The sequence below is a fragment of the Chryseobacterium kimseyorum genome, assembly GCF_025971945.1.
In the GTDB taxonomy this organism is placed as follows: Bacteria; Bacteroidota; Bacteroidia; order Flavobacteriales; family Weeksellaceae; genus Chryseobacterium; species Chryseobacterium kimseyorum.
Map to the genome: position 1 here is coordinate 1 of NZ_JAPDHW010000007.1, position 115,343 is coordinate 115,343.

103 protein-coding genes, 8 tRNA genes and 1 pseudogene (1 of these 112 running past the window's edge) are annotated in these 115,343 nt (G+C 36.0%); 72 read left to right on the forward strand and 40 right to left on the reverse strand.

Features of this window, described 5'->3' with window-relative positions; translation table 11 throughout:
• The 7 genes from OMO38_RS10960 to OMO38_RS10990 form a co-directional block, all read right to left on the reverse strand.
• On the reverse strand, positions 1 to 498 hold a 498-nt coding region (locus OMO38_RS10960), incomplete at its 3' end, for a hypothetical protein (RefSeq protein WP_264750224.1).
• Positions 499 to 642: 144 nt separating this feature from the next.
• Entirely contained in the window at positions 643 to 837 is a 195-nt protein-coding gene (locus tag OMO38_RS10965) for a hypothetical protein (RefSeq protein ID WP_264750225.1), read from the reverse strand.
• Positions 837 to 1,145 (reverse strand): hypothetical protein, encoded by a 309-nt coding sequence (locus OMO38_RS10970; protein ID WP_264750226.1) that lies wholly within the window; start codon positions 1,143 to 1,145, stop codon positions 837 to 839. Before OMO38_RS10970 ends, OMO38_RS10965 begins: the two co-directional genes overlap by 1 nt.
• Positions 1,146 to 1,428: 283 nt before the next feature.
• On the reverse strand, positions 1,429 to 1,683 hold the full coding sequence (locus OMO38_RS10975) for a hypothetical protein (protein WP_406567313.1): 255 nt from the start codon (positions 1,681 to 1,683) through the stop codon (positions 1,429 to 1,431).
• Positions 1,658 to 2,212, reverse strand: a complete 555-nt coding sequence (locus OMO38_RS10980; RefSeq protein ID WP_264750227.1) for an REP-associated tyrosine transposase — start codon at positions 2,210 to 2,212, stop codon at positions 1,658 to 1,660. The genes OMO38_RS10975 and OMO38_RS10980 overlap by 26 nt, the downstream gene beginning before the upstream one ends.
• 268 nt (positions 2,213 to 2,480) lie before the next feature.
• The gene (locus OMO38_RS10985) at positions 2,481 to 2,798 is read right to left on the reverse strand and encodes a nuclear transport factor 2 family protein (protein WP_264750228.1); all 318 of its coding nucleotides are present in this window, start codon (positions 2,796 to 2,798) and stop codon (positions 2,481 to 2,483) included.
• Between the two features lie 20 nt (positions 2,799 to 2,818).
• Positions 2,819 to 3,610 (reverse strand): SDR family oxidoreductase, encoded by a 792-nt coding sequence (locus tag OMO38_RS10990; RefSeq protein ID WP_264750229.1) that lies wholly within the window; start codon positions 3,608 to 3,610, stop codon positions 2,819 to 2,821.
• Between the two features lie 127 nt (positions 3,611 to 3,737).
• On the opposite strand from OMO38_RS10990, the gene OMO38_RS10995 reads away from it, so the two are divergent.
• Positions 3,738 to 4,124, forward strand: a complete 387-nt coding sequence (locus tag OMO38_RS10995) for a winged helix-turn-helix transcriptional regulator (RefSeq protein ID WP_264750230.1) — start codon at positions 3,738 to 3,740, stop codon at positions 4,122 to 4,124.
• Between the two features lie 345 nt (positions 4,125 to 4,469).
• Here the strand turns inward: OMO38_RS10995 and OMO38_RS11000 are convergent, their stop codons facing one another.
• On the reverse strand, positions 4,470 to 5,498 hold the full coding sequence (locus tag OMO38_RS11000; RefSeq protein ID WP_264750231.1) for a LacI family DNA-binding transcriptional regulator: 1,029 nt from the start codon (positions 5,496 to 5,498) through the stop codon (positions 4,470 to 4,472).
• Between the two features lie 313 nt (positions 5,499 to 5,811).
• Between OMO38_RS11000 and OMO38_RS11005 the strand changes: the two genes are divergently transcribed.
• The 16 genes and pseudogenes from OMO38_RS11005 (at position 5,812) to OMO38_RS11080 (ending at position 21,572) form a co-directional block, all read left to right on the forward strand.
• Positions 5,812 to 7,395, forward strand: a complete 1,584-nt coding sequence (locus OMO38_RS11005) for a Na+/H+ antiporter (RefSeq protein ID WP_264750232.1) — start codon at positions 5,812 to 5,814, stop codon at positions 7,393 to 7,395.
• A 222-nt stretch (positions 7,396 to 7,617) separates the two neighbouring features.
• On the forward strand, positions 7,618 to 8,022 hold the full coding sequence (gene tssD / locus OMO38_RS11010) for a type VI secretion system tube protein TssD (protein ID WP_074232213.1): 405 nt from the start codon (positions 7,618 to 7,620) through the stop codon (positions 8,020 to 8,022).
• Between the two features lie 246 nt (positions 8,023 to 8,268).
• Positions 8,269 to 10,197 (forward strand): type VI secretion system Vgr family protein, encoded by a 1,929-nt coding sequence (locus OMO38_RS11015; protein ID WP_264750233.1) that lies wholly within the window; start codon positions 8,269 to 8,271, stop codon positions 10,195 to 10,197.
• A gap of 2 nt (positions 10,198 to 10,199) precedes the next feature.
• The gene (locus OMO38_RS11020) at positions 10,200 to 10,373 is read left to right on the forward strand and encodes a hypothetical protein (RefSeq protein WP_264750234.1); all 174 of its coding nucleotides are present in this window, start codon (positions 10,200 to 10,202) and stop codon (positions 10,371 to 10,373) included.
• A complete protein-coding gene (locus OMO38_RS11025; protein WP_264750235.1) occupies positions 10,357 to 12,861 on the forward strand; it encodes a hypothetical protein in 2,505 nt (834 codons plus the stop codon). Before OMO38_RS11020 ends, OMO38_RS11025 begins: the two co-directional genes overlap by 17 nt.
• 12 nt (positions 12,862 to 12,873) lie before the next feature.
• Positions 12,874 to 13,464 carry a hypothetical protein gene (locus tag OMO38_RS11030; RefSeq protein WP_264750236.1) on the forward strand — a complete coding sequence of 197 codons (591 nt, stop codon included), beginning with the start codon at positions 12,874 to 12,876 and terminating at the stop codon, positions 13,462 to 13,464.
• A gap of 1 nt (position 13,465) precedes the next feature.
• Complete coding sequence (locus tag OMO38_RS11035; RefSeq protein WP_264750237.1) at positions 13,466 to 13,666, forward strand: DUF2931 family protein; 201 nt, start codon at positions 13,466 to 13,468, stop codon at positions 13,664 to 13,666.
• 48 nt (positions 13,667 to 13,714) lie between these two features.
• Positions 13,715 to 14,404: pseudogene (locus OMO38_RS11040) on the forward strand (DUF2931 family protein); the annotation flags it as partial.
• 146 nt (positions 14,405 to 14,550) lie between these two features.
• Positions 14,551 to 15,591, forward strand: coding sequence for a hypothetical protein (locus OMO38_RS11045; protein WP_264750238.1), 1,041 nt, complete (start codon positions 14,551 to 14,553; stop codon positions 15,589 to 15,591).
• A 16-nt stretch (positions 15,592 to 15,607) separates the two neighbouring features.
• Positions 15,608 to 16,666: a hypothetical protein gene (locus OMO38_RS11050; RefSeq protein ID WP_264750239.1), complete on the forward strand. Its 1,059-nt coding sequence runs from the start codon at positions 15,608 to 15,610 to the stop codon at positions 16,664 to 16,666.
• Between the two features lie 2 nt (positions 16,667 to 16,668).
• Positions 16,669 to 17,160 (forward strand): DUF4280 domain-containing protein, encoded by a 492-nt coding sequence (locus tag OMO38_RS11055; protein ID WP_264750240.1) that lies wholly within the window; start codon positions 16,669 to 16,671, stop codon positions 17,158 to 17,160.
• Positions 17,161 to 17,170: 10 nt separating this feature from the next.
• A complete protein-coding gene (locus tag OMO38_RS11060) occupies positions 17,171 to 19,279 on the forward strand; it encodes a hypothetical protein (protein ID WP_264750241.1) in 2,109 nt (702 codons plus the stop codon).
• Positions 19,276 to 19,947, forward strand: a complete 672-nt coding sequence (locus tag OMO38_RS11065) for a hypothetical protein (RefSeq protein ID WP_264750242.1) — start codon at positions 19,276 to 19,278, stop codon at positions 19,945 to 19,947. Before OMO38_RS11060 ends, OMO38_RS11065 begins: the two co-directional genes overlap by 4 nt.
• Positions 19,948 to 20,241: 294 nt before the next feature.
• Positions 20,242 to 20,898, forward strand: coding sequence for a hypothetical protein (locus OMO38_RS11070; RefSeq protein WP_264750243.1), 657 nt, complete (start codon positions 20,242 to 20,244; stop codon positions 20,896 to 20,898).
• Positions 20,899 to 20,954: 56 nt separating this feature from the next.
• Entirely contained in the window at positions 20,955 to 21,227 is a 273-nt protein-coding gene (locus OMO38_RS11075) for a hypothetical protein (protein ID WP_264750244.1), read from the forward strand.
• Between the two features lie 3 nt (positions 21,228 to 21,230).
• Positions 21,231 to 21,572: a hypothetical protein gene (locus OMO38_RS11080; protein ID WP_264750245.1), complete on the forward strand. Its 342-nt coding sequence runs from the start codon at positions 21,231 to 21,233 to the stop codon at positions 21,570 to 21,572.
• Positions 21,573 to 22,007: 435 nt separating this feature from the next.
• Here OMO38_RS11080 and xylE read toward each other — a convergent pair whose 3' ends face one another.
• The 3 genes from xylE to OMO38_RS11095 all read right to left on the reverse strand — a co-directional run bounded on the left by xylE (position 22,008) and on the right by OMO38_RS11095 (position 26,677).
• Positions 22,008 to 23,429, reverse strand: coding sequence for a D-xylose transporter XylE (gene xylE, locus OMO38_RS11085; protein WP_082002151.1), 1,422 nt, complete (start codon positions 23,427 to 23,429; stop codon positions 22,008 to 22,010).
• A 229-nt stretch (positions 23,430 to 23,658) separates the two neighbouring features.
• A complete protein-coding gene (gene xylA / locus OMO38_RS11090) occupies positions 23,659 to 24,987 on the reverse strand; it encodes a xylose isomerase (RefSeq protein ID WP_264750246.1) in 1,329 nt (442 codons plus the stop codon).
• Positions 24,988 to 25,186: 199 nt separating this feature from the next.
• Positions 25,187 to 26,677, reverse strand: a complete 1,491-nt coding sequence (locus OMO38_RS11095; RefSeq protein ID WP_264750247.1) for a xylulokinase — start codon at positions 26,675 to 26,677, stop codon at positions 25,187 to 25,189.
• 329 nt (positions 26,678 to 27,006) lie between these two features.
• Between OMO38_RS11095 and OMO38_RS11100 the strand changes: the two genes are divergently transcribed.
• The gene (locus OMO38_RS11100; RefSeq protein ID WP_264750248.1) at positions 27,007 to 28,053 is read left to right on the forward strand and encodes a hypothetical protein; all 1,047 of its coding nucleotides are present in this window, start codon (positions 27,007 to 27,009) and stop codon (positions 28,051 to 28,053) included.
• A 56-nt stretch (positions 28,054 to 28,109) separates the two neighbouring features.
• On the opposite strand, the gene deoD is transcribed toward OMO38_RS11100, so the two are convergent.
• Positions 28,110 to 28,820 (reverse strand): purine-nucleoside phosphorylase, encoded by a 711-nt coding sequence (gene deoD / locus OMO38_RS11105; protein WP_264750249.1) that lies wholly within the window; start codon positions 28,818 to 28,820, stop codon positions 28,110 to 28,112.
• A gap of 278 nt (positions 28,821 to 29,098) precedes the next feature.
• On the opposite strand from deoD, the gene OMO38_RS11110 reads away from it, so the two are divergent.
• The 6 genes from OMO38_RS11110 to OMO38_RS11135 all read left to right on the forward strand — a co-directional run bounded on the left by OMO38_RS11110 (position 29,099) and on the right by OMO38_RS11135 (position 36,888).
• Positions 29,099 to 29,746, forward strand: a complete 648-nt coding sequence (locus OMO38_RS11110; protein ID WP_264750438.1) for a hypothetical protein — start codon at positions 29,099 to 29,101, stop codon at positions 29,744 to 29,746.
• Between the two features lie 203 nt (positions 29,747 to 29,949).
• Positions 29,950 to 31,083, forward strand: coding sequence for an AAA family ATPase (locus OMO38_RS11115; protein WP_264750250.1), 1,134 nt, complete (start codon positions 29,950 to 29,952; stop codon positions 31,081 to 31,083).
• Complete coding sequence (locus OMO38_RS11120; RefSeq protein ID WP_264750251.1) at positions 31,056 to 31,799, forward strand: hypothetical protein; 744 nt, start codon at positions 31,056 to 31,058, stop codon at positions 31,797 to 31,799. Before OMO38_RS11115 ends, OMO38_RS11120 begins: the two co-directional genes overlap by 28 nt.
• Positions 31,790 to 34,174: a hypothetical protein gene (locus OMO38_RS11125; RefSeq protein WP_264750252.1), complete on the forward strand. Its 2,385-nt coding sequence runs from the start codon at positions 31,790 to 31,792 to the stop codon at positions 34,172 to 34,174. Before OMO38_RS11120 ends, OMO38_RS11125 begins: the two co-directional genes overlap by 10 nt.
• On the forward strand, positions 34,164 to 35,876 hold the full coding sequence (locus tag OMO38_RS11130; RefSeq protein WP_264750253.1) for an APC family permease: 1,713 nt from the start codon (positions 34,164 to 34,166) through the stop codon (positions 35,874 to 35,876). The genes OMO38_RS11125 and OMO38_RS11130 overlap by 11 nt, the downstream gene beginning before the upstream one ends.
• Positions 35,869 to 36,888 carry a tetratricopeptide repeat protein gene (locus tag OMO38_RS11135; protein ID WP_264750254.1) on the forward strand — a complete coding sequence of 340 codons (1,020 nt, stop codon included), beginning with the start codon at positions 35,869 to 35,871 and terminating at the stop codon, positions 36,886 to 36,888. The genes OMO38_RS11130 and OMO38_RS11135 overlap by 8 nt, the downstream gene beginning before the upstream one ends.
• A gap of 54 nt (positions 36,889 to 36,942) precedes the next feature.
• Here OMO38_RS11135 and OMO38_RS11140 read toward each other — a convergent pair whose 3' ends face one another.
• The 5 genes from OMO38_RS11140 to OMO38_RS11160 form a co-directional block, all read right to left on the reverse strand.
• Entirely contained in the window at positions 36,943 to 38,304 is a 1,362-nt protein-coding gene (locus tag OMO38_RS11140) for a DUF3526 domain-containing protein (protein WP_264750255.1), read from the reverse strand.
• Positions 38,305 to 38,306: 2 nt separating this feature from the next.
• Positions 38,307 to 39,752 carry an ABC transporter permease gene (locus tag OMO38_RS11145; RefSeq protein WP_264750256.1) on the reverse strand — a complete coding sequence of 482 codons (1,446 nt, stop codon included), beginning with the start codon at positions 39,750 to 39,752 and terminating at the stop codon, positions 38,307 to 38,309.
• A 33-nt stretch (positions 39,753 to 39,785) separates the two neighbouring features.
• The gene (locus OMO38_RS11150) at positions 39,786 to 40,481 is read right to left on the reverse strand and encodes an ABC transporter ATP-binding protein (protein WP_264750257.1); all 696 of its coding nucleotides are present in this window, start codon (positions 40,479 to 40,481) and stop codon (positions 39,786 to 39,788) included.
• A gap of 79 nt (positions 40,482 to 40,560) precedes the next feature.
• Positions 40,561 to 40,773, reverse strand: coding sequence for a hypothetical protein (locus OMO38_RS11155; RefSeq protein WP_264750258.1), 213 nt, complete (start codon positions 40,771 to 40,773; stop codon positions 40,561 to 40,563).
• Between the two features lie 271 nt (positions 40,774 to 41,044).
• Positions 41,045 to 41,629, reverse strand: coding sequence for a 2'-5' RNA ligase family protein (locus tag OMO38_RS11160; RefSeq protein WP_264750259.1), 585 nt, complete (start codon positions 41,627 to 41,629; stop codon positions 41,045 to 41,047).
• 811 nt (positions 41,630 to 42,440) lie between these two features.
• Here OMO38_RS11160 and OMO38_RS11165 point away from each other — a divergent pair.
• The 9 genes from OMO38_RS11165 to OMO38_RS11205 all read left to right on the forward strand — a co-directional run bounded on the left by OMO38_RS11165 (position 42,441) and on the right by OMO38_RS11205 (position 47,300).
• A tRNA-His gene (locus OMO38_RS11165) sits at positions 42,441 to 42,513 on the forward strand.
• Positions 42,514 to 42,644: 131 nt separating this feature from the next.
• Positions 42,645 to 42,718 (forward strand) — tRNA-Lys (locus OMO38_RS11170).
• Positions 42,719 to 43,167: 449 nt separating this feature from the next.
• Positions 43,168 to 43,249: transfer RNA gene (locus OMO38_RS11175), tRNA-Cys, on the forward strand.
• 187 nt (positions 43,250 to 43,436) lie between these two features.
• Positions 43,437 to 43,508, forward strand: a tRNA-Gln gene (locus OMO38_RS11180).
• Between the two features lie 217 nt (positions 43,509 to 43,725).
• On the forward strand, positions 43,726 to 44,211 hold the full coding sequence (locus OMO38_RS11185) for a ribonuclease H-like YkuK family protein (RefSeq protein WP_264750260.1): 486 nt from the start codon (positions 43,726 to 43,728) through the stop codon (positions 44,209 to 44,211).
• Positions 44,212 to 44,320: 109 nt separating this feature from the next.
• Positions 44,321 to 44,692, forward strand: a complete 372-nt coding sequence (locus OMO38_RS11190) for a cyclic-phosphate processing receiver domain-containing protein (protein ID WP_319804248.1) — start codon at positions 44,321 to 44,323, stop codon at positions 44,690 to 44,692.
• 78 nt (positions 44,693 to 44,770) lie between these two features.
• Positions 44,771 to 45,334 carry a metallophosphoesterase family protein gene (locus OMO38_RS11195; RefSeq protein WP_264750261.1) on the forward strand — a complete coding sequence of 188 codons (564 nt, stop codon included), beginning with the start codon at positions 44,771 to 44,773 and terminating at the stop codon, positions 45,332 to 45,334.
• Positions 45,335 to 45,610: 276 nt separating this feature from the next.
• Positions 45,611 to 45,677 (forward strand) — tRNA-OTHER (locus OMO38_RS11200).
• 525 nt (positions 45,678 to 46,202) lie between these two features.
• Complete coding sequence (locus OMO38_RS11205) at positions 46,203 to 47,300, forward strand: slipin family protein (RefSeq protein ID WP_264750262.1); 1,098 nt, start codon at positions 46,203 to 46,205, stop codon at positions 47,298 to 47,300.
• A gap of 51 nt (positions 47,301 to 47,351) precedes the next feature.
• On the opposite strand, the gene OMO38_RS11210 is transcribed toward OMO38_RS11205, so the two are convergent.
• Positions 47,352 to 47,636 (reverse strand): DUF3817 domain-containing protein, encoded by a 285-nt coding sequence (locus OMO38_RS11210; RefSeq protein ID WP_264750263.1) that lies wholly within the window; start codon positions 47,634 to 47,636, stop codon positions 47,352 to 47,354.
• Between the two features lie 238 nt (positions 47,637 to 47,874).
• On the reverse strand, positions 47,875 to 48,333 hold the full coding sequence (locus tag OMO38_RS11215; protein ID WP_264750264.1) for a VOC family protein: 459 nt from the start codon (positions 48,331 to 48,333) through the stop codon (positions 47,875 to 47,877).
• A gap of 273 nt (positions 48,334 to 48,606) precedes the next feature.
• Here OMO38_RS11215 and OMO38_RS11220 point away from each other — a divergent pair, with 273 nt between their 5' ends.
• Entirely contained in the window at positions 48,607 to 49,830 is a 1,224-nt protein-coding gene (locus OMO38_RS11220; RefSeq protein ID WP_264750265.1) for an alpha/beta fold hydrolase, read from the forward strand.
• Positions 49,831 to 49,842: 12 nt separating this feature from the next.
• Here OMO38_RS11220 and OMO38_RS11225 read toward each other — a convergent pair whose 3' ends face one another.
• Complete coding sequence (locus tag OMO38_RS11225) at positions 49,843 to 50,457, reverse strand: helix-turn-helix domain-containing protein (RefSeq protein WP_264750266.1); 615 nt, start codon at positions 50,455 to 50,457, stop codon at positions 49,843 to 49,845.
• 201 nt (positions 50,458 to 50,658) lie between these two features.
• Here OMO38_RS11225 and OMO38_RS11230 point away from each other — a divergent pair, with 201 nt between their 5' ends.
• The 3 genes from OMO38_RS11230 to OMO38_RS11240 all read left to right on the forward strand — a co-directional run bounded on the left by OMO38_RS11230 (position 50,659) and on the right by OMO38_RS11240 (position 58,807).
• A complete protein-coding gene (locus OMO38_RS11230) occupies positions 50,659 to 51,306 on the forward strand; it encodes a hypothetical protein (protein ID WP_264750267.1) in 648 nt (215 codons plus the stop codon).
• A gap of 235 nt (positions 51,307 to 51,541) precedes the next feature.
• Positions 51,542 to 53,551, forward strand: coding sequence for a flotillin family protein (locus OMO38_RS11235; RefSeq protein ID WP_264750268.1), 2,010 nt, complete (start codon positions 51,542 to 51,544; stop codon positions 53,549 to 53,551).
• Between the two features lie 444 nt (positions 53,552 to 53,995).
• Positions 53,996 to 58,807 (forward strand): DNA repair ATPase, encoded by a 4,812-nt coding sequence (locus OMO38_RS11240; RefSeq protein WP_264750269.1) that lies wholly within the window; start codon positions 53,996 to 53,998, stop codon positions 58,805 to 58,807.
• Positions 58,808 to 58,860: 53 nt separating this feature from the next.
• Here OMO38_RS11240 and OMO38_RS11245 read toward each other — a convergent pair whose 3' ends face one another.
• Together OMO38_RS11245 and OMO38_RS11250 are read right to left on the reverse strand one after the other, a co-directional pair.
• Positions 58,861 to 59,235: a helix-turn-helix domain-containing protein gene (locus OMO38_RS11245; protein WP_264750270.1), complete on the reverse strand. Its 375-nt coding sequence runs from the start codon at positions 59,233 to 59,235 to the stop codon at positions 58,861 to 58,863.
• Entirely contained in the window at positions 59,211 to 59,630 is a 420-nt protein-coding gene (locus tag OMO38_RS11250) for a transposase (RefSeq protein ID WP_264750271.1), read from the reverse strand. Before OMO38_RS11250 ends, OMO38_RS11245 begins: the two co-directional genes overlap by 25 nt.
• A gap of 749 nt (positions 59,631 to 60,379) precedes the next feature.
• Between OMO38_RS11250 and OMO38_RS11255 the strand changes: the two genes are divergently transcribed.
• From OMO38_RS11255 to OMO38_RS11290, 8 genes are all read left to right on the forward strand, one after another.
• A complete protein-coding gene (locus tag OMO38_RS11255) occupies positions 60,380 to 61,918 on the forward strand; it encodes a SulP family inorganic anion transporter (protein WP_264750272.1) in 1,539 nt (512 codons plus the stop codon).
• 261 nt (positions 61,919 to 62,179) lie between these two features.
• Positions 62,180 to 62,854 carry an HAD family hydrolase gene (locus OMO38_RS11260; protein ID WP_264750273.1) on the forward strand — a complete coding sequence of 225 codons (675 nt, stop codon included), beginning with the start codon at positions 62,180 to 62,182 and terminating at the stop codon, positions 62,852 to 62,854.
• Position 62,855: 1 nt separating this feature from the next.
• A complete protein-coding gene (locus tag OMO38_RS11265) occupies positions 62,856 to 63,680 on the forward strand; it encodes a phosphoribosyltransferase family protein (protein WP_264750274.1) in 825 nt (274 codons plus the stop codon).
• Positions 63,670 to 64,224: a TerD family protein gene (locus OMO38_RS11270; RefSeq protein WP_264750275.1), complete on the forward strand. Its 555-nt coding sequence runs from the start codon at positions 63,670 to 63,672 to the stop codon at positions 64,222 to 64,224. Before OMO38_RS11265 ends, OMO38_RS11270 begins: the two co-directional genes overlap by 11 nt.
• Before the next feature lie 6 nt (positions 64,225 to 64,230).
• Positions 64,231 to 65,406, forward strand: coding sequence for a toxic anion resistance protein (locus tag OMO38_RS11275; RefSeq protein ID WP_264750276.1), 1,176 nt, complete (start codon positions 64,231 to 64,233; stop codon positions 65,404 to 65,406).
• 38 nt (positions 65,407 to 65,444) lie between these two features.
• Entirely contained in the window at positions 65,445 to 66,365 is a 921-nt protein-coding gene (locus OMO38_RS11280; protein WP_264750277.1) for a hypothetical protein, read from the forward strand.
• A gap of 154 nt (positions 66,366 to 66,519) precedes the next feature.
• Positions 66,520 to 67,131, forward strand: a complete 612-nt coding sequence (locus OMO38_RS11285) for a TerD family protein (protein ID WP_264750278.1) — start codon at positions 66,520 to 66,522, stop codon at positions 67,129 to 67,131.
• A 105-nt stretch (positions 67,132 to 67,236) separates the two neighbouring features.
• Complete coding sequence (locus OMO38_RS11290; protein WP_264750279.1) at positions 67,237 to 68,274, forward strand: TerC/Alx family metal homeostasis membrane protein; 1,038 nt, start codon at positions 67,237 to 67,239, stop codon at positions 68,272 to 68,274.
• 113 nt (positions 68,275 to 68,387) lie between these two features.
• Here the strand turns inward: OMO38_RS11290 and OMO38_RS11295 are convergent, their stop codons facing one another.
• Entirely contained in the window at positions 68,388 to 69,389 is a 1,002-nt protein-coding gene (locus tag OMO38_RS11295; RefSeq protein WP_264750280.1) for a catalase family protein, read from the reverse strand.
• A gap of 174 nt (positions 69,390 to 69,563) precedes the next feature.
• On the opposite strand from OMO38_RS11295, the gene OMO38_RS11300 reads away from it, so the two are divergent.
• The 6 genes from OMO38_RS11300 (at position 69,564) to OMO38_RS11325 (ending at position 74,439) form a co-directional block, all read left to right on the forward strand.
• Positions 69,564 to 69,998 carry an FKBP-type peptidyl-prolyl cis-trans isomerase gene (locus OMO38_RS11300; protein ID WP_264750281.1) on the forward strand — a complete coding sequence of 145 codons (435 nt, stop codon included), beginning with the start codon at positions 69,564 to 69,566 and terminating at the stop codon, positions 69,996 to 69,998.
• Between the two features lie 153 nt (positions 69,999 to 70,151).
• Positions 70,152 to 71,033, forward strand: coding sequence for a hypothetical protein (locus tag OMO38_RS11305; RefSeq protein WP_264750282.1), 882 nt, complete (start codon positions 70,152 to 70,154; stop codon positions 71,031 to 71,033).
• 27 nt (positions 71,034 to 71,060) lie between these two features.
• Entirely contained in the window at positions 71,061 to 71,633 is a 573-nt protein-coding gene (locus tag OMO38_RS11310) for a helix-turn-helix domain-containing protein (RefSeq protein WP_264750283.1), read from the forward strand.
• Positions 71,634 to 71,719: 86 nt separating this feature from the next.
• On the forward strand, positions 71,720 to 73,186 hold the full coding sequence (locus OMO38_RS11315; protein ID WP_264750284.1) for a class A beta-lactamase-related serine hydrolase: 1,467 nt from the start codon (positions 71,720 to 71,722) through the stop codon (positions 73,184 to 73,186).
• A gap of 86 nt (positions 73,187 to 73,272) precedes the next feature.
• Complete coding sequence (locus tag OMO38_RS11320; protein ID WP_264750285.1) at positions 73,273 to 73,683, forward strand: Rrf2 family transcriptional regulator; 411 nt, start codon at positions 73,273 to 73,275, stop codon at positions 73,681 to 73,683.
• A gap of 102 nt (positions 73,684 to 73,785) precedes the next feature.
• On the forward strand, positions 73,786 to 74,439 hold the full coding sequence (locus OMO38_RS11325; RefSeq protein WP_264750286.1) for an NAD(P)-dependent oxidoreductase: 654 nt from the start codon (positions 73,786 to 73,788) through the stop codon (positions 74,437 to 74,439).
• Between the two features lie 133 nt (positions 74,440 to 74,572).
• On the opposite strand, the gene OMO38_RS11330 is transcribed toward OMO38_RS11325, so the two are convergent.
• Positions 74,573 to 75,601, reverse strand: coding sequence for a M23 family metallopeptidase (locus OMO38_RS11330; RefSeq protein ID WP_264750287.1), 1,029 nt, complete (start codon positions 75,599 to 75,601; stop codon positions 74,573 to 74,575).
• 223 nt (positions 75,602 to 75,824) lie between these two features.
• On the opposite strand from OMO38_RS11330, the gene OMO38_RS11335 reads away from it, so the two are divergent.
• From OMO38_RS11335 to OMO38_RS11365, 7 genes are all read left to right on the forward strand, one after another.
• On the forward strand, positions 75,825 to 76,865 hold the full coding sequence (locus OMO38_RS11335) for an NAD(P)H-dependent glycerol-3-phosphate dehydrogenase (RefSeq protein ID WP_264750288.1): 1,041 nt from the start codon (positions 75,825 to 75,827) through the stop codon (positions 76,863 to 76,865).
• Between the two features lie 799 nt (positions 76,866 to 77,664).
• Positions 77,665 to 79,170 (forward strand): malate dehydrogenase (quinone), encoded by a 1,506-nt coding sequence (gene mqo, locus OMO38_RS11340; protein ID WP_264750289.1) that lies wholly within the window; start codon positions 77,665 to 77,667, stop codon positions 79,168 to 79,170.
• Between the two features lie 82 nt (positions 79,171 to 79,252).
• The gene (locus OMO38_RS11345) at positions 79,253 to 79,651 is read left to right on the forward strand and encodes a hypothetical protein (protein WP_264750290.1); all 399 of its coding nucleotides are present in this window, start codon (positions 79,253 to 79,255) and stop codon (positions 79,649 to 79,651) included.
• A complete protein-coding gene (locus OMO38_RS11350; protein ID WP_264750291.1) occupies positions 79,651 to 80,277 on the forward strand; it encodes a DUF1684 domain-containing protein in 627 nt (208 codons plus the stop codon). The genes OMO38_RS11345 and OMO38_RS11350 overlap by 1 nt, the downstream gene beginning before the upstream one ends.
• 1 nt (position 80,278) lies before the next feature.
• Positions 80,279 to 80,755: a GNAT family N-acetyltransferase gene (locus tag OMO38_RS11355; protein WP_264750292.1), complete on the forward strand. Its 477-nt coding sequence runs from the start codon at positions 80,279 to 80,281 to the stop codon at positions 80,753 to 80,755.
• A 68-nt stretch (positions 80,756 to 80,823) separates the two neighbouring features.
• A complete protein-coding gene (locus tag OMO38_RS11360) occupies positions 80,824 to 81,633 on the forward strand; it encodes a glucose 1-dehydrogenase (RefSeq protein WP_264750293.1) in 810 nt (269 codons plus the stop codon).
• Positions 81,634 to 81,783: 150 nt separating this feature from the next.
• On the forward strand, positions 81,784 to 84,444 hold the full coding sequence (locus tag OMO38_RS11365) for an MGH1-like glycoside hydrolase domain-containing protein (RefSeq protein ID WP_264750294.1): 2,661 nt from the start codon (positions 81,784 to 81,786) through the stop codon (positions 84,442 to 84,444).
• 3 nt (positions 84,445 to 84,447) lie between these two features.
• Here the strand turns inward: OMO38_RS11365 and recO are convergent, their stop codons facing one another.
• Genes recO through OMO38_RS11385 form a run of 4 tightly spaced genes read right to left on the reverse strand, consistent with a single transcriptional unit; the run spans position 84,448 to position 89,099 of the window.
• On the reverse strand, positions 84,448 to 85,134 hold the full coding sequence (recO, locus tag OMO38_RS11370) for a DNA repair protein RecO (protein ID WP_264750295.1): 687 nt from the start codon (positions 85,132 to 85,134) through the stop codon (positions 84,448 to 84,450).
• On the reverse strand, positions 85,134 to 87,392 hold the full coding sequence (gene porZ, locus OMO38_RS11375; protein WP_264750296.1) for a type IX secretion system anionic LPS delivery protein PorZ: 2,259 nt from the start codon (positions 87,390 to 87,392) through the stop codon (positions 85,134 to 85,136). Before porZ ends, recO begins: the two co-directional genes overlap by 1 nt.
• Before the next feature lies 1 nt (position 87,393).
• The gene (locus tag OMO38_RS11380; protein WP_264750297.1) at positions 87,394 to 88,344 is read right to left on the reverse strand and encodes a bifunctional metallophosphatase/5'-nucleotidase; all 951 of its coding nucleotides are present in this window, start codon (positions 88,342 to 88,344) and stop codon (positions 87,394 to 87,396) included.
• Positions 88,344 to 89,099 (reverse strand): 5'-nucleotidase C-terminal domain-containing protein, encoded by a 756-nt coding sequence (locus OMO38_RS11385; protein ID WP_264750298.1) that lies wholly within the window; start codon positions 89,097 to 89,099, stop codon positions 88,344 to 88,346. The genes OMO38_RS11380 and OMO38_RS11385 overlap by 1 nt, the downstream gene beginning before the upstream one ends.
• Positions 89,100 to 89,206: 107 nt before the next feature.
• Here OMO38_RS11385 and dapA point away from each other — a divergent pair, with 107 nt between their 5' ends.
• The gene (dapA, locus tag OMO38_RS11390; protein WP_264750299.1) at positions 89,207 to 90,079 is read left to right on the forward strand and encodes a 4-hydroxy-tetrahydrodipicolinate synthase; all 873 of its coding nucleotides are present in this window, start codon (positions 89,207 to 89,209) and stop codon (positions 90,077 to 90,079) included.
• Between the two features lie 418 nt (positions 90,080 to 90,497).
• The gene (locus tag OMO38_RS11395; RefSeq protein WP_264750300.1) at positions 90,498 to 90,995 is read left to right on the forward strand and encodes a GNAT family N-acetyltransferase; all 498 of its coding nucleotides are present in this window, start codon (positions 90,498 to 90,500) and stop codon (positions 90,993 to 90,995) included.
• Between the two features lie 71 nt (positions 90,996 to 91,066).
• Here OMO38_RS11395 and recG read toward each other — a convergent pair whose 3' ends face one another.
• From recG to OMO38_RS11420, 5 genes are all read right to left on the reverse strand, one after another.
• Complete coding sequence (gene recG, locus OMO38_RS11400) at positions 91,067 to 93,151, reverse strand: ATP-dependent DNA helicase RecG (RefSeq protein ID WP_264750301.1); 2,085 nt, start codon at positions 93,149 to 93,151, stop codon at positions 91,067 to 91,069.
• A gap of 111 nt (positions 93,152 to 93,262) precedes the next feature.
• A complete protein-coding gene (locus OMO38_RS11405) occupies positions 93,263 to 93,796 on the reverse strand; it encodes a thioredoxin family protein (RefSeq protein WP_264750302.1) in 534 nt (177 codons plus the stop codon).
• A gap of 30 nt (positions 93,797 to 93,826) precedes the next feature.
• On the reverse strand, positions 93,827 to 95,338 hold the full coding sequence (locus OMO38_RS11410) for a peptide MFS transporter (RefSeq protein ID WP_264750303.1): 1,512 nt from the start codon (positions 95,336 to 95,338) through the stop codon (positions 93,827 to 93,829).
• A 131-nt stretch (positions 95,339 to 95,469) separates the two neighbouring features.
• A complete protein-coding gene (locus OMO38_RS11415; RefSeq protein ID WP_264750304.1) occupies positions 95,470 to 97,188 on the reverse strand; it encodes a peptide MFS transporter in 1,719 nt (572 codons plus the stop codon).
• A gap of 137 nt (positions 97,189 to 97,325) precedes the next feature.
• On the reverse strand, positions 97,326 to 98,978 hold the full coding sequence (locus OMO38_RS11420; protein ID WP_264750305.1) for a peptide MFS transporter: 1,653 nt from the start codon (positions 98,976 to 98,978) through the stop codon (positions 97,326 to 97,328).
• Positions 98,979 to 99,064: 86 nt separating this feature from the next.
• Between OMO38_RS11420 and OMO38_RS11425 the strand changes: the two genes are divergently transcribed.
• Together OMO38_RS11425 and OMO38_RS11430 are read left to right on the forward strand one after the other, a co-directional pair.
• A complete protein-coding gene (locus tag OMO38_RS11425; RefSeq protein WP_264750306.1) occupies positions 99,065 to 99,310 on the forward strand; it encodes a hypothetical protein in 246 nt (81 codons plus the stop codon).
• A complete protein-coding gene (locus OMO38_RS11430; RefSeq protein WP_264750307.1) occupies positions 99,300 to 99,602 on the forward strand; it encodes a type II toxin-antitoxin system RelE/ParE family toxin in 303 nt (100 codons plus the stop codon). The genes OMO38_RS11425 and OMO38_RS11430 overlap by 11 nt, the downstream gene beginning before the upstream one ends.
• A gap of 59 nt (positions 99,603 to 99,661) precedes the next feature.
• Here OMO38_RS11430 and OMO38_RS11435 read toward each other — a convergent pair whose 3' ends face one another.
• Positions 99,662 to 101,791: a S9 family peptidase gene (locus OMO38_RS11435; protein WP_264750308.1), complete on the reverse strand. Its 2,130-nt coding sequence runs from the start codon at positions 101,789 to 101,791 to the stop codon at positions 99,662 to 99,664.
• 117 nt (positions 101,792 to 101,908) lie between these two features.
• Between OMO38_RS11435 and OMO38_RS11440 the strand changes: the two genes are divergently transcribed.
• Positions 101,909 to 102,382 (forward strand): hypothetical protein, encoded by a 474-nt coding sequence (locus tag OMO38_RS11440; RefSeq protein ID WP_264750309.1) that lies wholly within the window; start codon positions 101,909 to 101,911, stop codon positions 102,380 to 102,382.
• 63 nt (positions 102,383 to 102,445) lie between these two features.
• Here the strand turns inward: OMO38_RS11440 and glgP are convergent, their stop codons facing one another.
• Positions 102,446 to 104,110 (reverse strand): alpha-glucan family phosphorylase, encoded by a 1,665-nt coding sequence (gene glgP, locus OMO38_RS11445; RefSeq protein ID WP_264750310.1) that lies wholly within the window; start codon positions 104,108 to 104,110, stop codon positions 102,446 to 102,448.
• A 154-nt stretch (positions 104,111 to 104,264) separates the two neighbouring features.
• Here glgP and OMO38_RS11450 point away from each other — a divergent pair, with 154 nt between their 5' ends.
• Together OMO38_RS11450 and OMO38_RS11455 are read left to right on the forward strand one after the other, a co-directional pair.
• The gene (locus OMO38_RS11450) at positions 104,265 to 105,062 is read left to right on the forward strand and encodes a hypothetical protein (RefSeq protein ID WP_264750311.1); all 798 of its coding nucleotides are present in this window, start codon (positions 104,265 to 104,267) and stop codon (positions 105,060 to 105,062) included.
• A gap of 135 nt (positions 105,063 to 105,197) precedes the next feature.
• Positions 105,198 to 107,300 (forward strand): T9SS type B sorting domain-containing protein, encoded by a 2,103-nt coding sequence (locus OMO38_RS11455; RefSeq protein ID WP_264750312.1) that lies wholly within the window; start codon positions 105,198 to 105,200, stop codon positions 107,298 to 107,300.
• 44 nt (positions 107,301 to 107,344) lie between these two features.
• Here the strand turns inward: OMO38_RS11455 and OMO38_RS11460 are convergent, their stop codons facing one another.
• A complete protein-coding gene (locus OMO38_RS11460) occupies positions 107,345 to 107,704 on the reverse strand; it encodes a nuclear transport factor 2 family protein (RefSeq protein WP_264750313.1) in 360 nt (119 codons plus the stop codon).
• Between the two features lie 108 nt (positions 107,705 to 107,812).
• On the opposite strand from OMO38_RS11460, the gene OMO38_RS11465 reads away from it, so the two are divergent.
• On the forward strand, positions 107,813 to 108,451 hold the full coding sequence (locus OMO38_RS11465; protein WP_264750314.1) for a hypothetical protein: 639 nt from the start codon (positions 107,813 to 107,815) through the stop codon (positions 108,449 to 108,451).
• A gap of 68 nt (positions 108,452 to 108,519) precedes the next feature.
• Complete coding sequence (gene mtaB / locus OMO38_RS11470) at positions 108,520 to 109,866, forward strand: tRNA (N(6)-L-threonylcarbamoyladenosine(37)-C(2))-methylthiotransferase MtaB (RefSeq protein WP_264750315.1); 1,347 nt, start codon at positions 108,520 to 108,522, stop codon at positions 109,864 to 109,866.
• On the opposite strand, the gene OMO38_RS11475 is transcribed toward mtaB, so the two are convergent.
• Positions 109,863 to 110,522, reverse strand: a complete 660-nt coding sequence (locus OMO38_RS11475) for a hypothetical protein (protein WP_264750316.1) — start codon at positions 110,520 to 110,522, stop codon at positions 109,863 to 109,865. The two genes, mtaB and OMO38_RS11475, sit on opposite strands and share 4 nt — an antisense overlap.
• Before the next feature lie 190 nt (positions 110,523 to 110,712).
• Between OMO38_RS11475 and OMO38_RS11480 the strand changes: the two genes are divergently transcribed.
• Complete coding sequence (locus OMO38_RS11480; protein ID WP_264750317.1) at positions 110,713 to 112,215, forward strand: FMN-binding glutamate synthase family protein; 1,503 nt, start codon at positions 110,713 to 110,715, stop codon at positions 112,213 to 112,215.
• Between the two features lie 62 nt (positions 112,216 to 112,277).
• Here the strand turns inward: OMO38_RS11480 and OMO38_RS11485 are convergent, their stop codons facing one another.
• A complete protein-coding gene (locus OMO38_RS11485; RefSeq protein WP_264750318.1) occupies positions 112,278 to 113,009 on the reverse strand; it encodes a hypothetical protein in 732 nt (243 codons plus the stop codon).
• A 54-nt stretch (positions 113,010 to 113,063) separates the two neighbouring features.
• Between OMO38_RS11485 and OMO38_RS11490 the strand changes: the two genes are divergently transcribed.
• The gene (locus OMO38_RS11490) at positions 113,064 to 113,507 is read left to right on the forward strand and encodes an RNA-binding S4 domain-containing protein (protein ID WP_264750319.1); all 444 of its coding nucleotides are present in this window, start codon (positions 113,064 to 113,066) and stop codon (positions 113,505 to 113,507) included.
• Here OMO38_RS11490 and OMO38_RS11495 read toward each other — a convergent pair.
• On the reverse strand, positions 113,502 to 114,017 hold the full coding sequence (locus OMO38_RS11495) for a shikimate kinase (RefSeq protein ID WP_264750320.1): 516 nt from the start codon (positions 114,015 to 114,017) through the stop codon (positions 113,502 to 113,504). The two genes, OMO38_RS11490 and OMO38_RS11495, sit on opposite strands and share 6 nt — an antisense overlap.
• Before the next feature lie 116 nt (positions 114,018 to 114,133).
• Here OMO38_RS11495 and OMO38_RS11500 point away from each other — a divergent pair.
• The 3 genes from OMO38_RS11500 (at position 114,134) to OMO38_RS11510 (ending at position 114,462) form a co-directional block, all read left to right on the forward strand.
• Positions 114,134 to 114,206 (forward strand) — tRNA-Lys (locus OMO38_RS11500).
• A 35-nt stretch (positions 114,207 to 114,241) separates the two neighbouring features.
• Positions 114,242 to 114,324, forward strand: a tRNA-Leu gene (locus OMO38_RS11505).
• Between the two features lie 65 nt (positions 114,325 to 114,389).
• A tRNA-Lys gene (locus OMO38_RS11510) sits at positions 114,390 to 114,462 on the forward strand.
• Between the two features lie 97 nt (positions 114,463 to 114,559).
• Here OMO38_RS11510 and panC read toward each other — a convergent pair.
• Positions 114,560 to 115,343, reverse strand: partial view of a pantoate--beta-alanine ligase gene (gene panC, locus OMO38_RS11515; RefSeq protein ID WP_264750321.1) — the 3' portion only. 65 nt of this gene lie beyond the right edge of the window; only the last 784 of its 849 coding nucleotides appear in the window; the start codon falls outside the window, past its right edge — the gene reads right to left on this strand; its stop codon occupies positions 114,560 to 114,562.

The following is a 115,343-nucleotide window of genomic DNA, read 5'->3' on the forward strand; positions in this document are numbered from 1 at the left end:
AGGTATAGAAATGCCATTTTCAATTAACCAATCTATCATAGGGAACTTAAGTTTTAAAAATAAAATCTCAACCTTTTCTAATTCTTTGTTTATTCCATAATGCTCCAAACTATTTCTTATAGATTGTAATTGTTCTAATAATATCTTCAGGTTATTATCTAATTTAAGTTGATTACTAATTTTTTGTAAAGCAGTAGTGAAAGATATTGTTTTAACAGGCCTATCTAAATCAAACACACTTATACATTTTTCTTTTGCGATTCTATATTTCTCATTTAATTTCGAATCTTTTTTATCGATTATCTCTTCATCGCCAAATTTATTCGATAGAATTTCTTTAAATAGTAATTCAATACCATTGTGAAAAAAAGTAATTCCGTGTTTCAAATCAAATAAATCTTTTGAATTACTCTCATAATTATTTAGGTACTCAATTCCTTTAATAACTGAATTTAATCCATTTTCTAATAATGTTATTTTAAAAATTTGTTTGGTCATAGAATTTCGTATAAGTTTTCGATAGCGTGGATTTGTAATCCGTGCCTAGAACATCAATAGTGTTGGTCACGGATTGCAAATCCGCAACATTGGTATTATAATATTTTGAAGCATATGGTCAATGATTAGAAATTCACGACATTGTTAGAATTCTTTTTTTGCGTTTTCTTTTTCTTCTTGAATACGTCTTTTAATGTATAAATCATATAAAGAGACATCCTCATATTCAATAGTAAAATAATTATTTGACCAGTTATTGATTCTGCATCTGATTTTATCATTATACCAACCCTTCAATGAAGGAGAATTTACAGAAGGTGCACCGTAAGCATCATTCATTATATTCCAAACATTGTAGTTTTATCTGTTATTATTTCAATTTCATAAATCAAATCATCAATTGTACTGACTGATATTTTTAAGACATCGGTTTGATCTATCTTTTTATATTTATTTCCAATGTAGAGATACTCATTAAAGTTCCCTACAGTGTTTTTTTCTTTTTCTATGAAATCAGAATAATTATTAATATTTGAACCTAATTTAATATCTCTGAAACCATTTTGTTCAGTAAGAAAATTCATATTTTGGGTAAATACAAATTGAAATTGTAAAACGAAGAAAAAGAATATAATATTTTTCATCATTAAATAAAATTTTTAAAGAATATGTGAATGTATGATAAAGATTTATTTAGCGCGCTAAGTGCTAATGTAAATTATAATTTCTTAAAAATAATCAAATATACAGTTATAGCAAATTTAAATTTAAAAAAACAAAACTAAAGCCCGATGTTATGCCCACACTGGCGCGAGCGTCCCGCTCGTGCCCATTCATGCTCGCATCAGCAAAAGACAAAACTCATCCTTCCACGTCCCCACCACGCACGATGTCGCGGATTTGCAATCCGTGACGACAACACACAACAAATCACCCCATAAAAACCACAAAAACATCTAAAGCATTATCTAATTCTGCATAATTTCTGGCACTGCTGAAATAGTAATGTTCAGGTTCTGCCACTATTTTCTGTTTTACGGGATTTTGATGAATATAATTGATCTTCTCTTTAATCCATTTATTTGAAAAAACTTCTTCAGCGTGGTAACCATCTCTCGATGTCGCGGATTTGCAATCCGTGACGACAACACACAACAAATCACCCCATAAAAACCACAAAAACATCTAAAGCATTATCTAATTCTGCATAATTTCTGGCACTGATGAAATAGTAATGCTCCGCTTCTGCCACTATTTTCTGTTTTACGGGATTTTGATGAATATAATTGATCTTCTCTTTAATCCATTTATTAGAAAAAACTTCTTCAGCATGGTAACCATCTTGCCAAACTTTAAACTTTTGCTCACTGGTTAAATGCTCGCAAGATTTTTGAAAATATTGCAGCATCCATTCTCTTCTGCTTTCAGGTTCAGACTGTATAGTTTCAATTATTTTTTTTGAAGTAAATTTTTTAAAATCTCTCATAATTTCAGAAACAGTGTATCTACCGTCTGCCCGACAAAATAAATGAAGATGATTTGACATTAAGCAGTATGCAAAAATGGAAAGGCCTTTTTGATTTTGACAGTATTTTAAAGAATCTATAATGACCATTTTTTGCGATAACCTTGTAAATACATTAACCCAGCCTACCGTTGTAATTGTAATAAAGTACGCTTGATCGATATCTAAAGCTTTGTATTTTGTAGACATCTGTGTTTTATTTAAAAGTACAAAATTTTATAATTGAAAAAGTCACGGATTGCAAATCCGCGACATCGGTTTGCAAATCCGCAACATCGGTAATAGATTTATCTTCAAAACTACAAACTTCTCGATACAATTTTTTTCAAAAACCTACTCGAAGTGACGGGAGTATGTTAAAATGTAAAACGGCATTATTATAATTTATAGAAAATACATAAGGCTGAAATTTTCACTTCAGCCCTACATGGTAAAACATTGGAATTCCAGACAGATTTTATCCTGTTACTTTTAAAGCCTGAATTTTTCCGTCAGCAATTTTAAAATGAAATTTCAAAATCAGAGGACTTCCCGGAAATGATCCTGCAATTTTTGCCGACAGTATATCTTCTTTTTCATCATAATCTACCGGCTCCATTGTGGCCTTGTTTTCTTTGTTGGATTTGTCGATCCACTTTTCAATTTCTGCCTTGCCGTTGTGCGTTTTGCCTTCATCAGATACCTGGGCATCTTCGGCGAAACAGTCTGCATAGGCAGCGCTGTTAAATTCGTTCTGAGTCTTTACTAAATCTGAGATGATGTTTGGTAATTGCATTGTATTGTATTTTAAATTAATTAAATAGTGGGTACGGTACCGCCGTCGATGACATATTCGGTTCCTGTTAAATAGCCGGCTCTCGGAGATACAAGAAAACCTACAAATTCGGCAACCTCTCTCGGTTCGGAAGGTCTGCCAAAAGGAATTCCGCCCAGCGCATCCATCACGCCCTGTTGCGCTTGTTCTACAGTGCTGTTTGCGTTTCTTGCAATTTCGCCCAGCCAGTCTTTCGATGCTGTCGTATTAATCCACCCAGGTGAAACAGCTAAAACACGGACACCCTTTGGAGTTACTTCATTCGACAGACTTTTACTGTAATTTCTCAATGCTGCTTTTGAAGCGGCGTAAGGCAAAGTAGAATCATATAAAGGAAGCTTACCCTGAATGGATGCAATGTGAATGATAACGCCACTTTTCCGCTCAATCATTTGGGGCAAAAACCCACGGTCTAATCGCACGGGAGCAAGTAAATTTGCCTTTAATGTGGATTCCCAGTCCTCATCCGATAATGCATTAAAGCCACCGGCAGGTGTTGTTGATGAGCCGAGGTTGTTGATCAGAATATCCAGCCGGCCATACGCAGACATGATTTCACTGATTACCTTCTGTGTTCCTTCCACAGTACTCAGATCAGCAGCAATGAAATGCATATTGCTGTTTTCTTCTTCTGGTGCATTTCTTGCCGAAATGATTACTGTCGCGCCGGCCTGCAATAGTCTTTCTGCAATCGCTTTTCCGGTTCCTTTTGTACCTCCAGTTACCAGAGCAATTTGGCCTGACAACTCATTGTTGAAATTAAACTGTTCCATTTTTATAATTATTTATAGGACAAAATTGGGCTATAAAAACAGTTTGTACAAGTACGGAATTACGATTCAGATAGGGATAAATTATTCCCCTATTGTGCAAATCGGAACATACGTTTAAATTTGCTTTATGTATGAAAGAAAAATAATCCCGAACTTAAATTGCGGTCTTGACCTGATCGGTGAGGTACTTTACGGCAAATGGAAAATACGTCTGCTCTGGTTTATAGATCAGGGACATCAAAGGCCGAGTGAATTACAGCGCAAAATCCCTGACGCCACGCGTAGAGTATTAAATATACAGTTGAAAGAGCTGGAAGATCACGAATTGATTACCAAGAAAATTTATCCTGTTGTGCCGCCCAAAGTAGAGTACAGTCTTACTGAACTGGGTAAAAGCGTTATACCTATAATTTTGCAGTTGGGAATTTGGGGAGATCAGAACGAAACGCACTTACGTACTGTTATTCTAAAGCGTCTGAACGCAGAAAGCGAATCGCTTCGTCTGGAAGAGTAGGGAATGGAAGTTGAGTTGCTATCATTAAAAATCACGGATCGCAAATCCGCAAAATCGGTAAATTGCGAAAAGTCGAGATTTTTTCTTCTTCAAAATGGCAAAAGTTCTGTATAGCAAATTTTAGAAAATGACATAGGAAATGAAAGCGTTAAGAAAATTAAAAATTAATTCGTTGAAAAATTCCTACATTCTGAAGCGCGACAGAAATTTTAAAATAAATCGTTAATCACGAACTTGCGCAAGGTTGGGAATTTTAGAATTAAATTTTAATTTTTAGCCATTATGCTCTAAGTCTTGTCCCAAAATTTCGGGATTGTTTCTTTTGTTTTAAGATAAAAGAAAAAATCACTTCCTTTTCGAAGACTTCCTCACACAAATCTGCGGTGCCAGCACCACCTTTTTTTCAATAGAAACTCCTGAAGAATTATCTTTCACATGATCGATGAAAACCTGTCCGGCCATATTTCCCATAATTAGAGGAGTCTGATCCATAGAGCTCATCGGTAGCTCCATAAATTGGGTGAAAGGCTCATTGGAGAAACCAATTACGGCTACTTCCTGAGGGATTTTAATCTTCCGTTTTTTTAATTCCTGACAGGCGCCTAAAGCAGCAAAATCGCTGGCAGAAAATATCGCATCGGGAATTGATTTGCTTTCCCACAAGGTTTTAATGGCTTCAATTCCGGCATCAATTGAACTTCCGGTAGAGATAATATTTTCTTCCTTCACCTGGAAGTTGTGATCGATTAAGGCTTGTTTGTAGCCATTCAGACGGTTTTGGTAGATCTCAAGATTCAGATCTCCGGCGAAGTGGCAGATGTTTTTGTAGCCTTCATCAATCAGATGTTCTGTAGCCATGTAGCCACCACGGTAGTCATCAATGGTAACGGTACTGATTCCAGGTATATCTTTCTTTCTGTCGAAAAATATAATGGGCGTATTGGTTGTATTTAAAATATGCTGAATATGTTCCGTGTCCACCGTTGTTCGGGAAACCGACATGAAAATTCCGTCTACCTGCGCATTCAGCAAAGTATTCAAATGCTTTTTCTCGGTTAAAACGTCTTCATGACTCTGGCAGATAATTACGTGATAGCCATGAAGAGAAAGTTCTTCTTCAATTCCACGGATCACAGATGAGAAAAAGTTGGTATTGATGTAAGGAACAATGATTCCAACGTTTTTGGTTTCCCCGCTTTTGAGGGCTTTGGCTAGATTATTCTGCTTATAATTCATTTCTTTAGCAGTTTTAATCACAAGATCTTTCGTTGCCTGACTGATTCTCGGGTTGTCATTCAATGCTCTGGAAACCGTTGCCACACTTACGTTTAGCTTCTTCGATATATCATAAATGGTGGCATTCTTCTTTGTCATAGGTATTCTGGACTAACGTTAAATTTCCTTCATATTCCGTTATGGAATGGTCGTAAATTTAATCAAATTATGTATATCACTGGTGAAAAACCACATTTTTATATGGATTTAAATATAAACGACTTTGCAGAGATGAATTTTTGATTTAAATGAAGATTCTGTATTAAAATAAGCGACCGTCATTTTATTTAAATTTAGGTAAAATCATATTGAAAAAAATATTCATTAAATTATCTTGAAGCTTTCTGTGAGAAATATTGTTTATAAATCATTCTAATCTTTATTTTTGCATTTTAAAACACAAATAATACAAATGCACAGTATTTTACCCTTTCTGTTGGCAATGGTAGCGGTCATCGTTCTGCTGAATATGTTTGCTGCAAAACTCAAAATTGCCTATCCTATTTTATTGGTTGTCGGTGGCTTAGCGATCAGCTTTATTCCCGGATTGCCAGTGATTAAAATCGATCCTGATCTGATCTTTTTTATATTCCTTCCTCCATTGTTATGGGATGCGGCATGGAATATTTCTTTTAAAGAAATGAAAAAATGGTGGCGGATTATCGGCAGTTTTGCTTTCCTGGTCGTATTTTTCACCGCTTTATCTGTGGCGTTAATTACCAATTATTACATTCCTGGATTTACCATCGCCTTAGGATTTTTGCTCGGTGGAATTGTTTCTCCGCCTGATGCCGTGAGTACAGGTGCGATCACTAAGTTTGTGAATATTCCGAGATCAACTTCTACAATTTTGGAAGGCGAAAGTCTTCTGAATGACGCATCATCACTGATTATTTTCCGTTTTGCTCTGGTTGCTGTAGGAACAGGGCAGTTTATTTGGCAGGATGCTACGATGAGTTTCTTTTGGATGGTTATCGGTGGGGTCGGAATCGGTTTACTTTTGGGATGGTTATTCGTACAGGCACACAAAATTTTGCCGACAGATGCACCTTCCGATATTGCACTGACGATAATTGAACCTTATTTACTGTATTGGGTGGCAGAACAGGTTCACAGTTCGGGTGTCTTGGCAGTTGTTGCAGGTGGACTTTTTATGTCGGTCAGAAGATTGAAATTTCTAAATAGTACCAGTCGTATTCACGCCTACAGCGTTTGGGAAAGTTTGATATTTATCTTAAATGGTGTGGTTTTTCTCATTATTGGTTTGGAACTGCCGGAGATTGTAGATGGACTTCGTGCAGATCAAATTCCACTGGAAAAAGCGATTGGTTATGGTATTTTAGTTACGGGAATCTTGATTGCTGCAAGAATGATCAGCTCATACGCTGCACTAATTTCTACCATGATTTTCAGACCTAGTGTACAGCCTCATGCTTCATCCCGAAAACGCCGATGGATGATGCCACTTTTACTGGGCTGGACCGGAATGCGGGGTGTAGTTTCACTGGCCGCGGCTCTGGCAATTCCTGTGACTCTAGATAACGGTGAAGCTTTTCCGCACAGAAATTTGATTTTGTTTATCACATTTGTGGTGATCTTGCTTACTCTCGTTGTGCAGGGGCTTACTCTGCCCTACATCATTAGAAAAACAGGATTTTTTGATGATATTTTTGCGGAAGAAGATGAAGTTTTAACCAAACAGAAAATTAAAAAAGAACTGAAGCAGTACATTTACCAATTTCTGAAATCGAAATATGAAAACGAATTGAAAGATCACGCAGGATTGGAAGTGTTTTTAAGACATTGGGAAGAGCGCGCCAAAGCCACCGACGACAGCTGGATGAATGAGAAAACGAAAGTGATTTTTGTAGAAATGCTTGAGGTGCAACGTGAATATCTTACAGAACTCAATAAAGATTCTAAAATAAACGAAGAAATCATCCGTCAGCAATTATATCAGATTGATTTGGAGGAGGAACGTTTAAGAATGATTTAATGGGAGATTGGTCTGTCACATGCATCGTTATTAAAAGTATTTTTCATTTTACGAGATACAGGTCAGCTATTTTACAACAGTCGTAGTTTTACTACACAAAATCGTAGAACTACTACAAATTTTCAAAAAGTTGGTAAAAAGTTTTAAAAATATTTTGGGTGTATTTATCTTTGAATTAAGAAAATTGAATCACAAAATATTAACAATTAAAATTTACAAATCATGGCAGCAAATTCAAGAGGAATCTTAAAATTCAACGGAAGCGAAGGTCAGAAATTATTAAAACTGAACTATAGCGTATCAAGATCAACAGACGTATCAGGTAGAGTAGCATCAGACCCATCCAACGCATTGATTAAATTAACCATTGAGGCAACAGAAAAATCTGACATCCTTGAGTCATTGTTAAACGGAAAATACAAGCCGACTTCAGGTGAAATTACCTTCAACAAATCTCACGAGGAAGGAACTTTGATTACTTTAAACTGGGAGAATGGGTACGTTATTCAGCACGAAGTGGATTTCGACGCAGTTGACGAAAACTCAATGTTGATTAGCTTTGTTGTAAGTGCTGAGAAAATCAACTACGGTAATTCGGCATACGAAGGAATCTGGCCGACAAGCTAACATTAAAATTTACCTTTTAAGTATTATTGTATACAAAGTAAAGACTGTCGAAAGACAGTCTTTTTTGCCCTATTTCTACTTTTCCTGTCGATCATTTCTTTCGAATTATTATTAAACGGATAATGTAGATTGGATCAGATACGCTGGCTGAAATCATCACATTATTTAAAATAAAATAAGATTTATCATACAAGAATGAATAATATTTTATAAATTTATAATTCAAAACACAAAAAACACACAAATATGAAAAATTTCGATTCATCGGGAAATTCATCCTTCCGTCCTACGCAGAATGCGGCAGGAATCTCAGAAAATCATCATACCGGTATCAACCGATTAGTCAAGTTATCTTTGGTAATTGAAGGTAAAGTGATTAAATATTACAAACATTTCAAACTTACCCAAAGCGCACAGAAACATCATGAGTTTACACTGACTTTGGCTCACGATACTTTAGGCGACCGCCAAACCCATACTTTAGAAGAAGCCAATAAATTTTTAGGGAAGAGGTTAACAGCGGTTATTTCCTATAAAGACATCGACAAAAGTCCGGAACGAACTTTCGTCGGTGTGATTACGGGAGTTGGTTTCAGCCAGGAGAGAATGAGTTTGGGAAATATCGTCCTGTCAGGTTACAGTCCGACTATTTTATTGGATGGTGCTCCTCATATTCAAAGCTTTGGAGGAACCCAGCCTGTGAATATGGGAATTATTGCTGAAGAAGTCATTAAGCAAGGTTTGGATAAAAGCCGGTTCGATATCAGAATTGACACGAATGATTATTCGCAAATTATATACAGCAGTCAGTACGACGAAACGCATTACAACTATCTGGCGAGAATGGCAGAAGCATATGGCGAACAGTTCTACTACGACGGTGAAGTTTTGCACTTCGGAAAACTTCCGCCACAGAATCAACCGATCAAACTGACGTATGGAAGCAGTGCCAATGATATCAAAGTTGAACTGAAAGCAGTTCATACAAAGCCTCAGTTCTATGGTTACAACAGTAACAAAAATGAAATTCTGAAATCTGGCGCAACACCGATTCAGCATGTTGGAGATTTGGCGAAAATAGCTTATCAGCATAACGACAATATTTATAAAACGCCTTCACTAAGAGTTGCTCCGATAAAAGCAACCACACATTTAGATGTAGAATATTCTCAGAAAAGCACAGCGGGAAGTGAAGCGGTGAATGTATTTACAATTTCAGGTTCTACGACGGTTCCTTTTCTACATCCGGGTTGCGCTGTTGATATCGAAATGCGAAAACCTGATACGAATGAAACTTCGTATTTCACAAGGATAATGGTTACAGAAACGACGCATGAAATTGATACGATTGGTCATTACACCGGAAGCTTTTACGGTATCGCATCAGACACAGGATTTATGCCAAAACCTGAGTTTACCATACCCATCGCACAGCCACAAACTGCGACCGTAATTTCCAACACCGATCCTGAAGGACAGGGCAGAGTTCAGGTGAGGTTTGACTGGCAGACGAATGACACGACGCATTTTATCAGAATGATGAGTCCCGATGCGGGAGGAACCGATCAGATTACTCAGAACCGAGGGTATGTTGCAATTCCTGAAGTAGGTGATCAGGTGATGGTGAATTTTGTACACAATCATCCCGACCGACCATTTGTGATGGGGGGAATGTTTCATGGTGGCGTTGGTTTGGGTGGTGGAATCAACAATCATATGCGGTCCATCCAAACCAAAAGTGGAATTAAAGTTCTTATGAATGATGATGAAGGAAGCGTGAATATCATCGATCCGAGTGGAAATACGTATTTTATGGATGGAAAGGGAAATATTTCGATGAATGCACCAAAAAATTTCACTTTGAATGCAGGAGAAAATATCAATATTACCGCAGGGAAAGAAATATCAATGGGAGCGGGAGCAAGTATTACGAGCTCGGCAAACGATAATATTATTTCTACTGCAGGAACTGATATAGTACAAACTGCGGCGGGCGATATTCGTGAATCTTCCGATACAAGAACTGAAATGGTAGAAAAGGAATTTTTCCGTCAGTCTGAAACTTCCAACGAAATTGCAGGGGAAATATCAATGTTCAGTGAGTTGGAAAACATGACAATGCAAAGCGGAAAGACTGTAGAATTCAACAGTGCAGAAAAATCAAAATTATTTTAATCATGGCCATTCGGAAAACAGCAAAAAATATTTGTTTAAAAGTACAAAAGGAATATAATCTTTTAGCAGGAGGAAGATTAGAAAAGTTTTCAGGTGAAATATTTATTTATGCCAATAAAAAAAATCTAACTCTTGTCAGTAACAAAAAAATTGTATCGAATGGGAACAAACATTAAGTTCGGAGAAATTAAGGAACGAAAAATAGACTTCCCTCCATTAGATGTTGGAATTAACGGGCATGTGATTTTTTGTAATGGTTATTTAAGCAGTCCGGCAAAAAATTCATTATCATATCTAAATGTCATTATGGATAAAGTTCCAGACGATCCTTTACAAGATCCTTTTAGAGGAGCTAACATGAGTGAATCGATGCTTACAAAAGGAGATGATATTATTACAAATAAAGAATTAAACTTGATAAATAGGAAAGGTGGTGAGTGGCTTTTTAGTGATGAAATGTATAATAGGTCAGAATATGCAAGATGGTTTTTTGCGGTTAAAGATCAATTTGAGGGATATTGGGATGGATATGATAACATTAGTAAAAAAAGATTTTCTAAAGTTTTTGAAGAATATTTTAATGCCAGAAATAATTCGCATTTTATTAATGGATCTCATGGATTGCAATCCTCAGGTGCTCATAGAGTAGAACACGGTATTACACAAGGATATGCTTGGGCAAAAAGTAATTGGAAAATTAAAAAAAAATCTGAAGTAGAACAAAAAAAGAAAAAAGACGATAGTGTCTTATCGTATTCACCCGCATATCAGCCGATTACAATAGTTGGTCATAGTCAAGGTGCAGCCGTTGCAGGAGGTGTTACTATTGGAATCCTATACTTTGCTTATGAAATGGGCTGGCAAGAGATTCCGGTCAATATTGTTTTTTTAGGTACTCACCAGCCTCAAGGATTGTATGAGGAGGACTACGAAGCTTTCGAAAAATATTATTTCGAAGATTTTATTAATGAATGGCTATTAGAATGGATATCTGACATTTTCAGTAAAGAAAAGCTAAAGCAAAAGGAAGGAATTTATGAGCGTATGAATGATTTTTTAGGATATAAATGGGGAGGACTTATAAACAGAGCTGTACAATTTACATTTCCAAACGATAGAGCACTTTTTGTAACACGAATGGGTGATATACCACTTGTAAAAAATGCGTGCAATGAGACTGATGCTTTGCAAATTGCAAGTTGGTATTTTGCTGCCGAAAACGGTCTGCCAAATTTTGTAAAAGAAAGTGATGGTTATATTTTTCCTAAAAGACTTTTAGATAAGCATTTCAATGAAGATGGAAGTGTTAATTCCAAAGCATTAACTTTTAAAGAAACAGTCAAAAAATATTGGGAAACATATCACAGTTATATAAATTATAGGGATTTAGTAAAAAATAATCCGCAACTAAAATATGAAAAAGCAAAATATAAAATTCCAGACATTAAATTGCTGCCAGTATGGTTTGAGATAATGATTAATAAAGCGATAAGAAGGGCTGAAGGAGAAAAAGCAAATCTTTATCTGCAAAGTGAATTGTACAGAAAAAAACTTGATGCTTTAATGGCTTTTGCTGCTGTGCACGATATGGAATTGCAGGCACATTTTGCTCCGGTTGGATTAATGTTCAACCAAGGAACACTTTCGGATTGGGAAATGTATCAAGATCAAACTATTTGGGATAGAGTGAAAGAGGCAGGAAAAGATATTTTTTACAGAGTAGAGTATTCAGCTTCTGCAATAGGAATTTCACAAAGAAAAAAAGAAGATAAATTATATGTTGAAGGTCAGGGTAAAGAAAGAATGATTAATACTTCTATTGTAAATACTTCTAAGATAAGGGAGTGGATTAGTAAAGCTTCAGACGAATTGACAGAAGAAAAAGGGTGGTTGGCAGATTTAAATTCTTGGTGGAATGGTAATAAGGAGTATGATGGCTCAGGTTGGGCGCATGGAGCTCGCACAGAAGTATACAAATTACTGGGTTTCAAAGATGATAATATAAATAATCTGTTTGAAGTTGGCGTATCTTCAATGTTGCAGAGAGGAAAAATAATTATTAATGATCAAAGTGATTTGAAAAAAAACTTAAATAAGGATTTTAAATTAAAGAATCGGGAAGAAGAACTTGCAAAACTAATAATAAAAGATCCCCGATATTTGAAACAAGATTTTAACGATATAAAAATTAGAGATGTAATAGAATTTGGTGGGGTAAGAGGATCTTGGGGTTCTTTTGTAAATCCTTTTGGGGAAAAATTTTCCCAATCTTGGAAAGTGGTGGTCAATCAATTAACATGGTTGATTAGACATGTAAATGTTGAATCTACAGCCTATGTAAAAAAAGATGGAAGTGTAAGAATGAGACATCAATTCGAAGACACATTTGATTTAAGACCAAATGTCGGCAGAACTGTCGCATATAATGCCTCTACTATGATTTTAGGATTTTTATATCACGATGCCGCTGGAGGTAACGATTTGATGAAAATAAAGGGCGATTGGAATAATAACTATAATCGTAATAATATTGACTTGATGGCGATGAAAGATGACTATATAAAACAAATGAAAGAAAATAAGAAAAATCGAATAGATTCTTTAATGAGAGAATGGAATCAAGCCGATGAGTGGAATCAAAATGTACCTCTATTTGGAAATTAAAATATTTACAGAATGAAATTTTTTAAAATATTTGTCGTCATTAGCATTTTTACAATTTTGTTTAATTGTGATAAGATAAAAAATGCTAAGAACAAATTAAACCCTGCTGGACCATACAAAGAAGCTGGGATTGATCCTTTTTATTGGGAAGCAATAGATAATGATAAATATTACATTCCATTAGTAAAACCGTTACGACTGATAAAGTGGAAAGGAACTGACCAATGGATTTTGGATACGTCGATAATTGGATGGAAGTATGGTGACATGGGACCGATAGCAGTTATAAATGCGAAAGATGTATATGTGTATGGACTTCAAGATGTCACCTATGACGAAGAAAACAATAAAACATCTTCTTCTTTCTTTTTTATAATCAATGTTATAAGCAAAGAAATAAACACATATGATTATGATAATCAACGAAAAGTGTTCGAAGAAGATATCAGAAAGCTTGGATTGCCTGAAACATATTTTGAACCTCATAATGTCTATGTTGAATATGAACGCTATCCAGACTTAGAATGGTTTCCTGATAATGTTAAAAATCAATTGAATAAGGTCAAAGTATTGTATCAGCGGGAAATTTTTAACAACCGTTAGAATGAAAAAAATATTTTATATAGCGACGACTATCATACTTTTGCTGGTAAGTTGCCAATCGGAAGAAAAATTTGAATGGCTACCAACCGAAAGCGCACCATTACTTTATCCAATGAATATTTATAAAGGATATTTATATTTTGAAGACGGTGGTAGTGTATATATTCCATGTTCAGGTTCTGCACGTAATGGATGGGGGTGATGATGGCTCAACACACACGCAGGGGGAAGATTTTAACCAGTACCGGTAAAATTAGAAGTTACCTGGGCATCATTCACAGAAAATAAGTTCTATACAGGTAGTTGGACTTTACCCAAGGAAAAAATGCTTAAGCTCTTTAAAGAAGGAGTAGTTTGGTATCGTACCCGAAAAAAGGAATCTTACAAACAAATTTTAGTGGGATGTGCGCCAGGAGGAGTGGTTGTTGTGTGGATGAGAGGCGCTGGACAGCGAGTGGAGATTGGACGATTTCAGGCTCGTGAAACCAAGATAGCGATGAGTGATTATGTCACAGGTAATCCTACTGCAATCCAAAAAGATTTTTTTGAAGCTCTGGCTGAGTTAGACCCAGAGTTAGAAGAGATAAGAAAGAAAAAAGGAGGTATTGAATATGGTCTTTGGGATAGTTATCGTAAAAAATATTCATGGCGGACACGTATAGAAATACCTAAGCATTCTTTTGATAACACCAGTTTTCAAATGTTCAATGGAGAGATGGAGGAACTATTCGACGAATCTCTTAAAAAGAATGAATTTAAAGAAAGAGCTGTACCACAATTATTAGATTTTATAGTTGCTGATTCTAAAGGAAAAAGAACTGTTTGGGAATTCAAATATTTAGACGAAGAAGAAATCATGGGTTTATACAAACAGGCAGATCCTAAACAGCCGATAGAAATAATTTTACGGATGAATGAAGATTTAGCAACCGCAGTTTAATTTTTAAACAAGGTGATAAAGAAATCCCAATCACAAAAGTAGATTTAGACAACATGTGGGAGTATGAATAATATAAGCAATAAAATAAATCTGCAGCTAACCATGGTTATGCTTTTGATTTTTATGTAAATCGGAGGAATGTAATTATGCAGAAATACAATAAACATATCACAGAAGCAGGTGAAACTTTAAAAAGCATTGCAAAACTTTATGATTTATCCGATGAATCTTTGAAGTTTTTTCACAACAATCATTGCAGAGCAGAAGACCATATTTTGATCAGTATTACGAAACAAAAAGAGCTTTTTCTTCCAAGAACTGCAGTGGTTGACAAAAACAGACTTGTGAAATTTGGACATGGAAACAGTTTGGTTTTTCAACCTGAAAATTCGTTTCTGAAATGCAGTACAGTGATTACGATTGAAAATGATACCAGAAAAAATGAACTGAAATATGATGTTTCCGTCACATGGATTAAACAGGAAAATGGTTTGCATATTTTTGAAGTTGACAGAATCTCCAACCTTTTTTTGAATGAAGAAGAAGTCAATGAAATTGCAGATTTATTGGCGTATAAAACTTCAAAGGTTTTATATCCGATGACGGTAAGTGTAGATCAGCAGGGGAAATTTTACAATGTAGAAAATGCAGACATTTTTAAAGAAAGATGGAATAACGTTAAAGAAGAAGTTTATAAAGAATTTGAAGGTGAAATTGTTGATGAATATTGCCTGAAGATTGAAAGGATTTTAGATGAACCCAATGCTCTTTTGATCTACATAAAAAATGATTATTTCATCCGGACATTGTTTTTGGGGATCTATCAGAAATTTAATCAGAATTATCAGACTGAAATTGTTGAAACCTTTCCAATAATTAGTAATGCAGTTGAACCCAGTTATAAAATTGAAGTGGAAGTTGATCCTTTAAAAGATGAGTATAATTTAATAAATATTTCAGGAAACGGAACATTGCATGACGAGAGAAGCCGATATGATTTTATCACCGGATCACCATTCTCAATAATTACAGAAGACAATCCTCAAATGAATAATGACGGAAATTTCAGACTGCAATATTTTCTCAATGGTGAAACCCCACTGCCGGAAGTTCTTTATTTGGAATGCGATATCAATCTTGAAAAAAAGAAAAAAATATCAGTGGTTATTACTGCTTTGTATGACTAACTTAAAAAACACAACTATGAAAAAAAATACAGTGACTAGACTTTTAATAGTACTGCCAATCCTGATTTTCACCTTCAATTTTGGACAGAAAACGGAATTTAACGTTCCAAAAAATATTGCCGAATTGCGGAATACCATTTTTGATTTTAAAAATGATTTTACAAGATGTGATGTGGCAGCCGACGCTGCTGCTGGTGATACTGAATTTACTACGAATGTTGATTTGTATGATTTGACATTTGATTCAAATAAGAAAAATCCTTACTTAAATTTAGCTTTAAAAAAAGGTGCAAAACCAAAACAGTTTATCCAGAAAGCCATCTGGAATATTTCCATGAAAAAAGTTTCGGCAAAAAGTACAAAAGTTTCTGTCGTTTTGGAGGAAATTATTCCGGATAGCTGGTCAGAAAAAGAAATCGATGTAAATCTGACAAAATCCACTGGCGAATTAGAAAAAGAACTTAAAGAATTTCTTCTAAATGCGAAAAGCAAAGAATTGTCTGAGGGATTAATAGCTGTCGACGATTCTTCAATTGATGCCGAGACAGTCGCAATGATGAATACTCAGGCCGATGCACAGATTGCAGCCGTAGAAGCAAAACAATCACAAAAAAAGATGACTTCAAAATATCTGCAGAATCTTTTTGCTAAAAAGCAATTCATAAATTTTCCTACAAGTGCGGATCAGTTTACAAAACTTTTAAAAACAGATCCAACCGAACTGGATTGCGAAACCTGCAAAAACGGAAAATATTCTAATTGGGATTTTGAAAATTTCAATATGATTTATGCAGAAATGACCAGTGGTGAAGAGTATTATGCCATTCAGTATTACGGTCAGGACTCGGTTTCCGGTTTGCCTTATGGTTTGGTTTTTAATGACAGTTCACCTTCAGAATGTAAAGATAAATTTGCGAGATACAACGCACAGCTCTATCAGACAAGCATCAATGTGACCGAAAGCTCTGCAGATGCTCTTACTGTTGTTACTTTTAAAATGAATACTTCCTTCGTCCGTTTAGAGTTTGGAAATCAATATTTAACACGGATTGTAATTTCAAATAAAGAATTGTAATCATGGCAGAAAAACACATCGTAGTACAGGGAGCTGTGTGCAAATGTCAATTCGGACAGACTCCGGACAATCTTAAAGTGCTCACGCATCAAAAAGAGTATGCAAATGATAAAAGTGCATCAAAAAAACTGATTGCCACAACGAAAGAAATCGGCGTTGCAACATTTGAAAAAAACACATTCGGAAGCTGTAGCAAAATGGGAAGTCCGCCACCGCCATGCAAAGTTATGGTAACCGAATGGCAGAACTTTTACGATAAGGTACAGCTCAGCAACGGCGGATATATTATTCTGGAGGACAGCAAGGCAGTTTGCGCAGTTGCCGGAACTCCCTGTATAGAAATTATAGATCACGGTCAGCGGGCAGAAGCGAGTCAGCAGAATTTTAAAAATGCAGATCAGGATGTGCAGCAGCAGATAAATCCGCTGGTGGATTCTAATAAAATGTGTAAAAAACAGCCTACGCATGAAGGAATTGAACATGGTGTTATTTAAATTTTAAAGGATGGCAAAAGGGATAGACAAGATAAAATATGTAAGTGGTGATATCTTTATAAAGATGTCGGTTGCTGATACAAGACTTACCGTCCAACCAGATAAGATTATTCGGTTTCAGGCAGAATGGGAACGCGGTGCAACTCCTGCAGAGATGTTGCAGCCAGTTACTTGGTTTGTTCGAAGCTCGGATAAAATGGATCACGTAAGCAGTGATACATTGCCTTCAAATCAGGCATTCGGATTTAAAATTCCTAAAATACTTTGTGGAAGTTGTCATTACTTTATTGATGCAAGTACTTCGGGAATTCCAGATGCGAATTCAAAAGGATTATTTGTGAAAGGATATTGTCCGCCACGCATCAGGAAAAGCAAATGGTCATCTACAAGCGATGGCGAAGATGTACGAAAAACCCATCAGTTTTGTTATGGAGATGAGATTCATTTAAGTCTTGAAACTGAAGGAATAAATGGTGATAAAGTTTATGTAACAGTTTACAGACGGGTACGGAAAGGAGGCGGTCTTTCTGATGATCATCCTATCATGAGATATACCAATGGATTGGTAATTGACGGAGAAATTAATATTTCGTTTGGGAATACTTATGAATGGTTGAATATAATAGGAAAAGCAAATGATGTAGAAGAATTTTATGTGCAAGTAAAATCCTTAGATGGAAAATTAATCACCGATGGAAAAGATATTGTTCACGCACGATATCTGAGAATTAAAAATAAAATATCTAATACCCGTGAAAAACCGTCTCTGAACAACTCACCGGTAAAAGTAGGTGATACCGATAAAAGCAGCGAAAGGATGTCGTTGGCTGCCGTATATTTCAGACCGTTGGATACATGGAACGGTGAATTTGGTTTTGATTGGCTTCGGGAAAAAGACAATGGTTTAGCACCCGCAAACGATCCTGCTTATGCCGATATTATTGAAGGAGGTTATTTGGATGGGATTACAGATTTAACAGGTGGAGCTACCGGAACTGCCTATGCAAAATTGAAAAACCAATATGAGAGATTGCCTGTTGCCAATACCGGTTATGCAGTTACAGAATATTTCGTGCCGTCTCTTACCCTGTTTTCCGAAGCCTTTGTTGCCACTTTACCCTCTACACTTTCAGTAAAACCAAGAACTTATGCAGATTTAAAAGTATACGTTGCCATAAAAGACGATATAGACAGATTGGAGTTCGAATATGATAAAAATCTGTTGACGGTAAACCCAGAAATATTGTCTGACAAAGCCAAAACCAATAGTTTAGTACCTTCAGCAGATACTTCTATAAAAATAACCTGCAAAAACGATTTACCTTCAGACAAAGAAATTAAAATCTATTGCTATCCCAAAAATGGAATGCCAAGGATATTGGCAGGGAAAATTGTGGTAGTTAAAAATAATATTTCTGTCAGAAAAAAAATGGATTTTGTTTTGGTTGATATTACAACCAATGTTACGAATATACCTATCAGAGGAAGTGTAACGGGTACTTTCGGAAGTGTAGAAGTAGATAATTTATACCATTCATTACACCAAGCTCTTGTTATTCCAAATATTGTAAAAACAACTTTAGATCTATCTTCCAATGCAGATTTTCAAGTAGGAGGAATATATATAGAAAGCGATTCTTCCCGGCGAAATTATATTGCATATTTAAATAAAACCAATCATAATTTCAGGAATAATCTTCATAGGGATACAAGAATTTTGTTTTTTGATGTTCGAAGTGGGAATAATTATATAAATAGGGTATATAGTAATTATTTCACATTATTTAAATTCGGTTTAGAATCTAATAATCGCAGCTCACAAGGTTCATTGGGTGGTGCTGTTGAGCATATCAATATACACAACGCCTTAATTTTCACCTTACCTTGGGCGGGTGGTGATGATACAACAAAACATGAAGCCCTACACGGATTGGGACTTAATCACACGCATCGTGACAGTACCCCCATAGACGACGCTGGATATAAATTTGTATTTCCCAATGGAAATAATTTTCCCGCAAAATCTACAGAAAATATTATGAGCTATGGGGACAAGGTGAAAAAATCTACCTGGCGATGGCAATGGCATATTATTAACTCTAATATATCAGAAAAATGAAGCATCTAATTTTAATAGCATTTCTGCTGAGTTTGAGTAGTTGTGATGGACAGAATAAAAAAAAACCAGTACAGAAAACTACAACAGTTAAAAATAAAACAACTCATTTAATAAAAAAAGAGAATATGGAATATTATAATGAAAACGAATATAAAGACTGGAAGATAGATCCAGAGCATTGTAGCCTTTTCCCATGTGCAGACAATGACAAATTTATAATGAAAGGAGACGAGCGAATAAATATATTTACCGATGAAAAAAGATTTATACAAGTGGAAAGGAGTAGTATAATCAATCCATATAAAATTGTTAAAGTTTACTCTTTTAAGAATAAACAACTTTTGAATCTATCACAAGATTTTTACTCTTCTCCTGTATCATATGAAAAGTATGATGAAAAGGGAAAAATAGTTGAAGTAAAAAATTATAATGAACCTTACAAGTTTACTATAGAAGATTTAATAGAAAAAATAAAAAAAGAATATAATGTTGATTTAGTAGATAAAAGTGAAGGTTCCGCAGCAGGCAGAACTTCAAAAGATGATGTTTTTTATTATGAAGTATTTTTAAAATCTAAAAAAGATGGATATGCAAAAATGGAATACTTGCTAATCGATGGAACTACAGGTAAAACGGATCTTAAATCTGATTTCCATGTAACTCCGTAGAGCATTGTTGGAATTCAAAATGTAATAAAGTTTACCCCCATCAAATGGAGATGACTGTACATTAAACCACGAAACGCTCCATGGCTAGGATTATGTCATACTCACCGGAATGATAAACCAATCCCAACAGCAGGGAAATATTACAAATATATCTTTCCTTGTGCGATTATCAATAAACCTTATTAACTCTCACCAAACACTAGCAATTCGACAGACAATGTAATGTCTTATCATACTGTTAAAAAATACTTGGCGATGGCAATGGCATTTTATTAACTCTAATATATCTGAAAAATGAAGCATCTAATTTTAATAGCATTTCTGCTGAGTTTGAGTAGTTGTGATGGACAGAATAAAAAAAAACCAATACAGAAAACTACAGCAGTTAAAAATAAAACACCTCATATAATAAAAGAAGATACTATGGAATATTTTAATATTGATCAATACAAAGATTGGGAGATCGATTCGGATTTTTCATCATCAGATAATCATAAGTTTCTAAAAAAGAGAAATGAGCGAGTGGAGATTAATTTTTTATCAGACGGAGTTCAGGTTCGCTTACGAAATTTTAATAGTCCTTATGAAAAAATAAAAGGTTATTCTAATTCTACTAAATTTTTAGTTGCAGAAGGCTTAGATTTTTACGGATCACCCATTGACAAAACTATACAGTATAACGAAAAACATCAAATAGTTAAAGAAATAGACTATGAAACACCTTATAAGTTTACAATAGAAGATTTAATAGAAAAAATAAAAAAAGAATATAAAGTTGATTTAGGAGATAAAAGTGAAGGTTCCGCAGCAGGCAGAACTTCAAAAGATGGTGTTTTTTATTATGAAGTTTTTTTAAGACATAAAACGGGAGAGCAAAAAATGGAGTATTTATTAGTTGATGGAACTACAGGTAAAACGGTTCTTAAATCTGATTTCCATGTAACTCCGTAGAGCATACAGGAATTCATAAAATTGAATTTTATATAAAAGAAAATGAATCTAAAAAGATGATAAAATGGTGGGAAGAAAGATATAAACATCTTAAAGTTTACCGTGTTTATCCCTGGACAGGAGAACAATGTACAACTGCTGTAAAATCTGCAATAAAAGAAGTATTTACATCTTTAAGTGAAAAGAATTGGATTCCGGACACTGCACAAACACCAAAAGGATTATTAAAAGATTTGAAATCTTTTATAAGCTCCAGCAAACAACATAATGGTGAAATTGCTACAATTACTATCATTAAACAAGAAGATTCTGATTGGCCAAAACCTTAAAAAATGAAAAAAATAATTTTTACTATGGGACTACTATCTGTTTTACAATGTGATAAACACAGAAAAATATATTTAGATGATGAAAAGTTTAATGTTGTTGAAAAGCAAATGAAAATTTCGAGTGAACAAGCTTCTGAGATCTATAAAAAATCTTTTGATAAAAATTTTGATGTTAAAGAATCTCCATATCAAAAAGAATTGTTTTATGAAATTATATATATCGAAAATGGTTTTTACTACATTGGATTTGCAAGTAAAAATGATAAAAGAGATATGAAGACAGATCCTATTTATTTTTTAGCACAAATAAATCCGGAAACGGGAGAGATTTCAGTTGTAAAATAGAATCTAGCGTTATCGAAAGTGAAGCAAAAAAGATATTTAATGGTGGGAGGAACGTTATCAAGTACAAATTTTCTTGTAAATTGACTAATTCAACTGATTTTGTTTTGATAATTTCATCCATCATTCTTACTGCGTAAATTCGTTGGACTGCAAAATCGTAAGAACTTTTTTTTGAAAGCGAAAAAAATATATTGCAAATATTAGGGTTGTAAATATTAACATTGCAAAAACTAAATATCATAGGTTTATATTTTCATATTGCTATCCTATATTTAAAAAAAGACGCACATATTACTAACTTTGAGAAATATGACGAAATAAAATCATATATGGTTGAGTGGTTTCAAAAATATTTCCTGGCTTTAGTTTATTAGAAAAAAGAGCACCGAAAAATCTCGGTGCCCTCAACAAACTAATTATAAAACTAAAGTATATTTATTTTTCCCAAACCTTTTCAATCTCCTCTAAAGATTTTCCTTTGGTTTCAGGAACCCATTTCCAAACGAAGAACAGCGATAAAACACTCATCACCCCATAAAATCCGTATGTGAAAGCGCCACTGAATTCCATCATAAAAGGATAAGTGGATGAAATTAAATAATTTGCTGCCCATTGAGCGGCAACCGCAATCGCAATCGCACTTCCTCGTATTTTATTCGGGAATATTTCTGAGATCAAAACCCAACAGATTGGTCCCCAGGACATCATAAATGACGCGGTGTAAACAATGATAAAGACCAAAGTGGCAATTCCGATGATTTGATAATAAGATAGAATTGCAATAGCAAACATTCCAATTGCCATCCCAACAGAACCAACAATCAATAATGGTTTTCTTCCCCATTTATCCACCGTGAAAATGGCGATAACGGTAAATACAACGTTCACCAATCCCATCACAACGGTTTGCAGCATCGATGAATCTTTGTGAACACCCATACTTTCAAAAATCCTTGGAGCGTAGTATAAAGCCACGTTAATTCCTACAAACTGTTGGAAAACTGAAAGCAAAATTCCAATCACTATCACAGTTTTCCCGAATGCAAAAATTTCACTCTTATGTTCAACGACAGTGCTTTTAATTTCGGAGAAAATTTCTTTTCCACGGGCTTCACCATTGATTTTAGTTAAAATTTTCAGTGCTTCTGCATCTTTATTAACGAACGTCAGATAACGCGGCGTTTCAGGAACGAAAAATAATAGGATACCGAATAGGGCAGAAGGAATCGTCAGTGACAAAAACATATATCGCCATCCGATTTCGTTGATCCATTCAACGGTTTGTCCGCTTGCGATGCCCCAGTTCACGAAGTAAACCACAAGCATCCCGAAAATAATGGCAAACTGATTCAGTGATACCAGTTTACCACGTATTTCGGCAGGTGCAATCTCACCAATGTACATCGGGCAGACCGCCGAAGCCAATCCCACACCGATTCCACCAATGATCCTATAAAAATTAAATGCCAGCAAAACACCCATGGAATGTTCGCCGTGTTTGAAGAATAAAAATTCAGGATACGCCGCTCCCAAAGCACTGATGAAGAACAGAAACGCCGAAAGCATCAATGATTTTTTTCTTCCCAGCTTCGTGGAAATCATTCCGGAAATAGCGCCACCGATGATACATCCGATCAATGCGCTCGAAATGGTCGCTCCGTGTGCCAATGAGCTCAATCCTAATGGAATGATCAGGTATTCCTGAATGGATTTTTCGGCTCCGGAAATCACGGCCGTGTCGTATCCAAACAAAAGTCCTCCCAAAGTGGCGACCAACGTAAGTACAGTAACGTACAGCATGTTGATCTGCGCCTTTGTTCCTGAAGAATATTTAGGACCAGAATCTATTATTTGCATAGTTTGATTTAGTTTTAAATGTTAAAAGTTTTTGAAACATGATTTTTTTTAACCGCAAAAGAATCAAAAGAATTTGCAGCATTTTAGTCATTCAAAAGATGGCAAAACGAATATTTTAACAAATATTTTTACATTTTGCAAACTTTTGAAGATCTGTTTTTTCAATAAGTTCTTTTGGACCTTTTGCGGTAGAAGAAAATACTCAAAAGTTGCCAATTTATGTATTAAATTATAAATACTGATTAATAATACTTTCAAGATATTCCTGCTTTCCGCTCTCTCTTCCAACTTCACCCAATCCTTGAGCGTAAGCCGCAAGATCTGTTAAAGATAAGCTTCCGTTTTCGAAATCTTTACCTTTTCCGCTGTCGAATGAAGAATATCTGTTGGTTCTGATCTCAGAATATTTTGATTTTTCTAAAATTTTATCTGCAGCCAGGAACGATCTTGCAAAATTGTCCATTCCGCTGATGTGAGCGATGAAAATATCTTCTAAATCTGTTGAATTCCTTCTGATTTTAGCATCGAAATTAACGCCTCCGCCTTGGAAACCTCCAGCCTGGATAATTACCAACATCGCCTGAGTCATTTCATATAAATCAACCGGGAACTGGTCTGTATCCCAGCCATTCTGGTAATCTCCTCTGTTCGCATCGATGCTTCCCAAAACATTGTTGTCAGCCGCTACCTGAAGTTCGTGCTCGAAAGTATGTTGAGCCAAAGTAGCGTGGTTGACTTCAAGATTTAATTTAAAATCATTCAATAGATCATACTGACGAAGGAAATTCAAACAAGTTGCCGCATCGAAATCATATTGGTGTTTTGTAGGCTCCATCGGTTTTGGCTCGATGAAGAAAGTCCCTTTGAAACCTTGAGCTCTAGCATAATCTTTAGCCAAATGTAAAAACTTCGCCATGTGCTCCTGCTCACGCTTCATATTCGTGTTAAGAAGTGACATATAACCTTCACGGCCGCCCCAGAATACGTAATTTTCTCCACCTAATTTAATGGTTGCATCCAAAGCATTTTTTACCTGTCCACCTGCGTACGCCAAAACATCAAAGGAAGGATTGGTTGCCGCACCGTTCATAAATCTTGGGTTTGAGAAACAGTTGGATGTTCCCCAAAGTAATTTCACGCCTGAAGCTGCTTGTTTCTCTTTAGCGTAATCAGTAATGAATTCCAGTCTTTTTGTAGATTCTGTGAAATTATCTGCCTCGTCAATCAAATCGTAATCGTGGAAACAGTAGTAAGGAACGCCTAATTTTGTGAAAAATTCGAAAGCTGCATCCATTTTTTCTGTTGCTCTTTGTTTGGCGTCAGAAGCGGTTAACCAGTCAAATTGCTGAGTTCCTGCACCGAACGGATCTCCACCGGTTGCACAGAATGTATGCCAGTAAGCGGACGCAAACTTGAAATATTCTTTCATCGTTTTTCCACGAACGACCAAATTCTCATCGTAAAATTTGAATGCCAACGGATTATCTGATTCTCTTCCCTCAAACTTGATTTTTTCTATTCCTTTAAAGTACTCTTTGTTTCCTGTCGTAATTGCCATTATTTTGATTTTATATTTTTATTGATTCTTATAATTTGTCTAATAGATTTCTTTGGGCAGCTTAATCCGCCTTCCACTCCCGCTTTTTTCTGAAAAAACCAGCGCATTTCCCATCCATTTTTTCACAAAAAGAGCTCCGTTCAAGTCGGGCTGCGATTCTGTCATTATATTAAATGAACGTTGTTCATTATAGTCGAGACTATGAACCACTTATCACCTGCTCCAATTTGTTTTTCCACTTCCCATAACTTTCCCTGTACTGATCCATATTTTTAAAATCAGGGATGTACGTTGTGGTAATATCTTTTTCGGTTAAAATATCCGTTAAGGTTTCAAATGCTCCTGCTCCGATTGCCGCTGCTCTCGCTGCTCCTGTAGAACCTGTCGTGTCAAATATTCTGATTTCAGTGTCCAATAAAGTTGCAATCGATTGCGCGAATAGAGAAGAACGAAATAAATTATCTCCACCGGCTTTAATAATTCCTTTCTGTAAACCGTCATTCATCAGAATTTCAGTTCCATAAACGAAAGAGTAGGCGATACCCTCCAGTCCGGCTCTGAATAAATGAACACTTTTGTGACGGTTAAAATTCACATTATAAGTAGACGAACCGATGTCTTTGTTCTTTAAAACTCTCTCAGCGCCATTTCCGAATGGTAAAACAATGATTCCGTCTGATCCGATTGGGATTTGTGAAGCCAGATCATTCAGTTCCTGATAAGAATGTCTTTTTTGATCCACCTGGTGACGTAACCAACTGTACTGAATTCCTGCACCATTTAAACAAAGCATTTTCCCGATTCTAGGCTGCTCTTTCGTATGATTGATGTGTGCAAAATTATTTACCCGCACAGATTCTTTAGAATGAATATTGTCTGTCACACCATAAACAACGCCTGAAGTTCCGCCTGTTGCAGCGATCTCTCCGGGATTCATAACGTTTAATGATAATGCATTATTCGGCTGATCTCCGGCTCTGTACAAAACAGGAATTCCTTCCGGCAAACCGCTTTCTTCAGCGCCCTGTTTTGAAACCACACATTGCTCCGTAAAATTGTCTACCACTGTTGAAACCAATGATTCATCAATTCCCCAGTGATTCAATAAGGTTTTCGAAGCCTGATGTTTCTGGAAATCCCAAAGTACGCCTTCCGAAAGTCCCGTAACCGTCGTTGTGGCTTCTCCGCTTAATTTTAAAGCAATAAAATCTCCAGGAAGCATAAACTTCCAGATTTTTTCATACACTTCTGGCTCATTTTCTTTAACCCATTTTAATTTTGAAGCGGTGAAATTTCCCGGTGAGTTCAAAAGTTTATTCATGCAAACTTCTTCACCCAAGTCGTCAAAAGCTTTGTCACCTGTTTCTACTGCACGGCTATCGCACCAGATGATTGACGGACGCAAAACTTGTTTATCCTTGCCTACCAAAACCAAACCGTGCATCTGATAAGAGATTCCGATTCCCTTGATTTCGTTTTTATCGATGTGGCTTTCTGCAATTATTTTTTGAGTCAGAATTCTAAGATTTTGCCACCATTGCTCCGGATCCTGTTCTGCCCATCCGATCTTTGGAGAATCGATAGGCATTTCTGTTTCCGGATATTTCGCGTGGGCGATCACTTTTCCGTTTTCATCTACAATGGATGCTTTTACCGATGAGCTTCCGACATCATATCCTATAAACTTCATTATTAATTAATAATTGTTAGGCTCTAAATGTAATAATTTTACACTAAAATCAATATTTTTTTATTTAAACTGTATTTTTATATGATATAAAAGCCTCATAAAGGTTTGTTATCATGACATTTGTATATTTTATCTTATCTTATTTTTTATGATAAGGTCGTTTTGTTTACAGCTTTTTTACAACGGAATTTTTTACTAAAAGCATGACTTGTAGAGTAGAATTTTGAATTTTAACCATTCAGGATTAAATTTCGTTCATCTTACGCGAAGGTATTTTTGGAATGTCTTTTTAAATATTTTCTTTACTTTTAATAATCAAATCACACATTATGAAAATACTATTAGTTTTAGCACTGTTCTCTGTTGTAAGTTGCTCAGGAAAAGAAAAGGCTGAAAGTTTTAAGCAACCCGATTTGACTCCGAAAGATACTGTGGCCGTTAAAAATAGGGATCATAATTTTGACATTCTTAAATTTTTACTGGATAAAGAAATAGGCAGTGAAAAGCCCGAAAAGGTAGATTACAAAAACTATTCGGTTTCGTTTGATAATGACGGTGATTCTTACAGTGTTTATTTTAGCAAGATCGCTACAGAAGATTTTAATAAAGATGGAATTCAGGATTACATTATCGAACGGAATTCTGAAGGAATGCTCGGCGGAAGTGCAAATACCGAATCTGAAATTATTTACGCCATCATGGGAAAAGATAACAAAGTTCAGAGGAAACATACTATTCTTACTTACGCTCCTTTCTCGTACAATACTTTAGATGACATTGTTTATAAAGATGGTATTCTAAAGGCGGACGCAACACAGAATTCCCGCACCTATTATAAACCTCCTCAGGAACTCGAATCGACTGAGCTGTCTTTTGTATATAAAAATGAAAATGTATACGAAGAATCTTATTTGTCCAACTGCGAACTTGCAAAATGGAAAGATAAAAAAGTTTTGAATAATGTTTCAGCGTCATTCAGAACCATCGAGATGCATAATTATACAGAAGTTTTAAATGAAAAACTCACAACCGAGGATTTCGAATGTACAGTAGAAGTTTCCGGTTGTGATAATTTAAATCTAGTCGCAGAAGGAACTTACAAAACGTCAGATTTAAGTGAGAAAAATATCGACAGCAAAAGGAAGCAGTTTCTGGATTTTCTGGTTAAAAACACAAGTCTGAGTGAGGATTTTAAAATGGTCCAAAATCATTATCTCACCGATGATCTGTCTGAAGAATACATCAAAAAAGGTTTTCTTTCATTTAAACTTTTTACAGATAAGGGTAAAGGCAAAGTACATTTTCGCTTGGTTTTAGATAAAAATACAAACTCAAATCAGACCGAAAACTGGGAGATTACGACACGTAAAAAGTAAACAAAAAGAGCTCTACCAATCAGTAAAGCTCTTTTAAATTATATCTTCGATTTTTATTAAATCACTTTCAAAGCGGCTTCCAAAGCCAATTCAATCATTGGTTTTAACGCTTTTTCTCTTTCGTCTGCCGAAATAAATTCTTTTGTAGGGATAATATCAGAAACCGTAAGAATTGTTGCCGCATTTTTACCCAAATGTTTAGCGTTGGCAAACAGGCCGAAAGCTTCCATTTCCACTGCCGGACAGTTGTATTTCGTCGCGATTGCAGGAGTTTCAGGATCTTTTCTGTAAAAAATATCACTGCTGTGAATGTTCGTCGCTTTAGATTTTAAAGATAATTCTTCAGCTGTTTCATTGATGATGTCAAAAATATTTCCCTGGTGAGAAAAAACTTCCTCTTCAAATCCCCATGCATATTTCGCGTAGGTACTTTCACTGGCTGCATTTTCTACATTAAGGATATCGAATAATTTTACATCACTCGAATATCCTCCGCAGGTTCCGATTCTGATAATCGTGTCAACTTCATATTCCGTGTACAGCTCAAAAGAATAAATTCCAATACTTGGAAACCCCATTCCGCTCGCGCCCACAGAGATTTCTTTGCCTTTGTAAGTTCCCGTGTAATAAAAAATACCTCTTGTTTGGCTGACTAATTTTGCATTTTCAAGAAAATTTTCAGCAATATATTTTGCACGAAGCGGATCGCCAGGTTGCAGTACCACTTTTGCTATTTCTCCTTTTTTTGCACTGATGTGTACACTCATAATATTTTTTTGAATGGTACAAAGATAGCAAATATGTGAAAAATGACCGTTCAAATCATAACGTCTGTGATTTTTTTAGGGAGCTATTTCCCGCTTTCCGTTTCAATCTTTTTTTTCAAAAAAGGATTTCCACTGCAATCGGGGCTAGGATTTTGGGATACAATCAGATAATGAGGTAACCTGAATCAAATCGTAGATTTTTACCAATTTTAATTAACCGTTAACTTACATCGTAAAATTGACTTTTCAAAAATAATATTTTCTATTTTTGTTAGATGATGGAAACCAGATCCCCATTTTTAGATACCTTATTCCTCCTCAGAAAAGAAGGCATAATGACCATTTTTTCTGATATTAAATCGATATCTCAGAAGGAAGAACAGGATGCTGCATACTACTTTGAATCTGAATTTGAAAAAGAGCGGCTGGAATTTTTATCTGATAAAATAAACTGTGACCGTGAAACTGCGGTTTGGGCAGCAAAAGTTTTGTATCACAGTGCACAGTTGCATTTGATACGGGAAAATACAGCGAAAGATTTAAGCCAGTTAATTCCATTATTCAAAGGTAAGAGAGAGATCAACTCAATCTTATCGGCAGATTTATCGCTGAGGTTTTTGCCACAGATAATTTCTGTTCTGCAAGATGTTGATCCTGAAGATCCGTTAATAAAAATACTCGAAAACATCTTACAGCAGTTTCATTATTCAGGAATTGGATTTGACTTGGATTTGGAAAAAATCGATTGGGAAGAAGAGCTAAAAGACAAAACCTACCGAAAATTATATCTTGAAAGGGTAGTGGAAAACAAGGCATACAGACTTGCAGAAATGCCCTACATCAATCAACAGTTGATGGCAGAATTTGGAATGTATAAAGATGTTTTTTGGAAAGATTTGCAAATCATTAATACAGAAAAGCCATAAAGTGGCGACGTCAACAGAATTAGGATAAAGTCCTGTGATATTGAATATAGACATTGTAAAGCCCTGAAAGGACGTTGTCAAAACTTTGTATTCTTAGCTGAGTGTAAAACCTTTGCGAAAGGAAAAATATGCAGAAAATTATATAAAAAAACCGTTGCGCTCTTTGCGTAAATAAGATAGCAGCAAATTATAACACAAAATCAATGATTCAAAATATAGAAAAACTAAACACCGTCCTCAATTACGTAAAAGACACTTTCGTTGGTAAAAATGATGTCGTAGACCTCCTCGGAATCTGCCTGCTGGCAAGAGAAAATGCATTTCTCTACGGCCCTCCCGGAACAGCAAAATCTGCCATCGTAAGAACCTTAGCCAAAACCGTAACCGACGGCAAGAACTTCGAATATCTTTTAACCCGCTTCACCGAACCGAACGAAATTTTCGGTCCTTTCGACATCAGAAAACTGAAAGAAGGTGAGCTGTTTACCAATACTGACGGAATGATGCCCGAAGCGTCGATGGTTTTTCTGGATGAAATTTTTAATGCAAATTCTGCGATTCTGAATTCACTTTTGATGGCCTTAAACGAAAAGATTTTCAAAAGAGGAAAAGAAACCAGAAATCTTCCTGCACTGATGTTTGTGGGAGCGAGCAACGTTCTCCCCGAAGATGAAGCTTTGAACGCACTGTTCGACCGTTTTTTAATAAGAATCAACGTTGATTACGTACATCCGGATCTCCTGCAGCAAGTTCTTTTAGCAGGAAGAAAGCTTGAAAATAATATCGAAACTGAAATTCCTGAAATTCTGGCGCACGAAGTTAAAGGTCTTCAGAATCTGTGTAAAACAGTTGATCTAAGACCCATTTATGAAGTTTATCTGAATACGGTTATCAATCTTAGAAATTCAGGAATTGCAATTTCTGACCGTCGTGCAGTTAAGCTTCAGAATCTGATTGCAGCCAGTGCTTTGATTTGTGGAAGAAACGAAGCAATTCTCTCGGATTTATGGGTGCTAAAACATATTTGGGATACCGAAGAACAGATCGAAATTCTGGAAGGGATTATCAACAGAACCATTGAAAAAGATGACCATCCAAAATCGCATCCCCAGGCTTTACACAACAAAACTCCGAATCCTGAAGAAGTGATGAAAGACGTAAAAATTCTTGTCGACAAATGGAATTTGGGAAGTTTGAGTTTTGAAGAGCAAAACGTGATTAAAGATAAGTTGAGATATCTTCAAACCCGTTGCGACTGGATCAGAAATTCTGAACAGAAACAGTATATTCAACATGAAATTGAAAGCTTATGGCAGAAGATTCTTCAGACCGTGTAACAGAATTTTGGGCAGAACTTCCCAAAGCTGACACAGATTTTCTTGGTGCAATTCGTGACTGGAGTAATGTTCAGATCGCTTCGGATGATGAAGTGATCTGGCTCAAAGGTTTTACCGATGAACAGGCTCTTTCAGCGGAAATTCAGCAGTTGCCTAATTTCATCTTATATGAATTACGTGACGGACTTCTATTTAAAAAAAATGCACTTGTTCCCAGAAAAAAAGTGAGAACGGCCTTGCTGTGGGCTCCTATCGATAAAGCGTTGCGGTTAACTTTTCCTTTATCAAACAATAATTTTTTTGGAATTGAGGAAAAGGTTGAAGTTCGTTTAAAGCCCAGCGAAGAAGAACAGACGGCAGTTGCTTTATTGTGTTCCATTGCTGATATTAAAGATTTCATTACTGCTCTGCCAAAATTTAAACTCGAAAAAATAGATTGGATTGTTATTAATGATCGGGCACTTTTTATGGGAAATCCGCTACTGAGTTTTCCCGGAAAAACTTTTTGGACGAAAGACGGACATCTTTTGCCAACCGGCTTTGATTTTGAATTTAAAAATATGAGTTCTTTACTCCAGAGAAAATATAATGCAACTCACGAACAGTGGCTTTTATGGAATGAAGATGGAAGTGTTCTGTATATCAATAAGGAGGATTTCAGAAAACTGTCTGTAAGCTCGTTCCGTCTCACCGAAAAATCAAAAGAATGGATGTAAGAGAATATTTTCAGTCATATGAAGATTATTTGTGGGAGTGGACTACTGATCAGGATGTTCCCGATGAGACTGGATATCATGAAAATAATCTTATTTCGATTCCAAATGTAGGAGCAGTTGTTTATAGACCTTTTTTGATTGAAGTATTAAAAGAATTTCAATTGATCGGATTGCCTCCGCTGACTCCTTTTTTACTGGTATTGTACGCAACTAATGAAGGATATTTACACTTAAAAAGTATTAAAACCGAATTGCGGAAGAATCCTCTGGTGATCCACGAACATATTAAACATTCGATTAGTCCCGCATTTCAATTTTTAGAAACAGTAAAATCATTACCCAATACTTATAAAAAAGGAAGAAATAGAATTCTTCTTCTTCAGACGATATTCACCAGCGATTTCGATACGGTTTCGGTAAAACACTCTGAATATATTATAAATGGATATTTAAGAAGCCCTCAGAAAATTAGTGATTCTGCGCAGAAAGCTGACCTCACTGTTTCAAAATTTTCAAAAGATTTAAGAGTTTTATCTACATTAAATAATAAATTTCCAACAACGGATTCTATCATCAAAGCCATGAAAGATGAGGTTGAAATTTCGAATTTGCAGGAAGATGTTGTACAAGAGGAAACTACCGTAGAAACCGACAAAGATTTTATTCAGGAACTCATTGAAGAATCCAAAACCTTTCAGATCGGAAGTTTGATTAAAAGAATATGGAGCGGTCTTAAAATCCCGATGAGACATCTTTCTCCAGGCGAACAGCCGATTGGTGGCGTTTCGGATATGACCAACAAAGGCGATTTCAGCAGAATGCTTTTGTCTGAATTTGCTAATGAAGATGAGGTTTTCATGAACCGCGTGGCGAATAACGAAGCTTTGTACATCCAGAGAGAAATTCCGCCTGAGGAAAATATTTTTGAAAGAATAATTCTAATAGATACGTCGCTGAAAAACTGGGGAACGCCAAAAGTTTTGGCATTTGCTTCGGCGATCGCAGTAATTAAACATCCAAAGGCGAATTCTGAATGTAAAGTTTATGCTTTGGGACAAACCAATATCCCAATTTCTCTGGATAAAGTAGATGAAGTGGTAGAAACACTGAACAATGTAAGTCCGGTTTTAGATGTTTCTCAGGCTCTTGAAAAGTTTTTCAAAGAAGAGCGAACGGAAAAGGATTTAGAAGTTTTTTTCATTACTCATCAGGAAAATTTAGACAATCCAAATCTTCAGAAAGTCATTCACGAAAACAGAGACCGACTGAAATTTTTAGTAACGACTTCATCAATAGGCGAACTGAATTTTTATAAACACCATAATGGTACAAGGAAGCACATTCAGAAAATTCAGCTTCCCTTAAAAGAATTATGGGCAAATCCACCAAAGCATAAAGCGAAAATTGTACAGGGTAATCGAATTAAAACTGCTGTTCCAAAAAACTATCCGCTGTTGTTTCCAACGCCTAAAGAGAGAATTAAGACATTTCTGTACGAAGGGGATTTTTATATTTTAAGTAACAAAAAACAGCTTCTGAAAACATATCTGTCAGACAATTACTATAATAAAAATATCTATCAGAATATCAGTACCCAAAAAGGATGTGAGGTCATTGTTGAAAATATTTCAGTAAAGCCGAAAGGTCAGTTTGCCCTGGCAAAAAATAAGGCTGGAAATTATATTTTGGCTCAGTTTCAGCCGGACAAAAAAATACTTTCGAAGCTGAATTTAAACACAAAAGAGTATTCTGAAATGAATCTTACCGGTCAGAATATTCCTTTACATTTTGGTTTAATTTATTTTAATAAAAACTTTTACCTGTATAATGCTGCGGCTCCGAAGATTTTCATAATCAGTGTAGAAGGTCATCTTTCTATGGAAGAGGTTCAAAATGATAAAGAAATTTTAAAAAATGGAATTAAAAGCGAAAGTGAACTTAATAAATTACAGAACAGAGGAGCGAAAATTTTGAATAATTTTACTAAAATAGGAATCAATGATGTTGATGAGTTGATTATTTCAAATTTCACTTTAGAAATGCGAAGTGAGAACGTTTACAGTTTGGTAAAAAGTCCGCAGCATATTCAGATGTTGGCAATTCAGGACAAAAATAAATTCACTTTTAGTGACGGAAGTGAAATTATCTCAGACAATCGCGGAATGCTTACTTTCATCAGCAGCAACAAAAATATTCCGAAATTCTACATTCCGTCTACTCATTTCGGATATCTGGCGATTGCTACTGAAAAAGAATTCGGTGGATCTGAATATTATCTCCCGAAAGAATCTAAGTTGAAAATCAGAGAAATGGACGAAATGTACAACGAGTGTATGGACTTCTTTATTAAACATGTTGTGGAATATGGAGCTTAGAATAAAACCATTTTCGAAAAATAATTATCCTAAAAAAGGACTTTTAATAAAAAGTTCCTCACCATTGGTATGGCTTCATGAAATGGAAATTTTAGGAATTGATTTAAACCAGATTCAGTCTTTTCCTGTTCCTTCGAATGAAGCGAATGTTTTGTTTGGTTGCTTCCTGGTTTTTCAAGATTATGCCCCCGGTGAAATCGGCAGAAACTCCTATTTTCAGTGTATTGACAGTAAATTTTTTATTCCTGAAAACACTACATTTTATCCTAAAATTTCTCCTGAAGAATGGCCAAATGCTGATGCCGAATATTTAATCATGCATCCGGATTTCGGATTTGTAAAACTGAACGAAGAAATCGACTGGATGGCAGTGATTCAAAATCCAAAACCATCGGAAGATCAAATAAGAAAACCATCTAAAGGTGTGAAAATTCCTCAGAAAATTGAGAGTTATTCCGTTGAAATGGATGACGAAAAAATTCTGGAAGCACTGGAAAAGCCACAAACCGAAGAAGAATGGATGAAAAACCTGCCCTTCGATCTGAAAAAAGTGATGGCAGGGAATAAAAAAGAAATTGAAAAATATTTAAAATATATTGAAAAATATCCTGATCGGGCTGTTGATCTTGGAATTCCGCTGGATGTAACAGGAACTTCCAGAGGTGATGGCTTTGCTACATTTATGTTTGGAAACAGTTGGTTAGGAAAATTGTTTGGTGGGAATTCTTCAAACGGAGAAAAATCCGAGTATTCTGAAAAGTATCGTTGGGTATTTTGGCTGTTTCTGATCATTATTGGTCTCAGCAGACTTTTCCTGTATCTGAATAGGGACCAAGCCTCTGAAAGTATTCCCAGGGCTTCATCAGGAAATATTTCTGAAGTGGATAAGAACATGATAAATCCTGTAGTTGCATACAAATCAGGCGTTACGGATATTGATTTAAAAATCGATTCAATGTATGGAAGAAAACGGAGAGATCTGATGAGGGAAGAAATGATAGCATCATTAGAACTCAGCAAACCCAACGAAAAAAGCTATAAAGATTATTTGAAAGACGGTGGGAAACCAATCGAAAAAATTCAGGATGATATTTCAAAGCTTAATACTCAGATGGATGTTGCGACCGATTCTCTAAAAAAAGTGTACCGTAAAAAGATCACGAAATATTTAGCTCAAAACGAAGAAAAAGTCAGAAAAAAAATCACTGATTCTCTGAATAAAATAAGTTCAGGAAAACCTGCTGATCAGGGAATTGTTAAAAATGTTTTAAAAAAGAAACAGGTGCTGATAGAAGATTCTTTAGGAAAACTGTATGGAACCAAAGAAATAGTTGAACCACCGCTTGATCTCGACAAAGCAAAAAAAGTGAAAACGTTTGATCATGAGAAACCCTATTCAAAAAATAATATTTCCTTCTCTGAAATTATTTGGCTGATTATCCTGATGACAGGCGTTGTCGGTATGTATTCGTTTGTTGTTAAAAGGAAATCTTTAAATATTGGAGGCGAAAATCTTCCGAATGGAATCAAGATTTTTCTTGTTATTGTTTTGGTTGCAATGTTGGCTTATCTTTTTTATCCTTTAATCGAAATGTTTGGCTACAACTGGTTTGTGTGGATTCTTATTATTGCAGTCGTCCTGCTTCTTTACCGTCTTTTCAGCGAAGACAAAACCATTTTAAAATCAGATAAAGATGAATAAGCAGAAGTTTACCGATAAATTTATGGCGGCATTCTTTATTCTGGTAATTCTTAAAGTTATCGGAATTCTTGCTGAATTGTTTCATGCAACTTTTTGGAGTGTTATAGGAAATCTCCTGATTTTTATTGTTGTTGCTGCGATCATTCTTCTGGTGATTACAGCTTTGAAGGATCAAGAAAAGCAAAATCAAGGAGTGAATGGTCGAAAAGGAGGAAGCGGAAGTTCGTATGTTGAAAGTTCACTTTTCGACAGAATCAGAAATAAATATGAAGATCTTGCCCAAAAATACATCGACGAAAAAGATTATAAGAAAGCAGCAAAAGTGTATATGAATCTTCTTCAGGACAATTACCGTGGTGCAAAAACTTTGGAGGAAGGTCTGTTTTATAACGAGGCGGCAGTAATTTATCTTAAAAAATTGAAAAACAGATCCGAAGCTGCTAACTGTTACGAAAAAGCAAAGCAGTACAGAAAGGCAATCGATTTATATAAGGAGCTTGAACAGAAAGAGAAAGTTGGTGATCTCTTTAAAGAACTGAATGACATAAATTCTGCTAACTCTTATTATCAAATGGTTGTCGACGATTATGTAAATAACAGTCAGATGGTAAAAGGTTCATTGATCTATCGGAAAAAAATGGAAATGCCGGATGAGGCACAGAAAATATTGCTAAAAGGTTGGGAAGAAGATCGGGATGCATTCAATTGTCTTAATAATTATTTTGCCAATATTTTTGAGATTAAAAAACTCGATCAGCAGATTCAGGAATTGTACGAGAAAACTCCTTCGGATAAGAAAATTACTTATCTTGAAGCTATAAAACATGAATTTAAAAAAGATCCCCAACTTCAAAATACTACAAGAAATATTGCCTACGAAATTATTGCTGAAAAGGTGGCAACACGTTCTGAGATCGTGAATGAACTAAAATATTTCAATCCAAAAGATGAGGTAATTTTGAAAGATATTTCCAGATATAAAACGGGAAGAAATAAGATGTTCAGGAATTAGAATAACAATAAATCGGTCGGAAACAGTTTGGTTTCCGACCGATATTTTTACATATTATCTCAATGATTTTTTGAAATTAAAATTTCCTGTAATCATTAAAATTAAACTGATGAGTAAAAGAGAAACAACTGACTCCATTTTCAAAGGAGAGATTGAGCCTTTGTAATGTTTTAAACCAAATTTTTCCACTTCGGCTAAAGAACTTTTCTTTTCCTGAAAAATTTCAGGATAAAAATGAAGCCTCACTTTTTCATGATAATCTCTCACAAAATTCTGAAAATCCAAATGCGATTTCAAGTCTGAACCTGACAGTGAATTTACCGAAAGTTGTGTCTGAATGGTTGGGAAAAACAGCGCAACAACAGACGCAAATTGCTGACGGTTTTCTAGCTTCTTTTCCATTGCTTTTCTGCTTTCCAAAGCCTGATCATCGCCCATTTGCTGCATTCCGTAATACCAGAACCATGAGAAAGTCTTCTTTTCATCGAAAGGATACTGCCTGAATTGCGGATAATGTTTAAAAAAGGGATCCATCGTAACGTTTTTAGGTAAATCCCATTTTTCGTGATAGCCCTGTCGCTGTTCCATTACATGTTTCAGAGCTTCAGGAACAGGATATTTTGCCGTGAGGTATAGATTGAGTGAAGCGGGAACTACAATGGCCAAACCAACCCACAAACCAATCAGGGATGATGCATTGAAATTGGATGTTTTCCCAAATGAAATGATGAAGAAAACAGCTGCAAACCAAAAAATTAAATAAAGCAAAATCAATCCGAAAATGGAGAAGAAAGTGGAGTCCAATTCAAGATTCAGATAGAATAACGCTGCAATCATTAGAATAAATGCAGTTGCAAAAATGACCAAAATTCTGACCAATAATTTATTCCAGATAATAAGATGAGGTTTTGAAGTCTGAGATTTAAGTAAAATCCAGACACCATTTTCCTGCTGTGACGAAAGAATGTTGTAGCTCAATGCAATAATTACCAATGGAAACAGAAAAATGAAAACAAATCCCAGATCGATATTTCCCATCAGTAAGCTTGACGGATTTGCGATGTCGGTGTCATAAATCTGTCCTTCCAAACCAAGCATCGTAACCGAAATCAGGTAAGGATTGATGTCTCTCTGTCCGTTTGAAAAAGCTGCCCATTTTGTTGCTGTATTGGCCACCGAGAACTTGTTGTGAAAAAAGAAAAGTCCGGTGTCTTCACCAAAATGTTCATAGTTTTTTGCGGTATTTTCTTTCTGCAATGCAACGGCTTTCTGAACAACATTGTTCTGACGTTCAATAAAAGTTTTTCCAAAGTACAGACCGATAAATCCAGCCAGAAGCAAAATAACGATGGCAGTGATCGAAGATGTGTTTCGGAAAAATATTTTGAGTTCAAATAAAAAAAGGTTCTGTTTCATGTTTAAATCGTTTTGATACGTTTTACCGAAAATTGAATTCCTAAAATGCTTACGGTAAGCCAAAAGAGCAGGGCTAAAAATGCTGTAGAATTTTTAGAAACAGCCTCATTGATTGTCGTGAAATGATATTCAAAATCTTTCTGTGAAGCCCAATTGTTGCGGCTGATCATGTGTGGTTTCTCGTGTTCTCCGGGTTTCTCGTTGCTGATATTTTCGATCTGCAGCTGATTCATCTTTTGAGCCAGGCCATATCGGTATTGTTCAGCCTGATTTTGAAAATCGGTGTATGTACTGTAATCGGATGCTGTCAGAATCATCGAAACTTCTTTTAAAGCCAAATAAGGATTGAGAAAACTCGCCAGTTTTGTAATACTGTTTTGATTCTCAAAGGTTTTATTTAAATCTTTCTGATGTTGGCTGTAAATACTTGAAGTAATTTTTTCACCTTCAGCCATAATAAAACCACCATAATTGAATGGAAGCTTCTTCACATCATCCACATTGTATTTTTTCATTAAAGAATCTTTTATTTTCGCATAATGCGGATCATCGGGATTGTGGCTGTCACCTTCTTTGCTCACATCTTCAGCAATTTGGGCCAAAAAGGAAATTTTAGAAGGCGAAGGATAAATTTGATTTCCAATGGACTGCGTTACCCTGGGCATCATCACAATGAAAAATATCCATGAGGCCAGTAAAGTCGTCAAAGCATGTCTGGATCCTGACGATGAAGCAGAAACCAAAGCCGTAATCACGGAGATGACAAAGAAGTAAATGATGTAACCGCCAATCAGAAGCAAAAGTCTCACTACAGAATCGCCGGAAAGCTGCCAATTGCTTAAAATTCCCCATAAAATAATCGTGAGAATAATTAAAGGAATAAAAATAGAAAGCGATAATGCGAGCAGTCCAAAAGTTTTGCCCCAAAGTAGATCTTTCCATGTCGTGTTCTGACACAGTAAAATTTTTAAAGTTCCTGATTCCCGTTCTGCCGAAATACAGTTGTATCCGACAAAAATAATGAGCAGCGGAAACAGAATCTGCAAAACCATAGCCACACTCAGTTCACCAAAACGAAGCATCCCATTGGAGAAACTCGCTTCACTGAAGTTGACGCTGTTTTGTTTATGAGCTTCCAGAAAAATAGAAACGCCGGCGAAACTTTCAATTCCAAAATCAAAAAAGCTGAGTTCATGTTTTTCCCTGAAAGCAAGATAGCCGTAATGCGCCATTCTGTGAGGATGTTTGTCGGGATTGGCAAGCCATTGTTTTCGAACTTCTTTTTTATACTGAAGTCTTTGTTCGTTTTGCACCTTGTAGTTTTTCCAGCCGACAAAAGTGGCGAGAAGCAGCGAAAAGCTGAGTAAAACCGCAAAAGCAAAAGTTGCCTTATTGGAATAAGCCATCCTGAAAGTCTGTCTGGCTATGATAAATATGTTGTTTGACATTTGATTTTAATTAATTAGAAAATCAGGATGGGTTTAAATGGTTTGCAGATACAGTTTCTGCAAATCTGCCGCAGTAATTTCGTCGGCTTTCAAAGTGTGAATCAGTTCGCCACGTTTCATAATTCCGATATGCGTACCGACATTGACGGCATTAAAAATATCGTGAGTCGCCATCAGTACAGATTTCCCTGAATCTGCGAGTTGTCTGACCAAGACGGTAAATTCTTCGGTTGCTTTCGGGTCTAATCCGCTGGTCGGTTCATCCATTAAAATCAGTTGGGCATCTTTCGCCACGGCGATGGCAATTCCCACTTTCTGACGCATTCCCTTGCTGAAACCGCTGAGCTTTTTATAGTGTGCATCGGTCTGTAATCCGCATTGATTCAGGAAATTTTCCAGTTCATTTTTGGTGAAATTAAAACCTGCCAGTTTTGAAAAATAGCTCAGATTTTCTATGGCAGTAAGATTTCCGTAAAGCATCACCACTTCAGGAATATAAGCGATATTTTTTCTGCGGTCGCCTTTGCTGTCATTAATATTTTTATTGTCGAATAATATCTCTCCAGAACTCGGTTCCAGAAAGCCCAAAATAAGATTGATAGTCGTGGTTTTTCCGGCACCATTCTGACCGAGCAGACAGTAAACTTCGCCTGCGTTGACGCTTAAATTTAATTGATTGAGCGCCAGATGAGCTCCGTAACTTTTTGTAAGTGAAACAGTTTGTAACATAGGTTGATGTAAATAGATGATTGCCCCTTCTCAAAGAAAGAGCCTGAATTTTTAATTGAATTGTTGAAATTTCTGACCGTTAAGCCAAAGAATAAACAGCAGGCGGACCTTTATTGGTGCACGACAGAAGATATGCACGGCTCTCGCCAAGAACAAAATAAGATTTTGAACTAAATGTTTTCAGCTTTGAAAAAGATAACTGCTGAATATTTTCAGAAAGGAAATCCTGCGACTGATGCTTGATAAAATCACAGAAATCACATTTTTCGGCCAAAGATTTAAAATGAGTCATTCCCGAATCTTTTGTTAAATCAGAATGAAATAGTGTTTCAGTTTCTGAATTATGATGATGAAACAGCTTAATAAAATTGGCCTGCACAAAGACAAACAGCAAAAAAACCGATAGAAACCGGATAACAGTGCTGCTTTTGTATGTGAGATTTTTTGCTGACAAGTCGTCAAAGTTAGTATTTAAAACTTGAAAGACAAAACCTGGAAAGGATTGTTCAGTTTAAATTAATATGATTTAGTGTTTAAGAGAGAGTAAATTTTTTATAGTTATTCTAGAAATCGAAAGATAATTGTTCACCTATTTTTGCGGATGTTTCACCTAAAAAAGGAAAGGTTTGTATAATTTTATATTGACCTGTATTTGGATCAAATTTCCTTAAAGCTATCTGACAGCAATCGAATTTGAAATTTTTATCAGCAAAAAGTTGAAGTGCAATAGTTAGCTGGTCTTCTGAAAGATCCCGACCTATACTCACATGTGGTGGAGATATTTCGCTCATTTTTGTTACAGGAATTATGTTTCTTACATTCTTAGTTATATTGTGAATTCTATCAGTAAATTCAAAGGAAGGCAAAAACACAGCACATTTTGAAAAAGCCGAACAACTTAATCGATTGAATAATGTGGCAAAAGGAACCACATTTTCTACAAATTTCTTTAGATATTCTTTAACACCTGTGAGTTGATTCTCAGTGGCTTCAAAACCTGCAATAGTGATATGGGCCAAAGAATTTTGACTTGGATAACTGCCTGCTTCTGATGTCAGATGATTTTTGAAGTTCATTACATCCTCAATTGTTTGAGCCAGCGGATGAAAAATTATTGAGTAGGTATATGGTTTTTTCAGGAAGTTCATATTTGAGAGAATTTAAATTATAAGAAGAATTTTAAATTTTTATAGTGAAAATTTCAAGCCTTAAATTTTCAATTATAAACAGTTATAGAAAAACATTTATCTTTGCACCAGTAAAATTATGACAATTCAAAGAGCACATATCAGTTTAAATCTATGCGACAGCCCATCAATAAAGGGATTGTTCGGATATGAATACATGATATGGAATGAGGCGAAATGCGCTTGCTTTGAAAATTTTTTACTGTAAACCCGTAAATGTTTAATCAAAATACAGCAGAAACGCCTCGATATTCGGGGCGTTTTTTGTGTTTTTAAGGACGAAATTATTTAGAATGGAAAAAAATAAACAAAAAAGTAAAATTTTTTTAATCCAATATGAACATATAATACGATAAATAAGAGTGATTAATAAACCGATGAGAGACAGTCATTTAGGTAATTAAGGTATCTGTAAATTATTACGGACAGAAATTTTCTACTCTAAAAATAGATTATAATTAATTGATTTTCAACTAGTTAATTGAAAAATAAATTTGTGAGTTAAAAAAAATCATACTTACTTTGCAACCGAAAATTAAAAGCAACACGTTTTAATCTTTTCAAAAAACAATTTTATACAACAGGAATATAATGAAACAATTACATAACATATCTAATCAGTATTCAAGACAACACGGACAAATGCCGGTGGGACTTGCATGTCTTCCTGATAGTGAATTTGTGGATAAAAGGTGTTTATATAAATGCGTCAGTTAATGAACTGATACGTGAAAAATATAGAGCGCCTCCCGAAAAGAGGCGCTTTTTTTATGGTTTCTTTAGCTTATTTGGTAAAGCGCCGGTATGTGGCACCGGAAAACAGGGTTCGATCCCCGGAGAAACCCAAAAGGTAAATGGAAAAATGGTCAATTGTGAATCGTGAATTTTGCTTCGCAAGTGAATTTTAAAATTTCGTAAGTAGAGTGAATATAAAATTGAAAGCAAAGCGAATTGACCATTGACTAATCACAGAAACAATCTCATAGCTCAATTGGTTAGAGCACCAGTCTTTTAAACTGGGGGTTGAAAGTTCGATTCTTTCTGGGATTACAGGAAATGTCAATGGTCAATGGTGAATTTTACTTCTTAGTGAATTTAAAATTGACAGCAAAGCGAAATGATTATTGACAATTCACTCCAACCTATTATAAAGATTCACGGAAAAATTTCCGATCCGACTGTCTCTCGGAAAAGAATTTTGAAGTGAATCTGCAAACTGGAAAGATAACGGTGGTTGTTTACCCGCCTTGGACGCGGGAGGTCGCAGGTTCGAATCCTGCCGCCCCGACAAAAATGTGAATGAGTGAATGGTCAATTTTACTTCGTAAGTGAATTTTAAATTGAGAATTCACAATATTTAATGAGAAAAAGAAAAGGTTTGTCGAGCGCAGAAGTTCTTTACAAAAACACAAATAAAAATAGACAAACTTTTTCTCAACTCAATAGCGAAAGATGGATTGAGAAAATCAATCATCGTTTATCGCCTATCAATTATATCTGATGGTTCGCCGAAGTGGGAGAGTCGGGGCGGTCTGCAAAACCGTTGTGAAAACTGAGTGGGTTCAACTCCCATAGCCATCTCAAATAAAAAGTGAATGGTCAATAGTGAATTTTGCTTTGCAAGTGAATTTATAATGATTGATAAGTGAAGCGAATTGACAGTTCACAATTCACAAGTAATTATCCCGAAGAAAGATTAAAGTTTGTCGGGCGCAGAAGTTCTTATATCAAACCAAAAATTAAAGACAGGCTTTATTTTTCTTCATATTGATTCATAGTGTAATTGGCAGCACACAAGACTTTGACTCTTGTTGTTCAGGTTCGAGTCCTGATGAATCAGCAAAATTTATCTGTCATCATTGAAAAGGCTTTGTGTTCTTAGCTGAGTGAAATCGAAGATTCGACAAAGTCAAACGCCCTTGCGAACTTTAATAGCAGTGGGTAGTAAAAAATCTTTGCGGACTTTGCGTTAAAATAAGCACGGTGCCGGAGTACAGATATTAAAATAATTATTCATAGAAATTTTAAACAAAACAAATTTAAAACATGTTAAAAAAATGGAAACGCAACAACAAACATGGCAAAACATGACCGGAAAGATTTTCCGAAATACGATCACCAATTTGGTAGAAGAGGCCATCATCCGCGAACAGGCAAATGGATACCGACTGAAAGTTTGTGTGGGTTCAGATTCCCACGTTTATGGCGATGAGATCAGTTATGCAACCGCAGTTGTCTTTATCCGTGAAGGAAAAGGAGCGTTTACCTTTATCAGAAAAGAAAGAGAATTTCAGAAAATCAGCATCAAAGAACGAATGCTCAACGAGGTCAACAAATCTGTAGAAATCGCATATGCCATCTGTTCAGTTTTAGAAATGTATAATGTCGAAATGGAAGTTCACGCCGACATCAATACCGATCCTGAATTCAAATCCAACGTCGCTTTGAAAGACACAATGGGATATATTTTGGGAATGGGATATGTTTTTAAAGCAAAACCTTTTGCTTTCGCAAGTTCCAATTGTGCGGATATGATGGTGTAGAAGCAGGAAGCAGGAAGCAGGAAGCAGGGAGAGGGAAGCGGGAAGTTTGGTAGTATGATGTAAATTTCTGGCATCCAGCTTTTGACTTCCAACCTATAAAATTATTGAAATGACAAAAAGACTACTTTTTTTGGATGATCTGAGACATCCAATTGATGCTTATCACTATACAAAGCAAGATATTTTCCTCAGAGACGACTGGGAAATTGTTCGGAATTACCATCAATTTGTAAGTTCAATTTTAGTAGAAGGATTTCCTGAATTTATTTCCTTTGATCACGATCTTGCTGACGAAGATTACCTAGAATCAGATTCTCACGAAATTCCTGAAAAGACAGGTTACGAATGTGCAAAATGGTTAATAAATTATTGTATGGATCATAATGTAGAATTACCGAAGTTTTTCAGTCACTCAATGAATCCTGTAGGCAAGGAGAACATTGAAAGTTTATTAAACAATTACAAAAAATTAACCCGCTGACAGCAGAAATATTAGTTGGAAGTTTTTACAAATAGAAAACTTCCGGCAACCTGCATCCAGCACCAAAAATTAAAAAAAATGAAAACAAATATATTCTTTACCGCAGACCATCATTTTGGTCATTCCAATATTATAAAATTTTCCGAACGGCCGTTTGAGTCGTTGGAACAGATGAATGAAGAACTCATCAAAAGGTGGAATGAGAAAATCGGTAAAGATGATACCGTCTACCATCTGGGTGATGTCAGTTTAGGTAAACCGGATTTTACAAAAGAAATTCTGGATCGGCTCAACGGCAAAATCCATCTGATCAAGGGCAATCATGAAGGAGCAACCTTGACTTATCCGAAAAGATTTGAATCGATAAAAGATTATCATGAATTGCGGATTGATGAACCGGAGAACGGCAACGGCAAACAGAAGATTATTCTTTTGCATTACGCAATGCGAACCTGGAATGGCTCACATCGCGGAACCTGGCAACTCTACGGTCATTCACACGGAACTTTGCCTGATGACGAGATGAGTTTAAGCCTCGACGTCGGAGTAGATTGTCACAATTTTTATCCGGTTTCATATGAAGAAGTGAAGAGTTTGATGCAGAAAAAGAAATGGACACCACCGTTTGCCCCGAGAAATTAGATAAAATTAAAATAATTTATTTCTACGCAAAATGATTGCGCAATAGCATCTTTACTTTGCATCATCAATTAGAAATAATACTAAAATTCATCGATGGATTTCAGTCAAAATATCAGACAGGTCATGTTGAGCGTTTCGGTATATCGCCATTGCAGAAGGGTTTGTTGAGAAACATGAGTCTTTTCTGTTCAGCTTGATCTGAAGGTTTTAGAAATTTGCCAAAAAATTTCACCATAACGCTATGGGTCGAAGGTTCGAGTCCTTCTATTTCTTTCGGGAAATATAACTCAGTTCGGTTAGAGTAATAGCAATTTTTGATGTGTGGGTTCGAATCCCACTGCCAATTCGGTTGGTATGGCGAAATGGTTGACGCGCTACAATTAAGTTTGTAGTATCATTTTAAATAGACTCAAAATCTATTTTGATGGAGTTTTTAAATGTTTTCTCATTCATAAAAACATTTCTCAGAGGAAAATTCTGAGGTTTTTTCAGTTGTTAAATCAACAATTTGAAAAAGCTTGCAGGAAAAGATGATTTTGGAAAAATGAAGTTTAGTTTAATAGACTGACGATTGTTCGGTCAATTTTCTATGATGACGGTTTTTGCGTGAGCGATGGTAACGGATACCCCGCAGTGAAGAGGCGACAGCCGATGAGCGAGGAGTAGAAGTGGACGTAGCGACCCGGGCTGCTGCCTTTGCAGTGGAGAGGGACACGCCCAAAATTTGAAAATAGCAATAAAGTTGAATATCAGGTTTTGATACAGATGGATTTTTTATAAACCGCTTTTCTTCCGCCATTTTTTGGATGAGAAAATTTCAGAATTTCCTTTTTTAATTAAAATTAATAACACTTTAAAAACAAATATAATGATTAAAAATGTACAAATTAAAGCATACCAGGTCGGTCTGGTTTTTAAAAACCGAAACTTAACCGAAATTTTGAAAGAAGGCAATTACTGGCTTTTCGGAAACAAATCTGTAGAGATTTTTGAAATGAAAGCCCAGTTCAGAGCCGGCGACGATTTGAATCTTTTGCTGAAAAATAAAGATTTAGCTTCAATGATTGAGCTTGTAGATGTGAAAGACGGCGAAATCGTTTTGGTTTACGAAAACGGAATCTTTAAAGAAGTTTTGAACGTGGGTCAATATGCTTTCTGGAAAGAAATTGTGAACAGAGAATTTCAAAAAGTGGATTTAACGAAAGTTGAAATCACCGAGAATATTTCTAAAACAATTTTAGAGAATATCAAGTTGAAAAGTTATGTCAGAAAGTTTGTCATCGCCAATCAATACAAAGGTTTGCTGTTGATTGACGGTAAATTGACCCAGGTTTTGGAAGCCGGAACATTCTACTTTTGGAACAACGAAACTTCTGTCGAAGTGAAAGCTGTAGATACGAGAATGCAGCAAATGGAAATCGCCGGACAGGAATTGCTGACCAAAGATAAAGCGATGTTGCGAATCAATTTTTACGTGCGTTATCAAGTTGAAAACGTGGTGAAAGCCTTGATGAACAACAAAGAATACGACAAGCAACTTTATATTTTGATGCAGTTGGCGTTGCGTGAATTCGTTGGAGCATTGACTTTAGATGAATTGCTGATTAAAAAAGATTCTGTCGGCAGAGAAATTTTGGAAAACCTTGGAGCAAAAGCCGATGACTTAGGTTTGAAAGCCTCTGACGCGGGAATTCGGGATGTGATTTTGACTGGTGAAATGAAAGAAATCATGAACCAGGTTTTGATAGCCGAGAAAAAAGCGCAGGCCAACAGCATTATGCGTCGTGAAGAAACGGCTTCCACAAGAAGTTTGCTCAATACCGCAAAATTAATGGAGGAAAACGACGTTTTGTGGAAACTGAAAGAAATGGAATACATGGAGAAAATTGCCGACAAAATCGGTGACATCACAGTTTCCGGAAACAGCAATATCGTTTCTCAGTTGAAGGAGATTTTCGCTAAATAATTTTTAAATAAAAGAAGACCAGTTCAATCATGAGCTGGTTTTTTTATGATTCTAGTTCGGGTATTCCTCTGCCAGCTTTTTATCCAACACAAACGGAACGACCGGTACAACGGATGCAACGAGATAAAGAGCAATTCTCATCAGACTCCATCGGTATTTGATGGCTGCCAAAATTAAAAAGACAAAAAAGACGAGAAACAAAACTCCGTGAATCCATCCAAAATATTTTACAGCGTGTGGGAAGTCGAAAAAATATTTCAAAGGCATCGCGATAAAAAGCAGAATCAGATATGAAATACCTTCTATCACGGCTGTTTTTCGATATAAATTTATCATTTTAATAATTTTGGAATTTCTTTGTTTTCTACTGCAATATTAGATGATTTCTCTTGAATGGGCAATATCGGAGCTTTGTGAAACAGCAAAATCATTTATCAACTGAAAGAAATTTTTACAAATTATTTTTAAAACTAAACAGGTTTCAAAAAATATCACCTTTTTATTCCAGCAAAAAGTCCCAAAGGGACGGCCTGACAAAGTATCGGACTTCAGTCCGATTAAAAAATGCTTGACTTTAAATCATTTCACTGCTTTTCTCCATCCACTCCTGATAAGAAATCACGCCCAGTTCCGGTTTTCCAACACCTTCCAAAATCGAAATAAATTCGAGCTGATTTCCATCGGGATCGTTAAAGTAGATTGCTAAAGCCGGCATCCACGCAAAAACCATCGGTTGAATTGACCCGTTCTTCATGAAGTTGTAAGGTTGTAGGTTTTTAGTTTTCAAAAAATCAACTGAATAATTCAGAATGTCATTTGTGTCTGCTGAAAAAGCAAAATGTCTGGTCTGTAAATTTTCTTTCTGTTCCCACAAACCAAGCATAGATTCTTTCTGGTCGCCAATCCACAGAAAAGCGATAGGTCTTGTTTCGTCCATGTGAGCCAACTTTAAGCCTAAAACTTCGGTGTAAAACTGTATTGAATTTTCTAAATTGCTTACCTGGATGTGTGTTTCGTAAAGTCCTTTTATCATTATTAAAAATTTAATTAGACAAAACTATAAAACGGATTTTCTAAAATTTAAAATCTACGATTCCTTTATTAAAAATGAATGATAGATATATTTCATTTTGCCTTACAATTAAATTTTATCTTTAATGTGTGATATTTTTTTTTATCTTGAATTGTAACTAAATGGGTATCTATACTGTCATCTATTTGTAAAATCTTATCAATTATGCTAAAACTAATTTTAAATGTATTCATTTTTCTTTTCTCCGTAATTTTTGCTCAATTTTCAGGGCAGATGCTATACCAGATTTATCAGGGAGTGAATGTTGAAAAATATCAAGGTAAAAACTTTATTCTGGAAGGGAAAATATTCTATAACAACGAGATTTCCAATAGTTCGTGGATTGTACTTGCCACCGTGCCGATGAACAGTAAAGGCAAAGTAATGAAAGATCCTACACACACTCCCGATGCTGGAATTTACTATAAAAAAGGAGAGTGGAGCTCATACGAAATGAAAGGTAAAATCGATAAAAATGCGATGGGACTTGTGATCGGAGTTTCTGTAGCAGGTAAAGGAAGTTATTATCTTGATGATTTTAAATTGTATGTTTTGGATGGTAAGGATAAAATCGAAATTCCTGTGAAGAACGGCGATTTTGAAGAAGGTTCATTGATGCCTTGGCAATCCCACGCTGCGGAAAAAGGTTCTACAATGTCAATCTCGACGGCTAAATCTTTTTCAGGAAAACAGTCATTGCTGATTGATAATTCAGACGCAGATGTTAAGCCAACTTTTGGCAATAACAAAGAAGTCGGAAAAATGATTGATATCAACGGTGTTAAATTATACTATGAAATCTATGGACAAGGCTACCCGCTTTTGCTAATCCACGGAAACAACAGTTCGATGGCGAGTTTTGATAATCAGTTGGAAGTTTTAAGCAAAAAATATCAGGTGATAGGATTAGACAGTCGTGGACAAGGAAACTCCACTTCAGACGATGTGAGATTAACCTATGAATTAATGGCGGATGATGTCAACGTATTTTTAGATAAATTAAATCTTAAAAATGTCAACGTATTAGGCTGGAGCGACGGCGGAAACATTGCGGTCATATTAGGAATGGAACATCCTGACAAAGTAAAGAAAATGGCTATAATGGGAACGGTTTTGTATAATAACGAAACTTCAGTAGATCCTGAAATCAATAAAATACTCCATCAACAGGTCAATGAAATGAAGGCAAGAGGCGTCGCAGAAAACAATATGGATTACCGTTTAAAAATGCTGCTTCTCACCGAGCCTAATATCAATCCGGACGCTTTGAAAAAAATACAGGCTCCAACTTTGGTAATGGCCGGAGAGCATGATGTGATGCCGGAAAAACACACCCGACTCATCGCCGATAAAATTCCGAATGGGAAAATGTTGATTTTCAAAGGTGGAGATCATGAGGCTCCTAAAAATATGCCCGAAAAATTTAATAAAGCCATTTTGGAATTTTTCGAAAAATAAAAAATGTATTGATTATTTAATGGATTTTCTTTCCAAAATCTCAATCCTTTCCAAAATGCTGGAGAGGATATTTTTTTGCTCAGAAGATAAATAGCCAGCGATTTTGTACACCTCTTTTTCAGAATGATTTTGATCTGAAACTGAACTTAGATACTGCAGATTTCCATTTTCAATACATAACAGAGTTTCAGGATTTTCTTCCAACATATTCGACTTCATTAAAAACAAAAAGTCCCCAATTTTATAATTTGACAAAACCGATGTGCTTTTTTTGAATTCATAGATTAAATCAATATTTGCTAATGCTTTTTGCAGTGAGTTGTATTGAATGTTGTTTTCAAAATTATTCTCCTGATAAGGCAGATCTGAATTAAAGGAGAGTTGGAATTTTTCGAAATTTTCCGGCTTATTTAAATCATCAACAGTTAACGGAACAGTCAGAAATTTGTCTAAATCGAGATTAAAGTAATGAACTACAGTTAGTAAAGTGGCGATTTTAGGTTCTGAACGTCCTTCTTCATACGCGCCGATAACGCCTCGATTCAGTTCAAATAAATCTGCGAATGCCTGCTGGCTTAAACCTTTTGCATGTCGTATTGTCTTAATGTTAGCTCCGAAAAAACTCATAAGTTCTAATCTTTTTTGCAAATGTAAGACTAAATTTAATTGTTTTGCTAATATTATTTGCATTTTAATATATTTTTATTATATTTGTGAACATCCGATATAAATGAAGTGTTTTGGTGAGGTTTTTTAGTCGGAATGTTTTAAATATTTAATAAGATTTGAATATTTATTGCAAAATAAATAATCTATTAATAATGAATTATGATTGATCAGGAATTTTTAAATATAGCTTTTTCTCCGGTTAACACGGTTTTATCTGTGTTGCTGATCTTATCGGTCATTTACTGGCTCTTTACCATTATCACTGGACTGGATATAGATGTCGGGCTGGATGCTGATATTGATACTGATGTCAACAGTCCGGATGGTCACTTTCATGTTGGGGATGATGCTTCGGGGTGGCTTCAGTTTCTGAAATTTCTGAATCTTGATATTGTACCGATCACGTATTTCCTGACGCTTTCACTTTTACTGACCTGGTTGGGTTCATTTTATCTCGAGTCTTTTTTCTCTTTTGAAATTTGGATCTCGGCTTTAATGGTAATTCCGATATTTTTCATCAGCATTCTGTTGACGAAATTAATTTTAAAACCATTAAATCCATTCTTCAGAGAAATTAATCACAAGGGCGAAATTCCACATGATTTTCTGGGGCGACAGGGGAGAATGAAATCAACCATCCACGGAGATAAAACCGGAATGCTGGAAGTGTTCGTAGGAAAAGATCCGATGATCCTGATGGTGAGAAGCAAAGATGGTGAAGTCATTAATCATGGAACGACTGTTTACATCGTAGATGAAGACCGCGAGAAAAGAATTTATTACGTCGCTGAAGAAATAAAATTTTAAAAAGTAAAACAATGATCACCTTATTTATGCTGATGTTCAGCTATATTTTAGAATTGCTTCTTTAATTAGTATTAATCATTTTATTGTCAGATGTCTTGGCTGAGAGAAATCGAAGATCCGACGAAGTCAAACGCCTTTACGAACCGAAAATATGCAGAACAATAGTGAAGGAAATCTTTGCGTCCTTTGCGTTAAATAAATTAAAAACACATTTAAACAAATAAACTATAAAAATATGAATACACCTTTGATTGTTGGGATTGTTGTCACAGTGATAGCATCTCTCGGATTGATTTTCTGGATTTTATCGATGTATAAAAAGACCGTTCAGGGAATCGTAATTTTAAGAACGGGATATGGAGGAACCAAAGTTTTCTTCAATGCCGGAATTGTAATTCCGGTAATCCACAGAATGGAATCGATGGATATTTCGGTTAAAAAACTGGAAATCGCCAGAGAAGGAAAAGCAGGTTTGATCTGTAAAGATAATATGAGAGCCGATATTCAGGTGGCTTTCTTTATCCGAGTGAATAAATCGGCAGATGATATTGTAAATGTAGGACAGACGATTGGTTGCCAGAGAGCGTCTGACATCAATACTTTGAGAGAATTATTTGAGGCGAAATTTTCTGAAGCGCTGAAAACAGTAGGTAAAAAGTTTGAATTTATCGAACTCTACGAAGCGAGAAGCGAATTCCGTCAGGAAATTTTACATATTATCGGAACCGATCTGAACGGATATGTTTTGGATGACTGCGCGATCGATTATCTGGAGCAGACGAAGATTGAAAATTTAGATAAAGACAATATTTTAGATTCTGAAGGGATTAAGAAAATCACTGAACTGACGGCTACTCAGAATATCAAAGCCAATCAGGTTCGCAGAGATGAAGAAAAAACGATCACCAAGCAGAATGTGGAAGCCCGTGAAGCAATTTTAGAACTGGAAAAACAGCTGGCTGAGAAAGAAGAATCTCAAAAAAGAGAAGTAGCCAATATTAAAGCACGTGAAAATGCTGAAATTCTAAAGGTTGATGAAGAAGAGCGTCTGAAATATGAAACTGTGCGCATTGCGACTGAAGAAAAATTGCAGATTGCTGAAGAAAATAAGCAAAGACAGGTTGTGATCGCTTCTAAAAATAAAGAACGTGCTGATTTGGTTGAAACGGAAAGAGTGCAGAAAGATAAAATGCTTGAAGCAACTGAAAGAGAAAGAATTGTTTCGCTGGCTCAGATTGAAAAAGAAAAAGCCATCGAACTCGAGAAGAAAAATATTCAGGATGCCATCCGTGAGCGTTTGATTATGGAGAAGACAGTTGTTGAAGAGCAGCAGACAATTAAAGATTTGGAAGCCTTCAAAACGGCTGACAGAACCAAGCAGGTTGAAATTACTTTGGCAACTCAGGAAGCAGAAAAGAAATTGATTCAGGAAACCAGAGCAGCGGAATCGAGAAAATTATCTGCAGAAAAAGATGCTCAGAAATATGTGATTGAAGCTCAGGCGAAAAGAGATGCGGCAGAAAAAGAAGCGGAAGCGCGTAAAATTATCGCTGACGCAAAAGCGAAAGAAGAAGCAACAGTTGGTTTGTCTGAGGCTCAGGTTCTTCACGCTAAAGCCGACGCAGCCGAAAGACAGGGAATTGTAGAATCAATTGTTATCGAGAAAAAAGCGGAAGCAGAAAGAAAAGAAGGAGTTGCTCAGGCTGAAGTAATCAAAGAAAAGGCGTTTGCAGAAGCAGCCGGAATCACCGAGAAAGCAGAAGCGATGAAAAAGCTGAACGATGCAGGAAAAGATCACGAAGAATTCAGACTGACTTTAGCAAAAGAAAAAGAAGTGGAACTGGCGCATATTTCCATCCAGAAAGATATTGCACAGGCTCAGGCTGGAGTTTTGGCGGAAGCGTTCAAATCTGCTAAAATTGATATCGTTGGAGGTGACAACACCTTCTTTGACAATGTGGTTCGTCAGGTTTCAGCCGGTAAAGGTTTAGATAAATTCATCAGCCACAGTGAAAATGCTACATTGGTAAAAGAAAATCTTTTAGGCGATGGCGAAAATATCATAAGAAAAGTAATGGGAATGGTTGATAAATACAATATCTCTTCCGAAGACATCAAAAACATGAGCATCGCAAGTCTGATCTTCAAACTGAACGGCGTTGCCGACCAACAGGAAAAAGGTCTCTTGTCAAGAGCAATGGATATGGCAAAAAACCTCGGTATCGAACAGAAACCAATCAGATAAAAACCTAAAAAAAATATTTTGATTTACTGAAAAAGTCCCGAAGGGACGGCTTAACAAAGGATAGGATGTAATCCTATCAAAAAATTAACAACAAAACAGTAACTATTTTATATTGTAAAACTCTCAATGTGTAATTTTTCGATGATGCTTTGAGAGTTTTTTAAAGTCTGCTTAAATGATTGTAAATCAAAATTTTAATGGAATTTTTTTACCCCAACCCTAAAGGGTGAAAAATACCAGTAAAATTAAGCAAAATGACTCTCTTATCATTTGGCTTTAGCCAAAACTTATTTTCAACAATTTAATCAAAGCTTTGCTGAGTGAAATCATATTCGACGAAGTCAAACGCCTTTACGAAAGAAAAATATACATAATATTTTCAAAAACATAACAGAATGATGTTGACATCAAACATCCATCATCATTCATCAAACATTAAAACCTATGTCAGAAAAATTAAATTCAGGGACATACGAAATAATTCAAAGCCGTCTGAATGAGCAGAAAAACGACCTCATTCAAAGGCTTCAGAAGCTGAACGAAAACCGTAAAGAAATTTTCGGGGGCGTAGATTTTTCTCTCATTGCGAATGAAAGAATTTCTACCGAACACAACTGCGTCGCCAAAGATATTTTTTCACTGAAAAACACGTTGATTTTCGGATCAAATGCGCATTTGGGTTTGCAGAGCGAAATTAATATTACAGATGTTTTCTCAATTTACACGATCAATAACGACCGTTTTGAACCTCGTGATTTATCGCTGATCAATGATGAAATCTTCGTTGAAGAGTTCAAAAATTTGTATAAATATTACCGAAACACCTTCTTTGCACGTTTTCATTTTACCGAAAACTATCTGTACATGGTTTTCCAGCTGTCTGAAAGTACATCAGATATCAAGGCTTTCAAATGGCTGATCAAAGAAGATCAGTTGGTGTATGTGGATTCCAGAAGTGCTTCGGAGGTGACATATCCGCCACAACATGTTTTTGCGTGGACGAAAGCGACTAGGGATATGCAGCGCAGCGGAAAATTTCCGCACGTTTCTCTGGCAGATAAAGTTTTTGTGGAATCGATTGGTGGAGATATTACCATTAAAATCGAGGACAATACCGACACGGGAAAAGGAATTTACTCCGAGGATGTTATCCATAAAGATCAGAATCTCGATGATGCTGAAATTCACTTCTGTGATCTTGATAATTTGGTTTTATTTAAAATTAAACCATATCAGGAAACGGAAAGATATTTCATTTACAATCATAAAGAAAAAATCGTTTCGCGTGTTGATACCTTGAAACATTCGGCGGTTTTGCTTCCGGAAAATCAAGGTGTGCTATTTTCCAATGGGTACGCTTTACAGACTGGAGGTCTAAAAGTAATCTCTCAGGATTCAAACCGTCTTCATTATCTGAAAACGATTTCTGAACCGAACGGCGAAAATTTTATGTACGTTTTTTATGATGATAAAACCAATAATTATCAGCTGATTTCGTACAATATCATTACGCAGACCATCGAAACGCCGATCCGTTGCAGCGGATATTCCATTTTAAATGATGGAAAGCTGATTTATTTAAGAGAAAGTGTAGAAACGACGAAACATCATTTAGCTCAAATCTGGCAAACGCCCTACGCAAAAGAATTGCTGCCGAATACTGAGAAATCTGACACACTCATCTACAAAATCGGGAACAAAGATATCGTAAGAGTGATGGCGGAAACTCAGGAACTGATTACTTTACTCAACAAAGAAGATTCCTACAGCGGGCTGTACGATGATATTGTTAAGCTTTCCACAACGATTTTAGATGCGTATTATTTTCTTGGTGATGATGAGGTCGAAAACCTTGATCAGCCTTTAAAGGAAATTCGAAGCATTGCCCATTCCGCGATCAACGAGTTTGAAAAAGTGGTCGAACAGAAGAAAAATACCGCAGAAGCTGTTGAGAAAATCAAAATTGCCTGTGAGAAAATTCTGGATAATACCAAAAGGATTCATTATTCTGAACTGACTGAATATATCGATATGCTTTCACAAATCCGGGCGCTGCGTGGCGAAATTACTGGAGCGAGAGATCTGAAATATGTCGATGTTAAAATTTTCGATGCCTTAGATCAGTCACTGGCGGCAAGATCAGAAGAACTTTCCGGTGCTTGTGTCAATTTTCTGCTGCAGGAAAATTCTCTGTCCCCTTACGAAACCAGAGCGCAGTCCATTTCAGAAAATATTATCAATTTACAGAAAGCAATTGATGCTAAAACGATTGAAGAAGAAATCACGAATTTGTCTTCACAGCTCGAGCTTTTGGTGGATATTGTCAATAATTTAAAAATTGAAGATACTTCGCAATCAACGCAGATTATTGAAAATATCTCGGTGATCTTTGCAAGATTAAATCAGGAGCGACTGGAATTGTCGAAAAGAAAAAGAGAAATTTCCGGTAAAGAATTGTCCGCTGATTTTCAGGCGCAAATGACATTGTTTGACCAATCCGTGATAAATTTTCTCGAACTTTCGCAAGCTCCGGAAAAATGCGATGAATATCTGACCAAACTATCCATTCAGCTCGAAGAAATGGAAACCAAATTCATTGATTTTGATGAGTTTATCCAAAAAATCGGCGAGAAAAGAGAAGAAGCATACGGTCATTTTCAAAACAAAAGAGTTCAGCTCACGGAATCTCGTAACAAGAGAACGCAGAATTTATATGATTCGGCAAAAAGAATTTTGCAGTCCGTAAAAACAAAAACCGAATCCTTTGATGCTGAAAATGAGATCAACGGCTATTTTGCGACCGATCTTATGGTGGAAAAGGTTCGTGATATTTCCCGACAGCTGATGGATATGGAAGATTCTGCCAAGGCGGAAGAAATTCAGACCCTGTTGAAAACTTCGCAGCAGGAAGCAGTCAGAAAGCTTAAGGATAAGAAAGAAATTTACGCAGACGGCGACAATGTGATCGCATTGGGTGATTATAAATTTGCGGTCAACCGTCAGAAATTAGATCTGACTTTGGTGCTCAGGAATGCTCAGTACTATTATCATTTAACCGGAACTGGATTTTATGAGCCTCTGAATTTTGATGCGGTTGCAGATTACAAAGACGTGTGGAATCAGGAATATATTTCGGAAAATTCTCAGGTAAAACGTTTTGAATATTTAGCCTGGAATATTTTCTCAAAAAATAAAAACATCAACACTGAAGAACAAAACCGGAATGCGATCCAGCAGTTTATGACTGAGCATTTTGGTGAAGGTTTGGTGAAAGGAATTCATGATGAAGATGCTTTAACGATTGTTTCAAAACTTCAGCAGATGCATAATGAATTGGGACTGATGCAGTTTACGCCATCTGAAAGAGCCTTGGCGCAATTGTTCTGGTATTTTTTGAATCAGGAAAGAAAAGAATATTATCAGAAACAGTTTGAAGCGGCCAATTTAATTTCTAAATCTTTTGTAACTGATCAGGGTTTTCAACATCTCAACGATGAGCTTTCAAATGAGATCAGGTCTTTTGCACAAAGTAATCATCTTTTTGCTGAGGTCAATGATTTCAATGCTGCCATTTATTTAAAGAGAGAAAGTAAATCAGCGTTTGTTGTTTCTGAAAAGGCGGCTCTGCTGTTCGAATCATTTTTAAAAGATTTAAAGGACAAAGGAAAGGATCTTGAATTCATCGATCAGCTGAATGCATTAAAAAATTATCCATCAGCGTGCTTTTCAATCGCAGAAAGTGCTTTAAATGCATTCTTATTAAATTCAGAAATGAATTTTGAAGAGGATGTGAAAAAAGAAGTCGCAGTCTTTTTTGTAACCCAGCAATTCAACACTGAAAATATTCTTCATGTCACATATGAAGCGGATTTAAAAGGTTTGAAATCATTAGAAAAAGACCTCGATTATCATTTAAATTATTATGAATTCAGTTCACGCCTGTCCAATTTCACTGAAGTGGTTGTTCCGAAATACAAACAGTTGCAGGAATTGAAAGCGAAATGGGTGAGCGATAAAAAGAAAAGTCTGAAAATTGATACGTTCAAATCTCAGGTTTTAAGCTCTTTTGTAAGAAATAAATTGATTAATGATGTTTATTTTCCTCTGATTGGAGCGAATTTAGCCAAGCAATTGGGAACAGTTGGAAACGACAAGCGCACCGACAGAATGGGAATGTTGCTTCTTGTTTCGCCGCCCGGTTACGGAAAAACCACGTTGATGGAATACATGGCAGACCGAATGGGATTGGTTTTCATGAAGATCAACGGTCCGTCAATTGGTCATGATATTGTTTCCACAGATCCGAATGAGGCTAAGAATGCCGGCGCAAAACAGGAATTGGAAAAACTGAATTTAGCTCTGGAAATGGGCGACAACGTAATGTTGTACCTTGATGATATCCAGCATTGCAATCCTGAGTTTTTACAGAAATTCATTTCTTTAGCTGACGGACAAAGAAAAATTGAAGGAATTTATAACGGTGAAAGTAAAACCTATGATTTAAGGTCAAAACGTTTCTGTCTCGTCATGGCAGGAAATCCGTACACGGAAAGTGGCGAGAAATTCAAAATTCCGGATATGTTGGCGAACCGTTCGGATACTTATAATTTGGGTGAAATTTCTGGCAGCAAAACGGAATTATTTGATTTGAGTTTAATTGAAAATGCCCTGATGTCAAACGATTATCTCACCCGACTGACCAATCAGGGAATGGAAAATCTTTACAGTCTGTACAACAGCATTCAAACCAATTCTCCGAATGTTGATCTGGCAGGAAATTTCAGTTCGAATGAAATTTCAGATTTCAGAAAGGTTCTTGAAAATACTTTGAAGGTTAGAGATATCGTTCTGAAAGTCAATAAACAGTACATCGCTTCTGCAGCAATGGCCGATGATTATAGAAACGAGCCGTCCTTTAAATTGCAGGGTTCGTATCGGAATATGAATAAATTGATTTCAAATATTCAGCCGATTTTAAAGGAAGATGAGGTAACGCAGATTGTTTTAAATCATTATCAGAATGAATCGCAGACGCTGACCACCGGAGCAGAATCGAATATGTTGAAATTAAAGGAACTGATGAATCTGATTTCTGAAGATGAAAAAAAACGTTGGGAAGAGATCAAGAAAACTTTTGTCAAAAATAAAATGATCAAAGGCTTAGGTGAAAATGATCGAATGACGCAGATTGTGGCTTTGCTGGCTCAGTTTAGCGAAGGTCTGGATGGGATTAAAGATGTTTTGAAGAAAGATTAGAGCGATATATTGCAAAAAAAATGCTGCGGTTACCGCAGCATTTCCTGTTTTATTTATTGAATATCGTCTTCGCAGATTTTCTTCCATTTTGCAATGGTTGTTCTGCTGATTTTATATTTTTTTGAAATATAATTGCTCGAGAATCCGTGTTGCTTTTGATACATTAAGATCTTCAGCATCGTTTCTCTGTCGTACGTTCTCAGCTTCTGGTTGTTTTCTAAACTTTCTTTCGACTGTTTGAAAAGTTTTTCGTTAAACTTAATCACCTCGTCGCTGGTGTTAAGATTCTGAAGAAGCTCCGTGACTTTTACGTCTTTCAATTTTTCTGGATATTCTGCCTGCAGAAGATCGTGATAAATTTTGCTGTAATTAGGTCTCATTTTCATATAATAAATTTTGGTGGTTACGATTGCTTTTTCTGCAGCCATCGGTGAAGTGTACTCTTTGGGATCGAGTATTCTTTGATGACGTCTGCCTGCGTCATTTCTCCGGATTCTATTTGTTTAAGAATAAAATCTTTGATTTCCTGAGTGTAAATATTTTTTCTGAACTGTGGTGCTTTGTCGGATTTTTCTTTTCTTTTATTCACTGCTGATGGCGGCGCATACAAAATCAAATGGGAGCTGTACAATCTAAAAAAGTCATACTCCAGCAATTTAGACCATCGCAAAAGAATGTCTGTGTCTATCGATTTGCTCGCGTAAACGTTCTCTACAAACTCCTCGTCTTTACCCAAAAAATTACATATTCTTTCGATTGTAATTTCGTTGTGATCTACAAGTTCTTTGATCGACTGACCTATATGTATTACTTTGTATAACATTTTTAAATAATGGTTTATTTTTAAATATTTCTCCAATAATCAGTAACTGATAGGTATTTGCGTTTTTTCGAAGCTTTGAAAAAAAACTTCAGCGGAAATCTACAAAGGGTAGATAGCATGAGATGATCTGTTGAAAACTTGTACTGTTCTAAAAGTCAATTTATTATAATTGGTTTTAAATGTCTATGTCTGTTTTCTAGTTCGTCATCTCGATTATTCAAAGGCGAGGGGAGTTCTCTGAATAATCAGGTAATTATTTTAAAATTTAATGATTGGAATTTTGCCGTTTTTCCCGTGTTAATGAATAATACAGACTATATTTTCATTTGAGATTCCGAAGATTCTAATCGGTTTATTTTAAAAACTAACTTATTAACTCTTCAAAATTAAACAAAAAAAGCCAATTAAACACCAAATTTTACATTTAATTATTATTAACAATAATTAATTTATGTTGATGATTAAAAGGTAATAAAAGTGGTTACACTTATTATATTGCAAGTAATTTGATGGTTACTTTAAGATATTCAATAAGATACATTCATTTGTTTGTCAAAAATTCTTCCTCCATAAAGATTGTATACTTTATTCATAGTATTTACCTTTGGCAAATGAAAAATTGAGTCTGTTTAGTGAAATAATTATTCTTAAAACATTTTTATTCATCTTTGATAGTTCGAATTTAATTGTAAATAAATTTTTTCTGTTTTTATTATAAAATTCATAATTGTCTGCTTTAAAGCTTCCCAATGAAAAATACCATCGCGCCTTTTGATTTTTCAAAAAAAATAAATTATAAAAATGAGCTTTTGGCTGGCTTCACGGTGGCTATGACTATGATTCCCGAATCACTGTCATTTGCAATACTCGCCGGGCTCTCACCGCTTACCGGTTTGTATGCTGCCTTTATGATGGGGCTGGTTACTGCCGTTCTGGGTGGTCGTCCCGGAATGGTTTCCGGTGGTGCAGGTGCTACAATCGTAGTACTGATCGCGTTGATAAAATCTCATGGTGTGGAATATCTCTTTGCTGCCGTGGCACTTGCCGGTATTTTTCAGATGCTTGTCGGTATTTTTAAATTGGGAAAATTCGTCCGTTTGATTCCGCAACCTGTAATGTATGGTTTTCTGAATGGTTTGGCGATTATCATTTTTATGGCTCAGATCGAACAGTTTAAAGTGACCGATAGTAACGGGGTCGTTACTTGGCTTCAGGGATCGGCACTGTATATAATGGGAGGTCTGACGGCATTGACGATCGCAATTGTTTATTTTTTCCCTAAACTGACGAAAGTTGTACCTGCATCTCTGGTAGCAATTATTGTTGTTTTCGGAATAGTTTTAGGATTTAATATCAATACAAAAACTGTTGCTGATATTGCCAACATCAGTGGCAGTCTGCCTGTTTTCAATATTCCCAGTATTCCATTTTCTCTGGAAACTTTACAGATCATTTTCCCTTATGCAATGATTATGGCCGGTGTCGGTCTGATCGAATCTTTACTTACTCTGTCGATGGTGGACGAGATCACGGATTCTAAAGGAAGTGCCAACAAAGAATCTGTGGCGCAGGGCTTAGCCAATATTACCAACGGGTTTTTCGGCGGTATGGGAGGTTGTGCGATGGTTGCCCAGACTTTAGTGAATCTTAATGCAGGTTCACGAGCCAGACTTTCCGGGATTATCGCATCAATTACTATATTGATCATTATTTTGGTAGGAGCACCTTTTATTGAAAAAATTCCTATGGCTGCACTGGTAGGAGTTATGATGATGGTGGCGATTTCCACATTTCAGTGGGTGTCGATACGGATTGTTAACAAAATGCCCAAGTCGGATATTTTTGTGGGGATTACCGTGGCTGCCATTACAGTGCTTTTACATAATCTTGCATTGGCGGTTTTGGTAGGGGTAATTATTGCCGCTTTGGTTTTTGCGTGGGATAATGCTAAAAGAATCAGAGCAAGGAAATTTATTGATGACTCCGGGGTAAAGCATTATGAAATATTGGGTCCTTTGTTTTTCGGTTCTGTAACTACGTTTGCCGATAAATTTAATCCTGCGGAAGATCCTCAGGAAGTTGTTGTTGACTTTCGAGAAAGCAGAATCGTCGATATGAGTGCGATTGACGCCCTGAATAAACTTTCTAAACGCTACGCTCAGCTTGGTAAAAAACTTTATCTGAAACATCTGAGTGAAGACAGTAGAAAGATGTTGAAAAATGCTGAAGCCGTGATTGAAGTGAATATTCAGGAGGACCCTACATATAAAGTGATGCCGGAGAAGTAAGGATTTTAAGGTTTCATTTTTTGGAATTTTGATTATTATTAATAATTTTCTGTAAAATTTCAACGTCTACAATGTCTATGAGATCTTTTCTGTCTGTTGTAAATGAACCAAATCTTAAATAATCTTAAAATAAATAAAGATTACAAGAAAAATTTTATCTTTGAATAGATTTGAAATTCAAACACAATTGATTTAAATAATGATACAACATATTAAAAATCTTTTTCAATAGAAGCTAAGAACCATTTAACTTAAAAAAAATTGAAAACAGATATCGACATCCAAAACCACGCTCATTTTTCTTTTGATCTGTGGCTTACCTTAATAAAATCTCATCCTGAATTTAAAGCAAAAAGAGTTGAGCTCTTCTCCTCGTTTTTTGACGTCAGCAAACCTATTGATGAAGTTGCAAAAGTGGTAAAATATTATGATGACCTGTGCAATACCATCAACGAAGTTATCGGTGGGAATGTAGACACTTTTGAGATTTACTTACTGATTCTGAATTCTTTACAGGTTGATTTAAAACAGTTAAACAGGGAAAAATTAAACGAGTTTTATCAGAAAAGTGAGGATTTATTTTTAGAATACAAACCTGTTGTAATTTTTGAAAATTTGCATCAGTTTTTTGACGAGATTAAAAGTCAGGGAAAGACCATAAATATTCTCAGTAACACAGGATTTATCAAGGGTACAACCATGAGGAAATTCCTGATCAACGAAAACCTGGATCAGTATATTGACTTTCATATTTATTCTGATGAACTGAAGATTTCCAAACCCAATCCGCTTGTTTTTCAGGAGGTCAAAAATTTACTGAAAAACAAGGATTTAAAAATGAATCAGATTTTGCATATAGGTGATAATCCGGTTGCGGATTACAAAGGCGCAAAAGATTTTGGTTTCAACGCACACTTACTAAAACACACTATATAATATGAACAAAAGGTACAGCTTGCACCACATTCATTCGGCAGATGAATTTACGTTTTCGCCTGCTGAATACAGCTATTTTAAGTATGGCGACAGGTCATATGCAGAAAAATTTGCCAAAGAATTATTCGAAGGATTTATTGCTCAGCATGAAGAAATTTTAGATACAGACAAAGAGATTCTCGTATTACCGAGTCCATATATGGCAATTCCGACGGCTTCTAATTTTTTATGTTTTTATTTTAAAAAGCAATTGGATTATTATCTGTTTCAAAAAGGGAAAAAGTCAAGTATTTTATCTAAAATCAATAGAAATCATACCTATACAACAGATTATGGTACTCTGAGCTTTGAAGATCGTAAGAGTCTGATTGCCAATGATACCTATTATCTTGATAAGGATTTTTTAAGAGGTAAACTCTGTATTTTTATTGATGATATCAAAATTACAGGAAGTCATGAATTTACAGTAAATAAAATCCTGAATGAGTTTGATGTACAGGCAGATTTCCTGTTCATGTATTATGCTGAATTAATGAATTTTGAACTGGATCCTAAAATTGAAAACTACTTTAATTATTACGCAGTAAAGAATGTAGAGCACGTTGCAGAAGTGATGGTGAAGCCAAGTTTTCAGTTTAATACAAGAATTGTAAAATATATTTTAGGTTTAGAATCAAGTAATTTTGATTATCTTACGTCTAAAATTAAAAAAGAGCAGATGGATCATCTTCTCGAGCTGGCAATCAGCAACAATTATCATTTAATAAAAGAATACGAAACCAATATAAACACTTTAACACAAACAGAACTTAATTATGGCTATTAACTTACAGAAAGGACAAAGAGAAAATATAAACGCTCCAAAATTTACGATCGGTTTAGGTTGGGACATCAACAATACATCTACAGGTGGAGCATTTGACTTGGATGCTTCTTTATTTTTGCTGAATGACGGAAAAAAACTGGTTTCAGACAATCATTTTATTTTTTATAACAACCTTGAATCTCCGGATAAAGCAGTAATTCACTCTGGTGATAACTTAACGGGTGACGGTGATGGTGATGATGAGCAGATCAAAATTGATTTAACAAAAATTGATGATGCCGTAAAAGAAATTACCGTTGTGGTAACGATTCACGATGCTGACGAGAGAAGACAGAACTTCGGGCAGGTGAGAAATTCTTTCATCAGAATTTTTAATACAGACACTAACGAAGAGATTCTGAAATATGAATTAGACGAAGATTTCTCTATCGAAACGGCTGTAGAATTCGGAAGAATCTATAACAGAAACGGAGAGTGGAAATTCGAGGCAGTTGGAAGCGGTCAGAGAGACGGTTTAGAGAAATTTGTATCAATGTATCAATAATCAGTTATGGATAATCAGGACAATCAAAATATAGATCCACTTCAGTCGATCGAGCCTCTGAAAACGTTTGAGCCTACACCTATGCCACAGGCACAGCCGGCTCAGCCAGTTCAAAGTTCGGCTCCGGCGGTTTTGGTGGACAGAGACGGAAATGTAAATTTAAGCCAGATTCAGGATGCAGAGCGTCATAAGTATGAATTGATGGCTAATGCCATTGATGAATCTAATCCGGGTTCAATCGTTAATTTCGGTTCAGATTTACAGAAAACGTTAGCCAATCAGAGTGACAGTTTCTTAGGAAACGTGAGAAGATCAAATTCCGGCGAAGTAGGAGAGCTGATCAATAATCTTCTGATCGAATTAAATTATGTAGACGTAGACGAGATTAATAACGGTGGCGTAAAAGGTTTTCTGAGCAGACTTCCTTTCATGAAAAAGATGCTGACTCAGGTTGATAATCTTTTCGCCAAATATGACAAAATCACAAGCAATATCGACCAGATTTCTCATAAGGTAAATGCTGGAATCATTACTTCAACGAAAGATAATGCCGTTTTGCAGACTATTTTCGACAGTAATGTGAATTCCATAAAGGCTATTGAAGAATTGGTGATTGCAGGGAATCTGAGAATGGAGAAAGCGGCAGTAGAGTTGGCAAACATGGAAACCAATGTGCAGAATTTTGCTGACTACCAGATTGCTGACAAAAGAGATTTCATCAACAGATTAGACAGAAGACTGGCTGATTTAAAAGTGGTTCGTTTGATTATGATGCAGTCACTTCCACAGATCAGATTGGTGCAGAACAACAACGTTTCAATTGCTGAAAAAGCACAGACGATTTTAACAACCACTTTACCGGTTTGGAAAAATCAGCTTTCATTGGCGGTGGCAATGCACAGACAGCAGCAGAATATTGAAGTTCAGCAGAGAGTTTCTTCTACTACAGAAGAGATTTTGAGAAAAAATGCGGAGCGTCTGGGTCAGAATTCTATCAATGTTGCGAAAGCCAACGAGCAGACTATTGTTTCGGCTGAAACCTTGAAAGAAACGACTGCGATGTTGATCAACACTTTGAATGAGGTAAAACAAATTCAGAAACAGGGTACAGAAAGCAGAAGAAAGCTGGATCAGGATCTGCAGACTTTAGAATCAGAATTAAAGGCAAATATCAGAGGGTAAAATAGAGCAAAAGCGTGGAGGATGAAGTTGCAATCATAATGTCTCAGAGTAGAAGAAGATTAACCAGGCTTAAACTTCTCTCTAATTTCTTTGAAAATATTGACGTGATATCGGTGTACATTAAAACCGATATTATTCATAAATTATTTGAAGAAAACAAGACTTTAGATTACAATAAACTTGAGCTGTTTCATTTGCAATATACTGACAGTCTGATAGAACTGCTTACCAAGATCAAAAAGAAAAAGGAAAATGATCTGTTGGCTGTGATTAATGAGATCAATATCAATAATCAGTACATTGAAAATTTTGAGGAGAAAAAAGTTGATAATTTCGAGACAGACCGTAAATTTTACAGCGGCGTTTTTTCTGAACATTTGAGAAAACTGTATAAAGATCTGACTGAAGACAAATTCACCCTAAACTGGAATGATGTTCTCTATTTTCATAAAAAATACGCAGTAGAATTCTACAGAACGGAAGCAGACGAAACCAAATTAAAACTGGGCAATGTTCCTTCTTATCAGTATCAGGATTATGCTATTGAGCGGAAACTTTTAGGGAAATTAAACATTCAGAATTTTAAGGTTCGCTTTGTTTGCGGGTTCAGATTGGGCCGTGACGAGTATGAACTTTTCAGGATTTTTCAGTCGGATGAGCATTTTATCTTTAATGTGGAAGAAAGAAGGCTGTATTTGACTAATGATGAGTTGTCATATTTAGATACTTCAGAAAACGAGTCAAATCAGGCATCAGTGATGAATCAGCTCAAGAGAAGAAACGAGCAGCTTGAAGAAACCATTCACGAAAATAAAAGAATTCTGCCTGAGGGTGTAGATGCTGTTTTAAAAGACTATCAAAGAAATCTCGAAAATGTGGACATTATGAGTAAAATATTTGATGTCAATGAGGAGACAAATATTCTGCGCGCGATGTTGAATTTAAATTTAAATAATTGATTTAAAGTAAAAAGTAAAAAGTAAAAAGTAAAAAGTAAAAAGTAAAAAGTAAAAAGTAAAAAGTAAAAATTTTATATTAATTACTGAATTCACAATTCACATTTGATGATTTACTTTTTTACTGCTTCAAAATATAACTAAACAGTACAGAACTATGGCAATCAACTTACAGAAAGGACAGAGAATAAACCTTACAAAAGAAAACGGAACAACGCTTTCCCAGGCTTGTGTTGGAATAAACTGGGGCGCAATTGAGAAGAAAAGTTTCTTCGGTGGCGTTTCAAAAGAAGCAGTAGACCTTGATGGAAGCTGCATTTTATATGATAGCAATAAAAATGCTACGGAAGTAATCTACTTCGGGAACTTAAAATCTAAAAACGGATCTGTAAGACACAGCGGGGATGATTTAACGGGTGATGTAAGCGGAGATGACGGTTTAGACAATGAGGTTATTACTGTTGATTTCGCAAAACTTGATTCTTCAGTTGAGCACGTAGCTTTGGTTTTAAACAGCTACAAAGGTCAGGATTTCGGAACGATTCCTTTTGCGTCAATCCGTATTTATGAAGGAACTCCAACCAGTGTAAAGGAGGTTTTTGCTAAATATGATATTGCCAACGACAAATCTTTCAGTGGTCACGTGGCAATGGTAATGGGCGTTTTCTACAAGAGAAACAACGAGTGGAAATTCAATGCCATCGGAGATCCTACTGCCGACAGAAAACTGGAGCAGACCATTGAAACAGTGAAGCAAAAATATTTGTAAACACAAAAATCTGTCTGAAATTCTATAATTTTAGACTCATAAATACTGAGCAATACCTGTATCTTTACAGCTATTGCTTTTATCATATAATAACACATTTATAAAGTGGAACAACACAACATTTTAGATCTACACCCAGGGTTGGTGTGGGGATTTGCGGTAACTGTAGTTATCATGCTGCTCTTAGATTTAGGAGTTTTCAATAAGAAAAGCCACGAGGTTTCTTCAAAAGAGGCAACCATCTGGTCTGTTGTCTGGATTTCTCTTTCGATGATCTTTTCGGGAGTTGTTTATTGGGTTTTCAATACTGACGGAACGGCTGGGAGTCATGCTGTGGCAGTAGAAAAGTTTACGCAGTATCAAGCCGCTTACTGGATTGAGAAAGCGTTGTCAGTCGACAATCTTTTCGTATTTATCCTTGTTTTTGGGTTCTTTAAAGTTCCTAAATTTCTTCATCACAAAGTTTTATTCTGGGGAATTATTGGTGCTTTGATCTTCAGAGCAATCTTTATTTTTGCCGGAGTTGAATTGATTGATCTGACGTATTTGCCTGAAATGAATATTTTCGGTCATGCCGTAAGAATCAACGTGGTCATGACTCTTTTCGGATTATTCCTGATCTATGCGGGAATTAAATCGTGGGGCGACGGCGATGGTGATGATGACGAAGATTACTCCGATACCGCTGGAGCAAAACTGATCAAACGTTTCTGGAAAGTTTCCGATAACTATGACGGAGATAAGTTTTTCACTGTACAAAACGGAATCAAGATGGCAACGCCACTTTTGGTTGTTGTAGCAGTAATTGAGTTTACCGACGTACTCTTTGCGGTAGATTCTATTCCGGCAATTTTTGCGATTTCAAATGATCCTTTTATCCTGTATACCTCAAATATTTTTGCGATTTTAGGATTGAGATCTCTGTATTTCCTGCTTGCGAACTTCATTCATATGTTCAGCAAACTGCCTTATGGTTTAGCAATTATTTTAGCCTTTATCGGTGTGAAAATGTTAATTGCACCGTGGTATCATATATCATCACCTGTTTCGTTAGGAATTGTAGGTGGAGTATTGGTCATCTCGGTATTACTTTCCATTATTTTCCCCGATAAAAAGGAAGATGAAAAAGAAACAATAGAATAATAAATTTGAAAGGCTCTACAATTTGTAGAGCCTTTTTTTATATCCAAACCTTCAACTTTTTTCCTAGGTAAGAAATTGACCATTCACCTGTAAAGCAAAATTCACAATTCACTTTATTTGTACTTCAAAAGCTTATTAATTTTCTTTCTTGTCTGCAGTGAAACCTTATACGCTTCATCTCTTAATTTTTGAATTTTTCCCACAGGCTGAAAGATTTCTGCACTTTCAAAAGGGTTAAAAGACAGCAATTCATTATCGCAGGTATTGGGAGTAAGAAAAGAATTTTTCTCAATCTTCACTTTTCCGATTTTTATAAATGGCGAATTTTTCCATTCGCGATTCAGAATATTGATGGGTTGGTCTTTCAGATTGTAACAGAACTGAATCATCACATCAGCATCATAATCTTCACGATAACAAAAGTTTTCAATAGCTTCTCTGGTCGTCAAATCTCTTCCGAATTTTCTCTGTGGATGTTTCGGACTTAATTTTATTTTAATCATGTGTTCCCCCAAACGGTAGGCACCGACCGAATGGTAGTCGAAAGACAGCATAAAATCATTCTTTTTAAGTAAAAACTGCATGCTTTTTCTCAGAAAAGATAAAGCAAATAAGTTGGGCAATGTATGATAGACCTGTGAGAGAAGAGGCGTGATGTTTCCCCATTTTTTAATAAAGAACCGATTGACTGCCGTAAATAATTTTAAAAATGTTGATACTGAATTGATCGGGAACAAAGGAAAATTCACCAAAGGATAATTGGCAATCGTCCGGTCTGCATCATCTTTTATTTTGATTGCAAATCCGTAAGCAGGAATATCTTTTTTACCTTTTTTTACCTTTAAATGAGCATTAGACAGCCTTACCACGATATTGTATTTTTCTTTATCAAATAAATAGAGCAGGTCAGATCGCATTTCCGGGTCGATCATAAATTCTCCTTTCAGAACTGCATAAGTTTTGGCATGAGCATTTCTTGTCGCATAATTAACGTCACTTAGGGTAGAAGAATGTTCTACAAAATCTGCAATGCTTTTTTTATTTTTTTCTAGAAGTTGTTTTTCTTCATAGGAAAGCTTGTCAAAGTTCTTATTATATTTCAGTGGATTTGGCATATTGTTTTAAAACTCAATTATAACGCCAAGTTTTTAATTCTACGTTAAGAGAATATTAAACTTGTTTGAATTTTAAAATAGAGGCCGAATCCTGTATTAAAATCTGAAATTATATATTCCCAAAATCGCGCTTCTGGCTTCCCGCTATAAATGCTATCTTTGTAAAAAAAAGTTATGGGAGTAGCAGATATGTTATTTAAACGTAAAAAAGAACAGGCTGAGAAAAACCTGAAAGACGGTCAGGAATATATGGTGGAGTACGGCAAAAGAGAAAGCGTGGTAGAATTGCCAAGCGGATTGCAGTATGAGATCATGGTAGAAGGCGACGGACCAAAGCCGGGACCGAAATCTATGGTAAAGTGCCATTATCACGGGACGACAATCGGTGGAAAAGTGTTCGACAGTTCTGTAAAAAGAGGAACTCCGGCATCATTTCCTTTAAACAAAGTGATCAAAGGTTGGACAGAAGCGCTTCAGTTAATGCCTGTAGGCAGCAAGTGGAGATTGATTATTCCTCCTCATTTGGCGTATGGAGATCAGCAGATTAGCAAAGAGATCGGACCAAACAGTACTCTTGTTTTTCAGGTTGAATTGTTAGATATTAAATAATTTTACCGTACATATTTGAACTAAATTACCTGTTTTTCGGGTAATTTTTTTATTTTAGAAGACAGTATTTAAAGTCTGATGAGAATGAAGAAGATTTTCTGTTTTTTTGCCATTTCCTTTCTGTTGACGTCGTGTGTTTCTAAAAAGAATCAGATGATTAAACAGAATATTCTTACGTTGAAAGACAGCTACTGTAAAGCACCTTTTCAGTATAATTACAACAATAAAATTCCATCCTACAATGCAGATTCAATTCTGCAAGCTAATCAGAAGCTGAAAAATGTATTTTCAGACCAGAGTATTTTGGTTTTAAATGCATTAGATAATCTGGATGAGGTGAATGAAATTATGGAACTTAAAAAAGATTCATCCTTAAATTCGCAGGTGAAAGTTCTTCAGCTGAAAATGAAAATCAACAGCAAAATTACCATTGCACTTACAGAACTGGATGCTGTAGCGGCTGAGTTTGACTGTGAAGGGGAACGTGTTGCACAAATAGGAAGTTATGTCAACAATCTGAATGACTCACGGAATAACCGTTTGATTTTATATTCAATCGTTGCTGGTGCCGCCGCGTCTGTGGCCGGTGGTATCGTGAAAAACGAGGGTTGGAGCAATGCTATCGACATTAGCGGTGGTGCTTTGGGAGCAGGTTTTGGATTGGCAACCTTAAATCCGAAAGGTAAAAAAGTGGAATTTATTCATCAGAGAAATCTTCTGAGAGATGTTTGGAATGAAAAACTGGAATCTCCGAATTTTCCGCCATTTATTTGGTATATGTACACCGAAAAAAAGTTTTCCAACAGACAGGATCACTCGATTGTAAAAAATATGAAACACCGCTGGCTGCATTATCAGTTTGATGACGAGCAGACAAAAGCAGATCAGTCTGTGATTTTCAGTGATGGCGGATTTTACCGAGCCGGAGATTTAGAAAACCGCGCTGCAATGCTCAATCAGATGCAGTCTGCCACAAGAACAATTAATCAGACGATCAATTATCTGCTTTTAGATTTAGATAAATTGATTTTGTGATTCTGAATCTTTAAATTTGCTTCTGCAATGTCAGAGTTAAAAAAAATCCGAGAAGCGAAATATCTTACACAGGAAGAATTAGCAGAGAAATCAGGAATTTCTGTGAGAACGATTCAGCGTATTGAAGCTGGAACAGAGCCGAAAGGGTATACATTGAAAACTCTGGCCGCAACTCTTGATGTTTCCGAAAAAAAATTATTGATATCAGAAATTTTAAATGAAGAAATTAAGGTTGAAGAACCGATTCTAATTATTGAGAAAGAGGTGACTTTTAATTCTAATTTAGTCAAAATGATTAATCTTTCCTCACTGCCTCTTGCATGGTTTCCTGTTGCCAATTTTCTACCGCCGGTATTGATAATGCTTTTTACAAAAGAGAAATCACAGATCGTAAAACAGATTATTTCGCTTCAGATATTCTTAGCAATCATTTCACCGATTGTTTTTATGCTGATTGCTTTTCTAAAGTTAGGTTCAGCGTCTGTTATGATGACCATGATTTGTCTCGCACTCGCAAATGTGTATATTATTTTGAGAAACGCATACGAAATCGATAAGAAACGGGCACTTTATTATAAGCTGAATTTCAATATGATATAAACCTCAAAGTTAAATGTCGGGTTTTTGTCGGGCTCTTTTTTTTAATTAAATTTAAAAAATTCTGAATCTTTGTCAAAAATTAATCAATGACAAAAAAGCTCAGAATCAGCGTTTATTTATTCATTCTTTTTATCACAAATTTACAGGCGCAGATTGCGAAAAACTCAGCACTTTTTTTAGAATTAAAAAAGCAGGACAGTCTTTTTTTCGAGCGTGGTTTTAATAATTGCGACATCGCTTATCTCGAAAAAACAATGGATGAAAATCTGAAATTTTATCACGATAACGGTGGTTTTCAGGACAAAAAATTGTTCATAGAAAGAACGAAGCAAAACATCTGCGGAAACCCAAATCAGAAACCGATTCGTAAAGTGATTGAAAGCAGTCTGGAAGTTTTTCCTCTGTATGATAACGGCGAATTGTACGGTGCTATTCAAACTGGAGAACATCAGTTTTATATCCGCGAAAAGAATAAAAAAGATGTGTTGGGCGGTCAGGCAAAATTCACATCAGTCTGGACAAAAAAAGATGGAAATTGGATGATGAGTGATGTTCTCAGTTATGATCATGGGAGTCCGGGTCAGTCAGAACTGACAGATAATCTTCAGCAGTTAATGAAAGAAAATAATATTCCAACTTTGGGACTTGGTATTATTGAAGACGGAAAATTAAAGGAGATCAAGGTTTACGGAACACTGGACGGGAAAATTACTGCGCCTTACAATAGTCTTTTCAATGTAGCATCTTTAACAAAGCCTGTAACTGCAATGACCGTTTTACGTTTGGTAAGCCTTGGTAAATTGAATCTTGATGAACCACTTTACAAATATTTTACAGACCCTGATATTGCAAAAGACCCGAGACATAAAAAATTAACTGCGAGAATGATTTTAAGTCATCAGACAGGTTTTCCAAATTGGAGATGGCAGAAAGCCGACAAAAAACTAAGTTTTGATTTTGATCCCGGAACTAAATACCAGTATTCCGGTGAAGGATATGAATATTTGAGAAAGGCGGTTGAGAAAAAATTTAATAAAAGTCTTGAAGTATTAACTGAAGAAATGATTTTTAAACCCTTAAAGATGACCGACACAGGTTATATTTGGAATGAGAAAAAGCAGGCCGGCAGAATTGTGATCGGTTACGACAGAGACGGAAAACCATATGATACCGTAAAAAATATAAGCGCAAACGCAGCTGATGATTTGACGACTTCTGTGGAAGATTTCAGCCAGTTTTTGGTTTCTGTAATGAATAATGATTTACTTTCAAAAACAGTTTTCGAAGAAATGAAAACAAAACAATTGATGACCAAAGAAAATAAATATTTCGGACTTGGTTTTGAGATTTATTATTTGGGAAATAACAGGATTGCGCTATCCCACGGCGGTTCTGATACAGGAGTTAATACGATTTTCATTATTCTGCCTGAAACCAAACAGGGATTGGTAATTTTTACTAACGTTGACGACGGATACAAAATCTATGAACCTATTATCAATCATTATTTAGGAGATCTAGGAAAAAAGATTGTAGCGATAGAAACGAAATAACCAATTGCAAATTCATTATAATTAAATAATTTTAAATGTAATTAATTTTGTTACAATTAAAATTTTACTACCTTTGTCTCATTATTATGAGCAATACAAGATTCGCTACGGCAATACACATTATGACTTTATTGGCAAAAGTTCCTCAGGAGTGGCTTACTTCTGACTGGATTGCCGGAAGCATTAATGTAAATCCTGTAATTGTCCGTAAAGAATTAAGCGAACTGCGTGAAGCCGGATTAATTACAAGCCGATTAGGGAAAGAGGGTGGTACTCAGCTTGCAAAAAGTGCCGATGATATTAAAATTTCTGAAATCTATGCAGCTGTGAAAAACAATGAAGTGTTAGGCAGGAAAAATCAGAAGCCCAATCCGGCCTGTCCCATAGGAAAGGATATTAACAATCACCTTTGCATGCTTTTTGATCAGACAGAACAGTTGGTCAGAGGTTTTTTAGGAGATAAGTCTCTTCAGGAATTTACCAATCAATTTGAGTAAAATTTTTTGGTTTAAAATGTAATAAAAGTTATTACATTTAATTTTGAGTGTGAAAAATAAATGGGAAAGAATCGTAAACTTCTTTAAATAAAAAATAAAAATATGAGCAAAAAAGTAGCAGTAATCGGAGCCACAGGATTTGTGGGAACGCAGGTTGTAAAAGAATTGGAAAGCAGAGGATATTCTGTAGACGCGATCGTAAGAGATATTTCGAAAGTTGAACAGAAAGAAAATGTCGTTGCCAAAAGTATTGATATAAATAACATTGATGAACTTGCTGAAGGTCTGAAGGGAAATGATGCCGTCATCAACACATTCAATGCAGGCTGGACAAATCCAAATCTTTATAACGACTTTCTGAACGGAAGTAAAAACATCGAAAAAGCAGTTGAAAAGTCGGGTGTTCAAAGATTTATCACTGTGGGTGGGGCAGGAAGTCTGTTCATCGACGGAAAGCAATTGGTTGACGGTCCGGATTTCCCAGCCGATATCAAACCGGGTGCAACTGCTGCAAGAGATTATCTAAATGAGATTAAGAAAAACGAAATTCTGGACTGGACGTTTTTCAGCCCTGCTATCGAGATGCATCCAGGAACGGCAGGAATCAGAACCGGAAAATACAGAACGTCTCTGGAATCACCTGTTTTCGATGAAAATGGAAGAAGTATTTTATCTGTGGAAGATGTTGCGGTTGCATTGGTTGATGAACTGGAACAGAATAACCACATCCGTGAACGTTTTACGGCAGCTTATTAATTCGATTTTGTTTAAAAAGCCTCCACAAATATTCCTAATAAATTATCAGATAAAATACGATCATAAATTGTAAAAAACAGTATCGGCGGCCCCCTTGGGGCCGCCGATACTGTTCAATCTGAAAACCAGAAATTTATAAATTCATAAACAGCTTCGGATTCACCGGAGTATTGTTTTTGTGTACTTCATAATGCAGATGCGGTCCCGTAGAACGTCCTGAATTTCCGGATTTCGCAATAACCTGTCCCACTTTTACCTTATCATTTGCTTTGGCTACCAACTGCGATAAATGTCCATAAAGTGTTGCCAGTCCATTTCCGTGAGAAACGATCACACAGTTTCCGTAACCTCCTTTCTGACCCGAAAAAATAACCGTTCCGGCAGCGGTAGCAATCACATCTGACCCGAAAGGAACAGCAATGTCTAAACCTTTGTGAAACTGCATTTGATCAGCTTCTGCAGGTGGATTGTTTTTTTCTGGTGCTCTTGCTGCAGTTGTAGAAGCAGTATTTGCTGATGAAGTTGTGGGTGCAGCCGCTACAGCTTCTGTTTTCGCTTTTGGCGTCACCATTACTTTTACTTCGCGCTTATTTCCATAGCTGTCCGTCAGTTCAATGGTCTTCTCGTAAGGCTCAGCTTTTACTTCAGTTTTTGCAGTGGCTGTAGTAGCGACCACATTCGTTTTTGATTCTCCGGTTGGTTTTACCGATGCAAAAACCGTTTTAAATGGAATTGGATTTTTTCTGATCCCGAAGTTCGATGAAATATAACCTTCACTTGGCATTCCCAAAGGAACCTGCATCAGCTTTTTCTGTAGATCCATGAGATATTGACTGTATCGGTTGGATTGTTTTGCCAGATAAATTGAGTTTGAGATACTGTCACTATCAAGAACCATCAGTTTTTCGTTCTTAATGTCTTTAGATTTTAAAAATGAGTTCAGCTGTCCTACTGTTTGATCCACTAAGTTGAGGTCTGTCTTCATTTTCAGGTAATCTACGCTGTCTTTTTCGGTGTTTATTTTCACCAGATTGACTTCGTAATTTTTATCGTCTTTCTTTGAAAAAAGGTTGGCGATAAAAATACTTTGTGCAAAAACAATAAGTAAAAGTCCTGCAATTAAGATGTTTACCTTTTTTTTGCTTCTTAAAAATTTCTTCATTTTCTCTTTCTTAGAATTTAAAAACCGTTTTAAGGGTGCAAATTTAATTAAAAATAATTTTTAAGCGATATCTTTAATTTAAATTTATGATAATCTCTATTTAACGGATTTTTAATCATTTAATTGTGTCGCAGTGTTAAATTTTTCAAAAAAGATCGTTTATCATCCCAATAAACTTTCAGTATTTCTTTGTTTTAATATATTTGCAGTTCACACTTGAATTATGGCGAAAAAGAAAACAATTTCAGAATCTGCAAACTCAAAAAAGGCTAAAAAAGACATTTCCGTAGGAGTTGTCGGCAGCGGAAGTTTTGCGACAGCGATTGTGAAAATGCTTGTTGAAAACTGTAAAACCGTACACTGGTGCGTTAGAAGTGAGTTTGTAAAAGGTGCAATCGAACTTCGCGGTCACAACCCGACGTATCTTACAGCAGTAAACTTCAATCTTAAAAATTTAAAACTGACCACAGATATCAACGAATTGGTTTTAGCCTGTGACGTAGTGGTCCTGGCAACTCCGTCTATTTATCTGTCAGATACGATGGAGAAAATGACTTGCGAGTACAGAGACAAAATTTTCGTTTCAGCAATCAAGGGGATTATTCCTAAGGTTAATGATGTGGTTGCGCATTATCTGAAAGAGGAATTCCAGATCGGTTTCAGAAATCAGGCAGTCATTGCGGGTCCGTGTCACGCAGAGGAAGTTGCGATGGAAAGACTTTCTTACCTCACCGTTGCGACGGTAGAAGATGAAACTTCTGATAAACTGGTAGGAATATTCAATTCAGATTTTATCAAAGTCAATTCAAGTAAAGATATTTTAGGAAATGAGTACAGTGCGATTCTGAAAAATATTTTCGCGATCGGTGCTGGGATTGCAAGCGGTTTAGGATATGGAGATAACTTTACAGCAGTATTCGTATCTAATGCCATCCGTGAGATGGAGACATTCTTAGAAGCTATTTATGAGGCTCCTAGAGATGTGAATGAAAGTGCTTATTTGGGAGATTTACTTGTAACTGCCTATTCACTGTTCTCCAGAAACAGAAACTTAGGAAATCTGATTGGAAAAGGTTACACCGTGAAATCGGCTATTCAGTCGATGAACATGGTTGCTGAAGGGTATTATGCGGCAGATTCCATTTACAAAACAGCAAGACAGAAAAATCTTGAACTACCAATTATTGACACGATTTATGCGATTCTGTATGAAGGTAAAAATGCCGAGAAACAGTTCAAGAAACTGACTGCAAAATTGAACTAAGAATATTTCAGATTAAATCAAAAATAGAACATCAGTATTTATTTGCTGGTGTTTTTTTATGGCAGCTTTTCCACCTGTAATTTATCCTGAGCTTGTCGAAGGGCTCCCGCTTTTTTGCCTCCGCTTTGCTCCGGCAAAAAGAGCTCCGTTCAAGTCGGGCTGCTGCAATTCGATGTGTAAGAGCGAAGGGAAAATTAAAGAAGTATGAAACAATAAGTAGAATGACACAAACATCCCGCTCCTACGGAGCTCATTACAATGTATATATCAGTTCCTACAAACATTTTTGCTTTAGTGGAGCCTCGGATTTAATTATTTTGACAACTGACAAATCCATCATCGCTAAAAAACCTTACATTTCTTTACTGAGTTGATGCTTTAGTATAATTTCTTATACATAAGATTCAGAATTCTTATTTGGCTTTGCGAGAATTAAAACATTATAAAAATAAAAAATATTCAAAATCGTCTCTTGACCAATAAAAAAATCTGCAAAATCCGCTCAATTTGCGAGAAAAAAGACTCCCCAAAGTATGTTTCCAATCTGTGAAAATCTGTGTAATCTGTGGGAAATCAATTCTTTTTTTTCCGGGTTATTAACTTACTTTATAATTGATGTTTTCACGGTAATCACTAAGGCAACATACACATCCAGATTTTCATGAAATTTTAATTGTAGAAAAAATAGCTTCATCCACAAGAGGATAAAATTTCAAAATAAAATCCACCGCATTAAAAAAATCATTAAACAATCATTTAATAAAAATCTTTTCCCGAAATTCGTAGTAAATTTAAAGGAATGCCGAATACAATTTTAAGCAGAACACCCAAACCAAAATACGATGTTGTTTTAATCGGTGGTGGAATTATGAGCGCCACTTTAGCAACATTACTTCATGAATTTGATCCTAATCTAAATATCGCCATCTTCGAAAGACTTGGAAGATTTGCAAAAGAAAGTACTGCTGCCTGGAATAATGCAGGAACCGGACATTCAGCTTTCTGCGAACTCAATTATACTCCAGAAAGTGCAGACGGAACAGTCGATATTTCTAAAGCTGAAAAAATCGCTGAACAGTTTGAAATTTCAAAACAGTTCTGGTCTTATTTAATCGACAAAAAATATATTTCTACTCCCTCAGACTTTATCAATTCCTGTGCACACATGAGTTTGGTGTTTGGCGAAAAAGATGCTGAATATCTTAAGAAACGTCACGATGCGATGAAAGATTCTCCGTTATTTTCCGCTATGGAATTTTCTACGGATCACAATCAATTGAGAGAATGGATTCCTCTGGTGATGAGCAAAAGGAATGATACCGAAGTTCTGGCGGCCACCAAAATGGATTTGGGAACCGATGTGAATTTCGGAAGTTTAACCCGAAAAATGGGAAGACATTTACTGGAAGATTCCAATGTGGAAGTTTTCCTGTATCATGAGGTGAAAGACATCGATCCGAGAAATGACGGAAAGTGGGAGATGAAGGTGAAAGACAGAATCCACAGTCACAAACAGGAAGTGGTTGCAGACTTTGTTTTCATAGGAGCAGGAGGTTACGCATTGCCATTATTGGAAAGTTCAGATATTAAAGAAAGTGAAGGTTACGGAGGTTTTCCGGTTTCCGGAGAATGGCTGGTGACACATAATCCAGAGTTGGTAGAACAGCATCAGGCAAAAGTCTATACACAGGCAACCGTTGACGCACCACCAATGTCAGTACCGCATCTGGATTTAAGAATTATTGATGGTAAAAAAGCATTGCTGTTCGGTCCTTTTGCCGGATTTTCGACTAAATTTTTAAAAGAAGGCAACTATCTTGATTTGCCGGCGAGTGTCAATACGAAGAACATCAGATCTCTTTTTGGAGCCTGGTGGCACAATATTCCGCTGACGAAATATTTGGTGCAGCAGGTTGCGATGACCAAAGCCCAGAGAATTCAGCATTTAAGAGAATTTGTAAAAGATGCAAAGGAAGAAGACTGGGAACTGAAAGTTGCCGGACAGCGTGTTCAGGTCATTAAAAGAGACGGAAAACAGGGTGGGAAACTTGAATTCGGAACTGAAGTCGTAGTTAATCAGGCAGGAACGATCGCCTCTCTCCTTGGTGCTTCTCCCGGAGCTTCCACAGCAGTTTTTGCAATGGTAAATATCCTTGAAAAATGTTTCCCTGAAAAACTGAATGGAGAATGGAGAGAAAAGTTATTGGAAATGATTCCGTCATATGGACAGAAACTGGCAGAAAACCCTGAACTTACCGAAAAAGTTAGAGCGTACAGTAAAGAAAAATTAGAACTAAAATATTAAAATATCAGCAATTGGTAATGAGTAGTAATTTCTAGAATGCTGAAAAAATTGCTCATTACCAATTACTTATTTCCCATCACTCATGGAAGAAGTCATTGTAAAACCCATTATCGCAAAAGAATTGCTTGAATCTCTTCAGACTAAAGTTGAAGAAGAGAAACAGGTAATTGTGCATTGCTGTTTTCCGGCGTCACCATTTTTGGGAAATCTCATCAGAATCTGGAATACGACCTATCTTTTAGACAACAGTTCCAGTCATAAAAGTAAATTGATTCACGCGGAAAATATTACCATTTATCCAAACTGGACAGCTGTTCCTTTTATGAGAGATTTTTGGTTTACTTTGGTTTTTTCGGGACTGCCGAAAGACTGTACAAGTTTTGATTTTAAAGAAATTATTCCTGAAGAAGGTGGATTTTTTGTAAAATCAATTAAAAGAAATTCATCAGACATTTACAGAATTAAAATTTCAGAAGATTAATGAGAAAGCATTTTCTACTTTTACTTTTTATAATTCCGGTTTTATTATTTTCTCAGAAAAAAGGTGAAGCCTCGAAACAAATTCAGGAGATTGAAAAATTCCAGAAAGATTTGAATAAAGAATATTTAGATCAGAAAGAAACTCCTCTGAGAGGAGATAATTTTGCGAAATTTGAACAACATCCTTTCTTTCCGATTGATCTTAAATACAGAGTTACAGCAGAATTTATTAAAACAGAAAATCCTCAACCTTTCGATTTGCCGACATCTTCCGGGAAATCTAAATCGTATCAGGAATTTGGTAAAGCAACTTTCACCTTAGATGGGAAAGCATATACTTTAACGGTCTACCAAAGTTTAGATTTAATGAAAATGGAACAATATAAAGATCATCTTTTTTTACCGTTCCGTGACGAAACCAACAATAAAGAAACGTACGGCGGGGGAAAATATATGGATCTGAAAATTCCTTCAGGAAATACCATTGTTTTAGATTTCAATCAGTCATATCAGCCTTACTGTGCTTACAATGCGTACGATTACAACTGTCCGGTTGTTCCGGAAGAAAACAAATTGGCATTCGAAATTCGCGCAGGAGTCATGTACGAAGACATTTACCATCATTAAAATGGTTTCTCTAAGATTTTATACTCCGGATGATTTCTCTGAGCTTAATTATTCTTTGGATGCAGAACAGTCGATGTTTACTTCTTCTGTTGAAAACGCGTTAAAAAGAATTAAAGAGAGAAATGACGGCAGAGCATTTCCGGTAACCGTTTATTTAAATGAAAAGAGAGTCGGTTTTTTCGTTTTGGATTTTGGAAATGATAAATGCGAGCTCAGTGGAAATGAGCACTGTGTTTTGCTGAGATCACTTTCTATTAATCCCGAGTTTCAAGGGAAAGGCGTTGGAAAAGAAACGATGTCGAGAATTGATGCTTTTGTCAGGAAAAATTTTTGTGACTGCAGTGAGATTGTTTTGGCGGTCAACCATAACAACAGTTCAGCATTCCAACTTTATCTCAGGACCGGATATCTCTATGAAGGAAAATCTGTTGAAGGCAGAAACGGTCCCCAGTATGTGATGACCAAAGCTTTAAGTTAATTTAGAAAATAAATTTCTAGTTTGGCTTGATACTTTCAATTGTGTTTAAACACTATTTGAATATTATTATGGAAGTATCATTAAAGAATCAAGTCGCCATTATCACAGGCGCATCAAGCGGTATCGGAACAGGAATTGCCAAATCAATTGCCGAAGCCGGAGCCACCGTAATCATCAATCACTCATCAGAAAAGTCTCACGACAGCGCTCAGGAAGTTTTAAAGGAAATCAAGGATGCAGGCGGAAACGGAATTACCTACAAGTGTGATGTTTCTAAGGAAGATGAGGTCGTTAAGATGTTCCAGGATGTTATTGCAGAATTCGGAACGGTAGATATTCTCGTCAACAATGCAGGAATTCAGAAAGATGCAAAATTCACAGAGATGACCTTAGATGACTGGAACGCAGTAATGGGTGTCAATCTCACAGGGCAGTTTCTATGTTCAAGAGAAGCCATCAAAGAATTTCTGAGACGCGGAATTGATACCTCAAGGTCTGTAGCATGCGGAAAAATCATTCATATAAGTTCGGTTCACGAAATTATTCCCTGGGCGGGCCACGCAAACTACGCCGCAAGCAAGGGAGCTATTAAAATGCTGATGCAGACATTGGCTCAGGAATTCGGCGCAGACAAAATCCGTGTGAACTCGATCGGCCCTGGAGCTATTCAGACACCGATCAATAAAGATGCGTGGGAAACGAAAGATGCCCTGAATTCTTTGCTGGATCTCATTCCGTACAACAGAATCGGGCAGCCGAAAGATATTGGAAACCTGGCAGCATTTTTAGCGAGTGACCTTGCCGATTATATTTCAGGAGCCAGCATTTTTGTGGATGGAGGAATGACAAGTCTTGAGAGTTTTTCAGACAACGGGTAGTTCTTTGGCGCACAATTCCGGCTTTCACTACTCGCTTTTTTGTGCCTTTCATTTGCCAACGCTTACAAAAAGAGCTCAGACATGCCGCTCAATCCGGGGCGCAGATTGTATGCAGTTGCACATTAGTTTTTATTTCAAAATCAGTCAGTGATGAATTCCGAAAAAGAAAGATTATCAGATGTTTCATGGAAAAAATGGGGCTCTTACGTCAGCAACCGTGAGTGGGGACTGGTGCGTGAAGATTACAGTGCCGACGGTGACGCCTGGAATTACACCAATCATGATACTGCAGAAGCAAAAACCTACAGATGGGGCGAAGAGGGAATCTGCGGAATCTGTGACGATCTGCAGAAACTGGTTTTCTCAGTAGGCTTTTGGAATAAGAAAGACAAAATGGTAAAAGAGCGTTTCTTTGGTCTTTCAAACGGTCAGGGCAACCACGGTGAAGATGTGAAAGAATATTTTTACTACCTTGATTCTACACCAACGCATTCTTACATGAAGATGCTGTACAAGTATCCTCAAAATGCCTTTCCATACGATGATTTAATAAAAACGAATGCCGAGAGAAACAAAGTAGAAGCAGAGTATGAACTCATCGACACCGGAATTTTTGATGAGAATGAATATTTTGATATCTTCATAGAATATGCAAAGGAAAGTCAGAACGATATCTTAGTAAAGCTGACAGTCATTAATAAATCCGATAAAGAGGCCTCATTAATAATACTTCCCACTATTTGGTTCAGAAATACATGGAACTGGGGATATGACAATTACAAACCGCATTTAAGTTCCGAAGAATCAACCCATATCAAAGTCAGTCATAAAGATTTACATATTAAAAATCTCTATGCAAAGCATTCTCTTAACGCCTTGTTTTGCGAAAATGAAACCAATCATCAGAGGCTGCATCAATCTCCCAATCAGTCAAAATATTGCAAAGATGGGATCAATGATTTTATTATCAACGGTAATTCTTCAGCCGTCAGTTCACAGGACACAGGAACAAAAGCATCTTTTCTGATTGATGAAAATTTTAAAGCGAAAGAAATTAAAACTTTTGAATTCAGACTTTCTGATAAGAATTTAAGTAATCCCTTTGAAGATTTTGATCAAATATTTAATTTAAGAAAAAAAGAAGCGGACAAATTTTATGCTGAAATTCAGGACGGTATGGAAACTGATGATGAGAAATTGGTACAGCGGCAGGCTTTTGCAGGAATGCTCTGGAATAAAATGTATTATCATTACAACGTAGAAAAGTGGCTGAAAGGAGATCCTGCGCAACCGAAACCACCGAAATCTAGGGAAAAAATTCGCAATCATGACTGGAAGCAGCTCAACAACGAGCATATTATTTCGATGCCCGACAAATGGGAATATCCTTGGTATGCCACTTGGGATTTAGCCTTTCACACGATCAGTTTTTCTCTCATTGATCCCGATTTTGCTAAATATCAGCTGAAACTCTTCCTCTTTGAATGGTATATGCATCCCAACGGCCAGCTTCCCGCGTACGAATGGAATTTCAGCGACGTGAATCCGCCGGTTCATGCATGGGCGGTTTTCAGGGTATTTAAAATTGATGAATATCTGAAAGGAAAACCTGACCTGGAATTTTTAGAAAGTGCTTTTCAAAAACTTCTGATAAATTTCACCTGGTGGGTCAATAAAAAAGACAACAACGGAAACAATATTTTTGAAGGCGGATTTCTGGGACTCGATAACATTGGAGTTTTCGATCGTAATACTGCGCTTCCCAATGGCGAACATCTGGAGCAGTCCGATGGAACCAGCTGGATGGCAATGTTTGCGCTCAATATGATGCGTATTGCTTTGGAATTGGCTCAGTATAACAGGATTTATGAAGAAATGGCAACGAAATTTTTTGAGCATTTCCTCTACATAGCCAATGCACTGGATAACATGGGAGAAGAACATTTCAGTCTTTGGGACGAGGAGGATGAGTTTTTCTATGATGCCATTTCGTCGGGTGACGGCAATAATCAGTTTCTAAAGCTGAGAACGATTGTCGGGTTAATTCCTATGTTTGCTGTTGAGGTGATTGACGATGAAATGATCGAAAAACTGCCCAATTTTAAAAGCAGAATGAAATGGATTTTAGAAAATAAACCTGAACTCGCCGCCTTGGTTTCGCACTGGGAAGTAAAAGGTGAAGATTCAAAACATCTGCTTTCTCTTCTGCGCGGTCACCGTTTAAAAAGACTGCTGAGCAGAATGCTGAATCCTGAAGAATTTCTGTCTGATTATGGAGTCCGTGCATTGTCGAAAGAATATGAGGAAAATCCGTATGAGCTGAATTTAAACGGAACCGATTACTCCGTAAAATATACTCCAGCAGAAAGTGACAGCGCACTTTTTGGAGGGAACAGCAACTGGAGAGGGCCGGTTTGGTTTCCTGTAAACTTTTTAATTATCGAAAGCCTTCAGCGTTTTTTCTTTTATTACAGTCCGGATTTTATGGTCGAATATCCTACAGGAAGCGGAAATTATTCAAATTTAGATCAGATTGCAGATTCTTTAGGGAAAAGACTTGCTCAGTTATTTTTAAAAGATGAAAATGGAAATCGTCCTTTCAATGGTCAGTACCCAAAATTTCAGACTGATCCTGACTTTAAAGATTATATTCTGTTTTATGAATATTTTCACGGCGACAGCGGTCGTGGAGTAGGAGCGTCTCATCAGACAGGATGGACGGGTCTGATTGCGAAGATTCTTCAGCCAAGATTTACTAAAAAAGAAATTGCAAAATCGGAAACCGAGATGCCAAAAGACAAAGATTCGTAAATTTTACTCAAAAATCTGCTGAATGATTTCTAAAGAATTAGGTGTTTTGAAGTCTGAAATATGGTAATGGTAATACACCAGAATACTGTCTAAAAAACTTTTTCTATTTGACGCCGGAATTTTTATTTCGTAAGGATTTGAAGATGAAATAATCGTTTTCCAAAATAAAGAAATCTCGTCATCAAAAAGCAGATGTGTGGAAAAAGTAGCAAAAGTTCCGGTTTCAGGATCAAGAAAACTGCCGTCTCCTACGAGTGGAGCAACGCCCTGAATTTTTAATATCTTAATTAAAAAAATAAGATGAGACTGGTAGTTTCTGCTGTTCAGTTGATCAATAAATTCGTCGATGATATAAAAAACGGTCAGGTTTTTATTTTCATTTCTTAAGATCTGATTGAGGAAATCTGAAATGAAAAATACGACAGTGTTGGCTTTTATATCCGTGTAAATATCATGAATATTGAGCATTTCAAAACCTGAAATAGTCTGCATACTTCCTGTTTTACCAATGCGTATTGAAAAGTTTAATTTATTTAAAGGCAGGAGGAAGGCTTTCTTCTTATTTTTTTTGGTGTAAATGCCCCGTAAAAAATAAGTCTGAAAGCCTTCCTCCTCGGTAAAACAATGCAGAATTGCATCATTTTCACCATATTTTATAAATGAAAGTAGGAAGCCGTTTTGAGAATTCATTAATTGACAACAGCTATTTTTGCAGTTGCTTTATCGCTTGCATCTTCGTTGGTCATCAGTACAAAATAAATTCCTGATGCTACTCTTTTTCCTTTCTGATTGTTAAGATTCCACTCGTAATATCCGTTTCTTGAAATAGCAGAATGTACAATGTTTCCTGCAGCATCTGTAATTCTGATGTTGGTCTTTTCCGCAAGACCTTTTATTGTTACATTACCTTTAAACTGAGAATAAACTACAGGATTTGGATAGACCAAAACGTTTCCAAAATTAGAAGTTACGTCTGCTACATCACCTTGATAAGTGACAATTCCATCATAGGTTACGAAATAGACCTTACCTGTTTTCTTGTCCACTTTAATATCAGTTACTGTATTCGTTGGAAGTGGAGAATTTTCTTTAGTAAATCTTTTAAGTACCTGTTCGCCGGATGCTGAAAGGTAATACACACCACCACCGTCAATAGAAACCCACTTTTGGTTTCCACCATCAACTTCTATCTGCAAAACCTGAGAATCTCTGAACAGTTCTTCTGCAAGATTTCCCTGTTCTATGACGATCGGTTCTAGAGTTGGATTGTTTTTTACTTCAGTTACCGCATTAGACAGTATTCTTAAGCCTGTAAAGTTGCCAATCCATGCATCTCCGGATTTATCGACAGCAACAGATAAACTTCCTGGAGAACCAGACGGTAAGCCATTGCTTTCGCCCAATAAGTACTGTGTGTCATCTGAAAAATTGCTGGTCTTCTTGGTGTCATACACTAAGAAATTGTTAGAACGGGGAAGCGGCAACCATAGAAGATCATTGCTGAAAAGTGGCTGTTGTACACCACTGCTGAGCAGTCCAAGTTCTTTAACAATAAAATTATCTGTTGCTTTATCATAAAAGGACAAAGCAGCGGTTAATCCTGAATATGCAATTGTCGCAAACAAATTATTCTGATCATCATAGGTAAAACCTACCGGTCTTCGGTGATAAGGACCCGTTGCATCCAAATCATATCTTTTTACAAAATCAAAATCTTTTGAACCGGAATTGTATTTCATTTTATAAATACCATATCCAGGTGCGGTATTATAATTAGTAAACATTACTTCTGACGGATTTGCAGGGTCTGCAATAGCGTCAAGAACATTGAATACGGTTGAACTTGCTACAAATATTGAAGGATAAATCCACTCTGTACCAGTAAAATAATAGAAGCCCGGATTTCTTGGATTATTCAGACCTTCATTAAAGTCATTAACTCTGGCTCCACTGGAAACCAAGAGCTGATTTTCATTAAAAATCCTGATTTTATAGGCATAGTTAAAGTAAGGTCCATCTGGTTTGTATGCTATATTGTCCTCACTTTTTAAACCGGATAAAATCGTCCCTGCATATATTCTTGAACCGACTTTTGTGGCGGTGTTGCAAGTTTCTCCTACCGTAACAGATCCAGTAAAAGTTCCGTTTGTATTGTAACTGTAAATTCTTGCAGCATCTGTGATCACGATATTGTCGGCATTGACAACAACATCGCTCACATTGCCAAAGGTCTGCGAAACTGGTGTAGAAACACCGTTATTATAAATGTATGATGCTGTAGCTGATGAGAAAGAAACTACATTTTCTGAATCGATATGGGTAAAGTTTCCGGGAAGTTCTGTACTCCAGGTTGAAAAAACAGGAAAAGTTGTATTCAGTTCATGCGTTTTCAATCCGGTATTGGTTACAGAAAAAACTTTATTGTCTTTGATCGTTGCTTCATTGCTGGCCTGATAGACACCTCCTGTAACAAAGAATGCAGAATCACCGAATTCCTTCTTTTTTAAATCGAAAATAGAAACTCCATACCCTACGGAAACTACAGCTCGGTCTCCGGTAATCGAAATATGATTGATTCTTTTGCTCCCATTATATCCTGTTGCGATAGGAATATCAACAACATATGTTACTCCCTGCGGCGTAATCACATCAAGTGAGCCGTTCTGATAACCGATCAAACCAATTTTAGTTTGCGGATTGTAATCAAAAGCAGAAATTTTAACTTCATGCAAGCCATTCGCCTTCGAAAGTTTAGTAATTTCTCCTGTAGAAATGGTATAATAAAAAATTCCGTTTTCTGTAGCAGCAACGATCTTACCATTATCTTCTTTTATTGCCAAAACATTGTTGTAAGAAAACAAATCAGCCCATTTTTTTGAGGAAATATTTTGTGCGCTTACGATTTGCAAGGAGGCCAAAATACCAAGAGAAATTAGAAATTTTTTCATATTATGCTGTTATACTGCTGTCAATTGCCTGATTGTTCCAGGAAACCGTTTTAATATTTTTATTCTGATCAAAAAAGAAATCTATTCGTCCCAAAAGAAGTCCTGCCCAGCCCACCTGGTTTACCAAAACGTTTTTTCCCTGTCTGTTCTGGAAGGTTTGCGGTTCAGGTAAGAAAGTGTGCGTATGACCGCCTAAAATTAAGTCAATATTTTCTGTTTTTGAAGCTAAAATTTTATCGTTGAGTTTTTCAGGTTCGTCTCTGTAATCGTAGCCAATGTGGGAAAGGCAAATCACAAGGTCGCACTTCATTTCGTTTTTCAGGAAATTGGAATAATGCTGAGCTACATCAACAGGATCGGACCAAATGGTTTCGCCATACTGTTTTTTTCCAACCAATCCGTCAAGTTCGATTCCCACTCCGAAAATTCCGACTTTAATTCCGTTTTTGTTGAAAATTTTATACTGTGAAGTTTTTCCGTCTAAAATGGTATTTTTAAAATCATAATTCGAACAGATAAAAGGAAATTTTGCATTCGGCAAAACTTTTAAAAATCCGTCTAAACCGTTATCGAAATCGTGATTTCCCATTGTGGAAGCATCATATTTCATCATCGACATCAACTTAAATTCCAGCTCGCCTCCAAAAAAGTTGAAATACGGTGTTCCCTGAAAAATATCTCCGGAATCAAGCAGCAAAAGATTGCTTTCTTCGCTTCTGATTTTCTGAATTAAAGTCGCTCTTCTCGCAAAACCGCCCTGATTGGGATTTCTAGTGTAGCTCGAATCAAACGGTTCAATTCTGCTGTGCTGATCGTTGGTATGAAGTATCGTTAATTTATGGGCTGAAGAGAAAGAATTTAAATGTAGTTCTTCCGCCATCATCAAATTCGGAGCTAAAGTCATCGCTAAAGTTCCTCCTGTTATCGTTTTTAAAAAACTTTTTCTATCCATTACTTCTTCCCGATAAAATTTAAACGGACTTCCTCCTTCGGATTGATCTGCTGATTTTTCTTAAAATATTCTATAAACAGATCTCTCAGTTTGATCCCTGTAGGAATTGATTCTCCCATTGCAAAAAATTTCATATTATCACCGCCCAAAGCCAGATAATCTGAGGTTGCAATATAATAATCCTGATTTGGATTAATTGAATTTCCGTTGATTAAACTTTTGGAAAGAGTACCGTCATTCGTTTCGATATACAAATGAGAAACAGGGTTGTTTTTCTGATTTTTAGCGTAATAATCAAATAATCCCTGCAGATCTGAACCTTTAAATTTTACGATGATCACTTCATTTTCAAAAGGCATCACTTCAAAAACATTTTTCAGAAGAATATCACCTTTCCCGATCGTTGTACGGATTCCACCGATGTTGATCAGTGCTGCATCAATATTTTTATTCAAATTGGCTTTTGCCCAGATATTCGCTCCGTCAAAAGTATAATCTGCCAAAAGATTTCCGAGATTACTGTTGTCGCCTTCCTTCGTTAAATCAACTTGAGTGTAAGAGATTTTCTGATTCATCTCTTTGTTGAGTTTCTCGGTGTAAGGCTCGATAAATTGAGCAAAATCTTCATCCGCCTTCAGGTCCTGATTAATAGAAATATTCTTCTGCGTCTGCACACTGGCCACCTGCAACGAAGTCGTTTTACAGGCTGTGAGCGAAAGCAGGGCAATTCCTATCAATAAGAATTTATTTTGCATAATTTCTTTAGTATAATGCAAATATAATTATATGTATAATAAAACAGGATTAAATATTGTAAATTCTTGTATGAAATTATTAAATTTGGGGAAAATAATTCGAACAGATGAGCATTTTAAAAGGAGTAGGTGTTGCTTTGGTAACGCCCTTTAATGAAGATTTATCCGTAGATTTCGAAAGTTTGACAAAACTCATTGAGTACAACATCGAAAACGGAACCAACTATTTGGTAGTTTTGGGAACTACAGCGGAAGCTGCTACACTTTCTTCAGACGAGAAGAAACAGGTAGTTGAGCACATCATTAAGGTTAATAATAAACGTCTTCCTTTGGTTTTAGGAATTGGCGGAAACAATACTCTTGAAGTCAAACAGCAGATCGAAGAAGCTGAATTATCTGATTTTACAGCCGTATTATCAGTGTCTCCATATTACAACAAACCTAATCAGGAAGGGCTTTACCAGCATTATAAAATGTTGGCTTCTACCGGGAAAAATATTATCATTTACAACGTTCCTTCAAGAACCGGACAGAATGTTGAGGCCGAAACGACTTTGCGTCTGGCGAAAGAATTCCCGAATTTATTCTTAATTAAAGAAGCTGCACCCAACATTCTTCAGTATTTCGATATTTTGAGAAAAAAGCCTGAAGGTTTCAATTTGGTTTCAGGAGATGATGAATTTACACTTCCTGTAACTTTAGCGGGTGGAGCAGGAGTAATTTCTGTAATCGGACAGGGTTATCCGAAAGAATTTTCAACGATGGTTCAGCTGGCTTTTGATAAAAAAGTAGATGAAGCCTATGAAATTCACAATAAACTGGTTGATATCACAAGACTGATTTTTGCTGAAGGAAATCCTTGCGGAATTAAAGCGGTTTTGGCTGAAAAAGGATTGATTAAAAACTATCTGAGACTTCCATTGGTTCCTGCATCAGAAGGACTTTATGCGAAAATAAAAGCTGAAATGGCGAAAATTTAGCAGTGAATGGTGAATTTTGCTTTGCAAGAGAATAGTGAAGCAGAATATTAAACATAAAAATAATGAAAAGTGAAAGGTGTGATGCTTTTCACTTTTTTAATCTAAAATAGTTTAACACATTAGTCACCTAAGTTTTTTAGTTATCTTGTTTGAAAACATTTTAGAGCACATAAGTTTTGAAAATCTTGGATTTTCTTTGTAAATGTTGTCAATATTTAAAGTATTTAGACTGAAAAGTTTACGTTTCTAACATTATTAAAAAATTTTTGACACAAGTTGCTTAAAGTAATTGATTCAAATGCTTTAAAGAGAACGTAGTTTTGAAAATCTTTGATTTTCTCTCTAATGTGATCTGAAATATTTTCAAAATTAATAAAAAATCTTTGTGACTGATGTGTTTAAGTAAATCTAAAATGTAATGAATCTTATCAAAGCAACAAAAAAAGACATTCCCCTCATTCAAGATTTAGCAAAAAGGTCATGGGAAAATGCTTATGCTGATATTCTTTCCCAGGAACAGATGAAGTATATGCTTGACACTATGTACTCAGAAGCAGAAATTTCAGAGCATTTAAAAAATCCAAACTATCATTATTATCTTGTTTTTGATGAAGTTTTAAATGTATTTGATGGATTTTTAGGCTACGAAAATCACTATGAAGATCACACGACAAAACTGCACAGAATTTATCTCGTTCCGGAAAGCAAAGGAAAAGGTTTAGGAAAAAAAACGCTTGAATTTCTCAATGTAAAAGTAAAGGAAAGTGGTGATCACAGAATTATTTTAAATGTGAATAAATACAATTCTGCAAAAAGCTTTTATGAATCTCAGGGTTATCAAGTTTATGATGATGGCGTTTTTGATATTGGAAACGGATATGTGATGGATGATTATCTGATGGAGATAATTCTGTGAAATCATTAGAAACGGGCTTTAGCCCGTTTTAGATTATTTAGAATCTCATAGGCTTTAGCCAAAATTTAGTACTACGAAATCTTACTCCACTTATTTTTCCCTTTGTAATACTGCAAATAGTAATTTTTAATAATCTGATGGTCGGGTCTTGAAAGCAGGGGATCGGCTTCAAGAATCTTTTCGACCATATTTTTTGTGTTTTTAATAATTGCCGAGTCATTCACCAGATCAAGTCTTTTGAAATCAACCACACCGCTTTGCTGCGTTCCCAATATATCGCCGGGACCACGCAGCTGCATATCGACTTCAGAAATTTTGAAACCATCGTTGGTTTCGGTCATGGTTTTAATTCTGGTGCGGCTGTCAGACGATAATTTATCTGAAGTCATCAGGATGCAGTAGCTCTGCTCACCACCTCTTCCCACGCGGCCACGCAACTGATGAAGCTGTGATAACCCGAACCTTTCTGAACTTTCGATCACCATCACTGAAGCATTAGGAACATTGACACCCACTTCGATTACGGTTGTAGCGACCATGATTTGCGATTTTCCGGATGCGAAGTAATTCATGGCTGCATCTTTTTCGTCAGGTTTCATTTTACCGTGAAGCATAGTGACATCGTAATTTGAAAAATTTTCCATTACATTTTCTAAGCCTTCCATCAGATTTTTGTAGTCCAGTGTTTCAGACTCTTCAATCAATGGGTAAACGAAATAAATCTGTCTGCCTTTCCGTATTTCTTCATGACAGAAATTGTAAACGTAAGCGCGGTCTTTTTCTCTTCTGTGAGCCGTGATAATCGGCTTTCTTCCGACAGGCATTTCGTCAATTACAGACACATCCAGATCAGAATAAAAACTCATCGCTAAAGTCCTTGGGATCGGCGTTGCAGTCATGACCAGAATGTGTGGTGGAATTCTGTTTTTTGCCCAAAGTTTTGCCCGTTGAGCAACCCCAAATCTGTGTTGTTCGTCGATGATCGCCAAACCAAGATTTTTAAACTTCACCTTGTCTTCCAAAACTGCGTGAGTTCCCACCAAAATTGTCAGTTCGCCATTTTCCAGTTCTTCGTGGATGATTTTTCGTGCAGAAGCTTTTACGGAACCGGTGAGGATATTTACCTTTATATTGGTGTCTTTTAGTAAATCTTTAATTCCGTTGTAATGTTGCTGGGCAAGAATTTCGGTCGGCGCCATCAGGCAACTCTGAAAACCATTGTCGAGAGCAATCAGCATCGTCAAAAGAGCAACCATCGTTTTTCCTGAACCTACATCACCTTGTAAAAGCCGGTTCATTTGAATAGGCTTTTTCATATCGAACCTGATTTCCTTTAAAACTCTTTTTTGTGCATTCGTCAGTTCAAAAGGAAGGTGATTTTCGTAGAAACCTGTGAAGTAATCACCAACAATCGGAAACGGATTTCCGTGTGATTTTGCTTTGTGGTGTGCCTTTTTTAAGCCAAAACCTAATTGAAAAAAGAATGATTCTTCAAATTTTAATCTGAAGTCAGCTTTTTCAAAATATTCTAAATTTTCAGGAAAGTGAATGTTTAAGTAAGTCTGCTGCCTCGATAAAAATTTCATCGACTTCATCATGTAGTCTGGAAGATTTTCCTGAATTAAACTAGGAATTTCTTTACAGATATTTCTTAAAATGACCTGAAAAAACTTCTGATTAAGACCTCTTTTAGTCAGCTTCTCAGAACTTGGATAGATCGGACGCAAACGGCTGTCTTTTTCTTTTTTCTCATCCAGTTCAATCTCGGGATGTGGCATTGAAAACTGATTGTTAAACGCATTAATCTTTCCGAAGATAAAAACCTCACGGTTCACTGGAAGTTGCTCTTTCAGCCATTTTGAGTATTGAAACCAGACCAGATCCATACTTCCTGTATCATCGTTGAATTTTGCGGTAAGTCTTTTTATTTTTCCATTGTGAATTTCCTGAACGTTTGAGATTTTCCCTTTGAGTTGTATTTCAAGATTGCTTTCCTGAAGATTACCGATTTTATACACTTTATTTTTATCAATGTAGCGAATCGGGTAGAAGTGCAGAAGATCTTCTACAGTAGACATTCCCAAAACATTTTTAATAAGTTTGGCTCGTTCAGGACCGATTCCTTTTACAAATTCTATGGAAGTCTCTAAAGTCAATGATTAAGAAAGGCACGAATTTCGGGAAAATTTAGAAATAAAAAAAGCTTTCAAATCTGAAAGCTATGATTCATTGTTTTAATTTGCCAACAGCCAGTAGCCAACTACATCCTAATCTTTTATATTCGATTTAAATTTTTTCTGAAAATCTTCCCATTCCTGTCTGGTTTTAATCTTTTTAAACAGATCGTTTGAAATCAGAGTAAGATAAGGTTCAAGTTCTTTAGCCGAAAGTTCCCCCTGCAGAATCGTGATCGGAGCCCCGTTTTCATCCAAAAAAACTGTACTCGGAACAGCTCCTACATTCATAAACTGTGTAAACTCGTGAAGAGAGTTTCTACCTTTTTTATGTGCAGTATTTTCGTTCACAAATTTTCTTCCGAATATTTCGATCTGCTTTTTTTCTTCAGCATTAAATTTAACAGGATAATACTTATCATTCAAAAACTCTGAAATCACAGGATGTCCGTATGTTTTTTTATCCATGATTTTGCACGGACCGCACCAATCTGCATAAAAATCAATGAGTATTTTTTTAGGTTGAGTTTTTTGTGCTTCTAATGCTTCTTCTATAGTCATCCATTTTACCTGGGCAAAATTTAAAGTGATGAAGAAAAGAGAGAGTATGGTGAAAATTTTTCTCATGATAGATATTTAGTAAAAGTTACAGGAATTCTATTTAACTTCCTGCATTAGCTTTTTAACCAATGGTGATATCAAAATCAGTACCACTCCGGCAATCACAGCATACAATGCCAACTGCTTATAACCTTCTGTATATGAAATTAATGCATCGTAGTTGGTAGAGCCTTCTTTTGCTGTTGCCAAACCAGCTCCGATAATTCCTGCAACATATTGACCGTAAGCCGAAGCCAAAAACCACATTCCCATCATCATTCCCTGAAGATTTTTGGTAGAAAGTTTGGTCATAATTGATAATCCGATAGGAGAGAGGCAGAGTTCTCCCAAGGTGATAACCAATAAGGCAATGGTGAAGAAATTCAAAGAAGTAATTCCCTGTAAATCAGCGAAAAATCTGGTGGCGAAAAGCACATAATATCCTAATCCCAGAAAAATAAATCCTAAACCAAACTTAATGATGGTATTGGGTTCTATTTTTCTTTTGCTCATCCAAATCCACAGCAATCCAATTATTGGTGCTAAGAAGATGATGAAAAATGCACCTCCGGAATTATTTACACCATTTGGATCTAATCCTAAAAGATCTTTATTTAAATTTTTAGCGGCGAAAATACTTAGCGAGCCTCCACTTTGCTCATAAATTCCCCAAAACAAAATTGAAAATAAAATGAAAACCAAAGCAGCCCAAAGTTTTTTACGCTCAGCAGGTGTCACTTTAGACATTTCAAAAAATAAATAAATCAAGGTCAATGGTCCTACAGTCAACATAAAATAGTCTGTATATTCAGGCACGGAAACCATAGTCATGATGATTGGAATGAATATTAGCGATAAAATGTACACACCATACTCTTTGTACTTAGGCATTGGTGCAGACTTGACTTCATGATCCGGATGTCCGGGCTGAAGACCGATTGATCCCAGACTTCGTTGGGTAAATATGAAATTAATTAAACTGATGACCATAACGATAGCAGCCAGACCAAAAGCAACGTTCCAGTGCAGACCTTCAGGGATTAAGTGAGAAAGCAACTCTCCTTTTCCGATCGCAATACATAAATATCCTCCAAGGAGTGCACCTAGATTAATTCCAGCATAGAAAAGCGAAAATCCGGCATCGGCTCTTGAATCATTCGGTTTATAGAGCTGTCCGACCATAGAAGAAATGTTGGGTTTGAAAAAGCCTGTACCTACAACCGTAAATGCAATTCCCAAAAAGAAAAATTTGTGTGGATCTGTTGCCAAAATCAAACTTCCCGCAATCATCAGTAATCCACCCCAAAAAAGTGATTTCCTGAAACCTAAAATTTTATCAGCGAATAATCCACCTACAAAAGTGAATGCATACACAAATGCTTGGGTCGCTCCATACTGAAGGTTGGCTTCTTTTTCATGGAAATTAAGCTGTGAGATCATAAAGAAAACCAACATTCCACGCATTCCGTAAAAGCAGAAACGCTCCCACATTTCGGAGAAAAAGAGCGACCAGATTTGTTTTGGATATTTTCCTTTGAAATTCTGTATTTCGTCGAGGGTTAAATTCATAGATACAATATGTTTTTTGAAACAATGATTTATTTAGACAGTATTACTTAAAATAAATATCTTTTTACAATCTACTAATGTAAAAAAAAACCTCTGAAAAATCAGAGGTTTAAAAATATTTTGATGATGTATTAGTTTACACCGTGCATCATTTTTTTCAAAGTCGGAGAGATTAATGCTAAAATGGCTCCTGCAATTCCACAAAGAATAACGAATACCATAAAGAACTCAAACAAATTATGAATTTCAAATCCTGCAAAACTGTTGTAGACAGTTGAAATCTGTTCCTTTTCTAAAAGTGACTGCTGATCTGCACTTAAAGTCACTTTTTTATCTAAAACATCCTGAAGATTAATTCCTAACTCTTTTGCTTTTAAGAATTTATCACCTGTTGCAGGCAAAATAGATCCTAAAGTTCCTGATAGAGCGTAACCTGCTGCATTTGCGATAAAAAATACACCAAATAAAAGTGATGCAAATCTTTTAGGCGCTAATTTTCCTACCAAAGACAAACCAATTGGAGATAAACATAGCTCACCCATTGTCTGTATTAAATAAAGTAAAATCAACCATTTTACAGCAAGCAATCCAGAGTTTCCTAGATCTTTTACATTGTAAGCGATAATTAAATAACTCAATGCGATCAGACCAAGACCAATAGCTTGTTTCAATGGAGAAACCGGTTCTTTTTTATTCGCTCTCAATTTGTCCCAAAGCATACTGAATGGAACCGCTAGCATTACGATAAACAAACCATTAAAGATCTGTACCATTGAAGGTGGCATATTCCAGCCAAAAATATGTCTGTCTGTTTGATTGTCTGCAATAAATGTCAGTGATGAACCTGCCTGTTCAAAGGCTGCCCAAAAGAAGATAATGAAAAAGGATACAATATAAATTACCCATATTCTGTCTCTTTCTATTTTGTTTTCGGTTGCTGACATAATTAGATAAGCCAAAGCAATTCCCATCGAGTAAATGAATGGATAGATTACTGCTTTCACAAATTCTCCCATGCCGACAGAACCAAATCCAACTTTGTTGACAAATAAATATTGAAATCCGAAGAAAGCCACTAGAAAAACCACAACAGCAATACCGATAGAGCTTCCTGTAAATTTGGCAGTCTGTGATTCCCCTTCTTCAAAATCTTCTGCTGTACTTTCGCTAGGTAAACCACCAATTGGTCTTCCTTCCGGTGTAACAACATACTTGTTTTTAAGCAAAATGAAAGTTAATGTTCCAATCGTCATTGCGATAGAAGCTGCTAAAAATCCCCACTTAAAGGCGTGAATATCTCTTAAACCGTTAGAATCTTTTACATCTCCTAAAAATGGACAGATAAATTGGCCTAAAAATGCTCCCAGGTTAATCCCCATGTAGAAAATTGTAAATGCAGAATCTAATTTTGATTTTTCCTGCTTTGGATAAAGGCTTCCAACCATCGAAGAAATATTAGGTTTGAAAAACCCGTTCCCGAAAATGATAACGCCCAAAGCAATCCACATCAATGTTTGTGCTGATCCTAAATTGGAACTGAATGTTGATGCACTCATAAACATTAAGAACTGTCCCAGTGCCATTAATATTCCTCCTACAATGATACAGTATCTGTTCCCTAAAAATCGGTCTGCAATGAAACCTCCCAACATTGGTGTTAGATAACACAGAGCCAAAAAGCCACCATATATTATTGTAACATCTCCTTCTTTCATCAGTAGAGAGTTTACCATAAATAAGGTAAGCAATGCTCTCATTCCATAAAAGTTGAAACGCTCCCACATCTCTGTTCCGAATAGAACCCATAATCCTTTAGGGTGTTTAGTCTTCGACTGAACTGCTGTATCCATATATTAATTGTTAATTTTTTGTTAAGACCCACAAATATAGTTTTTTTTGCGTTTTTGACAAGGTTTTAATTTTTTATTTTAAACAAAAAAAGCTGTAGAAAAATCTACAGCCTTCGTTATATGATACGGTAAAGAAATTAATTAACTCCTTTTTCCTTCATAATTTTATTCAATCTTTTTAAAATAGATAAACCTAAAAGTGTGGCTAAAAGTAACAGTCCAAAATTCACAATAAAGAAATTGGCTTTGTTGTCATAATCATACCAGAAACTTGCTAAAACTCCTGAAAGTTTATTACCAATAGAGGTAGAAAGGAAAAATCCGCCCATCATTAATGCAGTTAGTCTTGGCGGAGAAAGTTTTGAAACCAATGATAATCCCATCGGAGAAAGGCAAAGTTCACCAACCGTAATTACTCCATAAGCTGCAACCAGCCATAATGCCGATACTTTTATCAAACCATTTTGTCCGGCATACACTGCTCCGACCATCACTAAACAAGATAAAGCCGAAATAAATAGTCCCAAAACGATTTTTGATGGTGTACTTGGTTCTTTTCCTTTTCTGCGAAGCATCATGAAAAATGCAACTACGACCGGAGTAAGTAGAATTACCCAACCAGGATTAATAGATTGGAATAATTCTGTGTTGTAGAGGTTAACTTTCTGTGATGGATTGGCTTCTAATTTAGCTTTTTCCGCCTGAGGAACATTTCTGAAATAAATATCTTTTCCCTGTTCTTTCAGCGCCTTGCCTTCTGCATCTTTTTTAACCTGATACTGGTCATCATATACAGAAACTTCCTTATCCTGAAAATCTTTTTTATCCACTAAATAAATAGCTTCCAAAGGTTTTTCTAACGGAGCAGGAACAGTTCTGTCTGTGTAATAATTTGCCCAACGCGTCAATGCGGTTCCGTTTTGTTTAAAAACTGCCCAAAACATTAAACTTACTGCGAAAATAGCGAGCAAAGCACCGATTGGTTTTTTATCTTCTGCATTCGCTTTCACGTAAAGCATTACATAGAAATAAATCACCGGAACGCAAGCGAAAATAAAGGCATCAGTACTGTCACTTCCGAAAATGTTATTAGGAATAAACCATCCAATCAGTCCGAAAATAATAGCAGGTAAGAATACTTTCACCAAAACATCTGATATTTTGGTGTCACCTTCCTGTGCTGGTTTTAAAACGTTGGCCTGAAGAATATGTCGTCTGCCGATGGTGAAAACCAAGAGTCCAACAAACATTCCGACTCCTGCAGTCATAAACGCAGGTCCCCATCCGTATTTATTACGCATAAATGCTGCAATAATATTACAGACAAAGGCACCGATGTTGATTCCCATGTAGAAAATATTGTAACCTGCGTCTTTATTGGCTTTGTATGGTTCTTCGTTATACAAATTTCCTAACAGCGTGGAAATGCTTGGCTTGAAAAAACCGTTTCCGATAATTATTAAAGCTAAAGAAGCATAGAAAAGAGGAAGTTCTTTAAATAATCCAACCCCAAGATAACCCAATCCCATCAGAAATCCTCCGATATAAATGGCTTTGATGTACCCTAAAACTCTATCCGCTAAAAATCCACCCAGGAAAGGAGTCAAATATGTCAAGGCGATAAATGTCCCGAAAATATCATCGGCGTTTTTATCATCAAAAGCAAGTCCGCCTTTTTCGCTGTCAATCATGTACAGAACGAAAATTCCGAGAATTAAATAATAGCCGAAACGCTCCCACATTTCTGTGAAAAATAAGTAGGGAAGGCCTTTTGGGTGTTTGGTTTTCATGAATCAGATTTTTACAATTTCACAAATATAAAATATTTAATATAATAATTGAATTTTATTAACTTTGAGTAAAATAAAGCATTGAAATGGAAATCACATTAAAAGATGTCGAGAGTAATTTGGAAACATTGCCGGAAGAATTTTTATATCAGGTAAATGATTTTATTGATTTTTTAAAGTATAAACATTTAAATGATAAGCAGTATGTTGTTCCTGAATGGCACAAAGAGGAGGTTAGAAGAAGGGTGAAATATTCTCAGGAGCATCCGGAAAGTTTTATTTCTGAATCTGAGATGAATGATTTTTTAAACAGCTTTGAGCGTGAAAGCTGAAATTATTTATAGTCAGTTTGTAAAGATTGATTTGAAGGAAATAAATCAGTGGTACAACAAAATTGATAAAAGATTATGGAATTTTTTCCTGAAAGGATTTCGCTTAAAGATTAATTACATTAGAGAAAATCCCCTGGCATTAGAGGTAAAATATGATGTTAACAGAATTGCTTTTCTAAAGAAATTCCCTTACGCGATTCACTATCAGTTTGATGAGACTGAGAATAATGTAAAAGTATTAGCTGTTTTTCATACATCGCGAAATCCGGAAAATTGGAAGGAAAGGAAATAAAAATCCGAATCTCATCTTGAAGATTCGGATTTTTATATAATTTAAATCTAATCTTGAAATTAAAGGTTTTCCAAAATAAAATCCGTCATTTTCTGATATAGCTGCGGTCTTGTCTGTCCGCCATAAATTCCGTGGTTTTTATCTGGATACGCCATAAATTCAAACTGTTTTTTATTTTGAATCAAAGCTTCAGAAAACTCCATAGAATTTTGGAAATGTACATTGTCATCAGCTGTTCCGTGAATTAGTAAAAATTTACCTTTCAACAGATTAGCATAAGTGGTAGGTGAATTATCATCATAACCAGCCGGATTTTCCTGTGGTGTCAACAAAAATCTTTCGGTATACACAGAATCGTAATATCTCCAGTTAGTCACCGGGGCAACAGCGATTCCTGTTTTGAAAACATCAGCACCTTTGGTCATTGCCAAACTTGCCATGTAACCACCGAAACTCCATCCGAAAATTCCTATTCTTGTTTTGTCAATGTACTTCTGAGTTCCCAACCATTTCGCAGCAGCGATCTGATCTTCAATCTCGTATTTTCCTAAATTTTTATAGGTTACTTTTTTAAATTTAGCTCCTTTAAAACCTGTTCCACGTCCGTCAACACATGCGATAATATAACCTTTCTGAGCCAACATTTCAAACCAAAGTGCATTTCCGTTGTCCCACGAATTGGCAACTTGCTGCGAGCCGGGACCCGAATACTGGAACATAAATAATGGATATTTTTTATTCGGATCAAAATTTTTAGGCTTAATGATCCACGCATTCATTTGATCTCCTGCTTCATTAGGAATCGTGATAAATTCTTTTACAGAAAAATTATCTGCCTGCAGTTTTTTAAACTGATCATCATTGTTTTGAAGCTCCTTCAGCTGTTTTCCGTTACCGTCTTTTAATACAAAAGTATAAGGTTTTGAAGCTGTAGAACAAGTTTCAATAAAGTAATTATAATTTTTGCTGAAATTTGCAGAATTATTTCCTTCCGTATTTGAAATCAACTGCGCTTTCCCGTTTTGGATATTGATTTTGGAAACCACCTTATTGATACTTCCTTTTTCAGTAGTCTGAACAAATATTTCTTTAGACTTTGGGTTGTAACCATAATAATCTGTTACTTCCCAATTTCCTTTTGTAACCTGCTTTTTAAGTTTACCATCTTTATCAAACCAGTATAAATGACGGAAACCATCTCTTTCAGAAGCCCAGAGGAAAGAATTGTCTTCAAGAAATTCTAAAGTCACATTGTCTGTGTCGATCCATTTTTCGTCAGTCTCTGTGAATAATTTTGTTGCTACTCCGGTTTTTGTATCGACTTTCAAAACATCAGAAGCGTTCTGCGTTCTCTGTGAAGTAATCAAAACAATCTCATCAGCATTCGCCGTCTGAATAACGTTTGGAATATAATAGTTTTTAAACTGATCTAAGTTAACTTTTGTCTTTTTTCCGTCTGCCAAATGATAAATATGCGCCGATGCAACAGAATTTTTTTCTCCTGCTTTCGGATACTTGTAGCGCATTTCATTTGGGTAAAGTGATTTTCCGTAAATTGGAATGTAGATTTCAGGAACATCAGTTTCAACCAATTTTACAAACAGGATATCTGCCGAATTTTTAGTCCATTCATACAGTCTTGCATGCCCAAATTCCTCCTCGTAAACCCAGTCTGCCAAACCATTCAGTACCTTATTTTTTACACCATGCTCTGTGATTTGCGTAATTTTTCCTGAGTTTAAATCCTGATAAAATAAATTGTTGTCAACGATGAAAGAAATTTTGGTTGCATCCGGAGAAAATCTCGGTTCCTGAACCGCTTTTCCCTCATTCAAAGTTGTAGTTTTTCCGGTTTTTAAATCTTTAATGTCGTATTTACCCAAAAATGAATGTCTGTAAATCGGCTGACTTTCTTTTAAAAGAAGAATTTTAGACTCATCATCAGAAAATTCATAGCTTTCGAAATTTCCATCGACTAAATTTCCTTCTTTCTGAGACGTTTTATATGAGTACTTGGCAATTCCGCCCTGCTCAATGACCAGATAATTTTCACCGTTTTTCATAGATGTGATTCCGGCAATGCCTTTTCCACGGTAATATCCTGAGTAAATTTTATCTAAAGTAATTTCCTGAGCGGTCACATTATAAAAGGCTGCGACAACAGTAAGGGTTAGTAAGAATTTTTTCATTGCTTAATTTAAAGAAATCCAAAGATAACAATTTTATCAAATTGTAGTAAAAAGCTTTTTAAGATTGCAATTTGGCAGAAAAATTGAAGGTATTCTTATACATTAAAAATGATCATTATGGAAACGCAGGAAAACAAGAAAAAACTTAACAAGTACGAACTCGAAAACCAAACAATATATACAGGATTTGCTACTTTTAACGATGCGGAAGCTTACGCAAATGAAGCGGGCGGAACTGTAGTGGAAGTAGGTTTTAAAGATGGTAACGACAATCCACAAATAACGACCGAAGCAGGACTGGTTGAAAAAAAATTACATTATTTCGTTGATGCTGGTGATGAATATAAATTTATTCACTCTTCAGACCCAGGCTTTAAGCAGTACGCAGACGAACTTCAAAAAATTAAAGCTAAACAGCAGCAATCACCTCCAGATGAGCGTTATATCGCCAATTTTGAGATTGAGAATGCAGAAGATCCTATCGTTGTTCTGAAAAATGATCAGTTTGAATCGGTGACTTCAAGAGAAAGATCCAAATATCTGAAGCATGCACATGTATATGAAATAGGAGTTTCTACAGCGAAATCTTAATATACACTTATTACTTTCAAAAGAATCGTCCGTGAAAATGTTTTTCACGGACGATTTTAATTTTTATTTTGTTTGATTGTAGAGAATTTGATAATATTCATCAGCCATTCGGTCACTGTTGAACTGGTCTTTCACGTCATTCATTGCGCTCTGCTGTATCTTTCTCCATTTTTTGGGTTCATCGTAATAGGTTGGGAGAATCTCGTTTTCAAGAAGTTCATATAATTTATTTAAATCATAATTATCCTGCTCGTAAATGCTCATATTTTCATAATCACATTTTGGCACCACGAAAGAATTTTCTCCATGCTTTGCAAATTCAGGAATCCATCCATCATCTGTCGATAAATTAACGGAGCCATTCATTGCAGCCGACATTCCTGAAGTTCCTGAAGCTTCTCTCGGTACACGCGGATTATTTAACCATACATCTGAACCCTGCTTTAAAGATTTGCTTAAAGAAAGTTCATAGCCAGTCAGAACTGCCATGTTTTTATAGTTATTGCTTTCTTCAACCAAAGTATTAAAGGTTGATATTGATGAATAATCCATCGGGTAAGGTTTCCCTGCCCAAATAATCTGTACCGGATATTTCGGATGATTTAAGAGTTTTTTGAATCTCTCTTTGTCATGCAATAGTAAATCTGCCCTTTTGTAACCTGCAAATCTCCTTGCCCAAACCATTGTGAAAGTATTAGGGTCAAATAAATTTCCTGTTTGATCGGCAACTATTTTAAATAATCTTTTCTTTAAAAGTTTTTTACGGTAATCAAAAATGGTATCGTTGTTTTCGTCTTTTGCGTTATAAAGCTCCTTGTCGCCCCAGTATTTAAAATCCTGTGCGTTGGTGATCGATTTAATTTCGCAGATGCCGGAATATTTGCTCCACATTTCTCTTGAAACCACGCCATGAAGTTGAGAAACTCCATTGGCAATTCTTGCCATTTTCAGAGCGCAGAGAGAATGATTGAAAAGTTCACCGTCAGAACCTTCAAGTTTTTTTGCTTCTTCCATGCTCAAACCTGAAAAGTAAGACATATCGTAGCATAATTTCAGGTTATGCTTTTCGTTACCGGCTTCTTCCGGAGTATGCGTTGTGAAAACCAGCTTCTCTTTTACCTTTTGCAGATCGCCGTTGAATTTCTTTAACAAGTGGAAAGCTGCGGGAAGTCCGTGAGCTTCATTCAAATGATAGACTTCTCTCTCAATATTGAGTTCATCTAGTAATTTTGCGCCACCTTTTCCCAATAAAATATACTGAGCAAGCTTCGTCGATTCGTTGGCGTCGTAAAGTTTGTGACATATTGTTTTTGAAATATGATCATTTTCAGGAACATCTGTAGAAAGGAAAAACATCGGAGCTGTATGGAAAGTTTCAGGATCAAGATACCAGACTTTTACCCAAACCGGTGCACTGTGAATTTCAATTTGAAATTTCAAACCAGTGTCCTCGAGAAAGCTGTACATTTTCTTTGTCCAGGTAGGCTGTAATGTCTGATCATGATTTCTCGCCTGATCGTAGTAACCGAATTTCCAAAGAATTCCGATTCCTATCATATCCTGCTTCAGATTGTAAGCACTTCTCATGTGAGAACCCGCAAGAAAACCAAGTCCACCAGAATATATTTTCAAAACCTGCTCAAGGGCAAATTCCATAGAAAAATAGGCGACTTTTTTAGAATATTTTTCGTTAACGCTATAAGGTATTTTAAAGTTTTTAAAATCCATAAAAATCGGTTTTTGTGTTTAAAAGAATCAAAGGTATCGATTAAGAAAATAAATTTTACATTAATTAACCATTAATTATTTTTAAATATCTCTGTTGAAAAATTTTTTTAACTACCTTTAATTATAAATTTTTGATAATCAAAAACTTCCACGTATGAAAAAAGTTTTTTCTGATGAAGATTTAATCAAGAATCTGAGTTTATATTATCTGAATCGTCATCTGAAAAAGAAGCCGATGGAGAAATATCATCGCACCATAGACGAATCTCCTTTACATGACAGAGAAAAATACAAGAAGAAAGCAGAAATTTTGCTGCTGAATTCTTTCATGCATCATTTCCCTGAACTTACCTTTGAGAATCTAACCTGCGAAAGTCCAGACTTTATCGCAAAATTTAATAACAAAAAAATAGGAATTGAATTGACCGAGGTTATCAATCATCTTGAAATGAAGAAGGTTGAAAGCAATTTAAATAAGATATTCCGTCAGGCAGAAATATTATTAGAACAGGAAGACACCACGAAATATCGTGGTGTTTATTTTTTGTCTTTTCGCACGCCTCTGAAATTTGATAATCCCGAACAGCAACAGGAAATCATTCTTCATATTTACAACAGTATTAAGAAGAATAAAGCAGCAGGTTGTGTAAAAAGCATTCGAAAATCTTCTCACCGAAGAAATGTTTTTATTACACACGAGTACAATATGAATCTCTTTGATGAGCTTTGTTCTGAGAAAATTCTGGAACTCATAGAAAAGAAGAATGAGAAATTTCCTTACTATGACAGATCTGTTGATGAATGCTGGCTGGTGATTGTTTCAGATATGAATTCTCTTGCTTCACGATATACCTTTATTCAGGATCGGGAGCATTTGAATGAAGTGAAAAGTCCGTTTCATAAAATTTTTCATCTTGAAAACTTATGTGGGAATATGACGAGTATTAAGTAGTTCTGTAGATTTGGTAAAAAATGTTTAAGTAAATAATATTTTTATTATTAAATATTTTAATATTATCATTGTTTGGTGATTATAATTAAAAATCCATATATTTGATATGCCTTAAACATTAATAACCAATCCGATATGAAAAAAACTCTACTTCTTGTTATTTTCCTGATCTCTCAAACTTTTTTCTCTCAGGCAGATTGTTCTACCGCTTTGTCGGTTTGTGGAAATTCGAATATTACGTACAGTCCTACAGGAATTGGCGCAGTTAATGAACCTTTAGGAGGTTGTTTAATTACTGGTGAACACAATTCGATCTGGTACAAACTTACGATCGCAACCAGCGGAACGCTTACCTTTAATCTCGTACCAAATGATCCCGGAGCCGATTACGACTGGGCGGTTTATGGTCCGAATGTCGCATGTGGCGCTTTGGGCGCTCCCATACGCTGTAACGCGGCCACGGTTATCGGAGTCGGCGCATCCACAGGGCTTAATATGACAAGTACCATTACCAATGCGCCGGGTGGATCATTAACACCATATTGTCAGTATATGGATGTTTTAGCTGGACAGACTTACTATCTTTATATTGATAACTGGGTGGGAGCTGGAAGCACTACAACTGCACCGTTCTCGTTGACATGGGGCGGAACTGCAACACTGGCTTCTCCTTTTACAGATCCTACGCTGCAACCTAACCCATTTTCTCCTCCGGGATTACCGGCTGCAAATCCTGCAGATCCCAGAGAGGTTTTAATATGTGTAAGTCCTGCCGTTTTTGATTTCAGTACACTTACAGCAGGAATTCTAAATGGAAATGCAAATTTTGTTGTCTCTTATCATACTACCCAAAATGATGCATTGGCTGGAACAAGTCCTATTACAACTCCGATTACGGTGAATACTACAGCTGTTTACTATTACAGTATTCATTATCAGGATCCTGCAAATCCAACCAATCCACTGAATTTTTGCCGTCAGATTGGTCCGTTTAAATTTAAACAGGGAAATATCACCGCCCTCGATAAAACGATATTTGCCTGCAACAACAATAAAGCAGGTACGGCAACTTTTAATTTGAACTCGGCAAATGTTTATACAGGTCCTAATATTAACATAAAGTATTATCCTACAATGGCAAATCTAATTGCCGGAACAGCGCAAATCACTAATCCCACTCAGTATGTTTCTGCGCAGGGTGTGGTTTATGCACTGGTAACCACAGCGGATGGATGTTCTGATATAGCGGAGATTACCTTAAGTTTTTATCCTGAAGTTGTTGTTACTGATGCGGTTCTGCGTTTCTGTGCATTACAGGAAAATCTTGTCACAGCATCATTTAATCTTACGACAGCAATTGTTACTTTACAATCAGGCACAACCAAAAAATATTACAAATCATTACAGGATGCCATTAGCGGAACGAATGAGATTCCGGCAAGTAATGCAACGGCATATATTTCGCCAAACGGAGTAGTCTATATAAAAGTTATTAGTGAAAACGACTGTTATGCAATTGCAAAAATTACTTTGCAGGTAATTCCTCCGGTTTACTCCACCGTTTTAAAAGATAAAATCATTTGTATAGAAGATAGAACGACGCTTGATGCAGGACCGGGATTTGACGGATATGAGTGGAGTACAGGCGCAACAACTCAAACAATAACAGATGTTGGTGTGGGAACGTATTGGGTTGAGTTAAAAACAGGTGAATGTATTTCACTTCAGACAGTTAAGATTTACGCGTCTGATCAGCCGGTTGTAACAAGCATTGAGATTTCTAATACAACAGTTACTGTTAATGTGAATGGAGGTAAAGCACCTTATAAATATTCTATTGATAATGTCAATTGGCAGGATTCCAATGTGTTTACAAATATCCAGCGAGGCGATCATGTAATCTATGTAAAGGATTCCTATGACTGTGAGCCTATCAGTATCAGTATTGTTGTGCCCAATTTAATCAACGTCATTACACCAAACGGTGATGGAATCAATGATGTTATTGATTATTCTGCACTGGCAAATAAACAGAATCTGATATTTAATATTTTCGACAGATATGGAAATAAGATCTTCCAGGCAGATCGATTCAATAATTACAAATGGGATGGAACTTCAAATGGAAAAAAAGTTCCGACAGGAAACTACTGGTATTCTGTAACATGGAATGAAAATGATCAGAAGAACACCTTATTCAAATATACAGGTTGGGTGTTAGTTAAAAACAGAGAATAAATAATGATAATCAATAAAGAACCATCTTGAAAAGATGGTTCTTTTTAGCTGAAAACTTTCGTGTCTTTAAAATAATCAGAAAGATAAAGTATTTTGCCACATTCAGAAAATTGAATGATGGTGCAGATTTCGTTGGTGTAGGTATCTTGTCCGGATAGTTTTCCTAAAGAATTTGTCTGGTAGAAATATTTGTTATTTCCTAAATGAAAAATTTCAGAAACACTCCATTCAATTTTTTCATAACGTCTGAAAATAGCTCTGAATAAGGCTAAAATTCTGCTTTTCCCGGAAATTTCTTTCGCTGGCGGAATCCAGATTACAGTATCATCAGTAAACCATTTCTCAAGCGTTTCAATGTTTAGAGAATTTAAATCCTGCATAAAATGGCTGATCTTACAATTCATAGGCTGCAATTTACATTTATATACGTAATAATTGGTAAATTGGTTTTTATTTAACACGGCCGCAACCTGGAAATTTGCATTTATTTTAATGGAAAAAAGTTTCAAAAAATGAAAAATTTTACTCTCAATAAAGACAAAGGAATTATTTCTGATAAATTTTTAAGCAGAAACATTACAGATTTTCACTGGGCATGTCAATATATTGCAGAATTGCCTTACAAAAGAAATTTACATAAAAATAATATACTCTGTGTTTTTAATGATTTGGGTGGAACCTGCAGTACAAAACATGCAACATTAAGAAAACTTGCACTGGAAAACGATTACGATGAAGTAAAACTGATTCTGGGGATCTTTAAATTGGATGCAGAATATACGGGTAAAATTCGCCGTACGCTTGAGAAATTTAAACTAAAATACATTCCCGAAGCGCATAACTATCTAAAAATTGAAGAAAAATATTACGATTTTACAAACCCCAAATCGAACTATGATCAATTTAAAAATAAAATACTGATCGAGAAGGAAATGGAATTCAGTGAAATCGTGAATGAGAAAATTTCATTTCACAAAGATTTTCTTAGGAAGTGGATCGTCGCTGAAAATATTCATTACAGTTTAGATGAAATTTGGAGCATTCGGGAACAATGCATTCAGGATTTGCAGAAAATTGAAGGAGCTGCGAATGAAAATTCTTCTCCTGTATGCTTTATCAGAAGCCCTGAAATAAGGGATGAATACAAATAATAGATTGAATCAATTCAGCATTCATATTTAAATTATTATCTTTGCACCCACAAAATTCAGTACAATAAATGTCTCACTTTCACAGAACTGCCGCGTTTCATACCCTTGGCTGCAAATTAAATTTTGCGGAAACATCTACCATTGCCCGTCAACTGACAGATGCAGGTTACGATAAGGTGAGTTTTGATGAAAAAGCGGATGTTTATGTCATCAATACCTGTTCGGTAACTGAAAATGCAGATCGTGAGTGCAAACTTCATGTGAAGCGTGCAATGAAAGCCAATCCTGAAGGTTTGGTGGTGATTGTGGGTTGCTATGCTCAGTTAAAACCTGAAGAAATTTCCCAAATTACAGGAGTAGATTTGGTTCTTGGAGCCAAAGAAAAATTCAATATTTTGAGTTATCTTGATGATTTGGAAAAGTCTGAAAGTGAAGGTGTTGTTCATTCATGTGAAATTGAAGAAACCGATTTCTTTATCGGAAGTTATTCTATCGGAGACAGAACCAGAGCTTTCCTTAAAGTTCAGGATGGTTGCGATTACAAATGTACCTACTGTACAATTCCTTTAGCCAGAGGGATTTCCCGTTCAGACACCATCGATAATGTTTTGAAAAATGCAAAGGAAATTGCAGCAAGAGACATTAAAGAAATTGTTTTAACAGGTGTCAACATTGGAGACTACGGTAAAGGTGAATTTGGAAACAAAAGACATGAGCATACTTTTTTAGATTTAATAAAAGAATTGGATGAGGTTAACGGCATTGAGAGAATCCGTATTTCATCCATTGAACCCAATCTTTTAAAGGACGAAAGCATCGAGTTGGTTTCAAAAAGTAAAAGCTTTGTTCCGCATTTTCATATTCCGCTTCAATCGGGTAGCGATGAATTGCTGAAAAAAATGAAGCGTCGTTATCTCACGAAATTATACAGCGACAGAGTCAATAAAATACGTGAAGTGATGCCTCATGCAGCGATTGGTGTTGATGTGATTGTAGGTTTTCCTGGAGAAACAGAAGAGCTGTTTATGGAGACTTATAATTTCCTGAATGAGCTTCCTATAAGTTATCTGCACGTTTTTACCTATTCAGAAAGAGAAAATACCGAAGCAGCGGAAATGGACGGCGCAGTTCCGATTCCGGAAAGAAAAAGACGCAACAAAATGCTTAGAATTCTTTCTGAGAAAAAGAAAATGTCATTCTACCAAACTCAGCTTGGACAGACGCTTCCAGTACTTTGGGAGCACGAAAACAAGGATGGGAAAATGTACGGCTTCACAGAAAATTATGTAAGAGTGCAGAAAGATTTTGATCCGGCACTAGTTAATCAGATTGAGTTTTTAAAACTTGAAAAAATCAATGAAGAAGGTGTGGTTTCTGTCATGAATTCATTTGAAAGTTTCTTAGAAAAAATTTAGGAATCTTTATTTTTCTTTCTTGAGATAAAATGTACAATAATACCACCTATTAGCGCATACATAAAAAATTTGCCGACCAACTCGCCTATTTTATAGGCCTGTGAGTCTTCCTCATTGGTATTCATTTGATTTTTTGAGGTTAGATCTTTCCTTAATTTTATAGATTGAATGATTTTATTTTCAAAAAATTCAACTTTATTATTTTCAGGCGTACTGATCATCAAAAATGAGTAGGGAGTTTTATTAAGGAGTAAAATGTAGTTATTCCAAATCTTGTTGGCTCCGCTGATTTTTGTTTTGAAACTTGATTTTAAAAAAAACAGTCCATTAATCTGTACAAATTCTTTACTGATAGTTTGACCTTTGCTTTGATCTAACATGCCGTCATAATAACCTTCATAAAATTTTAGCAGTTCATCTTTATCTTCGATGTAAGCATCTACTTTTTTTTCAGGTTTCATAATCAAAATAATTTCATCTTCAATAAAAGCTTTAATCAAATTTTGTCCTAAAGTGTCTGTAATACTGAATTCTTGTGGGATGTTTATTGAAACATCTTCACTAACATGATAAGGGATTAACTTTTGTCCAAAACTGTTCGTGTAAAAAATGAAAAGAAAGAATACAAGTGTAATTTGAGATTTTTTCGGGGTCATGAGTCGTTCAGATTTTCTTAGTTTTCTCAAAGATAATAATTGATCATTTAGATTTGTTTTTTTTTATACCGTAAAAATGATCAGATTGGCGTACTTTCTGTACCATTAGTTACTTTTTTTAAGGTAAGGATATCTTTTAATTTAAATTAAACTATATTTATTTTTTTCTAATTTTTAAATCTACATTCTTATGAGAGATAAGTTTTTATCCTGGGGACTGGCGTTGGTTATTGTGACATGGATTGTCGCACTTCTAATCAAGGCCCATTACTGGATTCCAATATTTTTAACGGCAGTTTATGCGCTGGGAATTTATAATACTTACCAAACGAAACATGCCATTCTCCGAAATTTTCCTGTTTTAGGATATTTCAGATACTTTTTTGAAGATATCTCTCCAGAAATGCAACAGTATTTTATTGAAAGAGAAACTGACGGAAAACCTTTTCCTAGAAATCAGCGTTCAGCGGTGTACAGACGCTCTAAAAATCTCAGCGATACAGTGCCTTTCGGAACTCAGCTGGAGGTCAACCACAGAAAATATGAAGGGATCAAACATTCTATATACGCTAAATCTCCAAAAGAAGAATTACCGAGAGTCTTAGTCGGCGGCGAACAATGTACCCAGCCCTATAATGCTTCTTTATTTAATATTTCAGCAATGAGTTTTGGGGCATTGAGCGACAGAGCACAGATTTCGTTAAACAGAGGTGCAAAAAAAGGAAATTTCTATCACAATACAGGTGAGGGAGGAATTTCTCCGCATCATTTGGAGGGTGGCGATTTATGCTGGCAGATAGGTACAGGATATTTCGGCTGCAGAGATGATGAAGGGAAATTTAATCCTGAATTATTTACCAAATATGCCACACTTCCGAATGTGAAGATGGTTGAAATTAAATTGTCTCAGGGTGCTAAGCCTGGTCACGGCGGAGTTTTACCCGGTGTAAAAAACACCCCGGAGATTGCGAAAATCCGTCACGTACAACCAGGTTTGACGATTGTTTCGCCACCGTCGCATTCATCATTTTCTGATGCTGCAGGTTTATTAAAATTTGTGCAGCATTTAAGAGAATTATCCGGTGGAAAACCGGTTGGTTTTAAGTTGTGTATTGGTGATACGAAAGAGTTTGAGGACATTTGTGTTCAAATGAACGTCTTGAAAATTTATCCTGATTTTATTACTGTCGATGGAGCAGAAGGAGGCACAGGTGCCGCACCACCTGAATTTTCTGATGGCGTGGGAATGCCGTTGGAGCCTGCGTTGATTTTTGTGAATAAAACACTGAAGAATTATAACGTCAGAAATAAACTGCGAGTAATCGCCAGTGGAAAAGTACTGACGAGTTTAGATATTTTAAGAGCAGTTGCAATGGGAGCCGATATGTGTAATAATGCCAGAGGATTTATGTTTTCATTAGGCTGTATTCAGGCGTTGAGATGTAATAATAACAATTGCCCGACTGGGGTGGCGACTCAGGATAAAATGCTGATCAAAGGTCTTGATGTGACAGACAAAGCAGAGAGAGTATATCACTTCCATAAAAATACTTTGCATACCTGCAATGAATTGATCGCAGCTGCGGGTAGAAGTTCTTACGAAGAAGTGGATGCTTCAATGTTCATGAGAGGTGATGAGTTTGAGCATCTTTCAGATAAATATTTCCCGGATATCTTAGGGAACGTGAGATAATTTAAATCTCACAGATAGCGAAAAAAAATCCGCTTCGTAAATAGAAGCGGATTTTTTTAATTTTATTGTTGGCTTACAGGTCTCACCTCTGTGTGGTAGATCTGGAAGTTAAATACGATACATGCGTTTTGAAGATTATAGAAATTTGCATCTCTCGCAAAAGCAGCCTTTGAAGGGACGATAATCACGCCTTGTAAATTAGGTAAAGTTTCATTGGGTAAGTTTTCGAAACCATTGAAATATTTTAAACCTTCCTGAAGACCTTCAATTTCATAGTAACTTCTAGGATATGTAGATGAAACAGATGCTTTTTTAGCATAATAGAAAGTTGGGTCAGTTTTAGGAGAAGCTTCAGCATCAATTGTATTAATAAGAGCTCCTGCAGAGGTAAGTGCTACATTACCGTCGATATCCGTTGCACGGTAGTAGGTTGCTCTCATCATTGTTTTAATAAGACTTGCAGATGATGATGTTGGATCTGTGTTGATGGTTTTCCCTGGATTAGGTTGTGCACCGTCTCTTTTAATATAAATAACACCGGAAGGAAGTTTTACAGGACTGAGTTCTGACAACTTCTTATAATTGTCGTCTGTAGCATCTGTACTGCTAAATGCTTTGATGTTTCCCTGTGTATCTAAGTAGTTATTATCCATAAATTTTTGGATAGCCTGCTCATCAAGAGTATTTCTCACCTCTATGTTATCTGGCTCTACGAATGTTTCAACTTCATCATCTTTCTTACAAGCTGAAAAACACAAAGATCCAGCAAGGATATACAAAAATATTTTTTTCATTTCAAAAACTTTAATTACTTTACAAATAATATAACGGCAAAAGTATAAAAAATTATGAGAATAGATAAATTTTTATGGAGTATTCGTTTTTACAAGACTAGAAGTATTGCTACGGATGAAATAAAAAAGAATAGAGTAGCAATAGGCGAGTCGGTTGTAAAGTCGTCGAAAGAGGTGAAAGAAGGAGATGTAATCAAGATCCGTAAAAATCAGATTGACTATAAAATAAAAGTCATACAAATCCCTAAAAGCAGAATTGGAGCAAAGTTGGTATCACTCCATATTAAAGATGTCACAGATAAAGAACAGTATGAACTGCTTAAATTACGAAAAATGTCTCAGAGCTATTACCGAGACAGAGGCGAAGGAAGGCCAACCAAAAAAGACCGAAGAGAGATTGATGGCTACGTAGAAAATGATGTAGATTCAGATTTTACAGATTGGGACGATTTCTTTGGAGAAAGCAGTTCAGAAAAAGAAGAGGAAAAAGAATCATAAATACAGTTTCTCAATAATCTCGTTCATAATTTCTTCCGGTTCTTTAGAATCGGTACCGATGATGAACTGGGCTTTACTGTAAAATTCATTTCTTTCAAATAAATGTTTGGCAATGAACTCGGGGAGGTTTTCGTCTGAAATATTAGCTATCAAAGGCCGTTTTTCTTTTTGCTTTGAAATTCTTTCTATTAAAGTATTGATAGATGTTCTTAGAAATACGCTTTTAGAATTATGGTTGATGATTTCCATATTATTGTAATATACCGGCGTGCCTCCTCCAAGGCTCAAAACAATATTTTCTTCCGTAGCCAGAAGTTCTTCCAAAATTTCTCTTTCCTGCTTACGAAAGTAGATTTCTCCCTTTTTTTCGAAGATTTCAGGGATGGTTAATTTATTTCGTCTAGAAATTTCTCTGTCGAGGTCAATTAATTTAAAATCTATTTTGTCGCTTAAAATTTTGGAAATGTGAGATTTGCCACTTCCCATGTATCCGACTAGTGAAATTATCATGAATTTATTTTAAACAAATTTGCGAAAAAGTTTTGAGATAATGAAAAAAGTCCTATCTTTGCACCACTAAAAACAAGGGACATTACTTAACACTGAAACTTGATAATAAAGTGACCGACTCGGTAGCTCAGCTGGTAGAGCAATACACTTTTAATGTATGGGTCCTGGGTTCGAATCCCAGCCGGGTCACTAGCAAAAATGTTATATTTTTTTATAATTTTTTTGCCTGCGTGGTGAAATTGGTAGACACGCCATCTTGAGGGGGTGGTTTCCTAAGGATGTGCTGGTTCGAGTCCAGTCGCAGGCACTGCAAAAAATAGTTTGGTAATTCTAAAATTTATTTTAAATTTATCAAATCTAAAAAACAAGACCGACTCGGTAGCTCAGCTGGTAGAGCAATACACTTTTAATGTATGGGTCCTGGGTTCGAATCCCAGCCGGGTCACAAGTTTACTGAAAAGTAAATTTTTTTCATATTAATATTTTGTGATTTGGTGTTCAAAGGCTTCCTTCCGGAAGCCTTTGATTTTTTATGTGTGTAATTAATCTAAATGCATGTTATCAATCAGTCGCACTCCATCTACCATCACTACAATAAATGCTCTGTAAGATTTATCTTTATAAAAGAAGTCCGTTTCTTTCAATGTTTTTTCATCAGCAATCATAAAGTATTCCATCTGCATTCCAGCCTGGTCGTCAAAAATATCTTGTACCCTTTCTTTAATTTCAGGAATTGACACTGTTCTGAACCAATCATTCACTTTAACAAGCGTTTCATAAATCACTTTAGAATCTTCTCTTCTGTTTTCAGAGAGTCTTTGATTTCTTGAGCTTAAAGCCAATCCGTTTTCAGCTCTGTAAATATCAACACCATGTATATTGATGTGAAGATGTTTCTTTTCGGTCATCTTTTTAATAATTGCCAGTTGCTGAAAATCTTTTTCACCAAAATAAGCATTGTCGGGTTTTACCTGTCTGAATAGTTCTTCAACTACAGTTCCCACACCATCGAAATGTCCTGGACGCGATTTTCCTTCCATTTCATTTTCAAGACCGTCAAAATCATAAGGCTGGCTTTCTGCTTTTTCAGGATAGATATCCTGTACTTCCGGGATGTAAACGGCATCTACCAAGCCAGATGTTTCGAGTATTTTGATATCTCTGTTTGTATCTCGTGGATACTTTTTCAAATCTTCAGCATTATTGAACTGTGTTGGATTTACAAATATTGACGAAATTACAAGATCGTTTTCTGCTCTCGCAGCTTCATATAGGGATAAGTGGCCATTATGCAATGCTCCCATCGTGGGTGCAAAACCAATTTTC

Bases quoted from the DNA above. Each gene is read 5' to 3' on its own strand.
- OMO38_RS11335 (WP_264750288.1), top strand. From the start codon at position 75,825: ATGGCGAAAAAGAAAACAATTTCAGAATCTGCAAACTCAAAAAAGGCT.
- OMO38_RS11495 (WP_264750320.1), bottom strand. From the start codon at position 114,017: ATGATAATTTCACTAGTCGGATACATGGGAAGTGGCAAATCTCACATT.
- OMO38_RS11155 (WP_264750258.1), bottom strand. From the start codon at position 40,773: ATGACTCATTTTAAATCTTTGGCCGAAAAATGTGATTTCTGTGATTTT.
- OMO38_RS11045 (WP_264750238.1), top strand. From the start codon at position 14,551: ATGCAGAAATACAATAAACATATCACAGAAGCAGGTGAAACTTTAAAA.
- OMO38_RS11355 (WP_264750292.1), top strand. From the start codon at position 80,279: ATGGTTTCTCTAAGATTTTATACTCCGGATGATTTCTCTGAGCTTAAT.
- OMO38_RS11145 (WP_264750256.1), bottom strand. From the start codon at position 39,752: ATGTCAAACAACATATTTATCATAGCCAGACAGACTTTCAGGATGGCT.
- OMO38_RS11025 (WP_264750235.1), top strand. From the start codon at position 10,357: ATGGGAACAAACATTAAGTTCGGAGAAATTAAGGAACGAAAAATAGAC.
- OMO38_RS10995 (WP_264750230.1), top strand. From the start codon at position 3,738: ATGTATGAAAGAAAAATAATCCCGAACTTAAATTGCGGTCTTGACCTG.
- OMO38_RS11150 (WP_264750257.1), bottom strand. From the start codon at position 40,481: ATGTTACAAACTGTTTCACTTACAAAAAGTTACGGAGCTCATCTGGCG.
- OMO38_RS11325 (WP_264750286.1), top strand. From the start codon at position 73,786: ATGAGCAAAAAAGTAGCAGTAATCGGAGCCACAGGATTTGTGGGAACG.
- OMO38_RS11345 (WP_264750290.1), top strand. From the start codon at position 79,253: ATGGAAGAAGTCATTGTAAAACCCATTATCGCAAAAGAATTGCTTGAA.
- OMO38_RS11230 (WP_264750267.1), top strand. From the start codon at position 50,659: ATGATTGATCAGGAATTTTTAAATATAGCTTTTTCTCCGGTTAACACG.
- OMO38_RS11315 (WP_264750284.1), top strand. From the start codon at position 71,720: ATGACAAAAAAGCTCAGAATCAGCGTTTATTTATTCATTCTTTTTATC.
- OMO38_RS11115 (WP_264750250.1), top strand. From the start codon at position 29,950: ATGATTCAAAATATAGAAAAACTAAACACCGTCCTCAATTACGTAAAA.
- OMO38_RS11475 (WP_264750316.1), bottom strand. From the start codon at position 110,522: ATGACCCCGAAAAAATCTCAAATTACACTTGTATTCTTTCTTTTCATT.
- deoD (WP_264750249.1), bottom strand. From the start codon at position 28,820: ATGAGTGTACACATCAGTGCAAAAAAAGGAGAAATAGCAAAAGTGGTA.
- OMO38_RS11225 (WP_264750266.1), bottom strand. From the start codon at position 50,457: ATGAGTTTTTTCGGAGCTAACATTAAGACAATACGACATGCAAAAGGT.
- OMO38_RS11395 (WP_264750300.1), top strand. From the start codon at position 90,498: ATGAATCTTATCAAAGCAACAAAAAAAGACATTCCCCTCATTCAAGAT.
- OMO38_RS10980 (WP_264750227.1), bottom strand. From the start codon at position 2,212: ATGTCTACAAAATACAAAGCTTTAGATATCGATCAAGCGTACTTTATT.
- OMO38_RS11055 (WP_264750240.1), top strand. From the start codon at position 16,669: ATGGCAGAAAAACACATCGTAGTACAGGGAGCTGTGTGCAAATGTCAA.
- OMO38_RS11120 (WP_264750251.1), top strand. From the start codon at position 31,056: ATGGCAGAAGATTCTTCAGACCGTGTAACAGAATTTTGGGCAGAACTT.
- OMO38_RS11185 (WP_264750260.1), top strand. From the start codon at position 43,726: ATGGAAACGCAACAACAAACATGGCAAAACATGACCGGAAAGATTTTC.
- OMO38_RS10965 (WP_264750225.1), bottom strand. From the start codon at position 837: ATGAATGATGCTTACGGTGCACCTTCTGTAAATTCTCCTTCATTGAAG.
- recO (WP_264750295.1), bottom strand. From the start codon at position 85,134: ATGAATTCTCAAAACGGCTTCCTACTTTCATTTATAAAATATGGTGAA.
- OMO38_RS11295 (WP_264750280.1), bottom strand. From the start codon at position 69,389: ATGCCAAATCCACTGAAATATAATAAGAACTTTGACAAGCTTTCCTAT.
- OMO38_RS11490 (WP_264750319.1), top strand. From the start codon at position 113,064: ATGAGAATAGATAAATTTTTATGGAGTATTCGTTTTTACAAGACTAGA.
- OMO38_RS11380 (WP_264750297.1), bottom strand. From the start codon at position 88,344: ATGGATAGAAAAAGTTTTTTAAAAACGATAACAGGAGGAACTTTAGCG.
- xylA (WP_264750246.1), bottom strand. From the start codon at position 24,987: ATGGCAATTACGACAGGAAACAAAGAGTACTTTAAAGGAATAGAAAAA.
- OMO38_RS11410 (WP_264750303.1), bottom strand. From the start codon at position 95,338: ATGAATTTAACCCTCGACGAAATACAGAATTTCAAAGGAAAATATCCA.
- OMO38_RS11065 (WP_264750242.1), top strand. From the start codon at position 19,276: ATGAAGCATCTAATTTTAATAGCATTTCTGCTGAGTTTGAGTAGTTGT.
- OMO38_RS11015 (WP_264750233.1), top strand. From the start codon at position 8,269: ATGAAAAATTTCGATTCATCGGGAAATTCATCCTTCCGTCCTACGCAG.
- OMO38_RS11220 (WP_264750265.1), top strand. From the start codon at position 48,607: ATGCTATACCAGATTTATCAGGGAGTGAATGTTGAAAAATATCAAGGT.
- mqo (WP_264750289.1), top strand. From the start codon at position 77,665: ATGCCGAATACAATTTTAAGCAGAACACCCAAACCAAAATACGATGTT.
- OMO38_RS10990 (WP_264750229.1), bottom strand. From the start codon at position 3,610: ATGGAACAGTTTAATTTCAACAATGAGTTGTCAGGCCAAATTGCTCTG.
- OMO38_RS11385 (WP_264750298.1), bottom strand. From the start codon at position 89,099: ATGCAAAATAAATTCTTATTGATAGGAATTGCCCTGCTTTCGCTCACA.
- OMO38_RS11480 (WP_264750317.1), top strand. From the start codon at position 110,713: ATGAGAGATAAGTTTTTATCCTGGGGACTGGCGTTGGTTATTGTGACA.
- OMO38_RS11050 (WP_264750239.1), top strand. From the start codon at position 15,608: ATGAAAAAAAATACAGTGACTAGACTTTTAATAGTACTGCCAATCCTG.
- OMO38_RS11210 (WP_264750263.1), bottom strand. From the start codon at position 47,636: ATGATAAATTTATATCGAAAAACAGCCGTGATAGAAGGTATTTCATAT.
- OMO38_RS11035 (WP_264750237.1), top strand. From the start codon at position 13,466: ATGAAAAAAATATTTTATATAGCGACGACTATCATACTTTTGCTGGTA.
- OMO38_RS11160 (WP_264750259.1), bottom strand. From the start codon at position 41,629: ATGAACTTCCTGAAAAAACCATATACCTACTCAATAATTTTTCATCCG.
- OMO38_RS11415 (WP_264750304.1), bottom strand. From the start codon at position 97,188: ATGGATACAGCAGTTCAGTCGAAGACTAAACACCCTAAAGGATTATGG.
- OMO38_RS11240 (WP_264750269.1), top strand. From the start codon at position 53,996: ATGTCAGAAAAATTAAATTCAGGGACATACGAAATAATTCAAAGCCGT.
- OMO38_RS11280 (WP_264750277.1), top strand. From the start codon at position 65,445: ATGTCTCAGAGTAGAAGAAGATTAACCAGGCTTAAACTTCTCTCTAAT.
- porZ (WP_264750296.1), bottom strand. From the start codon at position 87,392: ATGAAAAAATTTCTAATTTCTCTTGGTATTTTGGCCTCCTTGCAAATC.
- OMO38_RS11195 (WP_264750261.1), top strand. From the start codon at position 44,771: ATGAAAACAAATATATTCTTTACCGCAGACCATCATTTTGGTCATTCC.
- OMO38_RS11075 (WP_264750244.1), top strand. From the start codon at position 20,955: ATGATAAAATGGTGGGAAGAAAGATATAAACATCTTAAAGTTTACCGT.
- OMO38_RS11435 (WP_264750308.1), bottom strand. From the start codon at position 101,791: ATGAAAAAATTCTTACTAACCCTTACTGTTGTCGCAGCCTTTTATAAT.
- OMO38_RS11460 (WP_264750313.1), bottom strand. From the start codon at position 107,704: ATGAATTGTAAGATCAGCCATTTTATGCAGGATTTAAATTCTCTAAAC.
- OMO38_RS11270 (WP_264750275.1), top strand. From the start codon at position 63,670: ATGGCTATTAACTTACAGAAAGGACAAAGAGAAAATATAAACGCTCCA.
- OMO38_RS11320 (WP_264750285.1), top strand. From the start codon at position 73,273: ATGAGCAATACAAGATTCGCTACGGCAATACACATTATGACTTTATTG.
- OMO38_RS11020 (WP_264750234.1), top strand. From the start codon at position 10,200: ATGGCCATTCGGAAAACAGCAAAAAATATTTGTTTAAAAGTACAAAAG.
- OMO38_RS11485 (WP_264750318.1), bottom strand. From the start codon at position 113,009: ATGAAAAAAATATTTTTGTATATCCTTGCTGGATCTTTGTGTTTTTCA.
- OMO38_RS11425 (WP_264750306.1), top strand. From the start codon at position 99,065: ATGGAAATCACATTAAAAGATGTCGAGAGTAATTTGGAAACATTGCCG.
- OMO38_RS10985 (WP_264750228.1), bottom strand. From the start codon at position 2,798: ATGCAATTACCAAACATCATCTCAGATTTAGTAAAGACTCAGAACGAA.
- OMO38_RS11330 (WP_264750287.1), bottom strand. From the start codon at position 75,601: ATGAAGAAATTTTTAAGAAGCAAAAAAAAGGTAAACATCTTAATTGCA.
- mtaB (WP_264750315.1), top strand. From the start codon at position 108,520: ATGTCTCACTTTCACAGAACTGCCGCGTTTCATACCCTTGGCTGCAAA.
- OMO38_RS11125 (WP_264750252.1), top strand. From the start codon at position 31,790: ATGGATGTAAGAGAATATTTTCAGTCATATGAAGATTATTTGTGGGAG.
- OMO38_RS10975 (WP_406567313.1), bottom strand. From the start codon at position 1,683: ATGTTTTTGTGGTTTTTATGGGGTGATTTGTTGTGTGTTGTCGTCACG.
- xylE (WP_082002151.1), bottom strand. From the start codon at position 23,429: ATGCAAATAATAGATTCTGGTCCTAAATATTCTTCAGGAACAAAGGCG.
- OMO38_RS11080 (WP_264750245.1), top strand. From the start codon at position 21,231: ATGAAAAAAATAATTTTTACTATGGGACTACTATCTGTTTTACAATGT.
- OMO38_RS11275 (WP_264750276.1), top strand. From the start codon at position 64,231: ATGGATAATCAGGACAATCAAAATATAGATCCACTTCAGTCGATCGAG.
- OMO38_RS11140 (WP_264750255.1), bottom strand. From the start codon at position 38,304: ATGAAACAGAACCTTTTTTTATTTGAACTCAAAATATTTTTCCGAAAC.
- OMO38_RS11245 (WP_264750270.1), bottom strand. From the start codon at position 59,235: ATGGCTGCAGAAAAAGCAATCGTAACCACCAAAATTTATTATATGAAA.
- OMO38_RS11440 (WP_264750309.1), top strand. From the start codon at position 101,909: ATGGAAACGCAGGAAAACAAGAAAAAACTTAACAAGTACGAACTCGAA.
- OMO38_RS11300 (WP_264750281.1), top strand. From the start codon at position 69,564: ATGGGAGTAGCAGATATGTTATTTAAACGTAAAAAAGAACAGGCTGAG.
- OMO38_RS11350 (WP_264750291.1), top strand. From the start codon at position 79,651: ATGAGAAAGCATTTTCTACTTTTACTTTTTATAATTCCGGTTTTATTA.
- OMO38_RS11405 (WP_264750302.1), bottom strand. From the start codon at position 93,796: ATGAGAAAAATTTTCACCATACTCTCTCTTTTCTTCATCACTTTAAAT.
- OMO38_RS11420 (WP_264750305.1), bottom strand. From the start codon at position 98,978: ATGAAAACCAAACACCCAAAAGGCCTTCCCTACTTATTTTTCACAGAA.
- OMO38_RS11110 (WP_264750438.1), top strand. From the start codon at position 29,099: ATGGAAACCAGATCCCCATTTTTAGATACCTTATTCCTCCTCAGAAAA.
- OMO38_RS10970 (WP_264750226.1), bottom strand. From the start codon at position 1,145: ATGATGAAAAATATTATATTCTTTTTCTTCGTTTTACAATTTCAATTT.
- OMO38_RS11305 (WP_264750282.1), top strand. From the start codon at position 70,152: ATGATTAAACAGAATATTCTTACGTTGAAAGACAGCTACTGTAAAGCA.
- OMO38_RS11030 (WP_264750236.1), top strand. From the start codon at position 12,874: ATGAAATTTTTTAAAATATTTGTCGTCATTAGCATTTTTACAATTTTG.
- OMO38_RS11360 (WP_264750293.1), top strand. From the start codon at position 80,824: ATGGAAGTATCATTAAAGAATCAAGTCGCCATTATCACAGGCGCATCA.
- OMO38_RS11130 (WP_264750253.1), top strand. From the start codon at position 34,164: ATGGAGCTTAGAATAAAACCATTTTCGAAAAATAATTATCCTAAAAAA.
- OMO38_RS11365 (WP_264750294.1), top strand. From the start codon at position 81,784: ATGAATTCCGAAAAAGAAAGATTATCAGATGTTTCATGGAAAAAATGG.
- OMO38_RS11310 (WP_264750283.1), top strand. From the start codon at position 71,061: ATGTCAGAGTTAAAAAAAATCCGAGAAGCGAAATATCTTACACAGGAA.
- OMO38_RS11250 (WP_264750271.1), bottom strand. From the start codon at position 59,630: ATGTTATACAAAGTAATACATATAGGTCAGTCGATCAAAGAACTTGTA.
- glgP (WP_264750310.1), bottom strand. From the start codon at position 104,110: ATGGATTTTAAAAACTTTAAAATACCTTATAGCGTTAACGAAAAATAT.
- tssD (WP_074232213.1), top strand. From the start codon at position 7,618: ATGGCAGCAAATTCAAGAGGAATCTTAAAATTCAACGGAAGCGAAGGT.
- OMO38_RS11000 (WP_264750231.1), bottom strand. From the start codon at position 5,498: ATGACAAAGAAGAATGCCACCATTTATGATATATCGAAGAAGCTAAAC.
- OMO38_RS11265 (WP_264750274.1), top strand. From the start codon at position 62,856: ATGAACAAAAGGTACAGCTTGCACCACATTCATTCGGCAGATGAATTT.
- OMO38_RS11070 (WP_264750243.1), top strand. From the start codon at position 20,242: ATGAAGCATCTAATTTTAATAGCATTTCTGCTGAGTTTGAGTAGTTGT.
- OMO38_RS11465 (WP_264750314.1), top strand. From the start codon at position 107,813: ATGAAAAATTTTACTCTCAATAAAGACAAAGGAATTATTTCTGATAAA.
- OMO38_RS11205 (WP_264750262.1), top strand. From the start codon at position 46,203: ATGATTAAAAATGTACAAATTAAAGCATACCAGGTCGGTCTGGTTTTT.
- OMO38_RS11215 (WP_264750264.1), bottom strand. From the start codon at position 48,333: ATGATAAAAGGACTTTACGAAACACACATCCAGGTAAGCAATTTAGAA.
- OMO38_RS11060 (WP_264750241.1), top strand. From the start codon at position 17,171: ATGGCAAAAGGGATAGACAAGATAAAATATGTAAGTGGTGATATCTTT.
- OMO38_RS11455 (WP_264750312.1), top strand. From the start codon at position 105,198: ATGAAAAAAACTCTACTTCTTGTTATTTTCCTGATCTCTCAAACTTTT.
- OMO38_RS11095 (WP_264750247.1), bottom strand. From the start codon at position 26,677: ATGAAGTTTATAGGATATGATGTCGGAAGCTCATCGGTAAAAGCATCC.
- OMO38_RS11255 (WP_264750272.1), top strand. From the start codon at position 60,380: ATGAAAAATACCATCGCGCCTTTTGATTTTTCAAAAAAAATAAATTAT.
- OMO38_RS11450 (WP_264750311.1), top strand. From the start codon at position 104,265: ATGAAAAAAGTTTTTTCTGATGAAGATTTAATCAAGAATCTGAGTTTA.
- OMO38_RS11190 (WP_319804248.1), top strand. From the start codon at position 44,321: ATGACAAAAAGACTACTTTTTTTGGATGATCTGAGACATCCAATTGAT.
- OMO38_RS11005 (WP_264750232.1), top strand. From the start codon at position 5,812: ATGCACAGTATTTTACCCTTTCTGTTGGCAATGGTAGCGGTCATCGTT.
- dapA (WP_264750299.1), top strand. From the start codon at position 89,207: ATGAGCATTTTAAAAGGAGTAGGTGTTGCTTTGGTAACGCCCTTTAAT.
- OMO38_RS11285 (WP_264750278.1), top strand. From the start codon at position 66,520: ATGGCAATCAACTTACAGAAAGGACAGAGAATAAACCTTACAAAAGAA.
- OMO38_RS11135 (WP_264750254.1), top strand. From the start codon at position 35,869: ATGAATAAGCAGAAGTTTACCGATAAATTTATGGCGGCATTCTTTATT.
- OMO38_RS11100 (WP_264750248.1), top strand. From the start codon at position 27,007: ATGAAAATACTATTAGTTTTAGCACTGTTCTCTGTTGTAAGTTGCTCA.
- OMO38_RS11235 (WP_264750268.1), top strand. From the start codon at position 51,542: ATGAATACACCTTTGATTGTTGGGATTGTTGTCACAGTGATAGCATCT.